Below are 111,346 nucleotides of genomic sequence, written 5' to 3'. Positions count from 1 at the left end.
TCCGGCATTTTCCGCGGTCTTTAGGGCCAAATCCATGAAAGAAGGGGCCGACATGCCTCGTATCATCGGAAGAAACCTGCTAGTAGCGTCGCCTTCAGCAAAAGTGGATGCCGGTTTTGCGTCAAACGCTGCCACGAGGGCGCGTACGGCCCGGTGACCCTTGCAACCCCAATTGAACGTCCAGTGAGAACATTCATGCCCCGCGACAGCGACAAAAACAACGATTCCCGCGGCCGGCGTGATCGGCCGGGCGGTGGCGGCCGAGACCGCGCCGGCGGCGGCAAGGGCCGCTCCGGCGCCGCCCGCGGACCCGACAAGAAATTCGCCAAGCGCGGCTTCGGCGGCAAGGACTTCGCCGGCAAGGGCGATGGCGAGAAGCGGCCGTACCGTCGTCGCGAGGACGGCGATGCGCCGCGCCGCGATTTCGGCGACAAGCCCCGATTCAGCCGTGACGACCGCCCTCGCGGCGATCGGCCGTTCCGCGATCGGACGACGCGTGACGGCGATGGCGAGCGGCGCACCTTCAAGCCGCGCGGCGAGCGCCGCGATTTCGAGGCAGGCGATCGTCCACAGCGCGGCGAGCGCGGGAGCTTCCGTTCAGAAGGCCGGTCGTCCGACCGCAAGTTCGGTGAGAAGCGATCCTATGGCGATCGCGAGAAGCGTCCCTACACGCCGCGTGGCGAGCGCGACGGCGAGAAGAGGTCCTTCGCGCCGCGCGGCGAGCGTGCCGAGCGCAAGTTCGACGACAGGAAGTTTTCCCGCGGCGATCGCGACAAGGGGTCGTTCCGCGACAAGGGCGAGGGCCGCCCGTTCCGCCGCCGCGAGGAGGGCGATGCACCGCGCCGCGATTTCGGCGATCGGCCGCGTTTCAAGCGCGACCGCGACTTCGAAGGCCGGGACCGCGGCGACGAGAAGCCGTGGCAAAAGCGGGATCGCAAACCGCGCGAGGATCGCGGTGGCGATGAGCGTCCGCGCTTCTCGCGGTCGCGCGACGATCGTGGCGGCGGCGAACGTCCGCGGTTCTCCAGATCCCGCGACGATCGTGAGCAAGGTGATCGGCCGAAGTTCAGCCGGCCGCGCTGGGATCGTCATGACGAAGACGGCAGCCGCGACAATCGTCGCCGCGAGCGCCCCGAAGGCCGCACCGACTGGCAGGAGCATCCGCGCAGCGAGGGCCGCTTCTCCGATCGTCCGCGCCGCGACAATGAGGACGACAGCAGGATCTTTGCCAAGCGCCCGGCCTTCGGCGGCCGCGGCGCCTACCGTGAACGCGCCACTGACGACCGCCGCGAGCGCCCGGAGCCGAAGCCGAAGAAGTCGGGCGAGCGCATCGCCAAGGTATTGGCGCGCGCCGGCCTTGCTTCGCGCCGCGATGCCGAGGAGATCGTCACGCAGGGGCGCGTCACCGTCAACGGACGCGTGATCAACTCGCCGGCGCTCGACATCACCGACAATGACGTCGTGGCGGTCGACGGCAAGCCGTTGCCGCCGCGCGAGCGGACCCGGCTGTTCATGTATCACAAGCCGCGCGGGCTGATGACGACGCATGCCGATCCCGAGGGACGGCCGACTGTGTTCGACAATCTGCCGGAAGGCTTGCCGCGGCTGATCTCGATCGGCCGGCTCGATTTCAACACCGAGGGCCTGCTGCTGCTGACCAATGACGGCGGCCTGGCGCGGACGCTGGAGCATCCCGACACCGGATGGCTGCGGCGCTACCGCGTGCGCGCACACGGCGAGGTGACGCAGGCGCAGCTCGACCAGCTCAAGCACGGCGTCGAGGTCGACGGCGTCAAATACGGGCCGATCGAGGCGACGCTGGAGCGCGACCAGAGCTCCAACGTCTGGGTGGTGTTCGCGATCCGCGAGGGCAAGAACCGCGAGGTGCGCAACGTGATGGCGCATCTCGGGCTCGAGGTGAACCGCCTGATCCGGATCTCCTACGGCCCGTTCCAGCTCGCCGAGCTCGAGGAGGGCAAGGTCGAGGAGGTCAAGACGCGGGTGCTGCGGGAGCAGCTCGGCGAGAAGATCGCCAAGATCGCAGGCGCCGATTTCACGCGGCCGGAGCAGCGTGACGCCGGCGACGATGCGCCTGCCAAGAAGCCCAAGGCCAAGCGCGAGACGATCAACGACCGCAAGGGCCGCCGCGTGCTGGTACAGCGCACCGGCAGTGACGAAGCGCGCGCGCGCAACGAGGACGAAGCCAACGGCTACGGCCCGCCGCGCCGCCCCAAGCGCGGCTATCACGGCAAGCGCGATCTCAAGCCGCGGGACGAGTAACGGTCGATGCGCGTCGTCGGGGGCAGGCTGAAGGGCCGCAATCTCGCCTCGCCCTCGGGCCGCGAGATCAGGCCGACCGCGGACCGCCTGCGCGAGTCCGTGTTCAACATCCTCGTGCACGCCTACGACAATCCGATTGAGGACGCGCGCGTGCTCGATCTGTTTGCCGGCACCGGCGCACTCGGCATCGAGGCGGTTTCCCGCGGCGCCAGGTTCACGCTGTTCGTCGACAATGGCGCCGAGGCGCGCGCCTTGCTGCGCAACAATGTCGAGTCGCTCGGCCTCGGCGGCACCACCAAGGTCTATCGCCGCGACGCCACCGATCTCGGGCCGGCGCATCCGGTCGAGCCGTTCTCGCTGGTGTTTCTCGATCCGCCCTATGGCAAGGGCCTCGCCGAGAAGGCGCTCGCCTCGCTGCGCGACGGCGGCTGGCTGACGCCTGGCGCCCTGCTGGTGGTGGAGGAAGCGAAGGCCGCTTCATTCGCGGCGCCCGAGGGCTTCGAGGAGCTCGAGCGGCGCGCCTATGACGACACCGAGTTCGTATTCTTGCGCAAAGCGTAACGTTGCCGCTTGTTATGCCGTCATCACCCGCGAAGCCAGGCGATGACCGCTGAGTAAGGGGACTTATCTCCGCCCGAACAGCTTCTCGATATCGCTCAGCTTCAGCTCGACATAGGTCGGACGGCCGTGGTTGCACTGGCCGGAGTTCGGGGTGTCTTCCATCTCGCGCAGCAGCGCGTTCATCTCTTCCGGCTTGAGGCGCCTGCCGGCGCGGACCGAGCCGTGGCAGGCCATGGTGGCGGCGACGTGCATCAGCCGGCGCTCCAGCGGCAGCGCCTCGTCCCATTCGGCCATGTGCTCGGCGAGATCGCGCAACAGGCCGGCGGCATTGGTCTTGCCGAGCAGCGAGGGCGTCTCGCGCACCGCGACTGCGCCGGGGCCGAAGGACTCGATCGCGAGCCCGAACGAGGCCAGTTCCTCGGCGCGGTCGAGCAGTTTCTCGACGGTCGCCTCATCGAGCTCGACGATCTCGGGGATCAAGAGGATCTGCCGCTGCACGCCGTTCTTCGCCAGCGAGGCCTTCAGTCTCTCATAGACGATGCGCTCATGCGCCGCGTGCTGGTCGACCACGATGAGGCCGTCGCGGGTCTGCGAGACGATATAGGTCTCGTGGATCTGGGTGCGCGCCGCCCCGAGCGGACGGTCGAGCAGGTCGGGCGCGGGTGCCGCCTCGAAGCGCACATCGGCGGTCGGCGTGCCGACGTCGAAGGCAGTCTGTCCGGGCTCGGCGAAGGCCGCTGCCGCCGCGCCGTCGAAACCGCGCATCGGATTAACCGGATAGGACGGCGAGCTGCGCCAATCCCAATTGCCCGGGCGCGGCGGCGTGAAGGCGGGACGGAAGGCCTGCAACGTCGCGCCGTCGGCGGTGTTGGCCGCGGTGCGCCGGCCCTCGCGTGCGAGGCCTTCCTTCAGCGCATGCACGATCAGGGCGCGCACCAGGCCGGCATTGCGGAAGCGCACCTCGGTCTTGGCCGGATGCACATTGGCGTCGACCTCTTGCGGGTCGCAGGTCACGAACAGCGCCACCACGGGATGGCGGTCGCGCGGCAGATAGTCGGAATAGGCCGCGCGCACCGCGCCGAGGATCAGCTTGTCGCGCACCGGGCGGCCGTTGACGAACAGATATTGCCCGAGCGCATTGGCGCGGGTCAGCGACGGCGCGGCGGCAAAGCCCTCGACCACGACGCCCTCGCGCTCGGCGCGCACCTCGATCGCGCTGGCGCGGAAATCCGCGCCGAGGATGTCGCCGAGCCGGGTCAGCCGGCCGGCCGCGCCGGGCAGGGCGGCGGCCCAGGTCACCGGCGCGCGCTCCTCGCCGGCCAGCGTGAAGGCGATGTCGGGACGCGACATGCCGAGGCGCCGCACCACTTCGCGGATCGCCTCCGCCTCGGTGCGGTCGGTCTTGAGGAATTTCAGCCGTGCCGGTGTCGCGTAGAACAGTTCGTTGACCTCGACTCGGGTGCCCTGGCCGAGCGCGGCCGGCATGATCTCCGACTTCTCGCCGCCCTCGACCGACAGCGACCAGGCATGCGGCTCGCTGGCATGCCGCGTGGTGATGCCGAGTTTTGCCACTGCGCCGATCGACGGCAGCGCCTCGCCGCGGAACCCGAGGGTGCGGATGCGCAGCAGGTCTTCGTCGTCGAGCTTGGAGGTGGCGTGGCGGTCGACCGCGAGCGCGAGGTCTGATCGCGTCATGCCGCCGCCGTCGTCGGTGATGCCGATCCGGCGCCGCCCGCCGCCATCGGTGAAGACGTCGATCCGGCTGGCGCCGGCGTCGATCGCGTTCTCGACCAGCTCCTTGACCACGCTCGCGGGGCGTTCGACCACCTCGCCGGCGGCGATGCGGTTGACGAGCTGTTCGGGAAGCTGGCGGACGGGCATGGATTGCGCGATTGGACGGGGCTCGAGGGCTTTGCGCCATTCTAATCGGCCCGCCGGCCAAATGCATGGGGCGACCCGCTCATCGCGGCCTTTAGCTGGGGATGGAGGCGGCCTATCGCCTTGAAGACGCTCACCTTCGCGTGTGTGCGCGCTACATCCTACGTGGCGATTGTGGGGCCTCCCGCGCGGGTATATCGTTTAGAAAAATCATAATTCGATCGGGAGGATAGCCATGTGCCATTTGTTCTCGCACCAGCCGCAGCGAAACTACGAATCGCAGACCCGGTCACTGCGGATCGGCGGCCATTGCACCTCGATCCGGCTGGAGATGTCGTTCTGGGACACGCTGGAGGAGATCGCGGCGAAAGAGGGGATGAGCGTCGCCAAGTTCGTCACCACGCTGTATGGCGAGGTCCTCAACCACCACGGCGAGGTCAACAATTTCGCATCGCTGTTGCGCTGCTGCTGTCTGATCTATCGCTCGCAGAGCACGGCTTCGGCTCCCGCATTCCAGGGCCAGCCCATCCTCGACGCCGCCGAATAGGCTTTCGGATTCATTACACAAAAAGGCAACGGCCTTGTCCTGGCGGGACAAGGCCGTTCGAGTTTGAGGGATCATATCTCCTTGCGCTGCATCGCGCCGGCGATGTGGTCGGCCTGCCGGATCGCCAGCGACACGATGGTCAGCGTCGGGTTGCACGCCGCGCCTGACGTGAACTGGCTGCCGTCGGAGACGAACAGGTTCTTGATGTCGTGGCTCTGGCCGAACTTGTTGACCACGCCGTCGCGCGGCTTCTCGCTCATCCGGTTGGTGCCCATGTTGTGGGTCGAGGGGTAGGGCGGCGTCGGATAGGTCACGGTGGCGCCGACCGCCTCATAGACCGCGGCGCCCTGCTTGTAGGCGTGGTCGCGCATCGCGATGTCGTTCGGATGATCGTCGAAATGCACGCTGGCGACCGGCATGCCGAACTTGTCCTTGATGGTCGGATCCAGCGTGACGCGGTTGGTCTCCTGCGGCATGTCCTCGCCGACCAGCCACATGCCGGCCATCCGCGGATAGCCTTCCATCGCGCTGGTGAAGCTGCGGCCCCAGGCGCCGGGATTGAGGAACGCCGCCATGAAGGGCAGGCCGAGCGACAGCGTCTCCATCTCGTAGCCGCCGACGAAGCCGCGCTTCGGGTTGTTGGCGGCCTCGTCGCGGATGATGCCGGCCATCGTGGTGCCGCGATACATGTGCACCGATTTCTCGAAGCTCGCATAGACGCTGCCGGTCATGTGTCGCATGTAATTGCGGCCGACCTGGCCGGATGAGTTGGCGAGGCCGTCCGGGAACATGCTGGAGGCGCTGTTGAGCAGCAGCCGCGGGCTCTCGATCGAGTTGCCGGCGACCGCGACGACGCGCGCCTTCTGCCGCTGCATCGCGCCGGTCGCATCGGCATAGACCACGCCGGTGACCTTGCCGGATTGGTCGTGCTCGATCTTGATCACCATGCTGCCGGGGCGCACTTCGAGATTGCCGGTGGCTTCGCCCTTCGGGATCTCGGTGTAGAGCGTCGACCATTTGGCGCCCGACTTGCAGCCCTGGAAGCAGAAGCCGATCTGCTGGCAGGAGCCGCGGCCGTCGCGCGGCTCGCTGTTGATCGCCATCCGCCCGGTGTGCACTTCCTTGTAGCCGAGCTTCTTGGCGCCGGCTTCCAGCACCTTGAAATTGTTGTTGCCGGGCAGTCCGGGGATGCCGTTGGTGCGGGTGACGCCCATCTTGTCCTCGGCCTTGGCGTACCACGGCTCCATCTCGGCGAGCGTGATCGGCCAGTCCAGCAGGTTCGCGCCGGGGATGTTGCCGTAAGCCGACTTGATCTTGAACTCGTGCTCGTCGAAGCGCAGCGAGGCGCCGGCCCAGTGCACGGTGGAGCCGCCGACCGCCTTGACGATCCAGGCCGGAATGTTGGGGAAATCCTTGTGAACGCGCCAGCTTCCGGACGTCGTACGCATGTCCGACCAGGCGAGCTGGCCGAAGCTGTCCCATTCATCGTTGATGAAATCCTGGTTCTCGATGCGCGGACCGGCTTCCAGGATCACGACCTTGACGCCCTTCTGCGCCAGTTCGTTGCCGAGCGTTCCGCCGCCGGCGCCGGAGCCGACGATCACGACAACCCCGCTGTCATTCAGATCGAATTTTGCCATTGTACCCTCCCCTCAGGCCTTCGGCAGCCAGTCGATATCGGCGAAGCCGCGCTTGATGTAGCCGCCATGCTCGGCGGAGGAGCCCTCGTAGCCGAACCGCGGCCAGACCTCCTTGTTGTTGTAGAGCGAGGCGATCAGATCGCCGCGGATCTTCTGGAAGAACGCGCTCTCCTCGATCCGTTGCAGCAGCGCGACGCGATCGTTTTCCCAGGCAACCTGCACGTAGGGCATCTTGTGGCGGTCGTTGGCCTCCTGATCGAGCCGCGCGACGCCGTCATTGATCAGCGATTTGACGGCCGGATCCTTGGCCGCCTTGTCATCCCACGGCTTCACCGCGGTGATGTAGTAGCTGTCGCCGAGGAAATCGTGCGGATAGATGTCGCGCGCCATCTTCAGCAAGGTCTTCATCGTCGCCGGCGTCAGCGTGCCAGCCTCATCGGCCCACGCATCGGTGATGCCAAGCCCGGTCGATGTCGCGATCGCGACTGCGGGCGCGGTGGCGGCGGCGCCCTTGAGAAACACACGCCGGTCATATTTGCTGCGTCGATCGATTTCTCTCATTGGTTTCCTCCATAGACATTTTTTGTAATTGGATCAGCCGAACCGCCCGCCGCGCTGGATCACCTCGATCTTGTAGCCGTCGGGATCTGCGACGAAGAAGAAGCGCGCCAGCGTCTTGCCGTCGTGCTTGAAGTCCCGCAGCGGCCCGGGCGACAGCTTCTCCTGCTCGAAGCGCGCGTGCTCGGCGTCGACGTCGTCGACGACGACAGCGAGATGGCCGTAGCCGTCGCCGAGCGCATAGGGCTCCTTGCGATCGAAATTGACCGTGAGCTCGACCTCGAACGGCGAGGACGGATGCCGCAGATAGATCAGCGCAAAGTCTGGAAAGCGCAGATTGTCCGCGATCTCGAGGCCGAACGCGCGATGATAGAAGTCCAGCGCCTTGGCCTCGTCGAACACGCGGATCATCGAATGCACGGGCTTTGCCATTCAGTTCAATTCCTTCAGATAGGCGATGATCATGGCGCGGGTTTCCGGCTTGGCTTGCCGATAGGCCATCACGGCGCCGGGGATCACCTCTTGCGGATTGGTCAGCCAGGCATCGAGCCTGGCGTCGTCCCAGACGAAATCGGCCTTGGCGAAGCCGGCGGAATATTTGAAACCGTCAGCCTGGCCGGCATGGCGGCCGACGACCTTGTAGAGCGACGGTCCTTGCCGTACCGGATCCGACGCATTTGACGTGTGGCAGGTCGCGCATTGCTGCTTGAACAGCGTCGCCCCATCGGGCGGTTTGGCGGCGGGCAGCGGCATCTGCGCATTCGCGATTTGCACTGCAAGCATTGCGCTGCAAAATCCCAGCGCCATCGTCCATCCTGCACGCAGCTTTGTCATATGCATCACCGCCTTTGTGCGATGACTGTAGGAGGCCGACATCGGCCGTTGGTAGTAGCGGGCTGTTTCACAGCAGAACAAAGCTGGGCGATGATCTGGCGCGGAACCGTTGGTTGCCGCATATGCGGACGACAAATCCGCAAAATGACCGCGAAATCCCTGCACGATCACCACACGACGCAGCTTGCATTGCGTGTGCGCCGTTTGCGGAATTCAGTCTCGCGCGATGGGGTCTTGGGTCGGCGCTGCAAACGGCGCGCACCTGCGCCGCTCCGTCCATCGTCAATCACAGTCCAGGAGAAATGGATGACGTTTGCAAAAACCAGCGTGCTCGCCCTTGCCATCTCGGCCGCGATGGCCGGTTCGGTCCTGGCACAGGGAACGGCCACCCCGAATACCCAGCTTCGCGGCGGCGCAGCGGGCAGCGGCACCATCCAGCAGGGTGGCGGCATGTCCGGCAGCGGCGATGAGGAGATGGCGGCCCAGCCGACCTCGCCGAGCCAGAAGAGCGGTGCCACAGCCAAGTCGGGCAGCAAGGGAACGGTCGGCAGCAGCGGCCACGCGACGTCACCGAAATCCGGTGGTTCCGAGATGGCGCCGGGAGCGAAGAAGTACTGAGCGTTTTCGGATTCCGGATGCAGCGCCGCGTATGCGCTGCATCCGCAGTCCTTAGTCGTCGAAACGGCGGGTGCCGCGGCCGGCCTTGATGTCGCTGCGGCGCTTCTTGCCTTCGAGCCGGCGCTGCTTGGAGCCGAGCGTCGGCCTGGTCGGCCGCCGCGGTGTCGGCCGCACCATCGCTTCCTTCAGCATTTCGAGCAGCCGCTCGATCGCATCGGCGCGGTTGCGCTCCTGGGTGCGAAACCGGAACGCCTGGATCACGATCACGCCGTCCTTGGTCATGCGGCTGCCGGCGAGCCGCGCCAGCCGCTGCGCCGCGTCCGGCGGCAGCGCGATCTTCGTCGTGTCGAAGCGGAGCTGCGCCGCGGTCGAGACCTTGTTGACGTTCTGTCCGCCCGGGCCGGAGGCGCGGACGAAGACAACCTCAATGTCGTTCTCGTCGATCGTAAGGTCGCGGGACACCCGCAGCATGACGTCACCCGGTGGAGGGAAGAATCGGCAGGCCGCAGGATAGCGGGTTTGTGCCGGGCGTGCTTGCGCTGCGTGGATGCAGCGTTGGTTGGGGCTGCGGTCGGCGTGCGCGGCTTACCCCTCTCCTCCCCCCTTGCGGCGGAGGGTGGGGAGAGGGGTGGCCACAACGGTGGTGCGAAGAAGTGGGCGCGCCGAGAGCGCGTTAGTTGGCTGCCTTCGGCGGTGCCGACACGGGCTGCGCGGCGGCTTGCGGGGCGCGGCCAACGATTACGGTGAGCAGGCCATCGCCCCAGAGCTTCTTGGACACCCGCTTGACGTCGTCGAGCGTCACCGCATCGACGATGGCGCTGCGCTTCTCGATGTAGTCGATCGGCAGCTTGTCGAGCTGGTATTGCAGCATCGCCTGCGCGAGCTTTGAGGAGGTGTCGAGCGCCAGCATCTGCGAGCCCTTCAAATAGGACTTCGCCTCGTCGAGCTCCTGCTGGGTCGGACCTTGTTCGGCGATCCGGCGCACCTCCGCATCGATCGCATCGACGGTCTCGCCGGCGCGGTCGGCGCGGGTGCCAGTGTTGCCGATGAACAGCGCGGAGTGGTCCATCCAGACCAGCGCTTCATAGACCGAATAGGCCAGCCCGCGCTTCTCGCGCACTTCCTTGTAGAGCCGCGACGACAGCCCGCCGCCGCCGAGAATGTGGTTCACCACATAGGCCGCCATGAAATCCGGGTCGTGCCTGGCGATGCCGGGGCCACCGAAGGTGACGACGGTCTGCGGCACGTCGAGCGGCACGAAGGCGCGCTGCGGCGGCTTGGTCGCCACGACATCGGCGATCGGCGTCAATTCGGCCTTCGCCGGCAGGGCGCCGAAGGTCTTGTCCAAGAGCTTGCCGAGCGTATCGGGATCGACGCCGCCGACCACCGCGATGCGCAGCGTGTCCTTGGCGATGATGCGGCCTGTATAGTCCTTCAGGTCCGATATCTCGATGGTCGGCACGCTTTCCAGCGTGCCGGTGGCCGTCCGGGCATAGGGATGATCGCCGAAGGCGAGCTCGAGGAACTTGCGGCCGGCCAGCGAGGACGGATTGGTCGATTCGCGGCGCAGGTTCGAGATCACCTGGGCGCGGATGCGCTCGACGTCCTTCGGCTCGAAGTGCGGCGAGGTCAGCGCCATCCGCAGCAGGTCGTAGGCTTCGTCCTTGTTGTCCTTGAGCATGCGCAGCGAGCCGCGGAATTGATCGCGGTTCGACTGGAAGCTGAGCTCGATGGCGCGGCGCTCGAGCCGCTCATGATAGGTCTTGGAATCGAGATCGCCGGAGCCCTCGTCGAGCAGGTCGGCGACCAGATTGCCGACGCCGGGCTTGCCGGGCGGATCCTGGCTGGCGCCGCCGCTGAAGGAATATTCCATCGCGATTAGCGGCACGGTCGCATCCTGCACGAACCACGCCTCGATGCCGCCGGGCGAGACCAGCCGCTGGATCTTGGCCGCGGCCTGCGAGGGTGCCGATGTCAGCGCCAGCAGCGCGGCGCTGGCGCCGCCGATCAGCGCCGCACGGCGGGTGAGGGAATAGGTCACGAGCGCTTCTCCTCGCGTTTCGGCGCAGTATCCTTGATCAGATAGCCGGTCACCGACCGCTTCTTGTCGAGCCAGGTGGCGGCAGCGGTGCGCACCTGATCGGCGGTGACGGCGCGAATCCGGTCCGGCCAGTTCCTGATGTCGTCGATGCTGAGCCCGGTGGTCAGCGCGCCGCCATACCAGCGCGCCAAGGTTGCCTGGTTGTCCTGGGCGTAGATCGCTTCCGCAATCAGCTGGGTCTTCACCCGCTCGAGATCCTCGGCGCGCGCCGGGTTCTGCGCGAGATCGGCGATCACCTTGTCGACCGCGTCCTCGATCTGCGCGAACTCGACGCCGGGCTTCGGCGTCACCGAGATCGAGAATTGCGACGGATCGAGCGCGGTGCCCTGGTAGCCGGCGCCGGCCGAGATCGCGAGGCCCTTGTCGATCACCAGCGTGCGATAGAGGTAGGAGTTGGCGCCGCCGCCCATCAATTGCGCGAGCACATCGAGCGCCTGGCTCTCGCCGGCTGCCGCCGTCGTCGCCGAGGGCACCAGATAATAGCGGCGCAGGCTCGGCTGTTCGACGCGCGGATCCGACAGCGTCACGGTGCGCGGCGCGGCCGGCGTCGGCTCCTGCGGCCGGACGCGCTTCTCGGCAATCGCCTTCTGCGCCGGGATCGGGCCGAAATTCTTCTCGACCAGCGGGCGGATATCCTTGACGTCGACGTCGCCGGCGATGACCAGGATCGCGTTGTTCGGCGCGTAGAAGCGGCGGTAGAAAGCGAGCGCATCCTCGCGGTCGAGCTTCTCGATCTCCTGGTGCCAGCCGATCACCGGCCGGCCGTAGGGATGGTTGAGATAGAGCGCGGCCATGATCTGTTCGGTCAGCCGCGCATCCGGGTTGTTGGCGACCCGCATGTTGTATTCCTCGAGCACGACGTCGCGCTCGGGCAGCACGTTCTCGTCCTTGAGGATCAGGCCGGTCATGCGGTCGGCCTCGAACTCCATCATGGTCGGCAACTGCTCGCGCGGCACGCGCTGGAAGTAGCCGGTGTAGTCGTTGGAGGTGAAGGCGTTCTCGTTGCCGCCGACCCGCAGCACGGTCTGCGAGAACTCGCCGGCCGGGTGCTTCGACGTGCCCTTGAACATCAGATGCTCGAGGAAGTGTGCGAGGCCCGATTTGCCAGGCGTCTCGTCGGCGGAGCCGACCTTGTACCAGATCATCTGCGTCACGACGGGCGTGCGGTGATCGGGGATCACCACGACCTGCAGGCCGTTGTCGAGCGTGAAGCTGGCGGGACGTTCCGAGGTGACGGTGGTCTGGGCGCGGAGGCTGGCGCCCGACAGCGGGATGGTTGAAACAAATGCGGCGGCGAGCAGGGCAATCGATCGGCGAGAGCGCATCATGATCCTTGTGAAAGCCCGGCCATACGGTCGGGGCGCGAAAGCAAGCCATCGTACACGGTCGTGCCCGTGCCGGTCGTCACGAAGCGGAGAAAGCCGCGTCCCTTCGCATTAAGCTTTGCTCATGTCAGGCTCCGCCGAGGCGGGCCACGCCATCACTGGAGCGGCTTGCCGGTCATCACGTCGTATTGGCCTTCTTGCCCCTTCGGCATCATCGGTCCGGTGCCATAGGCGAAGCCCGACGAGGGCGTCTGATAGCCGGGCGGCGGTTCGGTCAGGGATTCGCGGGTCGGCTCGCCCTTGAACGGCTTGGACTCGCTGCTGTTGCCCTTGAACATGCCGAGCAGGCCGCCGGTGTAGCCGAGCTGGTTCGGCATCAGCGACGGATTCGTGTTTCCGCCGGGCTCGAGCGGCTCCTTGCGGCCGTCGGTGGCCGTCTGCTGCTTGCGGCCGGCCTCGATCTCGGCCGGGGTCAACGCCACCGCCGACTGCCACGGCTCCTTCTTGACTTCCTTCTTGCGCGCGGCAATCGCAGCCTTGCGTGCGGCGATATCCGGGTCCTTCGGCCAGTTCGGCGCATTGACCTGGGTGGCCGAGGAGGGCGGCGGCAGATCGAGCTTCGGCGGCACAACCAGCGGCGAGCGCTCGCGGTAATCGATGCCCTTGCTGGCCGCGCTCTTGGCGCCGAGCCCGGTCATCAGATTGTCGACGATCCGCTCTTCGAAGGTCAGGCCGTCATCGCCGTCGTCGTCATCGTCGCCGGCGCGCACGGGGCCTGCCGTCATGACCAGGCCGATCCCGGCCGCAACGAACGCCAGGCGCAGGCCGCGCATCAGCGGCAGGCGGGACGTCTCGATCAGGTAACCGCGGGTTTTGGTGTTGCGCATCGCGCTCTTCCCATCTCAAAATTCGCCAAGGCGATCACTGGCTTAGCGCGCAGTTCCGCTGGGTGCGGGTCAACCGCCGACCGGCTCGTATCGGCCGGGATCAGGGCGCTTTTACGGCGGGGGTCCCCAGCACGGAATCATACAATAGGGCTGCCACACCGGCAACGATCGCCACGTCGGCGAGGTTGAAGATGTACCAATTGAAGGTTTTTCCGCCGATCTCGACATGAAACAGGGCAAAATCGACCACTGCGCCATAGGCGAAGCGGTCGACGCCGTTGCCGATGGCGCCGCCGATGATCAGGCCGAGCGAAACTGTCGCAAGCCAGGTCCGCGACCGCGCCATCCAGATCGCCAGCGCGATCACGGCGGCGGCCTTGATCACCATCAGCAGGATCTGGGCGGATGGGGTCTCGCTCTGGAACCAGCCGAAGCTGATGCCGGGATTCCAGGCCAGCACCAGGTCGAAGAACGGCGTCACCCGCACCGGGGCGTGACGCCCGATATCGAGGACATGGAGCAGCCAGAGCTTGGAGGCCTGGTCGGCGATCAACGTTGCGATGGCGGCGATCACGCCCGCGCGGAGCGGAGAGGTCATTGGCTGGCTGCCGCCACAGAGCACTCTGTCGTCCTCGCGAAAGCGGGGATCCATAGCCACCGGCGGATGTTGTTTGAGGGGCTTGGGGTCATCGGTAGCGGTTCACGTCGAAGGCCGGTGGTTATGGGTTCCTGCTTTCGCAGGGACGACGATGGATGGATATCAGGCGCTAACCCCAAGCGCCTTCCATTCGCGCAGCGCTTGCGCGTCGCGCGGCGAGACGTCGGGATATTCGGGATCCTCGCCGACCGTGGGGAGGATCTTCCACGATCGCGCGCATTTGGTGCCGACCGCCTTCTCGACGACGACAGCAACGCCGGGCACCGCATCGAGGCGGAAGGCGCCCGTCGGCGCCTCGCCCTCGCGCACCTCGTAGTTCGAGGTGATGCAGACCTCGGCGAGGTCGATGCCGAACAGCGTGGCCAGCATCTCGCGGTCGGCGACGTAGATCACCGGCGATGCCTCGAGCGAGGAGCCGATCCGCTTGGCGGCGCGCTCGAGCTCCAGCGCGCCGGTGACGACGCGGCGGACGTTGCGGATGGTCTCCCATTTCGCAGCAAGCGCGTCGTCGCGGAACTGCTCGAGACCTTCGGGGAACAGCGTGAGATGCACCGAAGGCTCGGCGTTCGGCCGGTACATCCGCCAGGCTTCGTCTGACGTGAAGCTCAGGATCGGCGCCAGCCATTTCAGGATCGCGTCGCAGAGCAGGTCGATCGTGGTCAGCGCCGCCTTGCGCGCCATCGAGGACGGCGGATCGCAATACAGCGTGTCCTTGCGGATATCGAAATAGAACGCCGACAGCTCCGAGTTCATGAAGGCCGCGAGGCTTGCGACCACGGTCTTGTAGTCGAATGCGGCATAGGCCTGGCGGATGGTCTCGGCATGGCCGGCCAGCTCGTGCAGCATCAGCCGCTCGAGCTCGGGCATCTCGGCAACGGCGACCTTCTCGGTCGGCTTGAAGTGATGCAGCGTGCCGAGCATCCAGCGGATCGAGTTGCGCAGCTTGCGATAGGTCTCGATGGTGTTCTTCAGGATCTCCGGACCGATGCGCTGGTCGTCGGCATAGTCGGTGGCGCAGACCCACAGGCGCAGGATATCCGCACCGGAATCCTTGATCACCTTCTGCGGCTCGACGGTGTTGCCGAGCGATTTCGACATCTTGCGGCCGTTCTCGTCGAGCGTGAACCCGTGGGTCAGCACGATGTCATACGGCGCGCGGCCGCGGGTGCCGGCGCTTTCCAGCAGCGACGAGTGGAACCAGCCGCGATGCTGGTCGGAGCCTTCCAGATACATCACGGTGTCATCGCCGCCATCGATCTTGCGGACGATGTTGCCGAGCGTCGGGAAGTGCTGGCGATCCTCCAGCACGAAGGCGTGCGTGGAGCCGGAATCGAACCAGACGTCGCAGATGTCGTCGACCTTTTTCCAGTTCTCGGACGCGCGATCCCCAAGGAAGCGCTCGCGGGCGCCGTCCATGTACCAGGCGTCGGCGCCTTCCTCCATGAACGCCTCGGTGATGCGCTGGTTGACGACCTCGTCCTGCAGGATCTCTGCCGAGCCGTCGGCATTCTCGCGCACGAACACCGCGATCGGCACGCCCCAGGCGCGTTGCCGCGAGATCACCCAGTCCGGCCGGTTGGCGATCATGCCGTTGATGCGGTTCTCGCCGGCCGGCGGCACCCATTGCGTGACCGAGATCGCGTGCAGCGCGCGGGCGCGCAGCGTGTCGCCCTTCTTCGCATGGCCGTTCTCCGCGATGGGCGTAGCCCCGGGCTTGCCCGGGGCGTCCAAGATGGGTTTATCCATCGCGATGAACCATTGCGGCGTGTTGCGGAAGATCACCGGCTTCTTGGAGCGCCAGGAATGCGGATATTGGTGCTTGAGGCGGCCGCGCGCCAAGAGCTTGCCGGCCTCGACCAGGGCCTTGATCACGGCCTCGTTGGCGTCGCCCTTCTCGCCCTTGTCGTTGAGCACGCGCTTGCCCGTGAAGCCCGGCGCCTGCGCAGTATAGGCGCCGTTCTCGTCGACCGTATAGGGGATCGCGGTCGGAATGCCGCGCGCATCGAGCTCGCGGGTATTGGCCGTCCAGACGTCGAAGTCCTCGCGGCCGTGGCTCGGCGCGGTGTGCACGAAGCCGGTGCCGGTGTCGTCGGTGACATGCTCGCCTGACAGCAGCGGCACGGTGAATTCGTAGCCGCCGCCAAAGCCGCGCAGCGGATGGGCGCATTCCACCGCGTCCAGGGTGTCGCCCGGAATATCGCGCACCTTCTCACAGGAGGTGACGCGCGCCTGCTTGAACACTTCTGCGGCAAGCGCATCGGCGAGGATCAGGAGATCGCCGGTCTTGGCCCAATTGTCGGCGGGCGCATCCGTCACCTTGTAGAGGCCGTAGGCGATCTTCGGCGAGAACGAGATCGCGCGGTTGCCGGGCAGCGTCCACGGCGTGGTGGTCCAGATCACCACCGAGGCATCGGCAAGCGCGCCATGCGCCGGCGAGGTGACCGGGAATTTCACCCAGACCGTATCCGAAGTGTGGTCCTCGTATTCGACCTCGGCTTCGGCGAGCGCGGTCTTCTCGACCACGCTCCACATCACGGGCTTGGAGCCGCGATACAGCGTGCCGTTGGCGGCGAACCTCATCAGCTCGCGGGCGATCTGTGCCTCGGCCGGATAGCTCATGGTCAGGTAGGGGTGGGCCCAGTCGCCGATGATGCCGAGCCGCTTGAACTCCTCGCGCTGCACGTTGATCCAGTGCGTCGCGTAGGCGCGGCATTCCCTGCGGAACGCGACCATCGCGGCGGAATCGCGGAAGTCGGGCTTCTGCTTGCCCTTGGAACGGTAGTTCTCCTCCTCGATCTTCCATTCGATCGGCAGGCCATGGCAGTCCCAGCCCGGCACGTAGTTGGAGTCGAAGCCGAGCATCTGCTGGCTCTTGGTCACGACGTCCTTGAGGATCTTGTTCAGCGCGTGCCCGATATGGATGTTGCCGTTGGCATAGGGCGGGCCGTCATGCAGCACGAATTTGGCGCGGCCCTCCGCTTCCCGGCGCAGCTTGTCGTAGAGGCCGATGTCGTTCCAGTATTTCAGGATTTCCGGCTCGCGCTGGGGCAGGCCGGCGCGCATCGGGAATTCCGTCTGCGGCAGGTAAAGGGTCTTGGAATAGTCGTTAGCGTCGGTCTTTTGCGGCTTGTCGGACATGAAAGCTCTGATTTGGCAGGTGCGGGCGCGGATACGCGATCAATCGCGGGTGAAAACGGCGAAAGTCCCGGTCTTGCGCCGAGCCGTCAGGCTCAGGCGGAAGCCGGGCCGCTAATCGGTATGATGCGCCGCGAAAACATGGGGTTTCCATAGCAGCCGGACGGGGAAATCGCAAAGCCCCGATTGCCCCGCGGCTGTTCCGAGGAGGCGCCCCTTAGCGAGCACCCTTCACCCGTCACCCAGAGGTGCGAGCTCTTGCGAGCCTCGAAGGGTGCACGGCCCCGCTGGTGGCCGTCGACCCTTCGAGGGCCGCTGAAGAAGCGGCCACCTCCAGCGACAAAGGCGAAGCCTTTGCGCGGGGGTGACGGGTCAAGAACCGCATGTGCCCGCTACCCAGCCCGCGGCCGGGCCGGATTGCCGGCCACGACCGCGCCGGGGGCGACGTCCCGGGTCACCACGCTGCCGGCCCCGACCAGGGCGCCGTCGCCGATGGTGACGCCGGGCAGGATGATGGCACCGCCGCCGATCCAGACGTCGCTGCCGATCCGGATCGGGCGGCCGAATTCGAGGCCCGCGCGCCGGGTTTCGGCATCGCGCGGGTGGTCGGCGGTATAGATCTGCACCGCGGGGCCGATCTGAGTGCGATCGCCGATTGTGACCGCGACGACGTCGAGGATCACGCAATTGAAGTTGAGGAACACGCCGTCGCCGAGGCGGATATTCGTGCCGTAGTCGCAGAAGAACGGCGGGCGGATCACGGCATCCTTACCGACGCCTGCGAAGCGCTCGGCGAGCAGCGCATGCAACTCGGCCGCCGAACAGGCGCCCGACGCATTGTAGCGGGCCATCCAGTGTTCCGCCGCGGTATGGTCGGCGGCGAGCTCCGCATCCGGGCGATACAGCTCGCCCGCCAGCATTTTCTCTTTCTCTGTCTTCAACCAATCACTCCGAGCTGCGGGAACGCGTCCGGCGCGGCGGCGAGAAGCGCGCGCGCCTTGGCGCTGTCGTCATCCATCTGGCGTATCAACGCCTCGATGGTGTCGAATTTCAGCTCTTCGCGAATGAAACCGATGAATGCGACATCGAGGACCGTGTCGTAGAGATCGCCCTTGAAATCGAACAGGAACACTTCGAGCAGCGGCGCACCGTTGTCGAACGTCGGACGGCGCCCGAAGCTTGCGACGCCGTCGAACCGCACCTTGTCGTTCTCCTTGTCCTCACCTTGGGCCTTGCCGACCCGCACCGCATAGATGCCGTGCTTGAGGCCGCAATGCTTGTCGAGGCGGATGTTGGCGGTGGGATAGCCGAGGTCGCGGCCGCGCTTCTCGCCATGGATCACCTTGCCGGTGACGAACCATGGCCCGCCCAGCATCGTGGTGGCATCGCTGACCTGGCCTTCGGCGAGTGCCATGCGGATGGCGCTGGAGGAGACCGGGCGCTCCTCGATGTCGACATGGGCCTGCACGTCGACCTCGATGCCGAGCCGCGGCGCTTCGCTGACCAAGAGGCTCGGCGAGCCGACCCGGCCCTTGCCGAAATGGAAGTCGTAGCCGACGGCAATGCCGCTGATGCCGAGCCGTGCGATCAGATCATGGTGAATGAAATCCTGCGCCGTGGTCCCGGCGCGCGCCTTGTCGAAGGTCATCACCACGGCACCGGCGAGCCCGGTGGCTGCGAGCAGGCGCAGCTTGTTGGTCTCGTCCGTGAGACGGAATTGCGGAGTGTTCGGGCTGAAGAAGCTGCGCGGATGCGGCTCGAAGGTCACGGCGAGCGCGGGCACGCCGCGCGCTCTGCCCATCGCCAGCGCCGCGCCGATCACGGCGCGGTGACCGAGATGGACGCCATCGAAATTTCCCATCGCGACCACGGCGCCCTTCGGAATGGCGCTTTCGGGCGTGGTGTCGCGGATAACTGTAAAGCCGGTGCTCATGTCAGGTGTTCTTCAAGGATTCTTAAGCATGATTGGTGCGCGGCGGACCGTGACGCGGCGGCCGCGTGGAAGTCAAGCTTAGCGAAAATCGCGTCAAATCCGTAACAATCCGGGTTCAGCCGGTTAACGCGCTGTTTAACGCCTGCTGTTAGTCGTTGGCGGAAAGCTGCGTTCGTGCAGAAGCCAAGTTGCGTCAGTGTTTTGGGGGAAAAGATGGCGGTTGATTTGTCCATGCCGGTTCTGGTGGTTGATGATTACAGCACCATGATCCGCATCATCCGGAATCTTCTCAAGCAGCTTGGATTCGAGAACATCGACGACGCCTCCGACGGCTCCGCGGCACTCAACAAGATGCGCAGCAAGAAGTATGGCCTGGTGATTTCCGACTGGAATATGGAGCCGATGACCGGCTACGATCTGCTCAAGGAAGTCCGCGCCGATCCCAATCTCGCGACCACGCCCTTCATCATGATCACGGCGGAATCCAAGACCGAGAACGTGATCGCGGCCAAGAAGGCCGGCGTGAACAACTACATCGTCAAGCCGTTCAACGCCGCCACGCTGAAGACCAAGATCGAGGCGGTCTTCCCCGATATGGCGACGGCGTAAGACGCGCGTCCATCGTCGCATCAACTGAAATTTACGTCATGCCCGGGCTCGTCCCGGGCATTTTGCGCCTTTGGGGGTCGCCGGCTTCGCACTGGAACGTTGACTGACAACACCGCATGTTGCCGGCACGACAAAACCCCGAGTGATCACCAAAACCCGCACAGGCTACGAGATTTTCGTAAAGTAGGACAGCCGCCGCCATTTGGTCGCCTTCGCTGGCTCGCCTAAGCAGGCAACGAGCCATGCCAAGGACGCCGAAGTTGAGTACGGCATAAGGAAGCCCAAGAAGGGTCCGAAGCGTAAGAAGTGCCTGCTAAGCGCCTAGAGAGCCCAAGCGGCTCATCGATATCGATACCGGCGACGTTCCTGAGTGCGCTCATACCGCTGAGGAGCAGGGAAAGGCCGGCGGCGAGAGCGCTTTGGAAAATGGATGGGACGGCGCAGGCAGAAAGCCAATCTGCCAAAAAGACGGAAGGCAATCACCGAGTTCGCTGCCAAATCAATGGCGGGGCTAGACTAAGCTTCCGAATCCTTCGTTCGCATGTTTTTTGCCGTTACGACAAATGACATGACCGGCAGCGGAGGAGAGGCGGGCCTCTTTCGACACATGACCGATCTCCCAACGTCCTTCGCTTCTTTGGTGCGGGACGGAAGCAGGGTCGCTGCGATGCGAGGCAATTTTCGGCTCCACCTTCACACCCAAGGCGTGAAAGAGACGTGCGAACGTCTTAACGCTGGGATTCGCTTCAGCACTCAAGATTTGAGAAAGGCGCGCCTTGCTAATCCCAGTCCGTTTGGCCAGTTCGGTCTTCGAAACGCCCTTCGCATTAAGAACGTCTTGCACAAGGAACTGAAAATCGATGAGGAGGTCCTCTTCGGCTTCCACAAAATCGATGATTTCCTGGCTCATGTCGTTCTTCCTCTTTAGTCCCGATATTCGATCAATTGGGCGATGTCATCAGCGGCCAGCTTCAGGAGCTGCTGATTTGCCTTATCGCTTTTCTTGGATGGATCTGAGCGCACGCCCACGAAGCAGCGTTTCCCAGCGACCGTAAGAATCCCCCCATAACCGCGTTCGTTACTCGCGGAAGCAGCCCCTCACCCCAACCCTCTAAGAGCGAGCTTCGCTCGTCTCGACCCCGTGAAGAACGGGGAGAGGGAGCGCAGAGAGTTCGCCGTTACCACTTCAGTTCGCGCATCAGCGCCCGCGGCGGATGGCCGAACAATTCCTTGATCGAGGCCGCATCGAGCTGCTCGATACCCTCGAACTGTTCGGAATGGATGCCGCGGGTGACGAACAGAAGGTCGATGCCGAAGTTGTGGGCGCCGGTGAGGTCGGTGCGCACGGAATCGCCGATCGCCAGCACGCGGCCGAGTTCGGTCGGATGGCCGCGGTGCTCGGTGGCCAGCGCCATGGCGCGCTCGTAGATCGGCCGGTGCGGCTTGCCGTAGAAGATCACCTCGCCGCCGAGCTCGCGATAGAGTTCGGCGACCGCGCCGGCACAGTAGATCAGCCGGTCGCCGCGCTCGACCACGATATCAGGATTGGCGCAGACCAACGTCAGCTTGCGCGCGAGCGCCTTCATCAGCGTGTCGCGATAGTCCTCGGCGGACTCGGTCTCGTCGTCGAACAGGCCGGTGCAGATGATGTAGTCGGCCTGCTCGAGCGGCACCATGGTGGCGTCGAGGCCGCGATGGATCGAGCTGTCGCGCTCCGGACCGATCCAGAAGATCTTCTGGCCGGGATGGTCAGCCACGAAATGCCGCGTCAGGTCGCCCGAGGAGACGATCGCGTCATAGGTCTCGTCCGCGACGCCGAGCTTGCGCAGCTGGCGCTGCACGGAATCGGCCGGGCGCGGCGCGTTGGTGATCAGGATGACGGTGCCGCCCTGCTTGCGGAAGGTGTGCAGGGCCTCGCAGGCCTCGGGAAAGGATTCGAGACCGTTGTGCACGACGCCCCAGATGTCCGACAGCACGACGTCGACGTCGCCAGTGAGGTCGCGCAGCCGCTCCACGAAACGCAGTGAATTCATGACGCGATCCGCCGGCTCGAGCCGCCGTTCCGATCAAATCGGAACGGCGCTCGCGACTCTTGCTTTGACGTGTTTTCTTTACGCGAACCGGCGCCCACTTCGCTCGAAAACGCTCTAATTCGGGCCGAGCGCGCGGCGCGCCAGTGCGGCGCTGCCGGTTGCGCGCGGCGGCGCTGCGGGGCTGGAGACGGATGCGGATGTGCTGGCGCCATTAAGGTCCTGGGGGTTGGCCTGCGGAGCCTCGGCGGTAGCAGATGCCCCCTCCGGCCGCAACGGCCGCGGCGGCGCGAACAGGAAGCCCTGGCCGAACCGGACATCGTAGTCGAGCAGATCGACCACCGAACGCTCGCCCTCGATCCGTTCCGCGATCAGGTCGATGCCGTAGCGGCCGAGCAGGTCGGAAAGGTCGGACGGATGGATATCCGACGTCGCGCCCCGGTCGGCGTCGAGCAGCAGCGTCGCCGGCACCTTGATGAAGCGGACGCCGCGGTCGGCGAGCTCGCGCGGCTCGAGGCGGAGGTCGCTGACATGGTCGATCGAGAAGCGGAAGCCGCGCTGCGCCAGCGCCGCGAGGTTCTCGCTTTCGACCGGACCGAGATGGCGGAAGGTCGCCTGCTTGAACTCGAGCACGAAGGACGGCGCCAGCGCGCGGTTGGCTTCGAGGAAGTCGAGGCATTGGCTGAAGTGCGCCGGGCTCGCGAGCGTCGACGCCGAGACGTTGCAGAACACGCCGACATCCTTGCTGCGGATCATCAGGCGGCGCAGCACCTGGACGCAGCGGAGCATCACCATGTGGTCGATACGGCCGATCAGGCCGGCAGCCTCGGCGGCCTCGATGAAATCGTCGGCCGCAAGCACCTGGTCGCGCTCGTCGCGCAGCCGCGTCACTGCCTCGTAATAGCGCACCTTGCGCTGCGGCAGCGTCACCATCGGCTGCAGGTAGATGTCGAGGCGGTTGGCGTCGATCGCCTGCTTGATCGCGCCGACCAGCTGGCTCTGGGTGCGCGAGATCGCCGGCGCAGGCGCGGGGGGCGGTGCCGGCGCAAACACCGCGGTCGGAGCCGGCGCGGCCGGTTGCAGCAGATCGTCGCGCGGCGCGGCGACCGGCTGCACTGCCGGGCCTGCCGCCAGGAGATCCTCATGATGGGCGACGGATGCCGCGAGCTGCCGCACCAGGCCGCCGAGTTCGCTGATCTCGCCGGCCATGCCCTGCATCCGGTCGGCGCCGGTGGAGTTGGCCGAGGCGACCCGGCCTTCGACCGCGGCCAGCCGGCGGCCGAATTCGGCGACCTGGCGGGCGAGGTCGGCGGTGCCGCGCGACAGATCCGCGATCTGGCCGCCGACATCGCTGCGGTCTCGCAACCGCATCGAGACTGCATTGTAGAGGATCAGGCAGGTGAGGGCGGTGAGCGCCACGATCGCCGATTCCGATCCGCTGATGCCCGCCACCGAATACAGCACGAAGCCGAGCGAGGCTGCGACCAGCACCATGCAGATGGCGATGAAGATCGTCGAAATGCGAATCATGTCGCGCGCCCGCGCCCTCTCTCCGAACGTCCCCGGAGCGCGACCTTAGCACCATTGTTGATTCGACGGGCGAGCGATCTTCGGAACCGGCTGGAACTGCACACGATTTTCGCCCCACCCAGATCGGGCTCCGTCGATCAACGGAGTCAGCGGTCAGAGGTCGGCGGCGGCGATCCAGAACACCTCGCCCTCGGAGTCCTCGGTGTCGAGCCAGAGCAGCGGCAAATTGGGGTAGGCGGCCTCGAGATTGTCGCGGCCGCGGCCGATCTCGCAGAGCAGACCGCCCTGCGGCGTGAGGTGTTGCCTGGCCTGATCGAGCAGGCGGCGGACGATATCGAGCCCGTCGGCGCCGCCGTCGAATGCGATCTTCGGCTCGGCGCGGCATTCGCGCGGCAGCGCCGCCATGCCGTCGGCATCGACATAGGGTGGGTTTCGAAATGATCAGGTCGTAGCGCTTGGCGCCGAGCGGCTTGAACAGGTCGCCGCGGTAGAGCGTCAGGCGATCGTCGAGGCCGTGATCGGCGACGTTGCGCGCGGCGACTTCGAGCGCATCCTTTGAAATATCCACGGCGTCGACCGCGGCATTGGGAAAATGCCGAGCGGCCAGGATCGCAAGGCAGCCGGAGCCGGTGCAGAGGTCGAGCACGCTGTCGACGTCGGCGGGATCGCCGATCAGCGAGGTGCCGTCCTCGTCGCCGCCGAAATGCGAGTCCAGCAATTCGCCGATGAAGGAGCGCGGCACGATGGTGCGCTCGTCGACATAGAACGGCAGGCCCCGCATATAGACCTTGTTGACGAGATAGGCGGCCGGCTTCCGCGTTGTGATCCGCCGCTCGATCAGGTCGAGAATCTGCTTGCCTTCAGCGAGGGTGACGCGCGCGGTGGCAAAATTCTCGAACTGGTCGGGATGCAGATGCAGCGTCTCGCAGATCAGGAACGCGGCTTCGGCGACCGGATCGGTGGTGCCGTGCGCGAATACGAGCTTGGCGGCGTTGAAGCGGCTCACCGCGTAGCGCAGGAAATCGAACAGGGTATGAAGCTCGCCGGCGCCGACCTTCGGAGGTTTGGGCGCGGCTGGGCTGCGCCTGGCCGGCGCTTTGCTGCGCTTGGCCATCAGGATTTGGTCCAGCGCGCGGCGGCCGCGTCGTCATGGTCGCGCGCTTCGATCCAGCTGGCGCCGCGCGCGCTTTCCTCGCGCTTCCAGAACGGCGCGTTGGTCTTCAGATAGTCCATCAGGAACTCGGCTGCCTCGAACGCGGCCTGCCGGTGCGCCGAGGCGGTCACGACCAGCACGATGTTCTCGCCCGGCGCGATGCGGCCGAAGCGATGGACGACGGTGAGGCCCTGCAACGGCCAGCGCGCCAGTGCCTCGTCGGCATGGCGCGCGATCTCGGCTTCCGCCATGCCTGGATAGTGCTCGAGCGTCAGTGCCGCGATCGGCTCACCCTGTTCGCTGCCGCGGCAGATGCCGCTGAAGCTGACCACCGCGCCGACATCGGTGCGGCCCTTGCTCAAGGCCGCAATCTCCTGTGCGACGTCGAAGTCGGCTTGCTGGATGCGAATGGTCGCTGTGACAGTCATTGGAAGATTTAACCGCCGGTCATCGGCGGGAAGAACGCGATCTCGCGCGCGCCGGAGATCGCCGCATCCGCCTTGACGTGGGCATGGTCGATTGCAGCGCGGATCACCGTAGGCTTCTCGAACGCGTAGGCGTAGGCGTCGTCGCGCGCAGCAAGCCAGCCGATCAGCTCGCCGATGGTGCGCACCTCGGCCGGCGGCTCGACGATCTCCTCGGCCTTGCCGATCCGTTCACGCACCCAGGCGAAATATTTCAGCTTCATCCCTCATCCTCCTTGATGAGGTGGTGGATGCCGGCGCGGAAGTAATCCCAGCCGGTGTAGATCGTGAAGATCGCCGACATCCACAGCAGCACGATGCCGATCAACGTGGTGGCCGGGAACACCTGCTCGCCCGCCTCGCCGGCGATCAAAAAGCCGATCGCCACGAGCTGGATCGTCGTCTTCCATTTCGCAAGCTTGGTGACGGGCACGCTGACGCGGAGCCCCGCGAGATATTCGCGCAGGCCCGAGACCAGGATCTCGCGGCACAGGATCACGATCGCGGCCCACAGCGTCCAGCCATGGATCGAATTGTCGGCGGCCAGCATCAAGAGGCTGGAGGCGACCAAGAGCTTGTCGGCGATCGGGTCGAGCATCCGGCCGAATGCGGACTGCTGGTCCCACATCCGGGCGTAATAGCCGTCGAGATAGTCGGTGATCCCCGCCGCAATGAACACGGCCAGCGCCACCCAGCGCAGCCACAACGGGCCGTCCAGGATCGACTGCCAATAGACGCAGCCAATCACCACCGGAATGGCGGCGATCCGGGCGTAGGTCAGGATATTCGGGAGGGACAGGGTCTTGGTCTGTCCCCGGGTCGTGGCGATGTTCATCCGTTCTACCAATACCGCTGAAGCGAGAAGGTCAACCGTGCGGGCGCCAAAGCGCGGCGAGATTACGCGGAATCATCATGGCGCCTTAGCTCGTTGTTTAAGCATGATCTTTTCGTAACATTGCCGCACGCTTTGCCGCATCATGCCCTAGATGCCCCGTCGCAGGCGACGCCCTGATGACTCGCCTTTGGTTTAACCCGGCTGGGCGTGGAAAAACTCGAAAATCTTGCGGGCGCTCTCGGCGCTGACGCCGGGAACCTTGCCGAGGTCGGCGATCGAGGCCCGCTCGATCTCCTTGAGCGTTCCGAAGTGGTGCAGCAAGGCACGTTTGCGCGACGGGCCGATGCCCGGGATCTCCTGCAAGCCGGCCTCGCGGATGTCCTTCTTGCGCAGCTTGCGGTGCGAGCCGATCACGAAGCGATGGGCCTCATCGCGCAGCCGCTGGATGAAATACAGCACCGGATCGCGCGGCTCCAGCTTGATGGCCTCTCGGTCCGGCATGAACAGGGTTTCGCGACCGGCATCGCGCTCCGGTCCCTTGGCCACCGCCATCAGCGAGACCTGGGTCAGCCCGAGGGTCTCGAAGATCTCCCGGACCGCGTTGAGCTGGCCGCGGCCGCCATCGATGATCACGAGGTCGGGCCATTGCGGGAACGAGTCGTCGTCCGTCTTGTCGCTTTCCCTGGCCTTGGCAGCGTCCTTGGCGGCATCGCCCTCCGGCGGCTTCACGAGCCGCTTGAAGCGGCGCTCCAGCACCTCGCGCATCATCCCGTAATCGTCGCCGGGCGTCAGGCCCTCGGACTTGATGTTGAACTTGCGGTACTGGTTCTTCATGAAGCCGTCGGGTCCGGCCACGATCATCGCGCCGACTGCGTTCGTGCCCTGGATGTGGCTGTTGTCGTAGACCTCGATGCGCTTCGGCGTGCGCGGCAGGCCGAGCGTGGTGACCATGCCCTCCAGCAGCCGGCTCTGGGTTGCGGTGTCGGCGAGCTTGCGGCCGAGCGCCTCGCGCGCATTGGTCAGCGCGTGGCCGATCAGCTCCTTCTTCTCGCCGCGCTTGGGCACGGAGACCTCGACCTTGGATCCGGCCTTCACCGACAGCGCGTCGGCGAGCAGCGCGCTCTCCTCGATCTCGTGCGACAGCAGGATCAGCTTCGGCGGCGGCTTGTCGTCGTAGAATTGCGCGAGGAACGACGACAGCACCTCCTCCGGCGTAAAACTCTTCTCGGCCTTCGGGAAATAGGCGCGGTTGCCCCAGTTCTGGCCGGTGCGGAAGAAGAACACCTCGACGCAGGAATAGCCGCCTTCCTGGTGGATCGCGAACACGTCGGCCTCTTCGACCGTACGCGGATTGATGCCCTGCTGCGACTGGATCGCCGACAGCGCCGCGAGGCGGTCACGGTACAATGCCGCGGTCTCGAACTCGAGCTCGCCGGAGGCCTTCTCCATCTCGGCCGCGAGCAACTCCTTCACCGCGTGGCTGCGGCCGGAGAGGAACTCGGTCGCTTCGCGCACCAGCTCGCTATAGCCGGGAAAATCGATCTCGCGCGTGCAGGGGCCGGCGCAGCGCTTGATCTGATAGAGCAGGCAGGGCCGGGTGCGGCTCTCGAAGAAGCCGTCGGTGCAGGAGCGGATCAGGAAGGCGCGTTGCAGTGCCGTGATCGTGCGATTGACCGCGCCGGCATTGGCGAACGGGCCGAAATAGCGGCCGGGCCTGGACTGCGCGCCGCGATGCTTGAGGATCTGCGGCGCCCAATGGTCGCCCGAGATCAGGATATAGGGAAACGACTTGTCGTCGCGCAGCTGCACATTGAAGCGCGGGCGGAGCTGCTTGATCAGATTGGCTTCGAGCAGCAGCGCCTCGGTCTCGGTCATGGTCGAGACGATCTCGACATGGGTGGTCGCCGCGATCATGCGCAGGATGCGCGCCGGCAACGGCGCATTGGCGCGCGCATAGGACGATAGCCGCTTTTTGACGTTCTTCGCCTTGCCGACGTAGAGCACGTCATTGGCGGCATTGAGCATGCGGTAGACGCCGGGCGAAGTCGGGGCGAGGCGCACCGCGTTCTCGATCGCGGCGTGCCCGACCGACAGGGTTCCCTCGGCGACCGCCTCGACGGTGTCCTCGGACGCCTCGGGCAGGCGCGCGTCATCCTCCTCCTCGGCGGCGGAGGTTTCGGGATCGACGTCGCTGGTGTCGAGCGTCAGGTCGTCCTGCGGCAGATCGGACTTTGAACCGCGCCGTGGCTTGTCGGCAGCTTTGGAGGTCGGCGCCGGGCGCTCGGGAGAATCGTGAACCATGGGCCGTAAACTAAGCGCTTGGGGGACCGCTCGCCAGCGTTGGCGGCATCGGAAAACAGCCCCGATCGCAGCAGGTTACCAACCCTGCGCCGTGGCAGCAGCTGGCGGGTAACACATTGTTAAGACTGATGAGCGGGCCGGTAACCGGGCTTAACAGCCCTTTAACTCAAAACTCTCGATAAACCTTAGCGAAAAAAGTGGAATTCCGTAACCACGCAGGCCCCGGCCTGCGGGCTGCGGCAGTTGCGTGGTGGAGAGTACCCATGACCCGGTTTGTTGCGCGTGCGCTGGCACTGATCGTCGCAGGCTGGACGACCTCGGCGGCGGCGGCCGACCTCAATTATGGTTCGCCCTACACCGTCTATCAGCCGCTCAATGCCTATAGCTGGGCCGGCCCCTATCTCGGCGGCAATGCCGGCTATGGCTGGGGCTCGGTAGAGAACAACCCGACCAAGCCGTCCGGCTTCGTCGGCGGCGTGCAGGCCGGCTACAATTTCCAGAACGGCTCTCCCTGGGTGTTCGGTCTCGAGGCCGATATCCAGGGCACGACTGCGGACGACCGGTTCGCGCCCTGGAAGTTCTCCAACCCGTGGTTCGGCACGGTGCGCGGCCGCGCCGGCTATGCGGTCAACAACGTGCTGTTCTACGCCACCGGCGGTCTCGCCTTCGGCGAACTGCGCGGCGAAACCTTCGGCATCACGGAGTCCCACACCAACGCGGGCTTCACCGTCGGCGCCGGCGCCGAAATGGGCTTCGCCCCGCATTGGAGCGCCAAGATCGAGTATCTCTATGTCGATCTCGCCAACAGCAACTTCACCATCACCGGCGGCGCGTCGAACGGCTACAGCTTCAGCCTGGTTCGCGCCGGCATCAACTATCACTTCTGAGAACAAGAAGACGTCGACCATCAACTCCCGGCTGCGCCCTGCGCGGCCGGGTTTTTCTTTGTGCCGACGATCTGCATATTGCGCGCAGCAGCATGCACGCCGCCCCGTTCGCGAAGCCGACCAGCCGGCCGCACGCTTTGAGCGTGCGGCACGGCCAGTCGCGTCCGCATCATGCAGGGTGGTCATGCAGCGAGCGCGCGCCGCGCGCTCCGCAGTCAACTCACACGCAACGCTTCAGTCGGTGGTCATCACGAGCCGCGCACCGCGAGCGCTCATCATGAAACCACCAGGTTGACCGCCTTCGGGCCCTTGCCCTTCTTGTCCGGCTCAACCTCGAACGTAATGCGTTGTCCTTCAGTCAGGTCCTTCAATCCTGCCCGCTCGACAGCGGTGATGTGAACGAACACATCGCGGCCGCCATCATCAGGCTTGATGAAGCCGTAGCCACGCTCTCCGTTGAAGAACTTGACTGTCCCAGTCATGGCCATCGGGAAAACTCCTCCCCCGTATTGCTCCACCGCTACGCGCACGTCGCGTAGCGGTTGACCGACATTCGCTTGTCGGAAGCTTGGCCACCTGAGCAGGCCGGCGTCACGCCGCCGGTCTGCCTGGATTTTATTTCGGCCTTGTCACTCCGCCGCAACCATTCGCGGAAGCGGAACGTAAAGCCAGTCGTAACAGGATGAGCATAATACGGTTCCGCGCAAATTGCCTATGCTCAAAATCGAACTTTTCAGTGGGTGCTTTTCGATCAAGCTTTAGGCGTCTCTAGTTTGAAGCGCGCCGCGCCGCCTTGACCGAGCGGCTTCTCGAGTTCGGGCAGGATGATCTTCAGCTCGCCCGCGAGCGTCCACGGCGGATTCACTATCAAAAGGCCGGTGGAAACGAGGCCTGCGCCCGCTTCTTGCGGCGCCACACTGAATTCCAGACGCAAGCATTTTCCGGCAGGTCGGCTGCTCATTGCAGCAGCAGCCACGCTGCGCGCGAGCTCGTCGGTGGCCCTCCGGGTTTTTACGGGGTACCACAAAAGATATGCACCGGTCGGCCACTTCGCGAACGCCTCCGTGAAAGCGCGGGCCAGCCGCTCGAACTCGTCCTTCGCTTCGAATGGCGGATCGATCAGCACCAGGCCACGCCGCTCGTTCGGCGGCACGAATGCTGGCAACGCGGTCCAGCCGTCGAGATCGACGACGCGCGCCTGCGCATCACGCCGCAACGCGTCGATCAGTTGCTTGCGTGCGGTCGGTTCGATCTCGCAGGCCGTGAGACGATCCTGAGGGCGCAGCAGCGCCCGCGCGATCAGCGGCGAGCCGGGATAGGCTTTCAACTCGCCGCGCGGATTGAATGCCCTGACGATGTCGAGATAGGGCGCGATCAACGGCAGCGCCTTGTCGGAGAGTCGCGCCTGCATCAACCGCGCGATGCCGCTGAGCCATTCGCCGCCGCGCTCGGCTTCGCTCGATGTCAGGTCATAGAGGCCGGCGCCGGCATGGCTGTCGATGACACGGAACGGCGCCTGCTTCTCCTGCAGATAGGTCAGCATCCGCACCAGCACGATGTGCTTGATAACATCGGCAAAGTTGCCGGCATGAAAGGCGTGGCGGTAGTTCATGCGGTTATCGCGCTGCGCTCCGAGAGGGATGCGCATGTTGTACTTCGTCATGCCCGGGCTTGTCGCGGGCATCGACGCCTGATCTTGCCGGATTCGCGAGGGCGAGAATGGCCGGAACAGTCAGCGCGGACGCTGCGCGGCGCGCCTCCGCCCGGCCATGACGGGGAGGGATCAGCCGCCGCGCACCGGCGGCATCAGCACCTGATCGCGGCGGCAGGCGCGGCGATCGATTTCCTCGCAGGAGCGGAATTGCAGATCCTTGCTGAGGCAGATCCGCACCTCGCTGAGGCGCCGGCTGTCGCAGGTCACCGAGATCGCGGAGTTGCTGAGTCCGGGATTGGCCTTGATGAAGGCCGTCTCCAACTCGTCGGGCGCGATCGTCTTCGGTTCCGTCAATTGCAGGAATTCCTCGGGGATCTTCACCGCGGCGCGGGCCTTGCGGATCGCTTCGAAATAGGCGCGCTCGCCGAGGCCGGAGCAGGTGCCGTGCTTGTCCCACTCGTTGTAGATCAGCCCGGGCGCCGGCATCAGGTCGAGCATCGAGGTCATGATGTTGCGGGCCAGCCGCGGCGAGGGCCGCTGGCAGTATTCCGGGAAGCCACGTTCATATTGCGGCCACAGCCCGTGCACCACGAAGGAGTAGGGCCGGCCGCCACACTGTGCCTGGGTCCCGCGGCCATTGTTGCCCCGCTCGCTCGCCGCCTCGCAGAACGAAGGCGACCATGACAGCGACAGCACATAGAAATCGAATTCGCCGGGCGCGTTCTGGCGGCGATCCTGGGCCGAAGCCCCAACCGCGCCACAGAGAGCAACGACAGCGGAAATCAGGAATCGGGAAATTGTGTCCAACCGAGGCATCAAACGCTCCCCCTCACGCGATCGTCCCGCAGCCTAACAGGCATTTGGAACATTTCAAGAACAAAAGCCGCCGGCTTTGATGGCGGCGGCTTCTGTTTCAGCAATCTGGTCGGGCTATCAGGGCCGGGCGGCCTTGCACGACGGGTTGTAGGCCCAGTTGCGGTCGAGCCCGGCGACACACCATTCGACGCCCTGGTCGATGCCGGCAAAGCCGCCGTCCTCGATGATCGAATAGTGCACCTTGCGCACCTTGCCGTCGCTCAGCAGCGCATCGCCCGAGCAATAGCGGCGCGGGATATTGTCGGACTGCCAGGGGCGGAAGGCGGTTTCGTGGATCCGGCTGAAGCCGGTGATGACCAGCGGCGAATTCCAGAAGGTGGCTTCCTTCTCGTGGAATTGATCGCTGATGGTCGCCAGGGCCTTTTCGCAGGGGGCGACATTGCCGTCATAGCGCGGGCCCGACAGCCAGAAATTCAGTTCGAACGGATTGGCGGCCTGCGCCGTGCCCCCGAAAGCCAGCGTGCCGGCCACGAGTGCGGCGCCGAGGCCAAGCGTGCGGCCTAGTTTGTTGCGGGAGTTGAACAGGTTGCGCATGGGAATCCACCCGATTATCCGATGCGGCGGACGGTGCCGCGAAGCCCCGGCGAGGTCAAGTGCAGCGCGGCAACACCTGTCGAGAAGTCCACTTCCGGCTGCCGGCTCGTTCTTTTCACGGTCGCCGGCGCACTCTATGTTGGGCCTCAAGCGAAATGGAGTCTGCGATGCGAACGAAATTGGCCGCGTGCCTGGTTGCCGTTAGCGGGATGCTGGCCGTTGGTCCGGCGCAAGCCGATTGGCTGCAGCCGGTGCCGCCGTTCAAGGGCAATGATACCGGCGGTATCATCGCCTATTCGCTGGCGGCCCAGACCGATGCCCGGCAACTCGCCGTCGACCACTGCGCCTCCTACGGCAAGGTGGTCAAGTTCCTGGCAGTGCAGCGCTACCCGGGCGGCTACATCTCCTTCGCCTGTCGCTGGGTGCCGTATGGCACCGCCGAAAGGCCGGTACGCGCGCTCTACTGAGCGCGCCCTTAAATCCTCCGATCGTTCAGCCGGGAGCCGACCGCATGACCCGACAGCTTGCCTTGATTGGTTCTGCTGTATGCCTCGTCCTGTCCGCTGGCGCGGCAAGTGCCGTCGACCTGCCGATTCGCAAGGCCGGGCTGTGGGAGATGAAAATGGTGCGCACTGGCGGGCCGATGCCGGAAATCACCATGCAGCACTGCACCGACGAGACCACCGACAAGGAGATGAGCGCCGCGGCCTCGCCGATGGCCAAGGAGGTCTGCTCCAAGCAGGACGTCCAGAAGACCGCGACCGGCTATGTCAGCGACAGCGTGTGCAGCGTCGCCGGCATGTCGATGCAGAGCCATGCCGAGATCGTCGGCGATTTCAATTCCGCCTACACAGTGAAGAGCACCTCGCATGCCGAGGGCGGTGCGGCCGGCGCCCGCGACACCACGATGACCATCGAGGCGAAATGGCTCGGCGCCTGCAAGGCCGACCAGAAGCCCGGTGACATCATCATGCCCGGCGGCATGAAGATGAACGTCAAGGACATGGAAAAGCTGAAGAGCCTCCTGCCCAAGCAGAAGTAGGGCGCCGCGCATTCGGTTGCGCGCCTACGACCCCTGATGCCGAGTGGTTGTTGCACTTCGCATCTCCCTCGTTGCTAGCAGTTCGCGACGAGAATTGCGGAGCAATCTTGTGCTGAGGGGGGTGTGCAATCCATCCGATCCCTCCCCTGAGGAGCGCCACCGGGTCCGCGCAGAGCGCGGCCCGATGACAGGCTCCGCGCGCACCTTCAGGATGACGGTATGGGAACTTGTAGCGAGCGGCCTCCCACGCCGTCGTCCTGGCGAAAGCTCATAACCACCGAATTCGATTGAGAGCGCGTAGTGGCCCAGCGTCGCACGACAGCAAGCGATTTGGGTAATGGGCTTTCGCAGGACGACATTGAATACAATCGCACTCTCTCAGGATGACGGTTCACCGCCGCGCGTTCGTGCGCTCCTTGGCGCGATGACGTCGACGGGATGCGACATCATTGAGCGATCGGCTGCGCGTTTCGCGTTCGAGCGACGACGCGCGTCGCATTCGCTGCAAGCTCGCTGCGACAACGTGTCGTTTTGAATCGTTCAAATGCGTACATCTTGAATCGTTCCAGTGTTTCGCATCGTGTGCGCTTCAAGCAATTCTATTTTGCGCGTGTGGAATTTCGCGCACCCCATCGATAGAAGTCCGCCGCAATCGATGTCGCGGCATGAGGAAGGTGCGCCTCGATCGAGATCAGTCTGGGCGTGTGGGGATTTGTTCGGTGGGAATGATTTGGTATCGAAGCAAGCGCGGCTTGCTTGGATCAACGGCTGCGATCAATGCAGCGTTTCTTGGTTCGGTGATGCTTGGAGCAGCGGGTGCGAACGTCGCCAGTGCTCAGGCGCAGACCAGTCCTCCACAAAACAATGCCAACGTGCTTCCGGCCGTGACAGTGGAGCAGCCCGGTGCGCCGAAGAAGCGCGCTGCGGCGGCTTCCAGTCAGAGCACCAGGTCTTCGCGCGCGGTCGCGGCGAGCCGACGCAGCCGTGTTGCGACACCCGGCCAGAGCCAGGCGCCGCGCTCGCAGGGCACCGCAGGCAATATCGGTACGACGACCGGTTACGTCGCAACCGGCAGCAGCGCCGGCACCAAGACCAACACTGCGCTGATCGAAACGCCGCAGTCGCTTTCGGTCGTGACCCAGAAGGAGCTCCGGGATCGCAACGTTCAGACCCTCAAGGACGCCGTCAACTACACGCCCGGCGTGACGACCACGGCGTTCGGCTACGATCCGAGGTTCGACAGTTTCTACATCCGCGGTTTCGATGCGACCTATACCGGAATCTATCGCGACGGCCTGCGCCAGGGCGGCGGCAACTTCGCGATCCCGAAGATCGAGCCATACGGTCTCGACAGCGCGTCGATCCTGCGTGGTCCGGCCTCGGGCCTCTACGGTCTCGGTTCGCCCGGAGGCATCGTGGATGTCACCACCAAGCGGCCGACCCTGACGCCGTTCGGCGAGGTGCAGCTGCAGGCCGGCACTTACGATCGCTACCAGGGCAGCTTCGATCTCGGCGGCCCGGTGCCCGGCAGCGATCAACTGTACTACCGGCTGACGGGTTTGCTGCGCGAGGCAAAGACCTGGTATCCCGGCAACGACGACGATCGCACCTACATCGCGCCGGCGCTGACCTGGCGGCCGGACGCCGATACGTCCTTCACCATCCTCAGCGAATACCAAAGCAGCCGAACCGCCGCCAGCATCGGCAATTTCCGCACGCCCGACGGACAATTGACCAACATCTACTCGAATGATCCGGCGTTCAGCGCGATGGATCAGAAGCAGTATCGCATCGGCTATGCGTTCGAGCACAATGTCGACGACGTCTGGACGGTGCGGCAGAATTTCCGTTTCTATCAGGTCGACACCGACGCGAAATACACCCAGATCGATTCGATCGACTATGGCACCAATCTCGCGTCGCGCTCCGCCTGGCGGATCCTGGATAGCTTCAACACGGTCACGCTCGACAACCAGGCCGAGGCCAAGTTCATGCTCGGCGCGGTCAAGAACACGGTGCTGTTCGGCGTCGACTACGGCCATTCCTACTACAACGACAAGATCGGTTACGGCGCGGCGCCGGACCTCAATCTCCTGACGATGAACTACGGCGCGCAGGCGATCGCGACGCCGGCGTTCTCGATCTTCAACAAGCAGTCGACCGACGAGGTCGGGGTGTATGCGCAGGAGCAGGCCAAGCTCGGCGGCTTCGTTCTGACCCTCAATGGTCGCCAGAGCTGGGTGTCGCAGACCACGACCGCGGGCCTCGACGGCGTGCCGTCGACGCAGAAGGCGGCCGCCTTCACCGGCCGTGCGGGCCTCGCTTACGTCTTCGACGACGGCATCGCGCCCTATGTCAGCTATGCGACGTCATTCGCACCGCAGGTCGGCGTCGACGTATCCGGGACACCGTTCAAACCGACCACCGGCGAGCAGAAGGAAATCGGCATCAAGTACCAGATGCCGCAGCTTCCGGTGCTGTTGACCGCGGCGGTGTTCGACATCACGCAGGACAATGTGCTGCGCACCGATCCCAACAACATGGCGTTCCAGGCCGCGACCGGGCAGGTCGAATCCAAGGGCGTCGAGCTCGAGGCGAAGCTGGCGCTCAAGCAAGGATTCGATCTCACCGCGGCCTACACCCATCTCAACGTCGTGATCACGCAGGGCAATCCGGACACGACCGGCAACGAGCTGTCGGGCATTCCGCGGAATTCCTTTGCCGCCTTCGGCAAATACACCTTCCAGTCCGGCGTTCCCGTCGAGGGGCTCGGGCTTGGCCTCGGCGTCCGCTATATCGGGACCAACTTCGGCAACGACCAGAATACATTCCAGAATGCGGCGACGACGCTGTTCGATGCCGTGATCGACTACGATCTGGGCAAGCTCGACCGGCGATTTCTCGGCGCCACCGCGCGCCTGAACGCGACCAATCTGTTCGACACGCAGTACCAGACCTGCCAGTCCGGCTATTGCTATTCCGGCGAACGACGGCAGGTCATCGGCACGTTGTCTTATCGCTGGTAGCTCTTGTTGTTCGGATGCGTTCTTCACGCGAACCGGCGTCAACTTCGCTCGAAAACGCTGTGCTACACCGGCACCCGCACCGTGGCCCGCAGGCCGCCCATCGGGCTCTCGCTGAGCAGGATGTCGCCGCCATGCGAGCGCGCGATGTCGCGGGCGATCGCGAGCCCAAGCCCGCTGCCGCCCTCGTCCTGGTTGCGCGCATCGTCGAGCCGCAGGAACGGCTTGAACACTTCCTCGCGCATGTTGGCGGGGATACCGGGGCCGTCATCGTCGACCGTGATGTTGAGGTAGCGGTGGTCGCGTTGGCCGGTGATCGAGATCGTGTTGGCATGGCGCGCCGCATTCGACACGAGGTTGGCGAGGCAGCGCTTGAACGAGGCCGGCTTCACCGTCACGATCGGCAGGCCGTGGAACGCGACGGTTGCGGTGTGGCCGTGGCGCTCGGCGTCGCTGCGCAATTCCTCCAGCGCCATCGCCATGTCGGTCGGCTGCGCGACCTCGCCGGAATCGCCGCGTGCAAACGCGAGGTAGTCCTCCAGCATCATCGACATCTCGTCGACGTCCTTGCGCATCGCGTCGATCTCGGGGCCTTCGCCGATCAAGGCGAGCTCGAGCTTGAAGCGGGTCAGGATGGTGCGCAGATCGTGCGAGACGCCGGCGAGCATCGCGGTGCGCTGCTCGATCGAGCGCTCGACGCGCGCCTTCATCTCGATGAAGGCCTGCGCCGCGCGCCGCACCTCGCGCGCACCGCGCGGCCGGAAATTCGGCGCCTCGCGGCCCTTGCCGAAGCTTTCCGCGGCGTCGGCGAGCCGCAGGATCGGCTTGATCTGGTTGCGCAGGAACAGTACGGCGACGATCAGCAGGATCGTCGAGGTGCCGAGCATCCAGAAGATGAAGATCTCCGAATTGGAGGCATAGGCCGCGCTGCGCTGGGCGAAGATCCGCATCACGGAATCGTCGAGCTGCACGCGGATCTCGACCAAATTGGACTTGCCGACAGTGTCGATCCAGAACGGGCGGCTGATCTGGCGGCCAAGCTGCACCGACAGGGTCTGGTCGAGCAGCGAGAAGAACGGCTTCGGCCCCGGCGGCGGCATGTCGCCGGCGGGGAGGAAATCGACCACCAGCTGCAGCTTCTGGGCGATGCCGCGCAGCTGCGCCGCGATCCTTGTCCTGCGGATAGATCTTGTAGACGTCGATCAGCGCGGCAATGTCGGACACCACCGCGGCCGACAGGCGCCGCGTCACCGTGTTCCAGTGCCGCTCCATGAACACGAACGCCACAACGGTCTGCAGGATCACCATCGGCACGATCATGATCAGCAGCGCGCGGGCGTAGAGGCCCGTCGGCATCCAGCTCTTGAACGCGTTGCCCATCCAGCCGTTCGCCTTCGAGACGCGCTGCGAGGCGTTCTTGATCAGGGTCAGGCCGGAATCGAGCGTGCTCATGGCTGGATCTTACGGCGAGGCGACCAGTCGATAGCCGATGCCGCGCACCGCCTGCAGGAACAGCGGATTGGCCGGATCGTGCTCGATCTTGCGCCGTAGCCGGTTGATCTGCACGTCGACCGCGCGTTCGTTGACGGTGCCGCCGGAGGTCAGCGCGGCGCGCGGCACGGTCTCGCCGGGCGCGCTGGCGAGGATGCGCAGCATCTCGCGCTCGCGGTCGGTGAGATGGACGATCTCCTCGCCCTGGCGCAGCTCGCTGCGCTCGATGTGGAAGATGTAGGGGCCGAACGCGATCTGCTCGACGGTGACGACCTGCGGCGGCGCCGTGCGCTTGAGGATGTTGCCGATGCGCAGCACCAGCTCGCGCGGCTCGAACGGTTTTGCCACGTAGTCATCGGCGCCGATCTGCAAGCCCTCGATGCGGGCTTCCGCCTCATGCCGGGCGGTCAGCATGATGATCGGCACCGTCGAGGAGGTGCGGATGAAGCGGGCGAGGTCGAAACCGTTCTCGCCGGGCATCATCACGTCGAGGATCAGGAGGTCGAAATGCAGTCCGAGCAGCTTGGCGCGCGCATCGGTGGCGCTCATTGCCGTCGTGACGCGATAGCCTTCGCCGGAGAGAAAGCGCGACAGCAGGTCGCGAATACGGCGGTCGTCGTCGACCAGAAGCAGATGCGGCGCGTCGTCGGCCGGCTCGATCGGCGCGCGCATCATGGTTGCAGCCTGCACCAGGTTCACTCCCTTGCTTTCTTGCCGCCGCCGAAGATCGCTTCGAGCACCTTGTCGGGGTCGTCGCGATCGATCATCGCGCGGAGGAATTGGCGAACCGTCTCGATGCCGGCCGGATCGATGCCGGCGACGGCGCGGTTGATGCGGTCGGTCTGCAACCCTGCGAGCTTGGCGACCAGCGCCTCGCCTTTCGGCGTCGCGTAGAGCAGGCGCTGCCGGCGGTCATTGTTGCCGGTCTTCTGCACGATGTAGCCCTCGTCCAAGAGTTGCTTGAGCACCCGCCCGAGCGATTGCTTGGTGATGCGCAAGACGTCGAGTAGGTCGGCGACCTTCAGGCCGGGGTAGCGGGTGACGAAGTGGATGACGCGGTGGTGGGCGCGGCCGAAGCCGAACGCCTCCAGCTCCTGGTCGGCGTCGCCGACGAAGTCGCGGTAGGCGAAGAACAACAGCTCGATGATGTCCCAGCGCAGGTCGCGCCCGCCCCGCCGCAGAAGCGTGGTCATTTCCCTGCGAATCGGGCTTGGCAGCCATGCCTGAGAAATTTATGTCAGTCATATTGACGTATCTTGGGTTCAATGTTACAAAACTGCCTGTCACGACGAAACATTAGGTCGTTTTGTCCCTGACAGCGTTTGAGACGGCCTGAAAGAGCCTGTGAGGCGGTTTGGGCCGCAAATTGGACTACCGTGCGATTGTCGAGCGGCATTTCGGCAAACATACTGGACTTCAGCACTCCGCAAAAGCATGTCTAGCCGGCATGTTGGCGATGGAAACCGGCCCCGCGGCCGGAGGTGGTGAGGTCCGGACCAGCCGAGCCGTGAGGCTCCGGGGGAAACAGGCCGGCGCCCGACCTCGCGCCGGTTCCGACAGCGGAAAGCAAGAAAAATGACTTTGAAATTCGACATCCAGCCTTCGCCGAACGCGACGTCCGACAAGGACCGCGCAGCGAAGCTCGTGGACCCGGGCTTCGGCCGCGTCTTCACCGATCACATGGCGATCGTGCGCTACAGCCAGAGCAAGGGCTGGCATAGCGCCCGCGTCGAGGCCCGTGCGAATTTTCCGCTCGATCCGGCCGGCGCGGTGCTGCACTACGCCCAGGAAATTTTCGAAGGTCTCAAGGCCTACAAGCGCGACGATGGCGGCATCAACCTGTTCCGCCCCGACGCCAATGCCCGCCGCTTCCGCGATTCGGCCGATCGCATGGCGATGGCGCCGTTGCCCGAGGATCTGTTCATCGAAGCGGTCGAGCAGTTGGTGCGGATCGATCGCGCCTGGATCCCGGGCGGCGAGGGCAGTCTCTATCTGCGGCCGTTCATGATCGCGAGCGAGATCTTCCTCGGCGTCAAGCCATCGGCGGAATACATCTTCTCAGTGATCGCCTCGCCGGTCGGCTCCTATTTCAAGGGCGGCCCGGCACCGGTGTCGATCTGGGTGTCGGAGAATTACACGCGCGCCGCGATCGGCGGCACCGGCGCCGTCAAGTGCGGCGGCAATTATGCCGCGAGCCTGCGCGCGCAGGCCGAGGCGATCGAGCGCGGCTGCGACCAGGTCGTGTTCCTCGACGCGGTCGAGCGCCGCTATATCGAAGAGCTTGGCGGCATGAACATCTTCTTCGCATTCGACGACGGCTCGCTCTCGACGCCGCCGCTCGGCACCATCCTGCCCGGCATCACCCGCGACTCGATCATTGCGCTCGCCAAGGACTCCGGCACAAGCGTGCGCGAGGAGCCCTACACGATCCAGCAGTGGCGCGCGGATGCCGCCAGCGGCAAGCTGAAAGAGGCGTTCGCCTGCGGCACCGCGGCCGTGATCTCGCCGATCGGCAAGGTCTGCTCGGCGAGCGGCGACTTCCAGATCAGCGGCGGCGTCGCCGGCCCGGTCGCCATGGGCCTGCGCAAGAAGCTGGTCGACATCCAGTACGGCCGCACCAACGACCCGCATAACTGGATCAGAAGCGTCCAGTGACGGACGCCACATCATTCCGGGGCGATGCGTAAGCATCGAACCCGGAATCTCGAGATTCCGGGTTCGCGTCTTTCGACGCGCCCCGGAATGACAGCCCTGGACGCACCGGTTGCCGCGTTGCGCGCCGGCTGGTAAATGCCGCCAATGGCCGAGAAACCCAAAAAACCCCAGAAACTGAAGGCGCGCCTGCCGCGCGGGCTGGAAGATCGCGGCCCGGCTGCGATCAATGCCACGCGGGCGATGGTCGAGAAGATCCGCGCCGTCTACGAGCTCTACGGCTTCGAGCCGGTGGAGACGCCGGCGATGGAATATACCGATGCGCTCGGCAAGTTCCTGCCTGACCAGGACCGTCCCAACGAGGGCGTGTTCTCGTTCCAGGACGATGACGAGCAGTGGATCTCGCTCCGCTACGACCTGACCGCGCCGCTGGCGCGCTATGTCGCGGAGAACTTCGACGCGCTGCCGAAGCCGTACCGGTCGTATCGTTTCGGCTATGTCTTCCGCAACGAGAAGCCGGGTCCCGGCCGGTTTCGCCAGTTCATGCAGTTCGATGCCGACACGGTCGGTTCGGCGACGCCGGCGGCCGATGCCGAGATCTGCATGATGGCAGCCGACACGATGGAAGCGCTCGGCATTCCGCGCGGCTCCTATGTCGTCAAGGTGAACAACCGCAAGGTGCTCGACGGCGTGCTCGAGGCGATCGGCCTCGGCGGCGACGACAATGCAGGCCGCAGGCTTACCGTGCTGCGCGCGATCGACAAGCTCGACAAGTTTCCCGCCGACGAGGTCCGCAAGCTGCTTGGTCCCGGACGATGGGATGGCGGCGAAGAGGGCAAGGGCGACTTCACCAAGGGCGCCGAGCTGAGCCCGGCGGATGCCGATATCGTCCTCGCCGTCACGCAGCAGCGCGACGATTGGAAAGATGCCATCGCTGCGGCCGAGACCTATTTGGCGAAGAGTGAGGTTGGTCAGGCCGGCGTGAGCGAGCTGGAAGAGATCGCCAAGCTGGTCGCGGCGTCCGGCTATGGCGCGGACCGAATCCGCATCGATCCCACCGTCGTTCGTGGCCTCGAATACTACACCGGCCCGGTTTACGAGATCGAGCTGCTGCTCGACACCAAGGACGAGAAGGGCCGCCCGGTGCGATTCGGCTCGGTCGGTGGCGGCGGCCGCTATGACGGCCTGGTCTCCCGCTTCCGCGGCGAGCCGGTACCGGCGGCCGGTTTCTCGATCGGCGTGTCGCGGCTGCAGGCCGCGCTGACGATGCTCGGCCAGCTCGACGCGAGGGCCGTGTTCGGCCCCGTCGTCGTCACCGTGTTCGATCGCGACCGTGTCGCCGACTACCAGAAGATGGTCGCGCAGCTGCGCAAAGAGAATATTCGCGCTGAGCTCTATCTCGGCAATCCGAAGAACATGGGCAACCAGCTCAAATATGCCGACCGCCGCAATTCGCCCTGCGTCATCATCCAGGGCTCGGATGAGAAGGCGCGCGGCGAGGTGCAGATCAAGGACCTGATCGAGGGCGCCAAGGCGGCGGCCGCGATCGCCTCCAACCAGGAATGGCGCGAGACGCGTCCGGCGCAGTTCTCCTGTGCGGAGGCCCAGCTGGTCGCCAAGGTCCGCGAGGTCTTGGCGCGGCACGACGTGAACTGGGGATAGCTGGTTTGTCATGCGCGGGCTTGACCCGCGCAGCCATCTTCAAAAAGATGGCGCGCCAGCCAGGCCGGCAGACGACCGGTTTGCGCGTCAACAACAACCAGGGAGAACTTCCGATGCCTGAGATCACCGTGAGCATGGCCGCCGGCCGCACCGACGAGCAGAAGCTCGGCATGATGCGCGACATCACCCAGGCGCTGGTGAAGAATCTCGGCGTCGATGCCGATGCGGTCGTGATCCAGATCAATGAAGCGCCGCTGCATCACAAGATGAAGGGCGGCAAATCCTTCGTCGAGCGCGCGGCCGCGGCGAAGAAATAGCCCGGCTTTCTCCACGGGTCGTCCCTGCGAAAGCAGGGACCCATAACCACCGGTGACAGTGGTTGCGCTCGCTGGGGCTCCAGCCGTCGATCAATTGATATTTGTGGTTATGGGTCCCGGGTCGCGCTTCGCTTGCCCGGGACGACAGTCGTTTTGAGGCTTCCATGGATGCACGCGACTTCATCAAGATCGGCATGAGCGCCGAGCGCATGCTGGTGGTGCCGCCGGAGCGCACGGTCGGGCATTTCGTGCCCGGCATGCCGATGGTCTATGCGACGCCGATGATGATCCTCGACATGGAGATGGCGTCGGGCGATGCCATCCGCGACGCGTTGCAGCCCGGCTGGGTCACGGTCGGCACTGAGGTCGACATCCGCCATCTCGCGGCGGCGCTTGTTGGCGCCACGGTGCGGACCACCTCAAAGGTGATCGCGGTCGAGCGCCGCGTGATCCGCTTCGAGGTCGAGGCCTTTGAGGGCACGCGCAAGCTCGGCGAAGGCCGCCACGCTCGCGGCTTGATCAATGTCGAGAGCTTTAACAAGCGGCTGGCCGGGATGTCGGGGCAGGCTTCGTAAGAGCACCGCAGGGTGGGCAAAGCGAGCGTGCCCATTTTCGTTTGCTGCTCGCAATCACGCTACAACACTTGTTCGGACGGCATCCTGAGGAGCGCGCAGCGCGTCTCGAAGGATGGGTCACGGGCCGTGCACCCTTCGAGGCTCGCTCCGCGAGCACCTCAGGATGACGGGACGAGGAGTGATCGGGTAGCGAGAAATTACTTCGCCAATTCCTTCGAGCGCTGTGTCGCGGCGGCAACCGCGCGGGCCATCAGCGGCTGTAGGCCGTCGCTTGCCATCAGCACTTCGAGCGCCGCGGCGGTGGTGCCGCCGGGCGAAGTGACGTTCTGCCGCAACGTCGCCGACGGCTGATCGGAGCGATGCAGCAGTTCGCCGGAGCCGGCGACGGTGGCGCGCGCCAGCGTGGTTGCGAGTTGCTCGGGCAGGCCGGCGGCAACGCCGGCGCGGGCGAGCTCCTCGGCGAGCAGGAAAACATAGGCCGGGCCGGAGCCGGAGACAGCCGTCACCGCGTCCATCAGGCCTTCGTCGTCGACCCATTCGACCAGCCCGGTTGCCTTCAGCAGCGCATCGGTCATCGCGCGCCGTGCGGCAGTGACGCGCTTCGACGGCACCGCAACCGTGATGCCGCGGCCGATCGCCGCCGGCGTGTTCGGCATCGCGCGCACCACCGCGCCCCCGACCACCTCTTCCAGCGCCGCGATGGTCGTGCCGGCCATGATCGAGACCACGAGCGTCGAGGGGCCGACGAGCGCCTTCAGTGCGGCGCCGGCATCGCGGAACGATTGCGGCTTCACCGCGACCACCAGCGTGTCGACCGTACCGAGCTCTCTCGCCTGCGGATTGAGGCGCACGCCCTTCGCGGCCAGCGCGGAGATCTCGGGCGACAGATGCGGATCGATCACCGCGACCTGCTTGGGTGCGAGGCCCTGCGCGAGCCAGCCGGTCAGCATGGCGCCGCCCATCTTGCCCGCGCCCGCGAGCGCGATGGTGCCGGAAGTATTCGTCAATGCGCTGCTTGTGCTCACGGGAGGCTCCACAAACTCTGTGTCGTCCCTGCGGAAGCAGGGACCCATAACCACCGGAGGTTCTAGTGAAGCGAGAACCGAGCCACAAGCAGTTTACTCAACCACTGGGGCCGCGGAGTATGGATCCCTGCTTTCGCAGGGACGACATCGAATATGTGGAACGAAACCCTTACGCCTCGCCCTCGGTATCGAACATCGCCGCCGCCATCGCCTCGGTGGTCGACTTGCCGGCCCACACCACGAACTGGAACGCCGGATAGTAGCGCTCGCAGGCGTGGATCGCGTTGACCACCATGGCCTCGCATTGCGAGGTGGAGGCGGTGAGGCCGCCGGGCAGCACCAGCGCCTGACGATGCATCACCATGCCGGTGTGGGTCCAGAGGTCGAAATGGCCGACCCACAATTGCTCGTTGATCGCGGCGACCAGCCGCTGCACTTCGGCGCGGCGCGCCTGCGGCATCTTCATGTCGAAGGCGCAGGCGAGATGCAGCGCCTCGATCTCGCCCATCCAGGTGAACGAGAGCTGATAGTCGATCCAGTCTCCCTTGGAGACGATCGTCACCTCGTCTTCGCCGGAACGCTCGAACGCCCAGTTGTTGTCGGTGGCGATATCCTCGACCACCGCAAGCGGGTTGTTCCGGGAATCGATAATGCTTTCGAGGAGGGACATGCCGTCTCGGACCTTATTCTTATGATCGCTTGATACGCACACGGAAGCCGGCACTTGCGACATACTGCGTCGTGGCCGAGTACAGCTCCTTGACCGGGCTTCCGGATGCCCCTGGACCTGACGCCGATGAAGTGATGTGATTTGCGGAATCCGCGCAACCGCACGCCGAGTCCGTCCACAGCCAAAGCGCGCATCGTCCACAGCTGATCTCCGCCACATCTGTGATTTGGAGAACAAATCGGAATCTTCGCATTCGAGTAACGGTTTGTTAACCATTTGCGGCCGCTTCGCTGCACGTGTGAATCAGCGCTTTGGCCCCTCCGGTCCCGGCCCAGAGCCGCAACGCGGGCATGGGGACATGCCGTTTCCCCATGCCAAAGGACCTTGCCCCGCTGTCGCGGTTTGGTCATATTTCGTCTCAGGCACGTCCATCCCGGGCGTGCCGATGTTCTCAGGGCGGGGTGAAAATCCCCACCGGCGGTAAGGGCGATGAGCCCAAGCCCGCGAGCGCCTCGTTCCGCGAAGCGGGACAAGGGTCAGCAGATTCGGTGCAACTCCGAAGCCGACGGTTACAGTCCGGATGAAAGAGAACGGTTGCGGCAGCCAACGCGATTTTCGCGTGGGCTCGTGTCGTTGTCCGTATGCCCTGATTCTGGTCCTGAAAGAGGAAAGCCATGAATCAGATGTTGCAAGACACTGAAGTTCAACACGCCGAAGTCCAAACATCCCCAGCAGAAAGCGCTCCCGACACGCCGGCAACTCCGCCGGTGCCGGAGCATCCGCATTTCGCCAAGCCGCAGCGCGTTGCCTTCGTGCAATCGTCCTGGCATCGCGACGTGGTGGAGGAGTGCCGCATCTCCTTCCTGAAGGAGATCGAGGCACGCCACATCACCAATGTCGACGTGTTCGAGGTGCCTGGCTCGTTCGAGATCCCGCTGCATGCGCAGCTGCTGGCGAAAACGCGGCGCTACACCGCGATCGTTGCGGCCGGCCTCGTCGTCGATGGCGGCATCTACCGCCATGAATTCGTCGCCGACACCGTGATCAAGGCGCTGATGGATGTGCAATTGCGCACCGAGGTGCCGGTGTTCTCGGCGGTGCTGACGCCGCAGCAATTCCACGAGACCGAGGTGCATTACGAGTTCTTCCGCAAGCATTTCGTGATCAAGGGGATCGAGGTCGCGGAAGCCTGCGCCAACACGCTGCACAGCCTGGAGCGTTTGCGCGGCCAGGTCGCGGCGGGGATTCCCGGGTAACGCGTCGGAGCTTCGAAGGTCTAACACAAAAGCGGTCCCGGCATGCACGCCGGGATCGCTCTCGCCCGCCGCATGTTCGGCTATGCTCGCAGGCATAAATCAAAACGCGCGGGAGGTGCCCATGACCGAACACCATTCTTCCGACTGGCTCGGTCTGTCGGGCCGCGTTGCCGTCGTCACCGGCGGAGGCGGCGGCATCGGCCGCGCCACCGCGGTCAGCTTCGCGCGGGCCGGCGCCAAAGTCGCTGCGCTCGATCGCGACGAGCGCTCCCTTGCGGAGACCAAGGCCAAGCTGCGCGAGTTCGGCGACGGCCATCTCGTCGCAAGCTGCGACACCACCAGCGAGGACAATGTCGCAGACGTCGCCGACACCGTCGCGCGCACGCTTGGTGGGTGCGACATTCTGGTCAACACTGCGGCCGTGCTGCGTCCCGGCGGGCTCGACACGCTGCCGCTCGCCGAATGGAACGCGGTGCTGGCGGTCAATCTCACCGGCTATTTCATCTGCGCGCAGGCGTTCGGCCGCCAGATGCGCAAGGCCGGGCGCGGCAGCCTGATCCATGTCGCCTCGATCGCCGCCAGCAATGCGCAGGGGCAGAGCGGCGCCTACAGCGTCAGCAAGGCCGCCGTCGTGATGCTCTCGCAGCAGCTCGCTGCCGAATGGGGGCCGCACGGCATCCGCAGCAATGTGGTCAGCCCCGGCCTCGTCGTCACGCCGATGAGCCAGGCGTTCTACGATACGCCGGGAGTTACCGAGCGGCGCACCGCCGTGGTGCCGATGCGCCGGATCGGTGCGCCGCAGGACATGGCGGACGCGACGTTGTTCCTAGCCAGCGACCGCTCATCCTACGTCAATGGTGAGGAGATCATCGTCGATGGCGGCTATGCGCGGACGCTGATGAGCCACGTTCCGCGGCCGGGGTTTTAAGAAGGCCGCATCTGCAAATTCAATGTCGTTCCGGCCTTGAGCCGGGAGCCATAACCACCAATGCGAATTGATTTACGACGCTGGGGCCCCAGCGCGCTTCAACAACTCGATCCTGTGGTTATGGGTCCCTGCTTTCGCAGGGACGACAGCAGCGAGTTAATCAAACTACGCCGTAGGGTGGGCAAAGCAATAGCGTGCCCACATGCCAAGCGCGGGCTTGATGGTGGACACGGCCAATCGCGCCTTTGCGCACCCTACAGAGCCGTCATTAGTCGAATAGGCTGGAGACCGACTCTTCCGCGGCGGTGCGGCCGATCGCTTCGGCGATCAGGCCGGCGATCGAGATCTGGCGGATGTTCGGCGCCTTGTTGACGGCTTCCGTCGGCAGGATCGAGTCGGTGATGACCAGCTCCTTCAGCCGCGACGAGGCGATGCGCGCGGCGGCGCCGCCCGACAGCACGCCGTGGGTGATGTAGGCCGAAACCTCCTTGGCGCCGTGCGCGATCAGCGCCTCGGCCGCATTCACCAGCGTGCCGCCGGAATCGACGATGTCGTCGACCAGGATGCAGTTGTAGCCGGCGACGTCGCCGATCACGTTCATCACTTCGGACTCACCGGGGCGCTCGCGGCGCTTGTCGACGATCGCCAGCGGGGTGTTGATGCGCTTGGCGAGGCCGCGGGCACGCGCCACGCCGCCGACGTCGGGCGACACCACCATCACCTTGGCGAGGTCGAACTTTTCCTTGATATCGCGCACCATCAACGGCGCAGCGAAGAGGTTGTCGGTCGGGATGTCGAAGAAGCCCTGGATCTGGCCGGCATGCAGGTCGAGCGTCATGACGCGGTCGACGCCGGCGTGCGAGATCAGGTTGGCGACGAGCTTGGCCGAGATCGGGGTGCGCGAGCCGGACCGGCGATCCTGCCGGGCATAGCCGAAATACGGCACCACCGCGGTGATGCGGCGCGCCGAGGAGCGGCGCAGCGCGTCGGTGATGATCAAAAGCTCCATCAGATTGTCGTTGGCGGGAAACGACGTCGATTGCAGGATGAACATGTCCGAGCCGCGGACGTTCTCCTGGATCTCGACGAAGATCTCCATGTCGGCGAAGCGCCGGACCACGGCCTTGGTCAGTTCGATGCCAAGGCCCTTGGCGATGTCCTGCGCCAGCGCAGGATTGGAGTTGCCGGCGACGAGCTTGATTGATCCGTTCTTTGCCGACATCGATGCTTCCCCCCGCGCCTTGCTGGATACGACGTTCAGCATCTCAAGTCCTTACAGAACCGGCGGGTTTTCGGTGCGCGAGGGAATATCAGGCAGGCGGCCGCGCTGGCAACCCATTAGCCCGTCTTCACTGCGTTTTCCTGGGCAAAAAACGCCTTTTCCCGGGAGATACCGGGGGTTAGTCGGCGGAATAGCTGAGCGCCACGGTCTCGGCGGGCGCCGGGGCGCTGACCATCGCCGGCCCGCGCAGGTCGGGAGCCGCCGGGGCCGGCGCCGGGCCATCGGCCGGACCGCCATTGATCATGCTGGTAAGGCCACTGAGGCCGGCCTGGGCGATCCTGCGCAGCACCAGATCGTCTGCGGCGGCCCAGGCGTCGCGGCCGGCCTTGCCGGCAGGTTCTTCGCCGGAGAGCCGCAGCGCACGTTGCTGGTTGCCGTCGTAGACGTCCCACACCCACGCGATCATGGTGCGGCCGCGCACCACCTGCGCCGACAGATAGCTGCGCACGCGATAGGCCGCGGTGCCCTGGCGCGACACGATCGACAGGCTGCGCAGCTTGGATTCGCTGTCGAGCACGCCGACCATGCGGTCGAACACCTGGGGGGGCGGGCCGTCGATCGATTCGAACGCAACGGTCGCGCCGCCGCCGCTCGCCGGCGTTGCCATGGCGTAGGAGTCGGCCACGTTGCCGCCGGCCGCGCAGCCGCCCAGCGCGCATGCGATCGCCAGCCATCCGGCTGCGACCGCGGCACGTACGACTGTCCCAGTTTGAAACTGGTGATTTGACGCTTCCCTCATTGCGTCCTGCGATATCGTTAAAACGGCTTAACGTCTAGGGCAGGACGGCCACAGCCCTTAACCGATCCAGGGGTTGCGCCACGGGGTTTCGGATTTCCTTGCTCAGTCAGAGAGATGGTGCCGCATGACCTCGCGGCCGGTTCGCAATGCTGGCCTCGTCTGATGGCGATCGGACGCGCGGCGTCAGCCTTCCAGCGCGATGGCGTGCACGTGCCGGCCGTAATCGGCTTCCTTGCGGTGGACCGAGCGGCGGTAGCTGAAGCAGCGCTCGTCGGAATAGGTGTCGATGCCGAGATCGTCGATCATCAGCACGCCGGCATTTTCCAGCCGCATCCGGATGAAGCCGGCGAGATCGAACATCGCGTGGCCGTCGCGTTCGCCGGGTAGGAAGAACAAGCCGCTCTCGGCATCGGCCTCGATGAAGCGCTCGACGAATTCGTTGCCGACCTCGTAGGATTCCTTGCGGATCAGCGGGCCGATCGCGGCGACGATGCCGCCGCGCTCGGCGCCGAGCTTCTCCATCGCATCGATGGTCGATTCCAGCACGCCGGTCAGCGCGCCCTTCCAGCCGGCATGCGCCGCGCCGATCACCCGTGCATTGGGATCGACGAACAGGATCGGCCCGCAGTCGGCGGTCGTGACCGAGATCGCAAGCCCTTCGGTGCGGGTGACGAGCGCGTCCGCCTTCGGACGTGGCGCGCCGTTCCACGGGCGGTCCACGACGACGACGTCGGGCGAGTGCACCTGATGCACGCTGATCAGATGATCGAGCGGTACGCCGAGCTGCTCGGCCATCCGCCGCCGGTTCTCCGCGACCTTGGCCGGATCGTCGCGCGAGCCGAGCCCGCCATTGAGGCCGGCATAGACGCCCTCGGAGACCCCGCCCTCGCGCGAGAAGAAGGCATGGCGCAGGCCCGGTATGGCCGACAGCAGCGGTGATCCCAATGTCATTGTTCGGTCTCGTCAGGCTGATCGCTGAGGCCAGCGATCGAGGTGAGGCGCGGGTCGGAGATGGCCATGACCTTGAACATCGAGCCCATCCCGCCGCGCCCGGGCTCGGTCAGCCGCTTCAGCGCGCCGGCAATGTCGGCGGACATTTCGGGGCTGGCTTTCGCCATCAGTCCGGCGGCGCGGGCTTCGACGCCGAGCCGCTTGAGGAAGTCGCCCTGCGTCGCCGGGCCGTGGACCTGCGCGCCGACATCCTCGGCGGCGCGTGCCAACGCCTGGAAGTCGACATGCGCGGTGACGTCGGCCTGTCCCGGGTTCTTCAGCGGGTCGGCGAAGCTGTGGCGTGCGATCGCCTGGAAGGTGTCGCCGGCATCGCTGCGCAGGTGGCCGTAATCGATGATCAGCGCGGCGCCGTCCTGGTCGCGCACCCGGGTGGCGAGCTTCATGACCTCGTTGTCGGGCCGCCATTCGAACACCGCATTTAGCGGCGCGGCGCGCACCAGCGGCGGCAGCAGCACCTCGAAGTGCGGTGTCGGTTCGGGAGCGGGGGCGAAATACAAATTGCCATTGGCATCCATCCCGACCGTGCGCTCGTGCCAGCCGGTCTCGCGGCGGACCATCTGGTGGATCGGCAGCACGTCGAAATACTCGTTGGCGAGGATCACCGCCGGTCCTTCGGGCACGTCGTCGATGCTGTCGTGCCAGGTGATGTCGCGCACGCCGTTCAGCGTCGCCTGCTGTTTCTCGCGCAGCACCGGATTGACCTCGACGAGGTGAATGCTGAGCGACTGGTACAGCGGCGGCAGCACGCGCAGCGCGCGCAGCGCGTCCGACATCATGGTGCCGCGGCCGGGCCCGAGCTCGATCAGGCGGAACGTCTCCGGCGAGCCGATCGCACGCCAGATCGAGGCGCTCCACAGCCCGAGCAGCTCGCCGAACATCTGGCTGACCTCGGGCGCCGTTGTGAAATCGCCCTCGCGGCCGAGCGGATCGCGCGACAGGTAATAGCCGTACTGCGGGTGCATCAGGCACAATTCCATGTAGCGCCAGACCGGCATCGGCCCGGACAGCTTGATCAGCCTCCTGATCTCATCCAGCAGCGGGGAGGGTTCGCTCACGGCCTTCCTTGGATTGCACTTGCGTCACGTTGCATTCGGCGCCGGCCCGTTCGCCCTGCGGCGGACGGCGGACGTGATGATGATAGCGCCCACGATAATCATTGGCACCGACAGCAGCATCCCCATGGTTAATCCGCCCCACAGGAATCCGAGCTGCGGATCGGGCTCCCGGAAGTGCTCGCCGATGATTCGGGCGATGCCGTAGATGGTGATGAAGCTGCCGAGGATCAGGCCGGGCCGCTTCAGTGCGCCCAGCCGGATCATGATCGCCAGCGCCGTGAACAGCACGATGCCCTCGAGGCCGGCCTCATAGAGTTGGCTCGGATGGCGCGGCAGCGGTCCGCCATTGGGGAAGATCATCGCCCAGGGCAGGCTCGGATCGGCGTGCCGGCCCCACAATTCGCTGTTGATGAAATTGGCGAGCCGGCCGAGGAACAGTCCGATCGGCGCCACCGCGGTTGTGATGTCGCCGAGCGACAGGATCGGGATGTTGTTGCGGCGGGCAAACAGCATCACCGCGGCGACGCAGCCGAGGAAGCCGCCGTGGAACGACATGCCGCCCTTCCACAGCTCGAGAATCTCGGACGGATGCGCCATGAAGAACGGCAGATTGTAGAACAGCACGTAGCCGGTGCGGCCGCCGACGATGATGCCGATGGTGACCCAGAGGATGAAATCGTCGAGCTGCGGCAGCGTGATCGGCACCTCGCCGCCCCACAGCCGCTGCTTCTTGATCAGCGAGCGGGCGTAGATCCAGCCCAGCACGATGCCGACGATATAGGCCAGCGCATACCAGCGGATCACGATCGGCCCGAGCGCGAGCGCGACGGGGTTGAACACCGGGAAGTCGATCAGCAGGAACGGCATCGTGCAGGTTGAGGCTCAGTTCACGAGGTTGCGCCGGTAGAGCGCGAGCAGCCGCTCCCAATGGCGTTCGGCGGCGTCGCGGTCATAGACCGGGCGCTTGGGGAAGGCAAAGCCGTGATGCGTGCCGGGATAGACCTCGACCTCGTTGCTCGATCCCTTCATGCCGGCCTTGACCTGCTCGATGATTTCCCGAGGCGCGTAGATATCGGTCTCGGCGCAGGCGAAATAGAGTTCGGCCTTGGTCTTTTGCGCGGCAAGGTGCGGGCTGTCGGGCTGGTCGGTCGCCAGATGCGTGCCGTAGATCGAGGCGGCGGCCTTGACCCGATCGCCGAAATGCGTCGCCGCGTTCACCGCATAGCGGCCGCTCATGCAATAGCCGACGGTGCCGATGATGTCGGTGTTGGCAGCCTTCTGGGTCTCGGCATAGGCGAGCAGGCCTTTGGTGTCTTCCATCACCAGCGGGATGTTGATGGAGTTCATGTATTCGAACATGCGCTTGCGCTCGGGCGCGTCGGGGTCGGGCGGTATCGGACCGAGCTCCATCACGCCGGACCGATAGTACAGATTGGGCAGCATCACATAATAGCCAGAGGTGCCGAGCCGGCGCGCCATGTCGCGCAGCTCCTCGCGGATCGCCGGTGCGTCCATGTAGAAGATCACGACCGGGAAGGGGCCGCCGCGCTCGGGATGGGTGATGAAGGTGGTGGTCTTGCCGTCCTTGGTCGGGATCTCGACGGTCGCTTCGATCATGGCGTTTCTGCTCGCGTTATGTGTGCGATTTCTGTTGTGAGTTCATACGATTGCAAGGAAACCGGAGCATGACAAGGCGGGCTCACGGGAGGCCTGCCATTCGCGGCGGACTTGAACCGGATGGCTGACATCGCCATTGTCTTATCGCGATTCAGTGAACGCGGAGAGTTTTGCGACATGACCCAGACCAGCAACCGGTTTTTCGACGAGATCGGCCGTCTGATGAACGACGCCGCCGGCGCCGCCCAGGGCGTCAAGCGCGAGGTCGACACGGTCATGCGCAATCAGGCCGAACGGATCCTGCGCGATCTCGACGTGGTCAAGCGCGAGGAGTTCGACGCGGTCAAGGACATGGCCCGCCTGGCGCGCGAGGAGAACGAGGCGCTGAAGGCAAGGATCGCGGCGCTGGAAGCCAAGCTCGGCGGTTCGGCGGGCTAGCCCCTTCTGTAGCCCGGATGGAGCGCAGCGAAATCCGGGGGCGCCATCCGTGGATCAATTCCCCGGATTGCGCTTCGCTGCATCCGGGCTACGTTCCCGCCGTGGGCCAAGCAAGAAAAATCCCTGCATTTCCTTGTCATTTCGGGCCTTTGGGGCTAAAAGCCCGCCACGTCCGCGGCCCCCGCACCCCTGGAGGCTTGCTGTGGACTTGAGCATGGGCCGCGCTGCGGCCTTTAACTTTTTAAATACAAGGACTTAACGCTATGGCGACCGTCAAGGAATTGAAGGCGACCGCGCGTCCGAAGAGCGGCAAGGGGGCCGCCCGGGCAGAGCGTCGCGCCGGGAGAGTTCCCGGAGTGATCTACGGAGACAACCAGCCCCCCGTCACCATCTCGGTCGACGACCGTGAACTGCGCCAGCGCATCCTGGCCGGCCGGTTCCTGACCACGCTGTTCGATATCGATGTCGAGGGCAAGAAGCACCGCGTGATTCCGCGCGACTACCACCTCGACCCGGTGAAGGACTTCCCGCTCCATGTCGACTTCATGCGGCTCGGCGAAGGCGCAACCATCCGCGTCAGCGTGCCGCTGCACATCGTGAACGGTGAAAGCTCGCCGGGCGTCAAGCGCGGTGGAACCGTCAACATCGTCACCCACGCCCTCGATCTCGAGTGCTCGGTGGACAACATTCCGCAGTACATCGAGGCCGACGTCGGCGCGCTCGAGATCAGCTATTCGCTGCATCTCTCCGACGTCAAGCTGCCGAAGGGCGTGAAGTCGCTAACCCGCGAGGACGCGACCCTCGTCACCATCGTGCCGCCGTCCGGCTACGCCGAAGAGCAGAAGGCCGCGGCTGCGGCGGCTGCTGGTGGTGCTGCGGCTCCGGCCGCGGGTGCTGCGGCTCCGGCTGCTGCCGCTCCGGCTGCGGGCGCTGCGGCTCCGGCCGCGGGTGCCAAGGCTCCCGCCGGCGGTGGCGACAAGAAGAAGTAATCGATCAGGTCGGCGCGCGATCCTCTGATGGCGCGCCGATTCGGGATGCCGCGCCATGCGCCTTTTTGTCGGTCTCGGTAATCCCGGTGCGAAATACGCCAGCAACCGACACAATATCGGTTTCCTGGCGGTCGATGAGATTGCACGGCGTCATGGTTTCGCACCATGGCGCCGTCGCTTTCAGGGCGAGACTGCCGAAGGCGCCATCGATCGTGAGAAGGTCGTGCTGCTGAAGCCGACCACCTTCATGAACGAGTCCGGACGCGCGGTGCAGGAAGCGGCAAACTTCTTCAAGCTGGTGCCCGCCGACGTCACCGTGTTCCAGGACGAGCTCGAACTGCCGCCCGCCAAGGTGCGGGTCAAAGTCGGCGGCGGGATCGCCGGCCATAACGGGCTGCGCTCGATCTCCGCGCATATCGGCAACGACTATCGGCGGGTGCGGCTCGGGATCGGTCATCCCGGCGTCAAGGAGCTCGTGCACAGCCACGTGCTGTCGGACTTCGCGAAAAGCGACCGGGCGTGGGTGGAGGCCTTGTGCCAGGCCATCGCCGACAATGCCGGCCTGCTGGCTGCGGGACACGACGCCTCGTTCGCCAACAAGGTGCATCTGACGATGCAGGCCAAGGGATTTTTCGACACCAAGGACGAGGGGCCCTAGCGGACCCTCGCCACTCAGTTCAGCCGCGCAGCGTGTGCGCGAGAGATCGGGACGAACATGGGATTTAAATGCGGGATCGTCGGGCTGCCTAACGTCGGCAAGTCGACGCTGTTCAATGCGCTGACCGAGACGGCGGCCGCCCAGGCGGCGAACTATCCGTTCTGCACCATCGAGCCGAATGTCGGCGAGGTGGCGGTGCCCGATCCGCGGCTGGAGAAGCTCGCTGCGGTCGCGAAATCCGCGCAGATCATTCCGACCCGGCTGACCTTCGTCGACATCGCAGGGCTGGTCCGCGGCGCGTCGCAGGGCGAAGGCCTCGGCAACCAGTTCCTCGCCAACATCCGCGAGGTCGATGCCATCGCCCACGTGGTGCGTTGCTTCGAGGATTCCGACATCACCCATGTCGAAGGCAAGATCGCGCCGCTCGCCGACATCGAGACCATCGAGACCGAGCTGATGCTGTCGGACCTCGACAGCCTCGAGAAGCGCGTCGACAATCTCGCCAAGAAGGCCAAGGGCAACGACAAGGAAGCCAAGGAGCAGCTCGAGCTGGTCAACCGCGCGCTCACATTGCTGCGCGACGGCAAGCCGGCCCGCGGCATGGAGCGCAAGCCGGAGGAGGAACGTGCGTTCCGCATGCTCGGGCTGTTGACCTCGAAGCCCGTGCTCTACGTCTGCAACGTCGAGGAAGGCTCGGCCAAGGACGGCAACAATTTCTCCAAGGCGGTGTTCGAACGCGCCAAGGAGGAAGGTGCGGTCGCGGTCGTGATCTCGGCCAAGATCGAATCCGAGATCGCGACGCTGTCGCGTGCCGAGCGCGCCGAGTTCCTGGAGACGCTGGGCCTCGAAGAGGCCGGCCTCGATCGGCTGATCCGCGCCGGCTACCAATTGCTCGACCTCATCACCTATTTCACCGTCGGCCCGAAGGAAGCCCGCGCCTGGACCATCGACCGCGGCACCAAGGCGCCCGCCGCCGCCGGCGTGATCCATACCGATTTCGAGAAGGGTTTTATCCGCGCCGAGACCATTGCCTATGACGATTACATCGCCGGCAACGGCGAAGCCGGGGCGCGCGACGCCGGCAAGCTGCGGCTGGAAGGCAAGGAGTATGTCGTCGCTGACGGCGACGTGATGCATTTCAGGTTCAATACCTGATCGGTTTGTTCAGCGGCGCATAAGCGCGGCTCTCTCCCACGTCGTCCCGGGCAAGCGACTTGTCCGCCGCAGCTCAACGAGCGAAGGCGGAAGCGCGAGCCGGGACCCGTAACCACCGGGCGCAGTCGCTGCGCGTCGCTGTGGCCCCAGCTCGCTCCATCCCACCGTTCGGTGGTTATGGGTGCCCTGCTTTCGCAGGGACGACACTGAATGTGCGGCGCCGCTCTCGCTTTCGTCGGAAGCGACTACCGATCCGCCCGCCCGATCACATCCATCAGCTCGGCGATCTTGCGCCGCTGGTCGGCCTTGTCGCCGGACGAGATCGCGTGCTCCACGCAATGCGCCACATGATCGCGCAGGACCTCCTCCTCGACGCGGCGCAACGCCGCGCGCGCGGCTGCGATCTGCGTCACCACGTCGATGCAATAGCGGTCGTCCTCGACCATGGCGGCCAGCCCACGGATCTGACCCTCGATCCGTTTGAGCCGTTTTAGACAGGATGCCTTGACCTCGTCTCTCATAGGCCTCATATACCCCCCTAGGGTATGTAAATCAAGAGGCCGGGATATCGGCCGGGAAGAGTTTCGTGGCACAGGCAAAGCACGACCACTCGCACGCCGATCATCATCATGGCGCGGCCGCGCAGTCCTGCTGCGGCGGCAAGCATGATCACGGCGCGACGCCGGCCGAGGCCGCGTTCGCGATCGATCCGGTCTGCGGCATGAAGGTCAACCCGGCGACCGCCAAGCACCGCTTCAGCTACAAGGGCGAGGAGTACCTGTTCTGCAGCGGCCGCTGCCGCGAGCGCTTTGAGGCCGAGCCCGAGAAGTATCTCAAGCCGCGCGAATCGGAGCCTCCGATGCCGGCCGGCACGATCTACACCTGCCCGATGCATCCCGAGGTGCGCCAGGTCGGTCCCGGCTCTTGCCCGATCTGCGGCATGGCGCTGGAGCCCGAGCAAGTCTCGCTCGACGACGGACCGGATCCCGAACTGATCGATATGACGCGGCGGTTCTGGATCGGTCTTGCGCTCACCTTGCCGGTGTTCGTGCTGGAGATGGGCAGCCATCTCGGGCTGATGCATCTGGTGCCGATGGGCTGGTCGAACTGGATCTCGTTTGTGCTGGCGACGCCGGTCGTGCTGTGGGCCGGCGCGCCGTTCTTCGCGCGCGGCTGGCAGTCGGTCGTGACGCGCAATCTCAACATGTTCACGCTGATCGCGATGGGCACCGGCGTCGCCTATGCCTACAGCGTGGTTGCGACCCTGGCGCCGCAGCTGTTCCCGCCGGCATTCCGCGACATGCATGGCGCGGTCGCGGTGTATTTCGAGGCAGCCGCCGTGATCACGGTGCTGGTGCTGCTCGGTCAGGTGCTGGAGCTGCGCGCCCGCGCGCAGACCTCGGGCGCGATCCGGGCGCTGCTTGGGCTCGCGCCCAAGACCGCGCGCCGCATCACCGATCATGGCGACGAGGATATCGAGATCGACGCCATCAAGGTCGGCGATCGCCTGCGCGTGCGCCCCGGCGAGAAGGTGCCGGTCGACGGCGTCGTGATCGAGGGTCGCGCCATCATCGACGAATCCATGGTGACCGGTGAATCGATGCCGGTGACGAAGGCGGAAGGCGCCAACGTGATCGGCGGCACCCGTCAACCAGAGCGGCGGCGTCGTGATGCGCGCCGAGAAGGTCGGCCGCGACACCATGCTGTCGCGGATCGTCGACATGGTGGCGAAGGCACAGCGTTCGCGCGCGCCGATCCAGCGGCTCGCCGATCGCGTCGCCGGCTGGTTCGTGCCGGCGGTGGTCGCCGCCGCCGTGTTCGCCTTCATCGCCTGGTCGGTGTTCGGTCCCGAGCCGCGCCTGACCTTCGCGCTGGTCGCGGCCGTCACGGTGCTGATCATCGCGTGCCCCTGCGCGCTGGGGCTCGCGACGCCGATGTCGATCATGGTCGGTGTCGGCCGTGGCGCGCATTCCGGCATCCTGATCCGCGACGCGCAGGCGCTGGAGCGGATGGAGGCGATCGACACGCTGGTGATCGACAAGACCGGCACGCTCACCGAGGGCAAGCCGAAGGTCACCCGCATCATTGCCGCCGAAGGCGTTGACGAGAGCGATCTGCTGCGCCTGGCTGCAAGCGTCGAGCAGGGCAGCGAGCATCCGCTGGCGCAGGCGATCATCGCGGCAGCCAAGGAGCGCAAGATTTCAATATCCGCCGTCGGCGATTTTGCCTCGCCCTCCGGTAAGGGCGCGACCGGCCTCGTCGAGGGCAAGCAGGTTGCGCTCGGCAATTCGGTGCTGATGGGCGAGCTGAAGATCGCCACGTCAACGCTGGATGAGGCCGCCGAAGTTGCGCGGCGCGACGGCGCGACCGCGATCTATGTCGCGGTCGATGGCCGTATCGCCGGCGTGATCGCGATCGCCGATCCGGTCAAGTCGTCGGCTGCGAATGCACTGCAGGCACTGCGCGGTGAAGGTCTGCGCATCGTGATGCTGACCGGCGACAACGAGACCACCGCGCGTGCGGTGGCGAAGACGCTTGGCATTGACGAGGTCGAGGCCGGCGTGCTGCCGGAGCGCAAGAGCGAGGTCGTGCAGCGGTTGCGCGGCGAGGGCCGCATTGTCGCGATGTCCGGCGACGGCGTCAACGATGCGCCGGCGCTCGCCGCCGCCGATGTCGGCATCGCGATGGGCGGCGGCACCGATGTCGCGATCGAGAGCGCCGGGATCACGCTGCTCACCGGCGACCTGACGGGTCTGGTCCGGGCGCGGCGCTTGTCGGTCGCGACCATGCGCAACATCCGCCAGAACCTGGCCTTCGCCTTTGTCTACAACGCCGCCGGCGTGCCGATCGCGGCCGGCGTGCTGTACCCGTTGTTCGGCATCCTGCTGTCGCCGATGGTCGGCGCCGCCGCGATGGCGCTGTCCTCGGTCAGCGTGATCGGCAACGCGCTCAGGCTGTCGCGGGTGAAGCTGGATTGAGGCAACGAGATCGGTAGCCCGGATGCAGCGAAGCGAAATCCGGGGTCGTCACCTCACGGTGAGACCGGCCCCGGATTTCGCTTCGCTGCATCCGGGCTACAAGAGTCACGCCGGCAGCAGCAGTTGCGCGCGGCGCTCCATCTCGGCATCGAGCCAGCTTGCGAGATCCCCGCTCACCTCGACCATCGGTAGCCGCACCTCGGGGCTGTCGATCAGCCCCTGCCGCCACAGCCAGTGCTTGGCCGGCGCGGGGCTCGGTTCGGCGAACAGCAGCCGCGTCAGGCCGACGACGCTCTGCCACGCAGCCAATGCCGCGTCGCGCTTGCCCTGCTGCAGCAGCGTGCGGATCGAGGCAAAAATGTTGGTCTCCAGATGCGCGGAGAGCAGGATCGCGCCGTCGGCGCCGTCCGAGAGCGCATCGAAGGTTTGCGCATCCTCGCCGGTCAGCACGCGGAAGCCGGCCGGCCGCCGGTTGAGGAAGTCGATCGATTGCGCACGGTCGGCGCTGCAATCCTTCATGCCGGCGATGTTCGGATGGTCGGCGAGCGTCAGCAGCGTCTCGTTGGTCAGGTTCACCGCCGTGCGATAGGGGATATTGTAGAGCACGATCGGCCACGACGCGTGATCGGCAAGCGCGTTGAAGTGCTGCAGGAGGCCGCGCTGCGAGGGCCTGGTGTAGTAGGGGCTCGCGATCAGATAGCCGTTGATCGGCCAGTCGGCCGTGTCGTCCAGCGCGTCCTTCATCTTGGCGGTCGAGGCGCCGGAGAGCCCGAGGCAGACCGGTAGATGGCGGGAGCTGGCACTGAGCTCGTCGAGCACGACGCTGACCAGCCCCTCCATCTCATCCGTGCTCAGCGCCATGCCTTCACCGGAGGTCGCGCCGAGGATGAAGCCGTCGACGGGCCCGCTGGCGTAATGCCGCACGAGGCGGCGAAGCGACGTGGCGTCGAGTTCGCCGCCGCGGAACGGCGTGATCAGGGGCAGCCAGAGGCCCTGCAATTGCTGGTGTAGCTCAGTCATGTTCCATCTCCTCAGAGGACAAAGCCGGAGACGGGACCAACAAAAAACCCCGTCCAGGCGGCGGGGTTTCGGGATCGGTTTGAATGCGAAGGTGATCTTATCGCGCGCGATCTCGTGTCCCCGGGAGGGGAGCTTTTTTCGACGAGAGAGCGGCGCACGAAGTCGTGATCATGCGATCATGATGCTGCGCTGCGAGGTTGTTGTCAATGCACACGCTGACCGGGACGTGCGGCACGTTTTTGCATGACATTGAGGTGAAAGGGCATACGGATGAAAAAAAGCCGGGCTCGAGTGAGCCCGGCTTAAGGTATTGGCCACGTGAGGCCGACACAATCACCTTCCAAGAGGGATTACTGAACTTCCGCGCCACTGGAGGAGGGGGACATATGCGCGACGCGACCGCTCAGCGTGTCAACACTATGATCCCCATCGACGGCATGCAGCAACTATCCAGGTCGCATGTCAGTCATGCGGAGATTCAGGGGCCTGTCGGGGCCGCGCGGCAAGCCCATAACCCGGCCCGTAAGGCCGGCTTAATCAGGACGGCCAGCGCTGTGCCTTGCTGACCACGAAGTCGCGGAACACCTGCACCCGGGCCACTGTCTTCAGCTCTTCCGGATAGACGAAGTAGGTGTCGAGCGCGATCGAGTCGGACTCGCCGAACAGCTGCACGAGGTTGTTCTGTTCGACCAGATAGTCCGGCAGCGCGGCGATGCCGAGGCCCTGCTGGCAGGCGCGCACCAACCCCAGGATGTTGTTGACCTTGAAGTAGGGTTCGCGCGGACCGGAGCCGTTGCGGCCGGCATCGATCAGCCAGCTGCGGTTCTGCAGATGCGGCGGCACCTGCGAGTCGCCGAGCATGATGATGCGGTGCGAGTCGAGATCGTCGAGCGTCCGCGGCGTGCCGAAGCGTTTGATGTATTCCGGCGAGCAATAGGCGTGGAAGCCGATCGAGAACAGCTTGCGCTGGATCAGGTCCGGCTGGGTCGGCTTGCGGGTGCGGATCGCAACGTCGGCCTCGCGCATCGACAAATCGAGATCCTCGTCGGTGACGATCAGCGAGATCCGGATGTCCGGGTAGAGCGCGGTGAATTCGTCGAGCCGGGGGATCAGCCAGTTGATGCCGAGCGCCGGCGGGGTCGTGATCTTGAGGTCGCCGCTCGGCCGCTCGCGGCTGTCGGTGAGCTTGGCGCGCGCCGCCTGCAACTGCATGAAGACGTCATGCGCGGTGCGGAACAGGAGGTCGCCCTGTTCGGTGAGGATCAGGCCGCGGGCATGGCGGTGAAACAGCGAGACCGAGAGCTCCTGCTCCAGCGCGCTGACCTGGCGGGAGACCGCCGATTGCGACAGGCCGAGCTGCTCGCCGGCATGCGTGAAGCTGCCGGCCTCCGCCGCTGCGTGAAAGACCTTCAGCTTGTCCCAATCCATATCCGTAAATCCGTCGCGAGATCGTGCCATGATTATTCCGCCGCTGCGCGATCGCTCGCGCGAAGAGCCAGGAAGCGTTCGGCCTCGAGCGCAGCCATGCAGCCGAGGCCGGCCGCGGTGACCGCCTGCCGGAAGGTTTCGTCCGCCACGTCGCCGGCCGCGAACAGGCCGGGCACCGAGGTCGCCGTCGAGTTCGGCGCCACCTCGACATAGCCCGACGGTTTCAGCTTGATCTGGCCTTTGACGAGCTCGGTCGCGGGCGCATGGCCGATCGCAATGAACACGCCGTCGGTCTTGAGGTCGGTCAGCGCGCCGGTCTTGACGTTCTTCAGCCGCACATGGGTGACCTTGTTCGGGTTCTCCGATCCGCAGATCTCATCGATCGCGGAGTCCCACACCACGTTGATCTTGGGATGCTTGAACAGGCGCTCCTGCAGGATGCGCTCGGCGCGGAAATGATCGCGGCGATGCACGATGGTGACCTGCGAGGCATGGTTGGTCAGGTACAGCGCTTCCTCGACCGCGGTGTTGCCGCCACCGACCACCACGACGTCCTTGCCGCGGTAGAAGAAGCCGTCGCAGGTCGCGCAGGCCGACACGCCGCCGCCCTGGAACTTCGCTTCCGAGGGCAGCCCGAGCCAGCGCGCCTGGGCGCCGGTGGCGAGGATCACGGTCTCGGCGAGATAGACGTCGCCGGAATCGCAGGTCAGGCGAAACGGGCGCTGGCCGAGTTCCAGCTTGTTGACGAGGTCGGTGACGATCTTGGTGCCGACATGGGCCGCCTGCTTCTCCATCTGCTCCATCAGCCAGGGGCCCTGGATCACGTCGGCGAAGCCCGGATAGTTCTCGACGTCGGTGGTGATGGTGAGTTGCCCGCCCGGCTGGATGCCTTGGATCAGGATCGGTTCGAGCATCGCGCGTGCCGCGTAGATCGCTGCGGTGTAACCGGCGGGGCCGGACCCGATGATGACGACCTTGGCGTGGACAGGCGCGGGCATTAGCTGATCCCTCTCTGCTGGGGACTTTGACGGGGACTTGTGTGGGAAGCACCCCGGAGCGGGTCACGGCGGTGCCAAAAGTGTCAAATCCAAGTCTAGGATATCTGGGAAGCTATGCAAGATTTGCAATCCATGGCGGCGATTTTTCCCCGGAACTGAAGTCACTTTCGCGAAATCGTGCGCTGCACGCGCAATAAAATTGCGCAACGCCGACTGGCTGGGCTATGAGAGTTGCCGGCGGATCTGCCCAACCTTCCAAACTCCTAGGGAACCGTAGTCGCGTGTCGAAGAACCTTGACGAGATCGACCTCAAAATCCTCGCCGAGATCCAGGCCGATGGCCGAATCACCAATGTGGAACTCGCCAAACGCGTCGGCATCTCGCCGCCGCCCTGCCTGCGCAGGGTCCGGGCGCTGGAAGAGGAAGGCTACATCCAGGGATACCGCGGCCTGCTCGATCCGCGCCGCCTCGGCTACGACGTCACCGTGTTCGCCTCGGTGCATCTGTCGAGTCAGGCCGATGCCGATCTGCGCGCCTTCGAGAATTTCGTGCGCGCCGAGCCGCTGGTGCGCGAATGCTGGATGCTTTCGGGCGAAGTCGATTTCATCCTGAAATGTGTCGCGCCCGATATGGCGACGTTCCAGGATTTCGTCACCCACCTCACCGCCGCGCCGCATGTGCGCAACGTCAGGACGTCGCTGGTGCTGCACAACTCGAAATATGAGGCGGCGGTGCCGCTGGGCGTAAAGGTGGCGGGCTAACCGCGTTCATCGTCATTGCGAGCGAAGCGAAGCAATCTACCTGCCCGCATGTGCCGAGCGATGGATTGCTTCGTCGCTTTAGCCCCAAATTTGCTCTGCAAGTTCGTCGCGAGCTCGTCGCCATGACGAGTGAGTTCGACGATTGCCTTTCGGCTGATCGTCTTCTTATCCCTCTCCCTGAAAGGGGGAGGGCTGGGTGGGGGTCAAGCCGCGGGCGAGAGCGCCTTCGTGGAAGCAGATCCCCACCCGGCTTGCGCTTTCAGCGCAAACCGACCTTCCCGTTGCAAGAGGAGGTGAGATCGCGCCGTTACCTCTTGCCCATCGCAGCGTCGACGCTGATCGGGCCGGGGCCCGAGGTTGCGAGATAGAGGCAGGCAAAGCAGAGCGCGATCGCCAGACTGCCGTTGTTGAGCAGCGGATAGAAGCCTTTTGGGAAATGGCCGATGAAGTAGGCGAAGGCCATTTCGCCTGCCAGGATGAACGCCACGATCCGCGAGAACAGCCCGATCATCAGCAGCCCTCCCAGGATCAACTCGAGAGTGCCGGCCGCTCCGATCAACGAGAACAGTTCAACTTTCTCGAACATCGTTCCGGGCGGGAATTTGAGCAGCTTGGCGACGCCAAACTGAAACAGCAGCAGGCCCGTGATGAACCGAAACAGGCTGAGTGCCAGCGGCTGAAGCTTTGAAAGTGTCTGGTCCATTGTCATTTACCCCCTGTTTGACACACTGGAACGTTGCACGATGCAGAAACACACGGTGTCCGCCACCGGAGTGTGATGTCAACACCTTGCGTCCGGAATCATTCCTCGCGTCGTGGCGCTTGCGAGAGAATGCAACGGTGAGACGGCGACGCGCAGCGATGCGTGTTGCGACGCAATCATCCAGGCGGACCCGGTCCCCCGACATGATTATACTGCATAATCATGTCATGGCCTCACTGGCATGCCGTGCAGCTGCTCTCCACTCACATTGCTGTCAGACGCGGCCAAAACGCAGGCACAAAAAAAGCCGCGTGCTGGACGCGGCCTTTTTGCATCAGTCACGTCAAAGTAACTACCGCCATTCGACCTTGGTGATCTCGTAGGCCTTGGCGCCGCCCGGCGCCATCACTTCGACGGTGGCGCCCTTCTTCTTCCCGATCAGCGCGCGCGCGAGCGGCGAGGTGATCGAGATGCGGCCTTTCTTGGCGTCGGCTTCGACCTCGCCGACGATCTGCCACACCGCCTTCTTCTCGGTGTCCTCGTCGATCAGCGTCACGGTGGCGCCGAACTTGATGGTGTCGCCGGACAGCTTCGAGATGTCGATGATGTCGGCGCGCGCAAGCTTGTCCTCGAGCTCGGCGATGCGGCCCTCGTTATGCGACTGCTCTTCCTTTGCGGCGTGATACTCGGCGTTCTCCGAGAGATCGCCGTGCGAGCGCGCTTCCGCAATGTGTTCGATGATGCGCGGACGATCCTCCGACTGGCGTCGCTTCAACTCGTCCGTCAGCGCGGCGTATCCGCCCGCGGTCATCGGAACCTTATCCATCATCTTCGTCCTTCTTCGTGCGCGCCCGGCGGCCGTGCACGAATATCCAGTTCAGCTAACGCAGGAATCAGGGCGTGAGTGCGCCCGGAAGCCCAGTGATTATCGGCCCCGCTAAGGGCCGTGACAACAATCCAAGCGCGCGGTGAGTTCCAGCCATTCGGCTAATTGACCGCTTCGAGCCTTCAGCCGGGCAGCGGTCAGCTTTCGGAAAAGTAACTCTGAAGCGTGCGGACCTCAAGGTCCCCGTCCCGATAGGCCCGGATCCCCCGTGCGGCGGCCACCGCGCCTGAAAGAGTGGTGTAATATGGCACTTTATGCAAGAGGGCAGCCCGCCGCAGCGAACGGCTGTCGGCCAGCGCCTGCGGACCTTCGGTGGTATTGAAGACCAGCTGGACGTCACCATTGGTGATGGCGTCGACGATGTGCGGACGGCCTTCGAGCACCTTGTTGACCTTTTCCGTCGGCACGCCGTTGTCGCTGAGGTAGCGTTGCGTGCCTGAGGTCGCCATCACCTTGAAGCCGAGCGAGTGCAACAGCCGCACCGCATCCGCGATGCGCATCTTGTCGTCGCCACGAACCGAAACAAACACCGTGCCCTGCCGCGGCACGCGCGTGCCGCCGCCGAGCTGGCTCTTGGCGAACGCGACCTCGAAGGAGCGGTCGATGCCCATTACCTCGCCGGTCGAGCGCATCTCCGGTCCGAGCACGGTGTCGACGCCGGGGAAGCGCGCGAACGGGAACACCGATTCCTTGACGCCGACATGGTCGAGCTTCTTCTTCTTCAGCTTGAAGTCGGCGAGCTTCTCGCCGGCCATGATCCGCGCCGCGATCTTGGCGACCGGCATGCCGATCACCTTGGCGACGAACGGCACGGTGCGGGACGCGCGCGGGTTGACCTCGAGCACGTAGATCTCGCCGTCCTTGATGGCGTATTGCACGTTCATCAGGCCGACCACGTCGAGCCCGAGCGCGAGTTCGCGGGTCTGCCGCTCCAGCTCCTCGATGGTGCCGGCGTCGAGCGAATGCGGCGGCAGCGAGCAGGCGGAGTCGCCGGAGTGGATGCCGGCTTCCTCGATGTGCTCCATGATGCCGACGATGAAGGTGTCCTTGCCGTCGCAGAGGCAGTCGACGTCGACTTCGGTCGCATCGGACAGATAGCGGTCGAACAGCAGCGGGTTCTTGCCGAGCACGGTGTTGATCTGCCCGGTCTTGTCGTTCGGATAGCGCGCCTTGACGTCAGCGGGCACCAGCTCCGGCAGCGTTCCCAGCAGGTAGTCGTTGAGCTGGGTCTCCTCGCGGATGATCTGCATCGCGCGGCCGCCGAGCACGTAGGACGGGCGCACCACCAGCGGCAGATCGAGATCGGTGGCGACCAGGCGGGCCTGCTCGACCGAATAGGCGATGCCGTTCTTCGGCTGCTTGAGGCGCAGCTTGTCGAGCACGCGCTTGAAGCGGTCGCGGTCCTCCGCGAGGTCGATCGCGTCGGGCGAGGTGCCGAGGATCGGCACTTCGGCGGCTTCCAGCGCGCGGGCAAGCTTCAGCGGGGTCTGGCCGCCGAACTGCACGATCACGCCGTGCAGCGTGCCGTTCGTGCGCTCGGTCGCGATGATCTCGAGCACGTCTTCGGCGGTCAGCGGCTCGAAGTAGAGCCGATCGGCGGTGTCGTAGTCGGTCGACACCGTCTCCGGATTGCAGTTGACCATGATGGTCTCGTAGCCGGCGTCCTCGAGCGCGAAGCAGGCATGGCAGCAGCAATAGTCGAACTCGATGCCCTGGCCGATGCGGTTCGGCCCGCCGCCGAGGATGATCACCTTCTTGCGATCCGACGGCGCGCTCTCGTCGGCAAGCGCGCCCGCGAACGGCCGCTCATAGGTCGAATACATGTAGGCGGTGGGCGAGGCGAACTCCGCCGCGCAGGTGTCGATGCGCTTGAACACCGGACGCACCCCGAGCGCATGGCGCTTGGCAGTGACCTCGGCTTCGGTCTGCTCCGTCAGCACGGCGAGCCGCGCATCCGAGAAGCCCATCGCCTTCAGCATCCGCATCGAGAATGCGTTGGCCGGCAGGCCGCTGCTGCGGACCTTGTCCTCCATCTCGACGATGCCGCGCAGTTCGGCGAGGAACCAGCGATCGATCTTGCAGGAGTTGAAGATCTCCTCGTTCGACCAGCCGAGCCGCATCGCCTGCGCGACCTGCAGCAGGCGGTTCGGCGTCGGGGTGCCGAGGGCTGCGCGGATCGCGTTCTTGTCGTCGCTGCGGCCGAGGCCCTCGATGTCGATCTCGTCGAGACCGGTCAGCCCGGTCTCCAGGCCGCGCAGCGCCTTCTGCAGGCTCTCCTGGAAGGTGCGGCCGATCGCCATCACCTCGCCGACCGACTTCATCGAGGTCGTCAGCGTGGAGGAGGCGCCGGGGAATTTCTCGAACGCGAAGCGGGGAATCTTGGTGACGACGTAGTCGATGGTCGGCTCGAACGAGGCCGGCGTGGCGCCGCCGGTGATGTCGTTGGCGATCTCGTCGAGCGTGTAGCCGATCGCAAGCTTGGCCGCGACCTTGGCGATCGGGAAGCCGGTCGCCTTGGAAGCCAGTGCCGAAGAGCGCGACACGCGCGGGTTCATCTCGATCACGACCATGCGGCCGTCGTCCGGATTGATGCCGAACTGCACGTTGGAGCCGCCGGTCTCGACGCCGATCTCGCGCAGCACCGCAATCGATGCGTCGCGCATGATCTGGTATTCCTTGTCGGTCAGTGTCAGCGCCGGCGCCACCGTGATGGAATCGCCGGTGTGCACGCCCATCGGATCGACGTTCTCGATCGAGCAGATGATGATGCAATTGTCCTTCTTGTCGCGTACCACCTCCATCTCGAACTCTTTCCAGCCGAGAACGGATTCCTCGATCAGCACCTCGTTGGTCGGCGAGGCATCGAGACCGCGCTCGATGATGTCGAGATACTCTTCCTTGTTGTAGGCGATGCCGCCGCCGGTGCCGCCGAGCGTGAAGGAGGGGCGGATGATCGCGGGCAGGCCGATGTCGGACAGCGCCATCAGCGCTTCGGCCAATGCCTGTTGCTGGTAGCGCTTGCGCCGCTCGTTCTCGCCGGCTTCCCATTTGCGTTCGAAGGCTTCGAGCTCGGCGCCGGACAGCTTGGCCTGATCGGCGAGGTATTTGTCGCGGTCCGACTTCTTCAGCGCCGAGGCGTTGGCGAGCCGCGACCGCGGCGTCTGCAGCCCGATCTTCTCCATGGCGTCGCGGAACAGCTGGCGGTCCTCGGCCTTGTCGATCGCGTCCGCCGTGGCGCCGATCATCTCGACGTCGAACTTCTCCAGCGTGCCCTGCTTGCGCAGCGACAGCGCGCAGTTCAGTGCGGTCTGGCCGCCCATGGTCGGCAGCAGTGCGAAGCCGCCGGGCACGACATGGCGTTCCTTCTCGATGATCTTGGCGACGATCTCGGGCGTGATCGGCTCGATATAGGTCGCATCCGCCAGTTCCGGATCGGTCATGATGGTGGCCGGATTGGAATTGACGAGGACGACGCGGTAACCCTCCTCCTTCAGAGCCTTCACCGCCTGTGTGCCGGAATAGTCGAATTCGCAGGCCTGGCCGATCACGATGGGACCGGCGCCGATGATCAGGATGGTGGAGATGTCGGTTCTTTTGGGCATCAGCTCTCGCGGACTGGAATTTGGGCACAAAAAAAGGGCGCGCTTCCCGCGCGTCCCTCGAGCCCTGCGCTACATGTTGTAGCGCGGGAAGCGCGATCCCTCGCGCGCGGGTGGTCTTTAGACCAGTTTCCGCACCCGCGAAACCCCCAAAAACGCCCAATCAACCGCGATTCTGGGGGAAAATCCGCATTCGGCGTATGCCCGGTCAGGGGTGGTCAGAACGGCCGTGTATCCGGTAGGAGCCTGGCTTCGTCCTGCGGGCCGGTTGCCCAGTCCGTCTACGCCTCCGCCATGCTCAAGCTGCGCCGGACACGCTTTGCCCCGCCGGTCCGGCGTGGCTGGCTACGCGAAGCCCGTGAGGGCGAAGCGTGGAGGCCCGGCCTGGATTTGAACCAGGATAAACAGTGTTGCACCACTGCCGCGTCGACGCTTCCGCCACCGGGCCGAGCGGATCATTGCTGATTATTTCAGCGGCCGCTACGTTTACCTTTGGTTAACCCTAATTTCTTCTGCAACCTTGGGTCAGTGGTGGGCCACGAATGTCATCCGCCACGGGTTGTGCCCGATGTTGCGCGGCGCGCGGGTGGCGCTGAAGCCGGCGGCGCCGAGCTTTGCGATCATCTCGTCCTCGCGGTAGCGCTGCAGCCCGATCCGGGTGCGCAGCTGCCGATAGTCCGACAATGCGGTTGAGGCCAGCCCGACCAGCGCATCGCGCAGGAAGCCGTGGGTCGCCGCGAAGCGCAACAGCGCCACGACATCTCTCGCCATGCCGACTTCGGGCCGCAGGATATCGCCGAGCACGAACCGGCCCGAGGGTTTCAGCAGGCGGTGGATTACGTCGAACGCGTTGTCGAGCTCCTGCGGCGTCATGTATTGCGCCACCGAGTTCATCACCACGAGGTCGATCGTATCCGCCTCCATGTGCTTCAGGTCATCGAGCGAGCGGACACGGATCCTGGTGTCGGGCGCAAAGCGCGCGACCAGCCGGCCGCGCACGCCGGGCGCAGGCTCCGCCAGATAGAGCTGCGCGCAGGCATTGGCGACCTTGGTCGCCGACAGCGCCTCGCCGCAGGCATAGTCGAGCACCACGGCGTCGGGTGACGTGATGTAGCCGATGATGTCGTTTGCGATGACCTGGAAATGCAGGTCGCGGTGCAGTCGGCTCGCATAAATCGTATGTGTGGAATCGTAATAATCGATCCATTCATCCATCGCGTTTGGTATCCGGCAGAACGGGTTCCTGGTCTCCAGGAACGGGTGGGCTGATGATGCGTTAGCGGTCCGGCGGCCAATGTTCAATGCGCCGAAATACGGGGTTCCTAACAGGAAGGTTTACCGTGAGCAAAGCCAAGACTGACGCCAACAAGACCGACAAGATCTCGCCCGATCTCGACACGCCGAGTGACCTGCCGCAGGCTGCGGTGGACACGATCTCGGCCTCGCTCAATACGCTGCTGGCCGATGCTTTCGCGCTCTACCTCAAGACCAAGAATTTCCATTGGCATGTCAGCGGCCGGCATTTCCATGATTACCACCTGATGCTGGACGAGCAGTCGGAGGCGATCTTCGCGACCACCGATCAACTTGCCGAGCGGGTGCGTAAGCTCGGCGGCGCGACGCTGAAGTCGATCGGCGACATCGCCAAGCATCAGACCATTAAGGACAATGACGAGGCCTATGTCCCGCCGCGCGAAATGCTGCGCGAGCTGATGGAGGACAACAAGCACATCGCGGCCGCGATGCGCAAGGCGCACAAGGTCGCCGACGATCACGAGGATTCCGGCACCGCCGGTCTGCTCGAGACCTTCATCGACGAAACCGAGCGCCGCACCTGGTTCCTGTTCGAGGCCAGCCGCCAGGAAGGCAGCAACGCGGCCTGAGTTTCGCTCTGTGCTGCGGAGGGTGGGCAAAGGAGCGTGTCAGCGCCGTGCCCACCATTCCTGCTCCGTGCGCACGCTTCGCCCACGCTACAGGTGATCTCCGTTGCGCGGAGATGGATTGCTTCATCGGGCCTGTCGTCCGGCGGCGCTTGGCGCCGACCGGTGATCGCATTGACCGAGGATTACCGCTTCCACAACTGCAGCAGGGGCCCGGTCTTGCCGAGCACCGGATCGGTCGCAGGGATCGCGACCAGCGGGATCGTCTTAAGCGCCTTGACGTGGTTCTCCGGCGTCGGTCGCGTGATCTGCATCGGCGGCCCAGGCGGATAGGCGCCGACAACACAGAAATCGTCGCTTGCCGACAAGCACCGATGCCCGGTGCCGGCCGGCAGGATCGCGACGTCGCCGGCTGTGATGTCCAGCACACGTCCCTGCTCGCCGCCGAACTGCACGCGTGCACTGCCACGGGCAACGCCTAAAACCTCATGCACGGTGGCGTGGTAGTGGGTGTAATCGAAGACGCCGTTCCGCCACATCGCACCCCAGCCATTGCTCGCGAACAGCTGCTCGATCGTGGCCTCGGGATTGTCGGCAATGTCGACCGCGCCCTTGTAGACCAGGAACGGCATCGGGTTGTTCGGGACCAGCCCATCGTCCTCGAAGACGATCGCAAGCGGCTCGGCCCCGGCCTTGATTGCGGACATGGCATCCTCCGGACGTGTGAGCGAGACTATCCGCGGATCAACCCGCTGTCAGCGCCCGGCGTTCCTCGGGATGGCCGCCTCACCCGATCTTGGTCAGGTCGTCTTGGCCAGCCCGCTTTGGGCAGCGCGAACACCAGACAGGTCGTGGCGGCATGCGCGATCAGCTGCCGCGCACAAAGTTGAGCGGGGGCATCGACAGCAATCCATCGCTCCATGCGGGGATAGTTGGATCGCTTCGTCGCTCGCGCTCCTCGCAAGACGGAGTGTTAAGCCGCGCTCTTCTTCTTCCGCATCAGGTCGGCGAACCGCTGGAACAGATAGTGCGAGTCGCGCGGGCCGGGCGAGGCTTCGGGGTGGTACTGCACCGAGAACACCGGCTTGTCCTCGAGCGCGATGCCGCAATTGGAGCCGTCGAACAGCGAGATATGGGTCTGGGTCGCGCCCTTCGGCAGCGTCGCCTGGTCGACGGCAAAGCCGTGGTTCATCGAGGTGATCTCGACCTTGCCGGTGGTCTCGTCCTTGACCGGATGGTTGGCGCCGTGATGGCCCTGATGCATCTTCATGGTCCTGGCGCCAACCGCGAGGCCGAGCATCTGGTGGCCGAGGCAGATGCCGAAGGTCGGCGTGCCCGAGGCAATCACCTTCTGGATCACGGGCACGGCATATTTGCCGGTCGCGGCGGGATCGCCGGGGCCGTTCGACAGGAACACGCCATCCGGCTTCATCGCCAGGATGTCCTCGGCCGCCGTCGTCGCCGGGACCACGGTCACCTTGGCGCCGACGCCGGCGAGCAGGCGCAGGATGTTGCGCTTGATGCCGTAGTCGATCGCGACCACGTTGAACTCCGGCGCGGTCTGCTGGCCAAAGCCCTTGCCCCATGCCCAGGGCGTCTCATCCCAGGTGAAACGCTGGCCGGAGGTGACCATCGGCACCAGATCCATGCCCTCGAGGCCGGGCCATTCGCGCGCCTCTTCCTTCAGGGCGTGCAGGTCGAACTCGCCGCTCCTGGAATGCGCGATCACCGCATTGGGCATGCCCTTGGAGCGGATCAGCGCGGTCAGCGCGCGGGTGTCTATGCCGGAGAGGCCGATGATGCCGCGTGCCTTCAACCATTGGTCGAGATGTTTGGTGGCGCGGTAATTCGAGGGATCGGTGATAGCGGAGCGCAGGATCACGCCGCGCGCGCCCCGGCGTCGCCGCCATGTTCACCGTCTCGATGTCTTCCTCGTTGGTACCGACATTGCCGATGTGCGGGAAGGTGAAGGTGATGATCTGGCCGGCATAAGACGGATCGGTGAGGATCTCCTCATAGCCGGTCATCGCGGTGTTGAAGCAGACCTCGCCGACGGCGTGGCCTTCGGCGCCGAGACCGAAGCCTTCCAGCACGGTACCATCGGCGAGCACAAGGAGCGCGGTCGGTTTGTGGTCCGGCCAGGCGGGAGCGTTTTCAGGGGTTGTCATGAGCCCTTTAAATAGTCGCCGCACCCTGCGGCGTCAAAGCGAAAGGGCACGAATTCACACGGCAATGCCCCTCGATTTGACAGGCTGGAACGGCCTTTTAATCTAAAGTTCCCTGAAGCGGCCGTTTGCTTGCCGAAAATGACCCGGTCCGGAGCTCCCGCATGGATAACACGATGCCGATCCTGCTCGTCCCGGGCGTCATCTGCTCACCGCGGATTTTCGCTCCGGTGATCCCGGCGCTGTGGCGGTGCGGGCCGGTCACCGTCGCCAACCACGTCCGGGACGACAATATGGGCGCCATCGCCCGCCGCATCCTGGCCGAGGCGCCGCCACGCTTTGCCCTCGCCGGGCATTCCATGGGCGGCTACATCGCCTTCGAGATCATGCGACAGGCGCCCGAGCGGGTCGCCAAGCTGGCGCTGATGAGCACCCAGGCGCGGGCCGACACGCCGGAAGCCACCGGCCGCCGTCGCGGTATGATCGAGCGCGCCAGAAATGGCCAATATCGCAGCGTGGTCGACGAGCTCTATCCGGGCTTCGTGCATCCGTCGCGGCAGGGCGACGCCAGCCTGCGCCAGGTTGTTTATGACATGAGCGAGGATGTCGGCGCCGAGGCCTTCATCCGCCAGCAGAACGCGGTGCTCAGCCGGCCGGATTCGCGGCCGAGCATGGCCTGGATCAAGTGTCCGACCCTGGTACTGACGACGGATACCGACAACACCGTGCCGAATTCGCTGTCTGACGAGATGGCCAACGGCATTCCCGGGGCAAAGCTTGTCGTACTCGCCAATTGCGGTCACCTGCCGCAGCTGGAACAGCCGCAGGCTTGCGCCGATGCGTTGGTTGAATGGTTGCGGACTTAAGGTTGTTCTGCAGCCGCAAACTGCCTACATGAATGGATTACCGGTTCAAGGACACAGAGATGCTGCGCGACGATATCAACACTGCGGTCAAGGAAGCGATGAAGGCGAAGGACGAGCGCAAGCTCTCGACGCTGCGCATGGTCAATTCGACCATCAAGAACGCCGACATCGACGCGCGCGGGCAGGGCAAGCCGCCACTCTCCGATGCCGATCTGCTTGGGCTGCTGCAGAAGATGATCAAGCAGCGCCAGGAGTCGGTCGAGCTCTACGACAAGGGCGGCCGCGCCGAGCTCGCCGACCAGGAGCGTGCGGAGATCGCCGTGATCTCGGCATATCTGCCGAAGCAGATGTCCGACGACGACGTGAAGGCCGCGATCGCGGCCGTCATCGCCGAGACCAATGCCGCCGGGATCAAGGATATGGGCAAGGTGATCGGCACTCTGAAGGCGAAATACGCCGGCCAGATGGATTTCGGCAAGGCCAGCGGCCTCGTGAAGGCGGCGCTGGCGTCCTGATCTCGTGGCCCGGATGCAGCCAACGGGTCGCGCGAACGCGCGCCCGATGACAGGCTCCGCGAAATCCGGGTAAGTCCGTCCGATCGGTGAGGGCCCGGATTACGCTTGGCTCCATCCGGGCTACGCAGGACCCGCACTGTGCGGGTCGGATGGCAGCGGAGGCTTCCGATGTTTCGTGTCGCAGCGGACAGTCTGGAAGCTTACCTTGCCTTCGATCCCGGCCGCACCGCGGATCTCGAACAAGTGCATGCGGTGATGCGCAAGGCGGCGCCTTCGCTCAAGCGGCATTTCCATGCGGGTTCGCCGGCCGGCGGGGCGGGCATGCGCATGAACATGATCGGCTACGGCCAGTTTCGCTACGCCATCAAGTCCGGCAAGACGGCGGTCTGGCCGGTGATCGGGCTGGCGCTGCAGAAGAACTACATCAGCATCTATGTCGCGGTGACCCGTGGCGGCAAGCCGCTGGTGTCCTGCTATGCCGGCAAGCTCGGCGAATTGCGCGCGGGCGGCAACAATTTTAGCTTCGAGGCGTTTGTTGATCTGAAGGCGCCTGCGGTGGCAGCGCTGTTCGCCGAGGCTGCCGATATCTTCAAGGCGGATCAGGAGAACCCGGTCCGCTACATGCAAGGCAGCTGAGATCAGCTCACCGAAAAGCGGCGGCAGGGATTCCTGCAAGGCTTTCGGGTCGAAGTTCTGGATAAATGGAGACAGGCCATGGCCGATCAGCAAGCTCCTTCCGGTCCGGATCTGACACAAGGCGTGGCCCTCTCCGACTTCCCGGGCACGATGTTGCTCGGCCATGTCGGCGACGAGGACGTGCTGCTGGTGCGTTCGGGTGCGGACATCTTCGCCATCGACGCGCATTGCAGCCATTACCACGGCCCGCTCGCCGACGGTCTGGTCGAGGGCGAGACCGTGCATTGCCCCTGGCATCACGCCTGCTTCGACCTTCGCACCGGTGAAGCGACCGCCGCGCCCGCCTTCACCGCGCTCGCCGTCTGGAAGGTCGAGCGCGACGGCGATCGCATCATCGTGCGCGAGAAGCGCGCGCAGCCGAAACCCCGCGTCAGGGGTCCGGTCGATGCACCCGGCAGGATCGTGATTGTCGGCGGAGGCGCGGCAGGCTTTGCCGCCGCCGAGATGCTGCGGCGGCAGGACTATCGCGGCAGCATTGTCATGCTGAGCGGCGAGACCGCGCCGCCGCTGGATCGGCCGAACCTGTCAAAGGACTTCCTCGCCGGCAGCGCGCCGGAAGACTGGCTGCCGCTGAAGCCGGACAATTTCTACACGGACGCCGCGATCGACCTCCGGCTCAAGACCGAGGTCCAGTCGATCGACACCGGCCGCCGCAACGTCATCCTCGTCGGCGGCGAAGCCGTTCCCTACGACCGGCTGCTGCTGGCGACCGGCGCGGAGCCGATATGGCTGCCTATTCCGGGCGCCAACCAAGCCCACGTTCATGTGTTGCGCACCCTCGACGATTGCCGGGCGATCATCGCCGCGGCCGGCGGCGCGCGCCGTGCGGTGGTGATCGGTGCAAGCTTCATCGGGCTCGAGGTTGCGGCCTCGTTGCGCGCGCGGGAGATCGAGGTTCACGTGGTCGGGCTGGAGCAGCGGCCGATGGAGCGCGTGCTTGGGCCCGCCATGGGCGATTTCGTCCGTGCGCTGCACGAGAAGCATGGCGTCGTCTTCCACCTCGGCGACACTGTGACCACGATCGAGGGCAAGCGTGCGCATTTGAAGAGTGGGCCCGTGCTCGATGCTGACCTCGTCGTGGTCGGCGTCGGCGTGAAGCCGCGGCTGGCGCTGGCGGAAGCCGCCGGGCTCGCGATCGATCGCGGCGTGAAAGTCGACGCCTACCTCGAGACCAGCGTTCCCGGTGTCTACGCGGCTGGCGATATCGCGCGTTGGCCCGATCCGCATAGCGGCGAGAACATCCGGGTCGAGCACTGGGTGGTGGCGGAGCGCCAGGGCCAGACCGTCGCGCGGAATATGCTGGGGCAGCGTGAGGCGTTCGACGCAGTGCCGTTCTTCTGGAGCCAGCATTACGACGTGCCGATCAACTATGTCGGCCACGCCGAGCAGTGGGACGAGATCGCGGTGGACGGCAGCATTGCCGGACGGGATTGCGTGCTGCGCTACAAGCGCGGCGGGCGCGTGCTGGCGGTCGCGTCGATCTATCGCGACCTCGACAGCCTCAAGGCCGAGGTCGCAATGGAGCGGGCGGCGGCCTGACGGGTTTTCCCCTCAACGATGTTCGTAGCCCGGATGCAGCGAAGCGAAATCCGGGTGGGTCTGTCCACTTGATGAGAACCCCGGATTGCGCTTCGCTGCATCCGGGCTACGCATGATGGCAGGACTAAGCCCGGCCATGACAAGGGATGGAAGCAACGCAAGCCATGCTTAAGGAAGCCGCCACCTACGACGAGCTTTATCGGAACTTCCGCTGGGATATTCCGGCGCGCTTCAACATGGCGACCGCATGCTGCGACCGGCATGCCGACGGCTCGGGCCGGCTTGCGCTGATCTATGTCGACGAGGACGGCGGCACCACGCGCACCTCGTTCGACGAGGTCGCGGATGCCTCGCGCCGCTTCGCCAATGTGCTGACCGCCGACGGCCTGGTGCGCGGTGACCGCGTCGCGGTGTTCCTGTCGCAATCGCTGGAATTGCCGGTCGCGCATCTTGCGGCATTCCGCGCGGCTCTGATCTCGATCCCGCTGTTCGCGCTGTTCGGCGAGGACGCGCTCGAATTCCGGCTATCGAACTCGGCAGCAAAAGCCGTCATCACCGATGAAGCCGGCTGGGAAAAAATCGCAAAAATCCGCGATCGGCTGCCCGAGCTGAAGAGCGTCTATATCGTCGGCGACAAGACGCCGGCGGGGACAAAGCCGTTCTGGAGCGAGATCAAATCGGCGTCGCCGGAATTCGCCACCGTCGACACCTCGGCCGACGATCCCGCGCTGATCATCTACACGTCGGGCACCACGGGGAATCCGAAGGGCGCGTTGCATGCGCATCGCGTCGTGCTCGGCCATCTGCCCAATGTCGAGATGTGCCACAACTTCCTGCCGCGGCCGGGCGATCTGATGTGGACGCCGGCCGATTGGGCCTGGATCGGCGGGTTGATCAACGGCCTGCTCGCGTTCTGGTACCACGGCATCCCGATGGTCGGGCACCGCGCCCGCAAGTTCGAGCCGCAGGCGGCGATGCAGATGATGGCAGAGCTCGGCATCCGCAACGTGTTCCTGCCGCCGACCGCCCTGAAGCTGATGCGGCAGGCCGATGTGAAGAACTCCGGCGTCAGGCTGCGCAGCATCTTCACCGGCGGCGAGTCGCTCGGCGGCGAATTGCTCGGCTGGGTGCGCGAGACCTTCGGCATCGACGCCCATGAGGTGTTCGGCCAGACCGAATGCAATTTGGTGATCGGCTCCAACTCCAATCTGTTTCCGATCCGCCCTGGCGCGATGGGCCGCGCCACGCCGGGCTTCGATGTCCGCATCGTCAACGACAAGGGCGAGGAACTGCCGCGGGGACAACGCGGCATCATCGGCGTGCGCCAGCCCTGTCCGTGCACCATGATTGAGTATTGGCGCAACCCGGAAGCGACCCGTAAGAAATATGCCGGCGAATTCCTGCTGACCGGCGATCTCGGCGTGCAGGACGAGGACGGCTATTTCTGGTACGTCAGCCGCGAGGACGACGTCATCACCACGGCCGGCTATCGCGTCGGGCCGTCCGAGATCGAGCACACGCTGATGAAACATCCGGCGGTCGCGATGTCGGCGGTCGTCGGCATCCCCGATCCGATCCGCACCGAATCGATCAAGGCCTGGATCGTGCTGCGCCCGGGCTTCGCGCCGAGCGACGTGCTGGCGCGCGAGATCCAGGAGTTCGTCAAGGTGCAGCTCGCTGCCCACGAATATCCGCGCTTCGTGCAGTTCGCTGATAGCCTGCCGATGACGGCGACCGGCAAGGTGCTGCGGCGCGAGTTAAGGGCGTTGGGGTAGTCGGGCGCGCAGTCCCTCCACCGTCGTCCCGGGCAAGCGGAGCGCGACCCGGGACCCATAACCACGGGATGTAGTTGTTGCGCGACGCTGTGGCCCCAGCTAGCTCCATCCCCATGTTCGGTGGTTATGGGTCCCCTGAGTTCACAAACGAAGTGCAACACTTCCTTGAGGAGGTGTTGCGATGGGGCGGAGTTACGAGCAGCTATCCCTGGACGAGCGATGCGAGATTGCCCGGCTTTCAGCCAATGGCAGCTCGGTGCGGCAAATCGCGGCAGCTCTGGATCGCTCGCCATCAACGATCTCTCGGGAGCTGAACCGCAATTCTGGCGCCCAGGTCGGCTACAAACCCAGCTATGCCCAGCAACAGATGCGAGCGCGGCGCTGGACGGGCGTACGCCTCGAACGGGAGCCCGGCCTGCGCCGCGCGGTCTTGGAGCGCCTTGGTCGGGGCTGGTCGCCCGAGCAGGTCGCGGGCCGGCTGGCCCGCGAACACGGCCGCAAGGTGATCTCCCACGAGACCATCTACCGCTTCATATACGCCCAGATCCGACGCACCTCGGACTTCAGCTGGCGGCGTTATCTGCCACGCGGCAAGAGCAAACGCGGCTACCGCGGCAAGAAGGGCGGCAGTCCCGCAAGCTTCATAGAAGGCCGTGTTTCCTTGAACAAACGGCCTATCGAGGCCGCCGATCGCAATGCCCCCGGTCATTGGGAAGCCGACCTGATGATGTTCTCCAAATACGGTCAGGCGATCCTGACCGTGCACGAGCGCACCTCGCGCCTGCTGCTCGGCATCCGCATCGCCAGCAAGCTCGCGCGCGGTATCGCCCGTCATCTCGTCCGCTTGTTTGCTGCCTTGCCGGAAGGCCTGTGCCAGACCGTTACCTTCGACAATGGGACCGAGTTCGCCTGTCACCTGGAGCTGCACCGCCTCGCGATCGAGACCTTCTTCTGCGATCCGCACGCGCCCTGGCAGAAGGGCGGCATCGAGAATGCGATCGGTCGGATGCGCCGCTTCATTCCACGCAAAACCGATCTCGCGACCTTCCCGACGCGCCGCCTCCGCCAGTCGATCAACGCCTACAACAACACCCCGCGCAAATGCCTTGACTTCCAAACCCCTCTCGAGGCCTTCTCTCAAGTGTTGCACTTCGAGTGTGAATCCACCTCCCTGCTTTCGCAGGGACGACATCGGAGTATGGGACGGCTGTATCGCCAACCTCACCCCGGCATCGCAATTCCCAATTCCTTCAGCGCCGCCAGCATGCGTGCCGGCGGCTGCATCGGGATCACCATGGCCCTGCCGGTCTCGAGCAGGCTCTTCAGGCTGGAGAGGATTGCCGGCCAGCCGGTGCGGCCGCCGGACAGGATGTCGTCGCTGATCGGGCGGTCATGCGATTGCAGCAAGGTCAGCTTGACGCCGTCGCCGGCGGGCTCGATCTCCCAGGTGACGAGCGTCGGGCCGAGCTTCTCGACCAGCTGCGGCCAGTTGACGTTGAAGGTGACGGTCAGCCGCTTCAAGGGATCGCATTCGATCACCTCGCCGGAGATGTGCAGCGCGCCGTCGGGCGTGCGCACGATATAGGCGCCCCCGATCCGAAGCTCGACCTCGACCGCGTTGCCGGAGAAATACTGCCGGCTGAGTTCGGCATTCGTCAGGGCCTGCCACAGCTTGTCGGGCGTGGTGGCGATGTAGATCGCGTAGACGATCGCCGGCTTGAATGTCTCGATGTTCATGTCCGCACGGGTCCTTCGATAGATTTTCATGGTCATGCGAAGCCGTCGATCCCGAGCGCGGCAGGCGGGATCGGGACCACCTTGCCGGTCTCGAGCAGGCTCTTGAGTCCGGACAGGATCGCCGGCCAGCCCTTGGAGATGCCATCGAGCAGCTTGCTGCCGACGCCGAAGCCCTCATGGGTCACGGTCAGCTTCACGACGTTGCCGAACGGCTGCAGCGTGAACACGACCCTGGTGGCCGGTTCCTTGCGCATTTCAGGGTCGGCCTCGTGCTTGAACGTGTAGGCGAGGCGCCGCGGCCGGTCGGCCTCGAGGATCTCGCCGGTGTCGGTGGTCTGGCCGCTCATCACCAGCGCAAGCGGCGAGCCGACCTTCCAGTCCGATTTCAGCTCGGTGTCGAACCAGTACTGCCGCGTGAATGCGCTCGATGTCAGCGCGTCCCACAGCTTCTCCGGCGTGGTCTCGATATAGGTGACGTAAACGAATTCGGGCTTAGGCATGGTAAGCCTCCCTCGCACCGCTGGTGAGCAGGTCCGCCGGCAGTTCGCGCCCGGTCTCGAGGAAGCTCTTCAGGCTGGCAATGACCATCGGCCAGCCGCCGGAGATGTCGCGCAGTGTCTTCGGACCGAGGTTGTCGTGCGTCATGGTCAGCTTGACCACTCCGCCGTGGGGTTCGATGTCGAAGGTCACGCGCGAAACCTGCTCGCGCTCGGCGCCTTCCTTCACGACGTCCCAGCTGTAAGCGAGCCTCCTGGGTGGGTCGGCGATCAGCACCTCGCCCTGCACGCTGCGGCGGCCGTCCTTGGTCAAATGATAGGGCGAGCCGACCTTCCAGTCGGAGCCGACGCGGTATCCGAACCAGAAGCGCTCGGTGAACTCGCTCGATGTCAGCGCATGCCACAGCTTCTCGGCCGTGGTCTCGATATAGGTGACGTAGACGTAGTCCGGCTTACTCATCACGCTTCTCCAACTGTCGCTTCAATTCGCTGAGCGCGGCAAGTTTCCCGCGCTCGAACTTCCTGATCCACCGCTCGCCGATCTGATGGATCGGAACCGGGTTGAGGTAATGCAGTTTCTCGCGGCCATGCTTGATCGTGGTGACGAGATTGGCCTCCTCGAGAATCACAAGGTGCTTGGTGACGGCCTGACGCGTCATGTCGAGGCCGTCGCAGAGCTCGCCGAGCGTCTGCCCGTTCTGTTCGTGAAGCCGGTCAAGCAGCGTGCGCCGCGAGGCGTCCGCGAGGGCTTTGAAGACTTCATCCATGGTTCGAATAATAGGCAACCGAATGGTTGCATGTCAAGAGCGTGTGTTTGGACGCCCGCATCGTCGTGCTAGCGTCCCGCGCAGCCAACGCAGATTGGCGTGGAACATGGGTGGTGCGCATGGATGGTCGCGTTACGGCGGTTTGCTGCACGTTTGTTGTCGTCTTGCTCGCACACGCTGCGAGCGCCGAGCAGCCAAAGATCGGCGACTCGCCCGAAGCCTCCAACATGCGGCTGGTTGGAACCAACGATCTGCAGGCGCGCAGCGCCTATCAGCCGACCATCCATCACCAGGGCGACCGCTGGATCGCCTATATCGGCCATCACGGCGGCACCGACGACATTCCCGATCCGGTCAATCCGATGACCGGCAAGGCCGAACCGAACGGCACCTCGATCGTCGACGTCACCGATCCCGCGCATCCCAGATATCTGCGGCACATTCCCGGGCAGGAGGGCAAATATGAATCCGGCGGCGCGCAGATGGTGCGGATCTGCGACGGCAAGGATCTGCCGCAGGGCGATCGCAACGCGGTCTACATGCTGCGCGCGGTTGGTACCGAGGGGCATGAAATCTGGAATGTCGCCGATCCCGCCAATCCTGTTCTCGTGACCCACATTGGCGAAGGCCTGAAGGACACGCACAAGAATTTCTGGGAATGCAGCACCGGCATTGCCTACCTGGTGTCGGGCGCGCCGGACTGGCGCACGCGGCGGATGACGCAAATCTACGATCTCTCCGATCCAGCGCATCCCCTGAAGATCAGGGATTTCGGCCTGCCCGGGCAGGAGCCGGGAGCGACCGGCGCGGTACCGACCGAATTGCACGGGCCGATCTCGACCGGGCCGCAGGGCAACCGCGTCTATTTCGGTTACGGCACCAACAAGGGCGGCTTCCTGCAGATCGTCGATCGCGACAAGCTGCTCAACGGACCGAAGCAGCCGACGCCGGACAACCTGACATTTCCCGAGATCGCGCGGATGCCGTTGTCGGCGATGAACGGCGCGCACACGGTGTTTCCGATGCCCGGCATGCCGATCGCCGAATTCGCCCGTGACAAGGACGGCAAGACCCGCGACATCGTGATGATCGTCGACGAGGCGATCCAGAACGAATGCGGCGAGGCGCGGCAGATGGTGTGGTTCGCCGACGTCACCACCGAAGCGCGGCCGATGCTGATCTCGAGCTACACCGTGCCCGAGGCCTCCGGCGCGTTCTGCGAGCGCGGCGGCCGGTTCGGCTCGCATTCGTCGAACGAGAGCATGGCGCCGGTCTACTACAAGAAGCTGGCCTTCATCGCCTTCTTCAATGCCGGCGTCCGCGCGCTCGACATCCGCGATCCCTATCACCCCAGGGAAGTCGGGTACTTCATTCCCTCCATCACCGCGGCGACCGACAAACGCTGCGTCACCATCGATGGCCGCGACCGCTGCAAGGTCGCGATCCAGACCAACAATGTCGAGACCGACGAACGCGGCTATATCTACGCGGTCGACCGCGCCAACACCGGCCTGCACATCCTCGAATTGGCCGGTGAGGCGCGCGCCATCGCCGGCTTGCCGTGAGGGTTTGATGATGTGGGGTTGGCCGGTCATCGCGACGATGTTCCTGGCGCTCGGCGGCCTGTCGGCCGTGGCTGGCTACGAGATGGCGCCGCCGCAGGCCGCTGCGTGGCGCGAGATCGCCTGGCCGTTCCCGCGCGACGGCTGGCCCGCCGGCCGTGCCTTCCGCTGTGGCGCGGCGGAGTGCGGCACCGAAATCGAAGTCTATCTCAGGCCGAAGCTCGGCTTCTGCAATTGCGACAGCGGCGTCGCCGATGAAGATGAGGTCGATCGCGTCGCCGATGTCGACATGATCGGCCCGCGCTTCGTGCCGCTGAAGGCGGGGGATCTCGTTGATGTCGCGGACATGCGCGGACGGATCAGGGCCTATGATCTCGATGGACGCGCCGCGATCGGCATCGCCGTGTCGCATCGCTGCGATCTGATGGCGATTGCGGCGCAAGGCGGCGGCGATGCCGCGCGGGTGCAAAGGGCGACGTTGAAGTTTCTGGGGTCTCCAGAGATCAGGATGTGGATGGCGGCGGCGATGGAGGGACGTTAAGCCGCGGCGTTCTGGATACCCCGCTTTCGCGGGGCATGACGGCGATGAGCAGGAATCGCTTCCTCTTCGCCCGTCGGACGTGCATAGTTCACCTTCACCGTCAGTGAGATTTCCATGTCCCTGCAAGCCTATTTCGCCTTTGTCGCCGCCTGCATTGCGCTGGCGCTGTTGCCCGGTCCGATCGTCACGATGGTGATCGCCAACGGGCTGCGCTACGGCACGCGCGCGGCGCTCACCAATGTGCTGGGCGCGCAGGTCGGGCTTGCGATCGTGATCGGCATCGTCGCGGTCGGCCTGACCTCGCTGATGGCCACCATGGGCTACTGGTTCAACTGGGTGCGCTTTGCCGGCGCCGCCTATCTGGTCTGGCTCGGTATCAAGCTGATCCGCTCGCCGGTCGAAGGCGTCGGCACCGACGACAGACCGCCGCCGCCGCGCGGCGGGTTCTTCCTGCAGGGCTTTCTGGTGCTGCTCTCCAATCCGAAGGTGCTGGTGTTCTTCGGCGCCTTCATCCCGCAGTTCATGGACATGGACAAGCCGCATCTGCCGCAGGTTGCGCTGCTCGGCGTCACCTTCATGGCAACCGCGGTGCTGACCGACGCCGCGTACGCGCTGGCCGCCGGCCGCGCCCGCAAATTCTTCTCCAAGGAGCGGACCCGGCTGATGTCGCGGATCTCCGGCGGCTTCATGATCGGCGGCGGCATCTGGCTGGCGCTGACCCGGGCGCGGTGAGGCTCAGCTACGCTGCGATCCGTTCGACGACGTCGCGCACCAGGCCCGTCAGCAGCTCGAGCTTGTAGCCGGTCATCGGCAGCGGCTTGGCTCCCGTGACCGCAAGCTCGGCGGCTTGCGCAGCACTTGCCGCATTGGCCGGCTTTCCCTGTAGCGCCGCCTCACTTGCGGTGAGACGCAGCGGCACCGGCGCGATGCCGCCCGCGGTGATGTAAACCTGCTGGAACATGCCGCCTGAAACCACCGCCCGCACGCAGATCTCCACCAGCGGCCATTCCGCATAGGAGCGGCTGATGGCGCGCTTGTAGAGCGCGCGCTCGCCGGCCAGCGGAGTAGGCAGCTCGATCCGTTCGATCCGTTCGCCCGCTGCGAGCAGATTGTCGGCGGTGCCGTTGCTGCCGTCGCCGAGCAAATCGGGGATCGACAGTCCGCTGCGCCGGTTCGTGGTGACCGTCGCATCATAGGCCAAGAGCGCCATCGCCATCGTCGATGGATGCGGCGCCACGCACGGGCCCAGATCGAACGCGACGTGATAGAGGTGGTTGCCCGATCGCGCCGGGCAATCGGAGCCTCCCTTCTTGAGACAGCCGATCTGCGGATTGCGGAAATACCAGCAGCGCGAGCGCTGCGCGAGGTTGCCGCCGAGCGTCGCCATGTGCCGGATCTGCGGCGTGGCGAGGCTCTGCGCACTTGCGGCGATGCCGGGATAGGCCTGGGCGAGCCGCGTGTCGGACGCGATCGCCGCGATCGCGGTCAGGGCGCCGATGCGCGCCGCGCCGTCCGCGTCCCACGCGATGCCGATCGTCTCGGGACCGGCGGTGAGGTCGATCACCGTACCGCACGACACGCCGCTGCGGCGGCGTTCCGACAGGTCGGTGCCGGCGGCGCGGAATTCGGGCGCGCTGATGACTTCTGCGGTTGCGGCGCTCATGCGGCGTCCCTCCCTTTCAGCGCGGCGAGGATACGGTCGGGCCGGATCGGAATCTCGGTGAGGCGGACGCCGATCGCGTCATGGATCGCATTGGCGACGGCGGCCGAGGTCGGCACCGTCGAGGCCTCGCCGATGCCGACGCTGTTGCCGAGCACGTGGTCGAAACCGGCTTCGTCGAAATGCACGTCGATCTCGGGCGTGTCGGCGATGCCGGGGATACGGTAATCCTCCATGCCCGCGGTCAGCACGTCGCCGCTGTTCGGATCGAGCTCGCGCGCCTCATAGAGCGCGTAGCCGAGGCCCTGGATCACCGCGCCGCAGGCCTGGCTGCGCGCCAGCGCGGGCGACGCGATCTTGCCGACCGCAATCCCGGTGTGGACGTTGAGCACGCGGACATGGCCGAGCCAGGTGTCGACCTCGACCTCGATCACCTGCACCGAACTCGGCACGCCGGCGCCGACCGCGATGTTGGAGGAGCGCCGCATCATCCAGCCGAACACCATGCCGATCAGGCCGAGCTCGCGCAGCGGCGAGCGGATGCCGGGCGCGGTGTTCTTGCCGTCCTCGCCGCGCGCCTCGGTCACCGCGATGTCGGGCGAGCGCGCGATCAGCTCGCGCCACGGCGCGTTCGAGCCGGGCGCGGGCTTGCGCGTCGCCTGCTCGAGGATCGCGGCCTTCAGCTTGCGCACCGCCTGCAAGGTCGGCGGCATCACCGAGGCGGTGACGCGGCTGCCGCCGGAGCCGGGTCCTTCGGGCAGCGCGGAATCGCCGATCCGCACATCGATATCGGAGGGCTCGAGATCGAACTCGCGCGCGATGGTGTCGGCAAGGATGCTGCGGGTGCCGGTGCCGATGTCCTGCGTCGCGGTGCTGGCGACGATGCGGCCGCCCTTGACCGCGACCTCGACCTTCACATTGGGCTGCCAGAGATAGAGCCAATAGCCGGTCGCGACTCCGATGCCGCGGCGATAGCGGCCGGTCTGCGATGGTTTGCGATTGCGCCAGATCTCGAGCCCGGAGGCCCAGTTGTAGAGCCGCTGACGGTTGGGATCGGGGTCCCAGCGCTTGCGCAGCGCGATTGGGTCGACCTTGAGCCGCAGCGCGGCCTCGTCGATCGATTGCTCGACCGCGAACGCCATCGGCGGACCGCCGGGGCCGCGGAAGGCGGCGCCGGGGGGCAGATTGCTGATGACGTCGAAATCCGAAAGATCCTTGGCCTCGGCCGGATAGATCAGCCGTGCCAGGCCCGCGATGGTCGAGTTGGTCGCGGCGCCCGTGTCGGCATGTGCGGTCACGGAGAGTGCTTTCAGCTTGCCCTCATCGGAAGGGAGCAGCGCGACCTTCAGTTCGGCGGCCGGCCGATAGCCGGCGACCGAGAGCTCCTCCTGCCGATCGTAGGCGACGCGCACCGGCGCTTTCGCCGCGCGCGCCAACTCGATCGCGGCGATCGTCTCGGTACCGAGGCTCGACTTCGATCCGAAACCGCCGCCGACGTGTTCGGCGATCACGCGGACCTTGTCGTGATCGAGCTTGTAGCGTTTTGCGATCTGCTCCTTGAGATGAAACACCTGCTGGGTCGAGGCGTGCAGGGTCAGCCGGTCGCCGTCGAAGCGCGCCACTGCGGCGTGCGGCTCGAGGCAGGCATGCTGCTGCGTGGCAGTGCGGAAGGTCGCTTCGACCAGCAGCCTGTTGCTCGCCTGGCGCGCCTCATCCACCCAGCTGCGCGCCTTCTTGGCGCGGGTCGAGAACACCGCGGTCGGGCCACGGATGTTCTGCTTCCACGGCGCCGGCCCGCCGGCCGCTTCCGAGACGTTGCCGGCGCGCTTGCGGCTCGCTTTGTCGAACACCACCGGCGCGCCGTCCTTGCGTCCGGCGTCGAGCCCGACCACCGCGGGCAGCTTTTCGCAAGTCAGCTTGATCGCGGCGAGCGCTGCCAGCGCGGCCTCGCGATCGCTCGCTGCGACCGCCGCAATCGGCTCGCCGACATAGCGCACGATCTTGTCGTCGCCGAGCAGCGACACCGCGGTGACGCCGGCGAGTGCCCGTGCCGGTGCGAGATCGAGCGCGGTGATGCGCGCATGCGCCTCGCGCGAGCGCAGGATCAGGCCTTCGAGTTGGCCGTCATGCTTGATGTCGACGGTGTATTTCGCCGCGCCCGTCACCTTGTCGCGCGCTTCGATGCGGGGTGCTGCGACATTGTCGCCGTCGAAGCGTCCGGCGCAGGCATCCGCCACCGCGCGGAAGATCCCGTCATAGGCGCCGCAGCGGCAGAGATGGCCCGACAGCGCCGCGCCGATCTCCTCGCGCGACGGCACGGCCGTGCCCCGGGTTGCGCGCCATTGATCGCAGAACGCGACGGATTCCACGATGAAGCCCGGCGTGCAGAAGCCGCATTGCAGGGCGTCATGCGCCATGAACGCCTTCTGCACCGGATGCAGCCCGGCGGCACCGATGCCTTCCACTGTCGTCACCGCTTTGCCGGCGGCGGCCTGCGCCGGCATCAGGCAGCTAGTGACCGGCGCGCCATCGACCAGCACGGTGCAGGCGCCACAGACGCCGGCGCCGCACACCAGCTTCGTGCCGGTGAGTTTGAGCTGGTCGCGCACGATGTCGATCAGGAGCGCGTCGGGATCGTCAGGCAGGGATTCGACGCGGCCGTTGACGGTCGTCGTGGTCATGACTGTCCTCCGATTATCCTGCGTGTCGGCTTGTTGCGGATTGCCGCCTTCCTGGCGGGCGGCTGTTGTGATTTCGACGAGGACTTTGTCTCGGATCTCGGCACAGCGCCGGCGCAGAGCGTCCGCACCATGATCGCCATGTCCTTCAGGAACGCATCGGCCGGCTGCATCGCCGGATATTGCGACTTCGCGGCGTGCATCGACATTTCGACCAGCCGCGCGAATTCCGCCGGCGACAGCCGCTGCGGCAGCACAAGCTGCTGCTTGCGCACGACCCGCGCGATGGTGGCGGCCATGCGCTCCGCATGGCGCGCGGCATAGGTCTGGTAGAGGTCGCGCGCGTGCACCAGGTGCTCGGAATACAATTCCTCGATATGCGGCGAGCCGTCCAGCGAGGCGATCATGGTCGAGATCCGCGCGGTCAGGCCCGCGGCGAGGATGTCGCCGAGATCGCCGCCCGCTGCCTCCGCTGCGGCGACAGTGCTGTCCTCGGCCGCGATGGCGCTCTCATGCACGCGCTCGATCACGGCGCGGAACAGCGCCTCCTTGGATTCGAAATGGTGATAGAGCGCCTGCCGCGTCAGGCCGGCCGCCTCGGCGACCTGCTCGATCGAGGAGCGGCGGAAGCCGTGTCGGCGGAAAACCAGCATGGTGGCATCGAGAATCCGGGTTTTCGCTTCCATTTGACGATTTTGACAATTTCAGGAGAACTGTCAAATCGCGATTTGGTGAGGGAGCGCCCGCGCCGCCCGTGCCTGTGTGAGCGGCGTCACGGATGGTCGCGCGCCGGCTGCGTAAAGCTTCGTCATGCGAGGGCGAGCCCGATCGCCCGGCGCTTGCGAGGATACGGACATGACACAGGTCTATTTCCATTGCTCGAATACGCGCGGCGTGCTGATGGATCGCCGCGGCACGTCGGTGGCCAGCCTCTCCGAGGCCTGCGAGGCGGCGACCTGCATGATGCGCTCGCTGGTTGCGACGGACAGTCTGGAAGATTGGCGCGATTGGGCCGTGCATGTCAGCGACGAGGACGGCGAGGAGATCGTGATCCTGCCGTTTGCATTCGTTCTCGGCAAGCCGCACTGAGGGCGGGCCATGCCGTCGTTGCGGCCGTCATTGTCATCTCTTCGCCGCGGCATGAATGCGATCACGGCCGGCTGGCGCAATTTGATCGCGCGAGTTCGCGATCCCTACCGGCCCGAGCTGCACTACATGCGCGGGCCGGGCCCCAAATGGCATGCGAAGCATCCCGTTCAGGCCGCGCTGGTTGGTTGACGCAGACTCGATCGCGTCGATTCGATTTAGAACGCTCCTAAGAAATCGCGCCGACAGCCGAGGCGCATCGTCGCAGTTCCCCGCAATTCTCGTTGCGCGATCGCAACACGATTGCCGATAAGCCCCACACTGGACGAGTTCTAATCGCCGCGCGGCTGCGCGCGTCGTTCATCGTGTTAGTGACGGCAGCAATGGAGACTTTGGAATTCAGGTAACGAAATTGACTGCGACGACCAAATCCCTGCGGCGGTGGGGCGCCGTCCACAAATGGACCAGCCTGATCTGCACCTTGTTCATGCTGCTGTTGTGCATCACCGGCCTGCCGCTGATCTTCCACGACGAGATCGACGATCTTCTGCACAGTTCGGTCAAGCCGGCCGAGGTGCCGGCCGGCACGCCGCCGGCCAATCTCGACCATCTGCTCGCCAACGCGCTGGCGCGGGCGCCGGGCAAGGTGCCGCATTTCCTGATCTGGGATCGCGACGAGCCCGGCGCGATCTGGGTCAGCGTCGGTCCGACGATCGACGCCGATCCGACCAACAATTTGCTGGTCCGGATGGACACCCATAGCGGCGCCTATCTCGATTCGCCCGATGTCACCGGCCGCTTCACCTACATCATGCTGAAGCTGCACACCGACATGTTCGCGGGCCTGCCGGGGAAACTGTTCCTCGGCTTTATGGGAATCCTGTTCTGTGTCGCGATCATTTCCGGCATCGTGGTCTATGCGCCGTCGATGCGGAAGCTGCGCTTCGGCACCTACCGCGCAAAACGGACCCGCGTCGTGCGCTGGCTCGACGTCCACAATCTCGCCGGCATCCTGCTGGTGGCCTGGACGCTGGTGGTCGGCTTCACCGGTGTCATCAACACCTGGGCCGATCTCGTGCTCAAGATGTGGCAATTCGGCCAGCTCGCCGAAATGACCGCGCAGTACAAGGACCGGCCGGTGCCCTCGAAGCTGACCTCGCTGAACGGCGCGGTCGAGGTGGCGCGGCATGCGGTGCCCGGCATGACGCCGAGCTTCGTCGCCTTCCCGGGGACGCTGTTCAGCAGCAAGAGCCACTATACGGTGTTCCTCCATGGCGATACGCCGCTGACATCGCGGCTGCTGAAGCCCGCTTTGATCGATGCCGAAACCGGCACGCTAACCGACAGCCGCGACATGCCCTGGTATGTCTCGACGCTGTATATTTCGCAGCCGCTGCATTTCGGCGATTACGGCGGCATGCCGCTGAAGATCGTGTGGGCACTGCTCGACATCCTCACCATCTTCATCCTGGTGACCGGCGTGTATCTATGGATGCGCCGGCGCCGGGCAGGCGTCAGCCAGGAGCGCGCCATCGCCAACGCAGCGTCGATCGACAGCCCCGCACTCATGTCGTGACGTCCGCATGCTCGCACATCGCTCATTGACCCGGATCTTCGCCGCACCGCTCGTGATCGCGATCGTGAGCACGGTCGGACTGATCAGCGCGCTGGTCGGCGACGGCTGGTGGGATGCCGTCTCCTGGGCCGCGCTCGGCCTGCCTGTGCTGCTCTATCTCGTGTTCATCTGGCGGCGCCGGCCGAATTGAAGCTCGCATCTTATGATGCGATCCGACCTCTCCCCGCACGCGGGGCGAGGTGAAGCGGAGTCCGTTCGACGTTCTAGATCAGCGCTTCCGCGCGCAGCGTCGTCTCGATCTCGCCGAGGATGCGCGCCAGCCGCTCGGCCCACGCCGTCTCGCCGGCCTGGTCGGAGATCAGGTCCTGGCGGATTTCGATGCCCGAATTCATCAGGCCGCGCTGCTCGCCGTGCACCGGGATCGTGTAGTCGGTCTCGTCGCTGACCGCATAGGGCTCGTTTTCGCCGACCACGAGATCGCCCTCGCTGCGCAGATGCTTCAGCAGCAGCGGCGGCAGCGCCTTGTCGTGGTGATACAGCGTGCCGATGTGCCAGGGCCGCGCGATGCCGGCATAGACCGGCGTGAAGCTGTGCAGCGACACCAGCACGGTCGGCATGCCCTGGCGCGTGCGCGCGTCGATGATCTCGTCGATGCGCGCGTGATAGGGATCGAAGATCTGCGCGCGGCGCAACTCCGCGGCCTCGCGCGACAGGCCTTCATTGCCGGGCACCGTGGTGGCTTCGCTGATCAGCGGCACCGAGCTTGCGACATGCGGCGGGCGGTTGCAGTCGATCACGAGCCGCGAGTAGCGCTGTGCGATCAAATGCACGCCGAGCAGGTCGGAGAGCTGGGTTGCGACGCCGGCGATGCCGATGTCCCAGGCGATGTGCCGGACCAGCTCGGTTTCGGGCAGACCGAGATCGCCGAGCGGGGCGGGAATCAGCCTGCCGAAGTGATCGCAGGTGAATAGGAACGGTGAGCGGCCGGCAGCATTACGTTCAAGAACCGGTGAGACATCGGTGCTTGCGAGCAACAGAGATGAACCACCACCGTAATTCACGGGCCTTTTTCCTCAACTTTGCCTATTCAAGCGGCATGCTGGTCTGGAATCGAGCAGCTTTCTCTATAGATTATAATGTCCGGAATCACGATGATTGTTTGAAGATGCCGCTGCTGACTATCCATCACAAGACCGTTTATCGCTACGCGCGCCCGGTGGCGTTCGGCGAACACCGCATCATGCTGCGCCCCCGCGACGGTCATGATCTGCGCGTGCTCGACAGCGCGCTTGTGATCGATCCGCAGCCGATGTCGCTGCGTTGGATCCACGACGTGTTCGGCAACAGCGTCGCGATCGCCTCCTTCGACGAGCGCGCCGACACGCTGTCCTTTGTCTCGACCGCGACGGTGGAGCACAATCCGGCCGACACGTTCGCGCTGACGCCGGACGACCCTGCGTACTTCTATCCGTTCCTCTACGACGATGAGGAATTCCCCGATCTGCAGCAGTTCATCACGCCGCAATATGGCGACCCGAACGGCGAGCTGTCGGCCTGGGCGCGGAGCTTCCTCGATGTCGAGGCGCCGACGCTGACTTTCAAGATCCTCAGCGACATGACCCATGGCATTCGCGAGGCGTTCAGCTATCGCAAGCGCTACGAGCAGGGCACCCAGCATCCGCTCGACACGCTGCGCACGAAGTCCGGCACCTGCCGCGACTATGCGCTGTTCATGATCGAAGCGCTGCGCCGGCTCGGCATCGCCGCGCGCTTCGTCTCCGGCTATCTCGCGATGCCGCCCGGCAGCGCGCATGGCTATGTCGGCGGCGGCTCGACCCACGCCTGGGTGCAGGTCTATCTGCCGAGCGCGGGCTGGATCGAGTTCGATCCGACCAACGGCATCGTCGGCACCCGCGATCTGATCCGCGTCGCGGTGGCGCGCGATCCACGCCAGGCGATCCCGCTGCATGGCGTCTATCTCGGCGCCGCGGATGCATTCCTGGCGATGGACGTCGACATCAAGGTGGTGTCGGTTGGCGAGAGCGTGACGGAGCAGGAGACAGCCTGACGATGCAGATCAAGGTCGGCTTCGAGATCACCTACACGGCGGCGCAGCCGACCCCGATGGTGATCATGCTGTCGATCCATCCGTCGCGCTACGCCGACATCGTCGGCACCGAGCGCATCTCGACCGAGCCGGATGTTCCGATCGGGCTTTATCGCGACGGTTTCGGCAATGTCTGCGGCCGTCTGGTCGCCCCTAGCGGTGGCGTCACCTTCCGCGGCAGCGCGCTGGTGCGCGATTCCGGATTGCCTGACGTCGTCAATCCGGCGGCCCAGCAGATTCCGATCGAGCAATTGCCCGACGACATGCTGCTCTATCTGATGCCGAGCCGCTATTGCGAAACCGACAAGCTGACCGACATCGCCTGGTCGCTGTTCGGCAATACGCCGCCGGGCTGGGCGCGGGTGCAGGCGATCACCGATTTCGTGCATCACCACGTGACGTTCGGCTACCAGCACGCCCATCACATGAAGTCGGCGCATGACGTCTATGAAAGCCGCGCCGGCGTCTGCCGCGACTTCGCGCATCTGGCGCTCACCTTCTGCCGCTGCATGGGCATTCCGGCGCGCTACTGCACCGGTTTTCTCGGCGACATCGGGGTGCCGCCGGATCCCGCGCCGATGGATTTTTCCGGCTGGTTCGAGGTCTATCTGTCCGGCCAGTGGTACACCTTCGATGCCCGCCACAATGTGCCGCGGATCGGCCGCATCCTGATGGCGACCGGCCGCGACGCCGCCGACGTCGCGCTGACCACGAGCTTCGGCCGCATGACGCTGGCGAAGTTTGTGGTGGTGACGGATGAGGTGGTGGCGGCTTGATTCTTCCCGACCATTCCGTCATTCGGGGGCGATGCGTAGCATCGAACCCTCAGGTGCGCAATTGTGCACCGAGAATCTCGATATTCCGGGTCTGGTGCTACGGACCATTCTGGAATGACCCGCTAGACACATGACCTCCGATCTCCTCTTCGTCTACGGCACGTTGATGCGTGGCTTCGACCATCCGATGGCGAAGCTGCTCGCGGGCAATGCCGAATTTCTTGGATCAGCGCAGTGCCGCGGCCGGCTCTATCTGGTGAAGCATTATCCGGGCCTCGTCGTGTCGGACGATCCCGCCGACATCGTGCACGGTGAATTGTTCCGCCTGCGCGAGCCTGAGGCCATGCTGCGCGAATTCGACATGTATGAAGCTTGCGGCGACGGCTTTCCGCCGCCGACCGAATATCTCCGCGAGCTGCTCACGGTCACGCTCGCCGACGGCAGCGTGCGCGAGGCGTGGACCTATCTCTACAATTGGCCGGTCGTCGAGCTGCCGCGGATCGCGTCGGGAAAATTCCTGGAGCACTAAAGCGCGATGTGATTTGGTTGAATCATCATCGCGCTTTGGCTTCTTATTTGAGCATGATCTTTTCGGAATAACGCTTCGCACTTTTCCGGATCGTGCTCTCGCTGCTTCAGATTTCCCGCTCGACGCGGATGTCGACCTCGCGCTCGACGAAGCTCCATTCCTCGGTCGCGCGCAGCATGCCGACCAGCTCGTCGAACAGGCTGATATGATCGGGTGCGAACTCGAACCAGGTCAGGAAGTCGAATGGCATACCGAGGTCGCGGCAGTGAAACAGCTGGCGGGCGATGGCAGGAAGGAATTTCATTGTGCCTGAGATGTGGTGCGACTTGTCCTCGAAGATCTTGCGCCGCTCTTCCTGCGTCAGCTCCCACCACGCCGCGGATTTCCGGATCGGGATCAGCGCCGCGTGCGTCGCCTCGCTGCGGCCGAGCCCGGCCTGCACGGCGGTGAGCTTCTCGCGCTCTTCCTTCTCGGTGTAGCGCAGATTGCTGACGACGCCGGCGAGCCGCCAGGAGGTCTGCGCCGGCAACAGCGGCAGCGCGATCGACTCGCTCGCAACGATTGACAGCGCCGCGACCTTCGGCAGCGTCTCGCCCTTCACCCGCGCGATGGAGGTGACTTGCCAGCCGCCGCTTTGCCCGCCTCTGAATGTCGTGAACATGGCCTATCCAATCCCGGAAGCGGGGAGGGGGCAAGGTGGCTGAAACGTCTCTCCACCGAGGAATCCGGGGTAGCCCGGTGGGCGTCAGGGCCTGTGAATAGGTCGGAAAAATCCTACATTCTTCGTCCAATGGGCGGATGCCCCTATATGGCTAGCCGGTTGACCTGCGACTCACCGGATACCACGCTAAAACCGACCCATGCGTTTCACGCCCGAATTCCTCGATGAACTGCGCGCCCGGCTTCCGGTCTCGGAAGTCGTGGGCCGGCGCGTCAAGCTGAAGAAGGCCGGACGGGAGTGGAAGGGGCTGTCGCCGTTCCAGCAGGAGAAGACGCCGTCGTTCTTCGTCAACGACCAGAAGCAGGCCTGGTTCGACTTCTCGTCCGGGCTGAACGGCAACATCTTCGACTTCCTGATGAAGACCGAGGGCGTCACGTTTCCCGAAGCGGTGGAGCGCCTCGCCGCGATGGCGGGTGTTCCGCTGCCGGCCGTGACGCCCGATGCGGCCCGGCACGAACAGCATCGCCGCACCCTGTACGACGTCATGGAACTGGCGACCAAGTTCTTCGCCGATACGCTGGCCTCGCGCCACGGCGCCAAGGCGCGCGGCTATCTCGCCGACCGCAGCATCTCGCCGGCGACCCAGCTCCAGTTCCGGATGGGTTATGCGCCGCCGGATCGTTTCGCACTGAAGGAGCACCTCGGTGCGCAGGGCATTTCCACCGAGGACATGGTGGAAGCGGGGCTTCTGGTGTCCGGCGAGGACAAGCCGGTGCCGTTCGATCGCTTCCGCGACCGCGTCATGTTTCCGATCACGGATGGCCGCGGCCGCGTCATCGCGTTCGGCGGCCGCGCGCTGGAGAAGGACGTTCCGGCCAAGTACCTGAACTCGCCGGAAACCACGCTGTTTCACAAGGGCGACAATCTCTACAACCTGTTCACCGCGCGGCAGGCCGCGCATGACGGCGCTCAGCTGATCGTCGTCGAAGGCTATGTCGACGTCATCGCGATGGTGACGTCAGGCTTTCCCGGCGCCGTCGCGCCGCTCGGCACCGCGCTGACCGAGAACCAGCTCGCGCTGCTCTGGAAGATGGTCGACGAGCCGATCCTCTGCTTCGACGGCGACCGTGCCGGCCAGAAGGCGGCGTATCGTGCTGCGGACCTCGCCCTGCCGCAGCTCAAGCCCGGCAAGAGCCTGCGCATCGCGCTGCTGCCGGAAGGACAGGACCCCGACGATCTCGCCCGCTCCGGCGGTCGTGCCGCGATCGAGGAGGTGATCTCGGTCGCGCGCCCGCTCGCCGACCTGATCTGGTCGCGCGAGATCGAGGGCGGCAATTTCGATACGCCCGAACGCCGCGCAGCGCTGGAGGCGCGGATCGGCGAGCTCACCAATGGCATCCGCGACGAGGTGGTGCGGCGCTATTACCGGCAGGACTTGCAGGAGCGGCTGCAACGCAGCTTTGCCCCGGAAGGCGGTCGTGGCGGTTACGGCCGCGGCGGCTATGGCCGGGGCAATTTCGGCGGCGGCCGCGGCGGCGAATCACCCCGCGCCTTTGCCCCCCGTGGCCCGGCCCAGGGCGGGCGGTTCGCGCCCAAAGGGGCCGCACCGGCCCTTTCCCGTGGACCCTATCAGGCCGCGAGCCCCCAGCTCGCCAACAGCCCGATCATGCGCGGCCAGCGCAGCGCGATCTCCCGCCGCGAGGCGCTGATCCTGCAATCGCTGATCAACCACCCCTGGCTGCTGCACGATCATCTCGAGGAGGTGGCGGCGCTGGAGCTCGCCCATCCCGAAGCCCACAAGCTCAGGGCCGCCATTATCGCGGCCTTTGCCCACGATCATCACCACTCCCCGGACGCCGAGGAGCAGGCCGAGAAGATGCGGGCCGATCTCGAAGCAGGCGGATTATCGCAGATTCTTCAAAGGGTTGAGCGGGCGATCACAACCCAGGCGGTGTGGGGCGCACAGATTGGCGCGGCACGCGAGGATGTTTTATCGACCTGGCGTCAACTGGTTGCCTTGCATCAGAAAACCCACGCCTTACTTAGGGAAAGAAAAGATGCGGAAGCGGCTTTGGCTGAAGACTCCAGCGAGGCTAATCTGGCATGGTTGCAGGATATCCAGGCCCGGATGGCAGAAGCCGACGGCACCGAAGCCCTGATTGAAGGGTTCGGCGAATTATCGGGCCGGTTCCAGCGTAATGTCTGATAACAAAAATGCTGCGGACGGCGCCGGCCGCACCCGCAAAAAGACTCGCCAAATCCATGGTTTGGCTGCAAAAACAGGGTTAAGCGAAACTTAATAGCCTCGCGGCTATTCAAGATTGGAAACCGTCGAGACGGATGACAGGGGTGGCGAGGTCTTGCGCCGCCCTTTGTGCGTCGAGAGAGTAAATCTAGATATCATGCCGATGTGTGCGCGTGGCGCCATTTTGCATGACCGCGTTTCGGGAGCTTAGTGAATGGCCACCAAGGCAAAGACGCTGCAGGTTAAGGACAAGGAAAAAGACGACAAGGCAGCGGATGCTCCTGAGAAGGATTCCGCTGACGCGCCGTCGCCGTTGCTCGACCTGTCGGATGCCGCGGTGAAGAAGATGATCAAGCAGGCCAAGAAGCGCGGCTTCGTGACCTTCGATCAGCTCAACGAAGTGCTGCCCTCCGACACGACGTCGCCCGAACAGATCGAAGACATCATGTCGATGCTCTCAGACATGGGCATCAACGTCACTGAGGCCGACGATAGCGAAGGCGAGGACGAGAAGGACGACGGCGACGACGAGACCGACAACGAGCTCGTCGAGGTCACGCAGAAGGCCGTCACCGAGGTCAAGAAGTCGGAGCCGGGCGAGCGCACCGACGATCCCGTGCGCATGTATCTGCGCGAGATGGGCACGGTGGAATTGCTCTCCCGCGAAGGCGAAATCGCAATCGCAAAGCGCATCGAGGCCGGCCGCGAGGCGATGATCGCGGGGCTGTGCGAAAGCCCGCTGACCTTCCAGGCCATCATCATCTGGCGTGACGAGCTCAACGAGGGCAAGATCTTCCTCCGCGACATCATCGATCTCGAAGCCACCTATGCCGGCCCGGAATCGAAAGGCGGCATCAATCCGAACCTGATCGGCAACAACGGTGCCGAAGGCGCGGCTGCTGAAGGCAATGGCGGCGATGCGCAAGCCAGCGCGCCGGCCCATGTCGCGCCGCCGGCAGCTCCGCCGTCGCCGACCCCGTTCCGCGCCGCGCCGGCCGGTGGCGAAGCCGGCGGCGAGGAGAAGGATCCCGCCGAGGCCGCCGCCGAAGGCGACATGGACGACGACGAGTTCGAGAACCAGATGTCGCTCGCGGCCATCGAGGCCGAGCTGAAGCCGAAGGTGGTCGAGACCTTCGACAAGATCGCATCCGAGTACAAGAAGCTGCGGCGCCTGCAGGAACAGGACATCGCCAACCAGCTGCAGAGCGAGTCGCTGTCGCCCTCGCAGGAGCGCAAGTACAAGAAGCTGAAGGACGAGATCATCGTCGAGGTGAAGTCGCTGCGCCTCAACCAGGCCCGCATCGATTCGCTGGTCGAGCAGCTCTACGACATCAACAAGAAGCTGGTTTCGTTCGAGGGCCGCCTGCTGCGCCTCGGCGACAGCCACGGCGTCGCCCGCGAGGACTTTTTGCGCAACTATCAGGGGTCCGAGCTTGACCCCCGCTGGCTCAACCGTGTCTCGAAGCTCTCGGCCAAGGGCTGGAAGAACTTCGTTCATCACGAGAAGGACCGCATCAAGGACCTGCGCCACGAGATCCAGTCGCTGGCGGCGCTCACCGGGCTCGAGATCGGCGAATTCCGCAAGATCGTGCACGGCGTGCAGAAGGGCGAGCGCGAGGCCCGTCAGGCCAAGAAGGAGATGGTGGAAGCCAACCTCCGTCTCGTGATCTCGATCGCGAAGAAATACACCAACCGCGGCTTGCAGTTCCTCGACCTGATCCAGGAAGGCAATATCGGCCTGATGAAGGCGGTCGACAAGTTCGAGTACCGCCGCGGCTACAAGTTCTCGACCTACGCCACCTGGTGGATCCGGCAGGCGATCACCCGTTCGATCGCCGACCAGGCCCGCACCATCCGCATCCCCGTGCACATGATCGAGACGATCAACAAGATCGTCCGCACCTCGCGCCAGATGCTGAACGAGATCGGCCGCGAGCCGACCCCGGAAGAGCTCGCCGAGAAGCTCGGCATGCCGCTGGAGAAGGTCCGCAAGGTCCTCAAGATCGCCAAGGAGCCGCTGTCGCTCGAAACGCCGGTGGGTGACGAAGAGGATTCGCATCTCGGCGATTTCATCGAGGACAAGAACGCGATCCTGCCGATCGATGCGGCGATCCAGTCCAATCTGCGCGAGACCACGACGCGCGTCTTGGCCTCGCTCACGCCGCGCGAAGAGCGCGTGCTGCGCATGCGCTTCGGCATCGGCATGAACACCGACCACACGCTGGAAGAGGTCGGCCAGCAGTTCTCGGTGACAAGAGAGCGCATCCGCCAGATCGAAGCCAAGGCGCTGCGCAAGCTGAAGCACCCATCGCGGTCGCGCAAGCTGCGGAGCTTCCTCGATAACTAAGTCGATCGGTATTCATCGAAACAAGAACGGCGGGCCTGAGCCCGCCGTTTTTTGTTTGTAGGGTTCGTCATTCCGGGGCGGCGCGTAGCGCCGAGCCCGGAATCCATTCTACGGCGAAACGCGCGGCCCGATGGATTCCGGGCTCGCGCTTTGCGCGCCCCGGAATGACGAAAGAAATGGCGATCGGCGATGACCGAATGGGTGGTCGGTTCGCGTCACGCTACTTCTTCTTCGCGCCGACGCGTTCGATGGATTTGATCTCGAGCGGCGGGCGGCCGCCCTTTTCGGCGATCTCGCGGTCCTGGTCGCGCAGGAAGGCGCGCACCGGTTCGTCGCCGTCGAGCCCGCCCAACAGCTCCGAGGGCACGCGGCGGTTGGAGCGCTGCGAGCCGTCTTCATAGAAGACGTTGAAGAAGGCGAATTCGCCTTTGGGATTGGTCCCGGGTTTTTTCGGCATGCGCGGCTTGTCCTCGATCGCAGCGCCGCTGTCAAAGCAAATCGGCCGCGCCGGCGCGCCGGTCTGCCCTGCGCGCCGAAACCCTTGCGTAACGGGGGAGCGCAATTCGGCTTGGCATGCGCTCCCGGCAGCCGTCCGCACATGTAAATTTGATGACGCTCTCAGCCCTCGAACAGAACGAACGCCGCCCACACGCTGGCGTCGGCCGCACCCGCGACCTTGCCATCGCGCGCATCGCGTCGGGTCCGGCGCAGCGCATCGGAATAGGTCAGGCCTTCGGCTAGGTGCTCGTAGAAGCGCACGGTGAAGTTCGCGGTGCCTTCGTCGGCGACCGGCCACAGCGTCAGCAGCGCGCGGCGGACGCCTGCGATGCCGAGCGCGGTCGGCAGGCCGCGCAGGCCGCTGACGAAACTCTCGTCGCCGCGGCCGGTCTCGCAGGCCGACAGCACCAGGAGATCGAGCCCGGACAGGTCCCAGTCCATCACCTCGAAGGCGTAGAGATAGCCGTCCTTCTCGTCGCGCAGCGGCCAGCGGCTATCGCCGGCGCCCGACAGCACGATGCCGCTCTGCCACAGCGTGTCGAGGCCGGACGCCGTGCTGTCGTGATAGAAGCCGTGGGTTGCCAGATGCGCGATGCGCGCCTTGCCGATCGCCTGGCGCAGCGCGGCTTCGCTGACGCCGCTTCCGGTCAGCAGCTCGACCGGCGCGCCGCGGGCGCGGGCGAGCTTGGCGATCGCCTCGATCTCGGTCTTCGTGCCGGGCAGCGGCATCGGACCCGGCACGCCGTATTCGATGCCGCCCGCGAGCAGCATCGCGCCGGTCCTGTCGAGCGTCTCGCGCGCATGGATCGCGATCAGCGCGTCGGGGCTGGTCAGCATCCGGATCGTGGTGCGGTCCTCCAGCAGGCCGCCATCGGCGCCCGGCAGCAGCGCGAACGGCACGGCAAACAGGAAACCGTCCGGCACCACATAGAGCGTGGTCTTGTCCTTCAGCAGCGGCTCCAGCGGCGCCAGCAGCCGCGCGCGAAGAGTCTGGAAGCGGCCCTTGGCGTCGGACGCCTTGCTAGCGGTTGCCTTGTTGTCGGCATCAGCCACGCTGGCCCGCGTCGAGCGCAGCCGCGCGATCTCGGTGCGCACGCCGGTGTCGACCATCCGGCCGGGATCGCCGAGATCGACCACGCGCGGCTCGCTCATCGCGGTCTCGACGATGGCGTAGAGCACGGTCGCCGCCAGTGGCTCCTTCGCCTGCCGGTCCGCCTTCCACTGCCGGGTGATGAAGTAGTTGACCACGGCCTCCTGCGGCCCGAGCAGCCGCGATGGCCGGATCGGATCCTGCGGCAGCTTCACGCCGATCGCATCGAGCCGCTTGTTGAGCGCCTTCTCGGCCGCGTCCTGCCGCCCCCACACCGACCGCGCCCAGTCGTCGAGATTGCCCGACGAGAACAGCTCCTGCTTTTCGCCGTTGAGCCGCAGTGCGGCGCGCACGAGCGTCGCGGTCTCTTCGTCCTTGCCGGCCATTTGCGTCTCGAGCTGGCGCAACGCCGTGGCGTCGCCGCCACCGAGCGTCTTCCAGCGCAGCACGGCGGCGGCAAACGCCGGCTGCGCCACCGATGAGCCGGCTCCGGTGGCGAAGCGGCCGAACGCGAACAAGAGATGGTCGGCATGGGCGCGGATCGCCTCCGCGACGGCGCGATCGCCCGCGGTGCCGACCTCGCGCTTCATCCAGTCGAACATCTCGCGATCGAGCGCGGTGAAGGCCTGCACCGCGCGGTTCGGATCGGTCGCGATCAGGGCGGTCGCGATGCCGAGCTTGATCTCGAAGCTCAGCGGATGCTGCGCGGTGAAGGCCCTGGTTGAGATCGCAAGCGCCGTCTCGCGCAGCCGCATGCCCGCGTCCGGCTCGCCGCGCTGCTCGTGCTGGCCGGCGGCCAGCACCGCAGCCTTGATGCGCAGGAAGTCCGCAAAGTTCTCCTCATTGGCGACGATCGCCTCCAGCCGCGCCAGGTCGGCCTGTGACATCGCGGCGTCGCCGGCCGCGAGCATGTCGGTGTAGAACAGCCAGGCGTCGGCCTGTCCGGCGAAGCTCGGATCCTTCGGCGCCATTGCGACCGCGATCGCGCGGTGGCGGCGGAAATAGCGGCGAGCGTCGTCGAAGCGGCTGAGGTTGAGGAAGTCCTGCCCGGCGTTGTTGACCGTCACCAGCGTGTTGAGATGGTTCTCGCCGTAACGCTTGACGCGCTTCTCGATCGCGAACAGATCGAGCTCCAGCGCTTTCGCCGGCGCGCCGATCTCGCGCAGCATGTCGGCATAATTGTTGGCGAGCTTTGCGGTGGTGCGATGGTCGGGCCCCAGCGCCTTCTCCGAGCGCTCGAAATTGTGCCGGCCCAGATTGGTCGCCGACGCCGCCGAGCCGTTGGTCGACAGCGCCACCGCGAGCTTGTCGCTGGCGATCAGCGATTCCTCGGAGCCTTCGCCCCAAGTGGCGTTGAAGGCCGCGATCGCCTTCATGTAGAGCGGAACGGCCTCCGCGATCCGGGCGTGGTCGGACAGCAGGATGGCGTACATCAGGAGCACGTCGGCATTGCCCGGCGGCGATTGCGCGGATGCCTTGCCCTGGAACGCGCGCACGAACAGTTTTTCGGCGAGATCGTCGCGCTTGACCGCGCGCAGCGTGGCGGTTGCGTTGAAATATTGCTCCATGACGAACTGCGCGTCGTCGAGCCTGTCCGCGGCGTCGAGCGCGGCAACGAGCTGGGCATAGCCGGTATCGATCTTGCCGCCGCGTGTCAGCGTGATGGCGTTCTTCATCTGCGCGGCGATCGCCTGCACGTTGGCGGCAGCTTGCGCCGGCGCCTGTTTGGCGCGCGCGTCCTGCGCCGCGGCGTTCTCGATCGGTCCGGTCACGTCGGCGCCGAACGCAAGCATCAGGCCGATCGCCGCGGCGGCCGCGCGCGGGCGTGTGAAATGTCCGGCTATTTTCATCCGCAGCGTGTCCCCATCATGGTGCGCGTCTCGGGGCGCATTGCCCGCGGAAGACGCCCGGTCGGCGCAGCCACCGATTAGCTGCGCCGATTGACCCGAGCAAGACGCGGCAGGCTGCGCGATCGTCGCGAAACCGGCCGGCGGCCCGTTCATCTTGGTCGCGGCCGGCGACGTCCGCGTTCACCCGGCGCTCTGCTGGTCGGTTGTATGCCAGCGACGCCGCTGCTTCGGATGATGGTACCGGCAGCGGCGCGGCGGGCGCCTCGCGAAAGCGCGCGGCGATCGAAATACGACGGATTTCTGACCATCGTCACTTGCGCCATCGCGCCCGATTCGCGTATGAGGCGCATCTTTCCTCTTCTGCAACTTTCTTTTTTTTTGAGAAGCCGATCGATGTCCAACGTCACCCTCGAGGCCAACAAGGCGCTCGTGCTCGCGCATCATGATGCGGTGACCAACCGCCTCGATCCCGATGCGATCCGCGCGCAGCTGGCGGTCGACTTCTTCGACCACGCCGCGGGCAAGCGGATGAGCGCCGAAGAGGTGATCGCGCATGCGGCCGCCATGCATGAGACATTCGCCGAGCTGTCGGCGGTGGCCGAATGCCTGGTCGCCGAGCGCGACATCGTCGCCGGCCGGTTCGTCTGGCGCGGCCGCCACCGCAGCCCGTGGCGCGGCATCGCCTCGACCGGCCGTCACGTCGAGTTTCGCGGCATGACGTTCTGGCGGATCCGCGACGGCAAAATCTCCGAGCGCTGGGCGGAGATCGACTTCGTCGATCTGGAGCGCCAGCTCAGGGACTGAGCCTTCGTCACCTTCTTCCTGTCCTGTCCTGTCCTGGAACACCGGCGGCCGGTTTTGACCGGACCGATCGTTGACGCGCGTGATCTGCGCCATCGATTTCGTGTCGCGCTCGTCTTGACCAAAGGTTGCTGTTGGACGAGAATAATCCTTTGGATTGCTCAATGATATTTCGAAACGGGCATCGATTTGCTCGTGTCCGAGGATGTTTGCGATGGCCATACTGGAAACGATCGCGAACCGCCAGGCGCAGTGGTCGGAGACCGCAAACCAGCTGAAATCGACCATCGACCGGGCGCGCAAGTCGGCCTTCGCGCTGTCGTCGCTCGGTGCGATCCTGGCGGCGGTGGCCAGCCAGCTGCCAGACCACACGACGGCGCCGCGCACGACTGTCGCGATCGCAGGCGCGGTCAGCCTCGCCCTCGCGACCTTCTTCACCCAGCGTCTGCTCGGCGCCGATCGGATATCGGCCTGGGTGCGCGTGCGCGCGATCTCCGAGCGCCTGAAGCGCGAGGCCTATCGCTTTGCCGCAAGTGCTGCGCCCTATGACGACCCGGCCAGGGCGGACGCGCTGCTCGATGAGGAAGGGCGAAAGATCGAGGCCGATGGTGAGGACCTGCTGCCGCAGCTGGTGCGCGCGGCGAAGCAGGGCTCGGTGCCGCGCGCGAGCCTGGAGCAGGACGAGTATATCAAGCAGCGCGTGCAGGGGCCCATCGCGTGGTTCACCGAAAGGGCCGACAGCAATCAGGTCGTCGCATCGTGGCTGCGGCGCGTCGAATTCGCGCTCGCCGCGCTGGCGACCCTGCTGACGGCGATTGCCGGCGTCGAGGCGAAGCCCGTGATCGCGGGCGTTCCGTTCGACATTGTCGCCTTCACGGCGGTGCTGACCACGCTCGGAGGCGCGGTGCTCGCCCACATCGAAGCCTCGCGCTACGATTTCCTGGTGACCGCCTATCGCGCCACGGCGCGGCGGCTCGAGGACACCAACAATCGGCGACCCGCCTCGTGGTCCGACTTCGTCAACGAATGCGAGAACATCCTCGCGACAGAGAACACCTCCTGGATCGCCAAGTTCACCGGCAAGACCGAGGCGAAGCCGGGCGGGTGACGGCCCGCGTGGTTTGGGCAAAATCTGCACAACTCCGCCGCGCTCCGACCGTGATCCCCCGCCATCGTCGGTGGCATGCATCACAGGCTGACAGGTCACGCCAAACCGATCGCGAGCGCCGCGGCCAACTGGCCGCCGCTGCGCCGCTTCATCGCCGCCGAACATCGCCTCGGCCTGGTGATGGCGCAGCGGCGATGTTCGGCGGCGCTTTACGAATTCGTGCGGTTCGGCGTGAAGCAGGCCTGGGCCTGCCTGTTCGGCGGCATCGCGGTGGCGCTGATGATCGGCACCTGGCGCTTCTATCCAGAGGATGCGCCGCTTGCGCGCTACGACTTCCTGTTTGTTTCAATGCTCGCCGTCCAGGTCGCGCTGCTGGCCGGACGGCTCGAGACCTGGGAGGAGGCGCGGGTCATCCTGATCTACCATGTCGTCGGCACCGCGATGGAGCTCTTCAAGACCTCGGTCGGCTCCTGGATCTATCCGGAGCCCAGCATCTTCCACGTCGGCGGCGTGCCGCTGTTCTCGGGCTTCATGTATTCCTGCATCGGCAGCTATATCTGCCGCTGCTGGCGGCTGTTCGATTTCCGCTTTGTCCGGCATCCGCGCCGTCTCGCCCTGATCGCCCTCAGCGTCGCGATCTATGTCAACTTCTTCAGCCATCACTACATCGTCGATCTGCGCTGGCTGCTGTTCGGCTGGGCGATCCGGCTGTTCGGCCGCACCCGCATCCATTTCAAGGTCTGGACCGGCTATCGTTCGATGCCGCTGCTGCTCGGCCTCGTGCTGGTGGCGCTGTTCATCTGGTTCGCCGAAAACATCGGCACCGTCACCAGGACCTGGCTCTACCCCTCGCAGCGGCTCGGCTGGTCGATGGTCGGACTCGACAAGCTCGGCTCGTGGTTTCTGCTCGTGATCGTCAGCTACACGCTGGTGAGCCTGGTCAATGCGCCGTTGAGGTGGCGGGACGAGCGTGCAGCTACGGGGCGGCGGGATCACAAAGCCGTCGGCGGAATGTCCGTCCCGACGCTTTGACTGCCTCGTTTGCTCCATGGCATGATCGGCCATTCGAAGCAGGAGAGGGATGTTTGCATGCTCAGGTGTCGTTTGGCGGTTGTGTTCGGCGCCTTGCTGCTTGCCACCCCTTCCTACGCCGCCCGCTGCGGCGGCAGTTTTCCGGCCTTCGTGCAGGCGTTCTCGCAGGAGGCCGCCGCGGCCGGCATCCAGCAGGACGTGATCTCGCAGGCGCTCGGCGGGGTGCAGCAGGATGGCGGCGTGCTCGCCTTCGATCGGCGGCAGCGCTACACCTTCAACAAGACCTTCGAGCAGTATGTCGCAACCCGCGTCGGCTCCGGGCGCATCAATGGCGGCCGCGCCATGTTGCAGCGTCATGCCGCGCTGTTGTCGAAGATCGAGCAGCAATACGGCGTGCCGCGCCAGATCCTGGTTGCGATCTGGGGGCTCGAGACCGATTTCGGCAAGGGCGACATGGGCAAGCTGCCGGTGTTCCGGGTGCTTGCCACGCTGGCGCATGATTGCCGGCGGACCGATCTGTTCCAGGGCGAGCTGCTCGCCGCGCTCAAGATCCTGCAGCGCGGCGACCTCCGGCTCAACGACATGATCGGCGCCTATGCCGGCGAGATCGGCCAGACCCAATTCCTGCCGTCGTCCTACATCAAATACGGCGTCGATTTCGACGGCGACGGCCATGTCGATCTGCGCCACTCGGTGCCCGACGTGCTGGCCTCGACCGCCAATCTGCTGCACGCGAACGGCTTCAAGATGGGTGCGCCCTATGGCGAAGGCAGCGCCAATTTCGAGGCGATGCGCGAGTGGAACAGGGCGGTGATCTATCGCAAGACCATCGGGTATTTCGCCGATCAGCTCGTGGGGCGGTGACCGCCTTGCGGTCATCCCGGGGCGCGCCTCGGCGCGAACCCGGGATCTCGAGCCGCATATTCGGTGTCATTCCCCGATGCGCAATTGCGTATCTGAGGGCGCGCGCAGCGCGAGCCCGGAATCCATCGACCCGCATAACCTGCTGAGAAATGGATTCCGGGCTCTCGCTGCGCGAGCCCCGGAATGACGCGGTGAGAATGAGCGACGTCCCATGGAAACCATCGGCAGCCAAAAGATCTGGTCGTTCTTCGACCGCCGCGGCTGTCAGGTCGCGAGGAATTCGGCGGTGCGGGAGGGGCCGGGGCATCGCGTCGGCTCCTATCTCGAGCTCGCCACCAAGATCGCCGAGCTGCAATTCCTCAACCGCGACCATGTGCTGCTGTTTCGCGGCCAGGGCGCGGATCACCGCAATATCAAGAACAACTCGTCGCTGAAGCCGACGCTGTTCCGCGGCGGCCGCGGCAACCCGGACCGCGCCACGCTGGCTGAGCGGTTCGAGGTCCTGCGCCGCGCCGAGCAGATCCTGATCGCCGACTACGCCAAGGCAAAGCTGCTCGGGCTGGAGCGGCTGAAGCGGCATCGCATCCTGCGCTGGTCGATCCTGCAGCATTACGAGGTCTGCACCACGCCGCTGCTCGACGTCACCCATTCGATCCGGATCGCCGCCTCCTTTGCCTCGCTGGCGGAGACCGGCGCCGCCTTCCTCTATGTGCTCGGCGTGCCGAATCTGAGCGGCGCGATCACCGCGAGCGCCGAGGCCGGGTTGCAGATCGTGCGGCTCTCCAGCGTGTGCCCGCCGGCGGCGGTGCGGCCGCATATCCAGGAGGGCTATCTGCTCGGCGAGTACCCCGAGATATCCGGCACCGACGAGCGGGAAAACTATTTCCCCTACGAGATGGATTTCGGCCGGCGGCTGGTGGCGAAATTCTCGTTCGCGCCGGCGTCGTTCTGGAAGAACGACAATTTCCCGCAGGTGACGCGAAGCGCGTTGTATCCGTCGCAGAACAGCGATCCGCTGTTTCGGCTGGCGCTCGGAGTGAAGAAGCAGTTGGGCGGGTGAACAGTGCCAGGCGTGGCTCATTGAACGCGCCACACACTCGGTGTCGTCCCGGGTTTGACCCGGGACCCATAACCACAGAGTTGTGTTGTTGAAGCGAGCTGTGGTCCCAGCATTGCGCCACAATGGCCCGCTGTGGTCATGGGTCCCTGCCTTCGCCGGGACGACAGTTGGAGGGAGCGCGCTGCGCTTCCGTCACCCTGAGGAGGCCGCAACGCGGCCGTCTCGAAGGGTCGACGGCCCGACTGTGGCCGTGCATCCTCTCGCGACGCCGTTCCGCGGCTCCTCCAGCGACAAAGGCGAAGCCTTTGCGCGGGGATGACGGGTCAACACACGCAGTGTCGCGACGCGACGAGACGTCCTATTTCGCATCCCCCGCCAGCTTCGCCGTCGCCTTCTCGATCTGCCGTTGCAGCACCTTCCAATAGGTGCCCGGGCGGAAGCGTTGCAGCAGGTCCATGAAGCGGGCGTCGTTGCCGATCAGGATGCGCGGCTGGTTCTTTTCGATGCCGGTGATGATGCGCTGCGCGGCGGCGGTCGGCGTGGTCCTGGCCAACGCCTCGAAACGCTCGATCGACTGGACGCGGCGGGCATTGTCGGTGACGCCGATCCCCGTGCGCGAGTTGCGCGCGATGTTGGTGGCGACGCCGCCGGGATGCACCACGGAGAGCTTGATCGGGCTGTTCGCCACCGCAAGCTCGTGGCGCAGGCTTTCCGAGAAGCCGCGCACCGCGAATTTGGCCGCGCAATAGGCGCTCTGGCCGGGCGGGGCGATGATGCCGAAGATCGACGAGACATTGACGATATGCGCCGCGCGCTGCCGTGCGAGCAGCGGCAGGAAGGCGCGGCAGCCGTGCACCACGCCCCAGAAATTGATGTTGAACAGCCACTCCATCTGCGCCTGGTCGATCTCGTCGAACTGGCCGAGCAGCGCGACGCCGGCATTGTTGACGACGATGTTGAGCGTGGGGTGCGCGGCCCCGGCGGCTTGTGCGAACGCGGCGATCTCTTCGGGCTCGCTGACGTCGAGCCGATGCACGGTGACCTTGCGGGAGCTCACCTTGGCGATCTCGGCGGCGGTGGCCTGCAGGCCGGCCTCGTCCCGGTCGGCGATCGCGAGGTCACAACCGCGCAGCGCGAGTTCATGCGCGAGCGCGCGGCCGATGCCGCTGGCGGCCCCGGTCACGGCGGCGGCGGATCCAGAGATCGCGGTCATGTCAGGTCGGCTCCATCTGAACAAGGGGGCGGCTGCGAGGCGGGAACATGGCGGTTTCCTCACTTTTCTCAAATTGGAACTGAACATCCAGCCATTTTAGGCATTCAACGTTTGTTAGGTGCTCGAATCGAAGCTTCAAACCAAGGGAGGCCTACCGTGGGACAGTCAAAGCCCTATCGCGCGAAGGCCCTGGTCGTCGAGGACGATCCAATGCAGCGCGAGATGATCAGCCTCCTGTTGGAGGAGAGCGAGTTCGACGTGATCTCGTGCGAGAGCGCCGAGGCCGCCGAGCTGGTGCTGCAGGGCAACAGCGACAATGTCGTGCTGATGATGACGGACGTCGAACTGGCCGGACACATGACCGGTATCGAGCTCGCTTATGCCGCGAAGAAATACAAACCCGATCTCGATGTGGTCGTCACCTCGGGCAGGCCGTTGCGGCAGCGCCTGCCCGACGGCGCGATGTTCTGGTCGAAGCCCTGGGCGCCGCTCGACGTGATCCGCCTCGCCGAGACCAAGGCGTCGGAGATATCGCGCGGAGGGTCGCGTCGATCCTGACAAGGCGACGGCGTCCGTAGCGGAGCTGCCGGCGCGGCGAAGGACGGAAGAAAGGAAGGAAGGGTGCTGCTTCCACCCGCCCGGCGGTCGTGATATTTCCGACGGCCGACCGCGTATGGTCGGCTCGAGGATTTGACATGACCTGGTCCTTCCTGCTGACCACCCTGATCGTCGTAGCCTCGCCCGGCACCGGCGTGCTCTATACCCTGGCGGTGGCACTGACCCGCGGTTCGCGCGCCAGCGTGGCGGCGGCGTTCGGCTGCACGCTCGGGATCGTGCCGCAGATGATTGCGGCGATGCTCGGGCTTGCCGCCATCCTGCACACCAGCGCGATGGCGTTCGCTGCGCTGAAATGGGGCGGCGTGGTTTACCTGCTTTACATGGCCTGGCAGGCGCTGCGCGAGCGCGGCGCGCTCGCCGTCGATCCCGGGATCAAGCCGCGCTCGAGCCGGCGGGTGATCGTGACCGCGATCCTGATCAACATCCTCAATCCGAAGCTGTCGATCTTCTTCCTGGCCTTCCTGCCGCAGTTCATCGCGGTCGACGAGCCGCACCCGCTGACGCGGATGGTCGAGCTCAGCTGCGTGTTCATGGCGATGACGTTTGCCGTGTTCGCGGTCTATGGGCTGTTCGCGGCCTCGGTGCGCGACCGCGTCATCACCCGGCCCAGGGTGATGGCTTGGCTGCGGCGCAGCTTTGCCGCGGGCTTTGCCGTGCTCGGCGCCAAGCTCGCCTTCGCGGAGCGCTGACGCCGCCGTCGCGCAGCGCCCCGATCGAGGCAATAAAAAAGCAGGCCTTGCGCCTGCTGCCTCTTGCGCCCGTCGGTCTCGGGCCGATCGATGTAAGCGTGAATTTGTGGTTGATGAGTCCAGGGCTGGCGTCGCTCCGGCCGGTCGTCCCGGTCCGGGTGCCCGGGCAGGGCAGGAGCCGCTACCCGGGCTGGAATTCGCTACTTCTTGGCGGCCTTCTTCTTCGTCGCCTTTTTCGCCTTCGCCTTCTTCGCCTTCTTCGCTTTCTTAGCCATAGTATCCTCTCAAGGTTTCATGGATTGAACGCGACTCCGAGGCATGCTTGGCGGAGGGCCAGCCTCGCAACATCCTCAGTATCAAACTCAGCAGATTCGGAGGCGGCTGCCGCGTGCTGTCACGACGCCGTCATCGTGTTATCCACAGCTGTTACGTGTTTTTGCCGGTTTTTTCGCACGCATGCGCGGGTCGCGCGCGGTGTCGTCGCATCCGGCATGCTTAACGATGCGCGAACGGCCGATGCGGACATCTTCATCAATTCAAAACCACGGTGCGGATCGACGCCTCGCGGGTGACGGTCCGTTAAGCGCCGCGGCCGCATCCTGCACCGTAAGGCAACGCGGATTGTCATTGGGAAACGCCCTTGGGGCGCGCGGAAGGCTATTTCAGAAGAGGCGAGGCCGATAGCGGTCTCGAACAGGGGCGATGTTGAGCGTTCCGACGCTTTGGACGGTATTCATTGTCAATTTTCTCGCGCTCGGCCTGATCTGGGCCTATGTCGCGCGCAGCTATCCTGCTTTCGGCGCGGCCCGGTTCTGGACCGCATCCGCCTTCATAGCCTCCGCAGGCGCCGCCTGCGCGATGCTCCGTGTCACGGTGACGGACTCGCTCGTGCCGCTGCTCGGCGCGGGGACGCTGATGGTGTTCGCCGCCGGCCTCGCCGCGATGGGCGTCGAGCGGTTCTACGACAAGCCGGTGCGCTGGCGCAGCACCGCGCTGTCAGCCGCGCTCGCCTTCGCCGGCCTCGGCGTCTTCATCTTTGCCTATGACAGCATGCCGATGCGCATCCTGGTCTACACGGTCGCGCAGGTCATGCCGCTGGCGCTGACGCTGAAGCTGTTGCTGTCGCCCGAGAACGGCCGGGTTAGCCCCGGCGCGCGGCTCGCCGGCATCGTCGCCTCGGTGCTGATCGGCATCTACGCGCTGCGCCTGGTCGGCGCCCTGCTGCAGCCCGGCGAATTCTCCTTCGTCCGCTTCAACGCCAGCCAGTCGCTGGTGATCCTGCTGATGGTGTTCCTGTCGATGGCGCTCAATTTCGGCTTCCTGCTGATGGCGATCGACCGGCTGCGCAGCGAGGTCGCCGACCTGGCGCTGCTCGACGATCTCACCGGCGTCGGCAACCGCCGCCATCTGGTGCAGCGGCTGACCGAGGAATGCGCGCGCTCCGACCGCAACGGCGAGGCGTTCGCGCTCTTGGTGATCGACCTCGACGGCTTCAAGGGCATCAACGACACCCACGGCCACGCCGCCGGCGACGCCTGCCTGCAGCATTTCACGCTGATGGCGCAGACCCGGCTCCGCCCCGGCGACATGCTGGCCCGCACCGGCGGCGACGAGTTCTGCATCGTGCTGCCGTCCTCGACGCTGCGCGAGGGCGCGATGATCGCGCGCCGCGTGCTGGAGGTCTGCCGCGCCGATGCCGAGCAGTGCACCGGCCGTGACATCCCGATCGCGGTCTCGATCGGCATCGCGCAATGGACCCGCGAGATCGGCATGCATCCCGACCGCCTGATCGCCGCCGCCGACCACGCGCTGTACGACGCCAAGAAGGGCGGCAAGAACGGCTACGCGGCCTATGAACCGAAGCCGGCGCCGGAGATCGTCGATGCGCTGGAGGCCGCCCTGCGCAAGCGCGCCTGAGCGTGCTAATGTTGTGTCTCTGACAGTCCATTCCGTCATTCCGGGGCGCGACGACGTCGCGAACCCGGAATCCAGAGGTCGTGGATCGTGATTCCGGGTTCTCGCTTCGCGAGCCCCGGAATGACTGAGTGAATGCCCCGGATCGTTCCGCAATGATGTCCCGCCTGCTCGCCGCGCTTCTCGCGCTCGTGATCTCCTCCGCCGCCCTGGCTGAAACCTCCGATCTCGCTGCGATCGCGCGGTCGCAGGGCACGCCCGAGATTCCCGGCCTGACGATGGTCTGGCTGTCGCCCTGGGGCGACGTCGCCCACGCGCATCCCTGGCGCAACATTATCGTGCACCAGACCGAGGGGCCGGCCGGTTCGGCACGCTCCGGCGCGCAACAGCAGCACAAGAACCCGACCAGGCGCGGCGTCATGGTCTGGGTCGAGACCGACGGCACGGTCTATTGGGCGGTCGCCGACAATCTGGTGCCGACCCACACCGACGGCGCCGATCGCAACGACAACAAATACATCGACAACAGCAAGACCTATCATCGGGTCAACAAGGACAGCTCGATCGGCGTCGAGTTCGCCGGCAATTATCCCGACGTCACCAAGGGCCCGACCGACG

General features: G+C 65.3%; 103 protein-coding genes, 1 tRNA gene, 6 pseudogenes and 1 riboswitch (2 of these 111 only partly in view). Of the genes and pseudogenes, 49 read left to right on the top strand and 61 right to left on the bottom strand.

All coding sequences use genetic code 11. The annotated features are described in order from the left end of the window. Positions 1-66: the 5' end (the start) of a nucleoside deaminase gene (locus tag ACVW17_RS01625; protein WP_456756296.1), read on the bottom strand. 393 nt of this gene lie to the left of the window's left edge; the window shows 66 of its 459 coding nt (coding positions 1-66); its start codon is at positions 64-66; its stop codon lies beyond the left edge, outside the window. Positions 67-195: 129 nt separating this feature from the next. Here ACVW17_RS01625 and ACVW17_RS01620 point away from each other — a divergent pair, with 129 nt between their 5' ends. Both ACVW17_RS01620 and rsmD read left to right on the top strand, forming a co-directional pair. Further along, positions 196-2,280: a pseudouridine synthase gene (locus tag ACVW17_RS01620; protein ID WP_456796721.1), complete on the top strand. Its 2,085-nt coding sequence runs from the start codon at positions 196-198 to the stop codon at positions 2,278-2,280. A 6-nt stretch (positions 2,281-2,286) separates the two neighbouring features. Continuing rightward, the gene (gene rsmD, locus ACVW17_RS01615; protein ID WP_456796720.1) at positions 2,287-2,841 is read left to right on the top strand and encodes a 16S rRNA (guanine(966)-N(2))-methyltransferase RsmD; all 555 of its coding nucleotides are present in this window, start codon (positions 2,287-2,289) and stop codon (positions 2,839-2,841) included. 63 nt (positions 2,842-2,904) lie between these two features. Here the strand turns inward: rsmD and mutL are convergent, their stop codons facing one another. Then, positions 2,905-4,722 (bottom strand): DNA mismatch repair endonuclease MutL, encoded by a 1,818-nt coding sequence (gene mutL, locus ACVW17_RS01610; RefSeq protein WP_456796719.1) that lies wholly within the window; start codon positions 4,720-4,722, stop codon positions 2,905-2,907. A gap of 232 nt (positions 4,723-4,954) precedes the next feature. On the opposite strand from mutL, the gene ACVW17_RS01605 reads away from it, so the two are divergent. Further along, complete coding sequence (locus ACVW17_RS01605) at positions 4,955-5,266, top strand: ribbon-helix-helix domain-containing protein (RefSeq protein ID WP_456750158.1); 312 nt, start codon at positions 4,955-4,957, stop codon at positions 5,264-5,266. Between the two features lie 71 nt (positions 5,267-5,337). On the opposite strand, the gene ACVW17_RS01600 is transcribed toward ACVW17_RS01605, so the two are convergent. Genes ACVW17_RS01600 through ACVW17_RS01585 form a run of 4 tightly spaced genes read right to left on the bottom strand, consistent with a single transcriptional unit; the run spans position 5,338 to position 8,217 of the window. After that, positions 5,338-6,906, bottom strand: a complete 1,569-nt coding sequence (locus ACVW17_RS01600) for a GMC family oxidoreductase (RefSeq protein WP_456796718.1) — start codon at positions 6,904-6,906, stop codon at positions 5,338-5,340. 12 nt (positions 6,907-6,918) lie between these two features. Then, positions 6,919-7,467: a gluconate 2-dehydrogenase subunit 3 family protein gene (locus ACVW17_RS01595; protein ID WP_456796717.1), complete on the bottom strand. Its 549-nt coding sequence runs from the start codon at positions 7,465-7,467 to the stop codon at positions 6,919-6,921. Between the two features lie 33 nt (positions 7,468-7,500). Then, positions 7,501-7,896 carry a VOC family protein gene (locus tag ACVW17_RS01590; RefSeq protein ID WP_456796716.1) on the bottom strand — a complete coding sequence of 132 codons (396 nt, stop codon included), beginning with the start codon at positions 7,894-7,896 and terminating at the stop codon, positions 7,501-7,503. Further along, complete coding sequence (locus tag ACVW17_RS01585; protein ID WP_456798921.1) at positions 7,897-8,217, bottom strand: c-type cytochrome; 321 nt, start codon at positions 8,215-8,217, stop codon at positions 7,897-7,899. It abuts the gene before it with no gap. Positions 8,218-8,604: 387 nt separating this feature from the next. On the opposite strand from ACVW17_RS01585, the gene ACVW17_RS01580 reads away from it, so the two are divergent. After that, complete coding sequence (locus ACVW17_RS01580; RefSeq protein WP_456796715.1) at positions 8,605-8,916, top strand: hypothetical protein; 312 nt, start codon at positions 8,605-8,607, stop codon at positions 8,914-8,916. 51 nt (positions 8,917-8,967) lie between these two features. Here ACVW17_RS01580 and arfB read toward each other — a convergent pair whose 3' ends face one another. From arfB to ACVW17_RS01540, 8 genes are all read right to left on the bottom strand, one after another. Further along, complete coding sequence (gene arfB, locus ACVW17_RS01575) at positions 8,968-9,387, bottom strand: alternative ribosome rescue aminoacyl-tRNA hydrolase ArfB (protein ID WP_456796714.1); 420 nt, start codon at positions 9,385-9,387, stop codon at positions 8,968-8,970. 202 nt (positions 9,388-9,589) lie between these two features. Then, complete coding sequence (locus tag ACVW17_RS01570; protein ID WP_456796713.1) at positions 9,590-10,957, bottom strand: M16 family metallopeptidase; 1,368 nt, start codon at positions 10,955-10,957, stop codon at positions 9,590-9,592. Further along, complete coding sequence (locus tag ACVW17_RS01565; protein WP_456750151.1) at positions 10,954-12,342, bottom strand: M16 family metallopeptidase; 1,389 nt, start codon at positions 12,340-12,342, stop codon at positions 10,954-10,956. The genes ACVW17_RS01570 and ACVW17_RS01565 overlap by 4 nt, the downstream gene beginning before the upstream one ends. A 155-nt stretch (positions 12,343-12,497) precedes the next feature. Continuing rightward, on the bottom strand, positions 12,498-13,229 hold the full coding sequence (locus tag ACVW17_RS01560) for a hypothetical protein (protein WP_456796712.1): 732 nt from the start codon (positions 13,227-13,229) through the stop codon (positions 12,498-12,500). A gap of 100 nt (positions 13,230-13,329) precedes the next feature. Continuing rightward, positions 13,330-13,827, bottom strand: coding sequence for a signal peptidase II (gene lspA / locus ACVW17_RS01555; RefSeq protein WP_456796711.1), 498 nt, complete (start codon positions 13,825-13,827; stop codon positions 13,330-13,332). Between the two features lie 162 nt (positions 13,828-13,989). Continuing rightward, entirely contained in the window at positions 13,990-17,025 is a 3,036-nt protein-coding gene (gene ileS / locus ACVW17_RS01550; protein WP_456796710.1) for an isoleucine--tRNA ligase, read from the bottom strand. 389 nt (positions 17,026-17,414) lie between these two features. Beyond that, on the bottom strand, positions 17,415-17,942 hold the full coding sequence (locus ACVW17_RS01545; RefSeq protein ID WP_456756294.1) for a sugar O-acetyltransferase: 528 nt from the start codon (positions 17,940-17,942) through the stop codon (positions 17,415-17,417). A gap of 17 nt (positions 17,943-17,959) precedes the next feature. Beyond that, complete coding sequence (locus ACVW17_RS01540; RefSeq protein WP_456750147.1) at positions 17,960-18,955, bottom strand: bifunctional riboflavin kinase/FAD synthetase; 996 nt, start codon at positions 18,953-18,955, stop codon at positions 17,960-17,962. A gap of 213 nt (positions 18,956-19,168) precedes the next feature. Here ACVW17_RS01540 and ACVW17_RS01535 point away from each other — a divergent pair, with 213 nt between their 5' ends. After that, positions 19,169-19,564, top strand: coding sequence for a response regulator (locus ACVW17_RS01535; RefSeq protein WP_050402761.1), 396 nt, complete (start codon positions 19,169-19,171; stop codon positions 19,562-19,564). 511 nt (positions 19,565-20,075) lie between these two features. Here the strand turns inward: ACVW17_RS01535 and ACVW17_RS01530 are convergent. The 9 genes and pseudogenes from ACVW17_RS01530 to uvrC all read right to left on the bottom strand — a co-directional run bounded on the left by ACVW17_RS01530 (position 20,076) and on the right by uvrC (position 27,877). Then, positions 20,076-20,474 carry a helix-turn-helix domain-containing protein gene (locus ACVW17_RS01530; RefSeq protein WP_456796709.1) on the bottom strand — a complete coding sequence of 133 codons (399 nt, stop codon included), beginning with the start codon at positions 20,472-20,474 and terminating at the stop codon, positions 20,076-20,078. A 268-nt stretch (positions 20,475-20,742) separates the two neighbouring features. After that, entirely contained in the window at positions 20,743-21,597 is an 855-nt protein-coding gene (locus ACVW17_RS01525; RefSeq protein WP_456750146.1) for a TIGR01459 family HAD-type hydrolase, read from the bottom strand. 114 nt (positions 21,598-21,711) lie between these two features. Further along, the gene (locus ACVW17_RS01520) at positions 21,712-23,124 is read right to left on the bottom strand and encodes an EAL domain-containing protein (RefSeq protein ID WP_456750145.1); all 1,413 of its coding nucleotides are present in this window, start codon (positions 23,122-23,124) and stop codon (positions 21,712-21,714) included. Positions 23,125-23,277: 153 nt separating this feature from the next. After that, on the bottom strand, positions 23,278-23,529 hold the full coding sequence (locus tag ACVW17_RS01515) for a hypothetical protein (RefSeq protein WP_456796708.1): 252 nt from the start codon (positions 23,527-23,529) through the stop codon (positions 23,278-23,280). Between the two features lie 25 nt (positions 23,530-23,554). Continuing rightward, positions 23,555-24,238 (bottom strand): annotated as a pseudogene (gene prmB / locus ACVW17_RS01510) (50S ribosomal protein L3 N(5)-glutamine methyltransferase); the annotation flags it as partial. After that, positions 24,238-24,705: a molybdenum cofactor biosynthesis protein MoaE gene (locus ACVW17_RS01505; RefSeq protein WP_456750143.1), complete on the bottom strand. Its 468-nt coding sequence runs from the start codon at positions 24,703-24,705 to the stop codon at positions 24,238-24,240. The gene ACVW17_RS01505 and the pseudogene prmB, both read right to left, overlap by 1 nt. An 8-nt stretch (positions 24,706-24,713) precedes the next feature. Next, positions 24,714-24,965, bottom strand: a complete 252-nt coding sequence (gene moaD, locus ACVW17_RS01500; RefSeq protein ID WP_456750142.1) for a molybdopterin converting factor subunit 1 — start codon at positions 24,963-24,965, stop codon at positions 24,714-24,716. Next, the gene (gene pgsA, locus ACVW17_RS01495; protein ID WP_194458636.1) at positions 24,962-25,576 is read right to left on the bottom strand and encodes a CDP-diacylglycerol--glycerol-3-phosphate 3-phosphatidyltransferase; all 615 of its coding nucleotides are present in this window, start codon (positions 25,574-25,576) and stop codon (positions 24,962-24,964) included. The genes moaD and pgsA overlap by 4 nt, the downstream gene beginning before the upstream one ends. Before the next feature lie 192 nt (positions 25,577-25,768). Further along, a complete protein-coding gene (uvrC, locus tag ACVW17_RS01490) occupies positions 25,769-27,877 on the bottom strand; it encodes an excinuclease ABC subunit UvrC (RefSeq protein WP_456750141.1) in 2,109 nt (702 codons plus the stop codon). Positions 27,878-28,140: 263 nt separating this feature from the next. On the opposite strand from uvrC, the gene ACVW17_RS01485 reads away from it, so the two are divergent. Beyond that, positions 28,141-28,764 (top strand): outer membrane protein, encoded by a 624-nt coding sequence (locus tag ACVW17_RS01485; protein ID WP_456750140.1) that lies wholly within the window; start codon positions 28,141-28,143, stop codon positions 28,762-28,764. A gap of 275 nt (positions 28,765-29,039) precedes the next feature. Here the strand turns inward: ACVW17_RS01485 and ACVW17_RS01480 are convergent, their stop codons facing one another. The 4 genes from ACVW17_RS01480 to ACVW17_RS01465 form a co-directional block, all read right to left on the bottom strand. Beyond that, positions 29,040-29,252, bottom strand: coding sequence for a cold-shock protein (locus ACVW17_RS01480; protein WP_016844477.1), 213 nt, complete (start codon positions 29,250-29,252; stop codon positions 29,040-29,042). Between the two features lie 263 nt (positions 29,253-29,515). Continuing rightward, complete coding sequence (locus ACVW17_RS01475; protein ID WP_456756293.1) at positions 29,516-30,376, bottom strand: 23S rRNA (adenine(2030)-N(6))-methyltransferase RlmJ; 861 nt, start codon at positions 30,374-30,376, stop codon at positions 29,516-29,518. Between the two features lie 171 nt (positions 30,377-30,547). After that, a complete protein-coding gene (locus ACVW17_RS01470) occupies positions 30,548-31,234 on the bottom strand; it encodes a ribonuclease T2 family protein (protein WP_456750139.1) in 687 nt (228 codons plus the stop codon). A 117-nt stretch (positions 31,235-31,351) separates the two neighbouring features. After that, entirely contained in the window at positions 31,352-31,828 is a 477-nt protein-coding gene (locus ACVW17_RS01465; protein WP_456750138.1) for a hypothetical protein, read from the bottom strand. Between the two features lie 167 nt (positions 31,829-31,995). Between ACVW17_RS01465 and ACVW17_RS01460 the strand changes: the two genes are divergently transcribed. The 3 genes from ACVW17_RS01460 to ACVW17_RS01450 all read left to right on the top strand — a co-directional run bounded on the left by ACVW17_RS01460 (position 31,996) and on the right by ACVW17_RS01450 (position 35,896). Beyond that, on the top strand, positions 31,996-32,295 hold the full coding sequence (locus ACVW17_RS01460; RefSeq protein WP_456750137.1) for a hypothetical protein: 300 nt from the start codon (positions 31,996-31,998) through the stop codon (positions 32,293-32,295). 44 nt (positions 32,296-32,339) lie between these two features. After that, positions 32,340-32,870: a DUF3617 domain-containing protein gene (locus ACVW17_RS01455; protein ID WP_456750136.1), complete on the top strand. Its 531-nt coding sequence runs from the start codon at positions 32,340-32,342 to the stop codon at positions 32,868-32,870. 725 nt (positions 32,871-33,595) lie between these two features. Beyond that, on the top strand, positions 33,596-35,896 hold the full coding sequence (locus ACVW17_RS01450) for a TonB-dependent siderophore receptor (protein WP_456756292.1): 2,301 nt from the start codon (positions 33,596-33,598) through the stop codon (positions 35,894-35,896). 62 nt (positions 35,897-35,958) lie between these two features. On the opposite strand, the pseudogene ACVW17_RS01445 reads toward ACVW17_RS01450, so the two are convergent. The 3 genes and pseudogenes from ACVW17_RS01445 to ACVW17_RS01435 form a co-directional block, all read right to left on the bottom strand. Beyond that, positions 35,959-37,345 (bottom strand): annotated as a pseudogene (locus tag ACVW17_RS01445) (ATP-binding protein). A gap of 9 nt (positions 37,346-37,354) precedes the next feature. Beyond that, positions 37,355-38,059, bottom strand: a complete 705-nt coding sequence (locus tag ACVW17_RS01440) for a response regulator transcription factor (protein ID WP_456756291.1) — start codon at positions 38,057-38,059, stop codon at positions 37,355-37,357. A gap of 20 nt (positions 38,060-38,079) precedes the next feature. Continuing rightward, positions 38,080-38,605 (bottom strand): annotated as a pseudogene (locus ACVW17_RS01435) (MarR family winged helix-turn-helix transcriptional regulator). A gap of 354 nt (positions 38,606-38,959) precedes the next feature. On the opposite strand from ACVW17_RS01435, the gene ACVW17_RS01430 reads away from it, so the two are divergent. The 4 genes from ACVW17_RS01430 (at position 38,960) to ACVW17_RS01415 (ending at position 42,590) form a co-directional block, all read left to right on the top strand. Then, complete coding sequence (locus tag ACVW17_RS01430; protein WP_456750133.1) at positions 38,960-40,039, top strand: branched-chain amino acid aminotransferase; 1,080 nt, start codon at positions 38,960-38,962, stop codon at positions 40,037-40,039. Positions 40,040-40,183: 144 nt separating this feature from the next. Beyond that, the gene (gene hisS / locus ACVW17_RS01425; RefSeq protein ID WP_456750132.1) at positions 40,184-41,698 is read left to right on the top strand and encodes a histidine--tRNA ligase; all 1,515 of its coding nucleotides are present in this window, start codon (positions 40,184-40,186) and stop codon (positions 41,696-41,698) included. Positions 41,699-41,811: 113 nt separating this feature from the next. Then, entirely contained in the window at positions 41,812-42,015 is a 204-nt protein-coding gene (locus tag ACVW17_RS01420) for a tautomerase family protein (RefSeq protein WP_018269806.1), read from the top strand. A 164-nt stretch (positions 42,016-42,179) separates the two neighbouring features. Then, positions 42,180-42,590 carry a thioesterase family protein gene (locus ACVW17_RS01415; RefSeq protein ID WP_456750131.1) on the top strand — a complete coding sequence of 137 codons (411 nt, stop codon included), beginning with the start codon at positions 42,180-42,182 and terminating at the stop codon, positions 42,588-42,590. 197 nt (positions 42,591-42,787) lie between these two features. Here ACVW17_RS01415 and proC read toward each other — a convergent pair whose 3' ends face one another. Together proC and ACVW17_RS01405 are read right to left on the bottom strand one after the other, a co-directional pair. Then, on the bottom strand, positions 42,788-43,663 hold the full coding sequence (proC, locus tag ACVW17_RS01410; RefSeq protein ID WP_456756290.1) for a pyrroline-5-carboxylate reductase: 876 nt from the start codon (positions 43,661-43,663) through the stop codon (positions 42,788-42,790). A 121-nt stretch (positions 43,664-43,784) separates the two neighbouring features. Next, on the bottom strand, positions 43,785-44,285 hold the full coding sequence (locus ACVW17_RS01405) for a type III secretion system chaperone family protein (protein ID WP_229185331.1): 501 nt from the start codon (positions 44,283-44,285) through the stop codon (positions 43,785-43,787). Between the two features lie 443 nt (positions 44,286-44,728). Then, positions 44,729-44,881: riboswitch (FMN riboswitch) on the top strand. A 78-nt stretch (positions 44,882-44,959) separates the two neighbouring features. On the opposite strand from ACVW17_RS01405, the gene ACVW17_RS01400 reads away from it, so the two are divergent. Continuing rightward, entirely contained in the window at positions 44,960-45,541 is a 582-nt protein-coding gene (locus tag ACVW17_RS01400) for a 6,7-dimethyl-8-ribityllumazine synthase (RefSeq protein WP_456750130.1), read from the top strand. A 121-nt stretch (positions 45,542-45,662) separates the two neighbouring features. Further along, entirely contained in the window at positions 45,663-46,469 is an 807-nt protein-coding gene (locus ACVW17_RS01395; protein WP_456750129.1) for an SDR family NAD(P)-dependent oxidoreductase, read from the top strand. A gap of 268 nt (positions 46,470-46,737) precedes the next feature. Here ACVW17_RS01395 and ACVW17_RS01390 read toward each other — a convergent pair whose 3' ends face one another. The 6 genes from ACVW17_RS01390 to ACVW17_RS01365 form a co-directional block, all read right to left on the bottom strand. Then, a complete protein-coding gene (locus ACVW17_RS01390) occupies positions 46,738-47,691 on the bottom strand; it encodes a ribose-phosphate pyrophosphokinase (RefSeq protein WP_028344316.1) in 954 nt (317 codons plus the stop codon). Positions 47,692-47,869: 178 nt separating this feature from the next. Beyond that, on the bottom strand, positions 47,870-48,490 hold the full coding sequence (locus ACVW17_RS01385; protein ID WP_456750128.1) for a hypothetical protein: 621 nt from the start codon (positions 48,488-48,490) through the stop codon (positions 47,870-47,872). 183 nt (positions 48,491-48,673) lie between these two features. Continuing rightward, a complete protein-coding gene (pgeF, locus tag ACVW17_RS01380) occupies positions 48,674-49,441 on the bottom strand; it encodes a peptidoglycan editing factor PgeF (RefSeq protein ID WP_456750127.1) in 768 nt (255 codons plus the stop codon). Continuing rightward, positions 49,438-50,496, bottom strand: a complete 1,059-nt coding sequence (locus ACVW17_RS01375; RefSeq protein WP_456756289.1) for a class I SAM-dependent methyltransferase — start codon at positions 50,494-50,496, stop codon at positions 49,438-49,440. The genes pgeF and ACVW17_RS01375 overlap by 4 nt, the downstream gene beginning before the upstream one ends. An 84-nt stretch (positions 50,497-50,580) precedes the next feature. After that, a complete protein-coding gene (gene lgt, locus ACVW17_RS01370; protein ID WP_456750126.1) occupies positions 50,581-51,423 on the bottom strand; it encodes a prolipoprotein diacylglyceryl transferase in 843 nt (280 codons plus the stop codon). A gap of 15 nt (positions 51,424-51,438) precedes the next feature. Then, complete coding sequence (locus ACVW17_RS01365) at positions 51,439-52,173, bottom strand: dienelactone hydrolase family protein (RefSeq protein WP_456750125.1); 735 nt, start codon at positions 52,171-52,173, stop codon at positions 51,439-51,441. Between the two features lie 177 nt (positions 52,174-52,350). Here ACVW17_RS01365 and ACVW17_RS01360 point away from each other — a divergent pair, with 177 nt between their 5' ends. From ACVW17_RS01360 to ychF, 4 genes are all read left to right on the top strand, one after another. After that, positions 52,351-52,611 (top strand): accessory factor UbiK family protein, encoded by a 261-nt coding sequence (locus ACVW17_RS01360; protein WP_038388183.1) that lies wholly within the window; start codon positions 52,351-52,353, stop codon positions 52,609-52,611. A gap of 263 nt (positions 52,612-52,874) precedes the next feature. After that, entirely contained in the window at positions 52,875-53,600 is a 726-nt protein-coding gene (locus ACVW17_RS01355; protein ID WP_456750124.1) for a 50S ribosomal protein L25/general stress protein Ctc, read from the top strand. 55 nt (positions 53,601-53,655) lie between these two features. Then, positions 53,656-54,258: an aminoacyl-tRNA hydrolase gene (gene pth, locus ACVW17_RS01350; RefSeq protein ID WP_456750123.1), complete on the top strand. Its 603-nt coding sequence runs from the start codon at positions 53,656-53,658 to the stop codon at positions 54,256-54,258. A 57-nt stretch (positions 54,259-54,315) separates the two neighbouring features. Beyond that, the gene (gene ychF, locus ACVW17_RS01345; protein WP_456750122.1) at positions 54,316-55,413 is read left to right on the top strand and encodes a redox-regulated ATPase YchF; all 1,098 of its coding nucleotides are present in this window, start codon (positions 54,316-54,318) and stop codon (positions 55,411-55,413) included. Between the two features lie 245 nt (positions 55,414-55,658). Here ychF and ACVW17_RS01340 read toward each other — a convergent pair whose 3' ends face one another. Continuing rightward, on the bottom strand, positions 55,659-55,934 hold the full coding sequence (locus ACVW17_RS01340; RefSeq protein WP_456756288.1) for a metal-sensitive transcriptional regulator: 276 nt from the start codon (positions 55,932-55,934) through the stop codon (positions 55,659-55,661). A 65-nt stretch (positions 55,935-55,999) separates the two neighbouring features. Between ACVW17_RS01340 and ACVW17_RS01335 the strand changes: the two are divergent. Continuing rightward, positions 56,000-58,391, top strand: a pseudogene (locus ACVW17_RS01335) (heavy metal translocating P-type ATPase). Positions 58,392-58,496: 105 nt separating this feature from the next. On the opposite strand, the gene ACVW17_RS01330 reads toward ACVW17_RS01335, so the two are convergent. From ACVW17_RS01330 to trxB, 3 genes are all read right to left on the bottom strand, one after another. Continuing rightward, positions 58,497-59,411 (bottom strand): 4-hydroxy-tetrahydrodipicolinate synthase family protein, encoded by a 915-nt coding sequence (locus ACVW17_RS01330; protein ID WP_456750120.1) that lies wholly within the window; start codon positions 59,409-59,411, stop codon positions 58,497-58,499. Positions 59,412-59,948: 537 nt separating this feature from the next. Beyond that, on the bottom strand, positions 59,949-60,869 hold the full coding sequence (locus ACVW17_RS01325; RefSeq protein WP_028344089.1) for a LysR family transcriptional regulator: 921 nt from the start codon (positions 60,867-60,869) through the stop codon (positions 59,949-59,951). Positions 60,870-60,871: 2 nt separating this feature from the next. After that, complete coding sequence (gene trxB, locus ACVW17_RS01320; RefSeq protein WP_456750119.1) at positions 60,872-61,837, bottom strand: thioredoxin-disulfide reductase; 966 nt, start codon at positions 61,835-61,837, stop codon at positions 60,872-60,874. A 281-nt stretch (positions 61,838-62,118) separates the two neighbouring features. Here trxB and ACVW17_RS01315 point away from each other — a divergent pair, with 281 nt between their 5' ends. Then, entirely contained in the window at positions 62,119-62,598 is a 480-nt protein-coding gene (locus tag ACVW17_RS01315; RefSeq protein WP_028333106.1) for an Lrp/AsnC family transcriptional regulator, read from the top strand. Positions 62,599-62,905: 307 nt separating this feature from the next. Here ACVW17_RS01315 and ACVW17_RS01310 read toward each other — a convergent pair whose 3' ends face one another. The 5 genes from ACVW17_RS01310 to ACVW17_RS01290 all read right to left on the bottom strand — a co-directional run bounded on the left by ACVW17_RS01310 (position 62,906) and on the right by ACVW17_RS01290 (position 69,001). Further along, the gene (locus ACVW17_RS01310; RefSeq protein ID WP_456750118.1) at positions 62,906-63,301 is read right to left on the bottom strand and encodes a DoxX family protein; all 396 of its coding nucleotides are present in this window, start codon (positions 63,299-63,301) and stop codon (positions 62,906-62,908) included. A gap of 352 nt (positions 63,302-63,653) precedes the next feature. Then, positions 63,654-64,127 carry a transcription elongation factor GreA gene (greA, locus tag ACVW17_RS01305; protein ID WP_456756287.1) on the bottom strand — a complete coding sequence of 158 codons (474 nt, stop codon included), beginning with the start codon at positions 64,125-64,127 and terminating at the stop codon, positions 63,654-63,656. A 197-nt stretch (positions 64,128-64,324) separates the two neighbouring features. After that, a complete protein-coding gene (gene carB / locus ACVW17_RS01300) occupies positions 64,325-67,789 on the bottom strand; it encodes a carbamoyl-phosphate synthase large subunit (protein ID WP_456750117.1) in 3,465 nt (1,154 codons plus the stop codon). A 369-nt stretch (positions 67,790-68,158) separates the two neighbouring features. Then, positions 68,159-68,234: transfer RNA gene (locus tag ACVW17_RS01295), tRNA-OTHER, on the bottom strand. A 77-nt stretch (positions 68,235-68,311) separates the two neighbouring features. Further along, positions 68,312-69,001: a class I SAM-dependent methyltransferase gene (locus ACVW17_RS01290; protein WP_456750116.1), complete on the bottom strand. Its 690-nt coding sequence runs from the start codon at positions 68,999-69,001 to the stop codon at positions 68,312-68,314. A gap of 125 nt (positions 69,002-69,126) precedes the next feature. Here ACVW17_RS01290 and ACVW17_RS01285 point away from each other — a divergent pair, with 125 nt between their 5' ends. After that, a complete protein-coding gene (locus ACVW17_RS01285; protein WP_456750115.1) occupies positions 69,127-69,669 on the top strand; it encodes a Dps family protein in 543 nt (180 codons plus the stop codon). Positions 69,670-69,851: 182 nt separating this feature from the next. Here the strand turns inward: ACVW17_RS01285 and ACVW17_RS01280 are convergent, their stop codons facing one another. Both ACVW17_RS01280 and carA read right to left on the bottom strand, forming a co-directional pair. Next, positions 69,852-70,373, bottom strand: a complete 522-nt coding sequence (locus ACVW17_RS01280) for a cupin domain-containing protein (RefSeq protein WP_456750114.1) — start codon at positions 70,371-70,373, stop codon at positions 69,852-69,854. Between the two features lie 266 nt (positions 70,374-70,639). Further along, positions 70,640-71,834, bottom strand: a pseudogene (carA, locus tag ACVW17_RS01275) (glutamine-hydrolyzing carbamoyl-phosphate synthase small subunit). A gap of 161 nt (positions 71,835-71,995) precedes the next feature. Here carA and ACVW17_RS01270 point away from each other — a divergent pair. From ACVW17_RS01270 to ACVW17_RS01245, 6 genes and pseudogenes are all read left to right on the top strand, one after another. Next, positions 71,996-72,697, top strand: a complete 702-nt coding sequence (locus ACVW17_RS01270) for an alpha/beta fold hydrolase (RefSeq protein WP_456750112.1) — start codon at positions 71,996-71,998, stop codon at positions 72,695-72,697. Between the two features lie 59 nt (positions 72,698-72,756). Further along, the gene (locus ACVW17_RS01265) at positions 72,757-73,212 is read left to right on the top strand and encodes a GatB/YqeY domain-containing protein (RefSeq protein ID WP_456750111.1); all 456 of its coding nucleotides are present in this window, start codon (positions 72,757-72,759) and stop codon (positions 73,210-73,212) included. A 168-nt stretch (positions 73,213-73,380) separates the two neighbouring features. Continuing rightward, positions 73,381-73,848: a hypothetical protein gene (locus ACVW17_RS01260; RefSeq protein ID WP_456750110.1), complete on the top strand. Its 468-nt coding sequence runs from the start codon at positions 73,381-73,383 to the stop codon at positions 73,846-73,848. Positions 73,849-73,926: 78 nt separating this feature from the next. Further along, on the top strand, positions 73,927-75,447 hold the full coding sequence (locus tag ACVW17_RS01255) for an FAD-dependent oxidoreductase (protein WP_456796707.1): 1,521 nt from the start codon (positions 73,927-73,929) through the stop codon (positions 75,445-75,447). 164 nt (positions 75,448-75,611) lie between these two features. Continuing rightward, the gene (locus ACVW17_RS01250) at positions 75,612-77,222 is read left to right on the top strand and encodes an acyl-CoA synthetase (protein ID WP_456796706.1); all 1,611 of its coding nucleotides are present in this window, start codon (positions 75,612-75,614) and stop codon (positions 77,220-77,222) included. A 181-nt stretch (positions 77,223-77,403) separates the two neighbouring features. Next, positions 77,404-78,390: pseudogene (locus ACVW17_RS01245) on the top strand (IS30 family transposase); the annotation flags it as partial. 53 nt (positions 78,391-78,443) lie between these two features. Here the strand turns inward: ACVW17_RS01245 and ACVW17_RS01240 are convergent. The 4 genes from ACVW17_RS01240 to ACVW17_RS01225 are packed head-to-tail and all read right to left on the bottom strand — an operon-like array spanning position 78,444 to position 80,223. After that, the gene (locus tag ACVW17_RS01240) at positions 78,444-78,959 is read right to left on the bottom strand and encodes an SRPBCC family protein (RefSeq protein ID WP_456750107.1); all 516 of its coding nucleotides are present in this window, start codon (positions 78,957-78,959) and stop codon (positions 78,444-78,446) included. 32 nt (positions 78,960-78,991) lie between these two features. Further along, the gene (locus ACVW17_RS01235) at positions 78,992-79,459 is read right to left on the bottom strand and encodes an SRPBCC family protein (protein ID WP_456750106.1); all 468 of its coding nucleotides are present in this window, start codon (positions 79,457-79,459) and stop codon (positions 78,992-78,994) included. Then, the gene (locus ACVW17_RS01230; RefSeq protein ID WP_456750105.1) at positions 79,452-79,916 is read right to left on the bottom strand and encodes an SRPBCC family protein; all 465 of its coding nucleotides are present in this window, start codon (positions 79,914-79,916) and stop codon (positions 79,452-79,454) included. Before ACVW17_RS01230 ends, ACVW17_RS01235 begins: the two co-directional genes overlap by 8 nt. Continuing rightward, positions 79,909-80,223 (bottom strand): ArsR/SmtB family transcription factor, encoded by a 315-nt coding sequence (locus ACVW17_RS01225; protein ID WP_212011557.1) that lies wholly within the window; start codon positions 80,221-80,223, stop codon positions 79,909-79,911. Before ACVW17_RS01225 ends, ACVW17_RS01230 begins: the two co-directional genes overlap by 8 nt. 227 nt (positions 80,224-80,450) lie before the next feature. Between ACVW17_RS01225 and ACVW17_RS01220 the strand changes: the two genes are divergently transcribed. From ACVW17_RS01220 to ACVW17_RS01210, 3 genes are all read left to right on the top strand, one after another. Next, a complete protein-coding gene (locus ACVW17_RS01220) occupies positions 80,451-81,788 on the top strand; it encodes an LVIVD repeat-containing protein (RefSeq protein WP_456796705.1) in 1,338 nt (445 codons plus the stop codon). A 7-nt stretch (positions 81,789-81,795) separates the two neighbouring features. Next, positions 81,796-82,326: a hypothetical protein gene (locus ACVW17_RS01215; RefSeq protein ID WP_456796704.1), complete on the top strand. Its 531-nt coding sequence runs from the start codon at positions 81,796-81,798 to the stop codon at positions 82,324-82,326. Positions 82,327-82,440: 114 nt separating this feature from the next. Then, complete coding sequence (locus ACVW17_RS01210; RefSeq protein ID WP_050402699.1) at positions 82,441-83,058, top strand: LysE family translocator; 618 nt, start codon at positions 82,441-82,443, stop codon at positions 83,056-83,058. Positions 83,059-83,065: 7 nt separating this feature from the next. On the opposite strand, the gene ACVW17_RS01205 is transcribed toward ACVW17_RS01210, so the two are convergent. The 3 genes from ACVW17_RS01205 to ACVW17_RS01195 are packed head-to-tail and all read right to left on the bottom strand — an operon-like array spanning position 83,066 to position 87,350. Then, positions 83,066-83,989 (bottom strand): FAD binding domain-containing protein, encoded by a 924-nt coding sequence (locus ACVW17_RS01205; RefSeq protein ID WP_456796703.1) that lies wholly within the window; start codon positions 83,987-83,989, stop codon positions 83,066-83,068. Continuing rightward, positions 83,986-86,667, bottom strand: coding sequence for a molybdopterin-dependent oxidoreductase (locus ACVW17_RS01200; protein WP_456796702.1), 2,682 nt, complete (start codon positions 86,665-86,667; stop codon positions 83,986-83,988). Before ACVW17_RS01200 ends, ACVW17_RS01205 begins: the two co-directional genes overlap by 4 nt. Continuing rightward, entirely contained in the window at positions 86,664-87,350 is a 687-nt protein-coding gene (locus ACVW17_RS01195) for a TetR/AcrR family transcriptional regulator (RefSeq protein WP_456796701.1), read from the bottom strand. Before ACVW17_RS01195 ends, ACVW17_RS01200 begins: the two co-directional genes overlap by 4 nt. 169 nt (positions 87,351-87,519) lie before the next feature. On the opposite strand from ACVW17_RS01195, the gene ACVW17_RS01190 reads away from it, so the two are divergent. The 4 genes from ACVW17_RS01190 (at position 87,520) to ACVW17_RS01175 (ending at position 89,516) form a co-directional block, all read left to right on the top strand. Continuing rightward, positions 87,520-87,753 carry a DUF6894 family protein gene (locus ACVW17_RS01190; protein ID WP_456750098.1) on the top strand — a complete coding sequence of 78 codons (234 nt, stop codon included), beginning with the start codon at positions 87,520-87,522 and terminating at the stop codon, positions 87,751-87,753. A 9-nt stretch (positions 87,754-87,762) separates the two neighbouring features. Then, the gene (locus ACVW17_RS01185) at positions 87,763-87,942 is read left to right on the top strand and encodes a hypothetical protein (protein WP_456796700.1); all 180 of its coding nucleotides are present in this window, start codon (positions 87,763-87,765) and stop codon (positions 87,940-87,942) included. Between the two features lie 220 nt (positions 87,943-88,162). Further along, the gene (locus ACVW17_RS01180; protein ID WP_456796699.1) at positions 88,163-89,326 is read left to right on the top strand and encodes a PepSY-associated TM helix domain-containing protein; all 1,164 of its coding nucleotides are present in this window, start codon (positions 88,163-88,165) and stop codon (positions 89,324-89,326) included. Between the two features lie 7 nt (positions 89,327-89,333). After that, positions 89,334-89,516: a hypothetical protein gene (locus ACVW17_RS01175; protein ID WP_456750096.1), complete on the top strand. Its 183-nt coding sequence runs from the start codon at positions 89,334-89,336 to the stop codon at positions 89,514-89,516. A 73-nt stretch (positions 89,517-89,589) separates the two neighbouring features. Here ACVW17_RS01175 and ACVW17_RS01170 read toward each other — a convergent pair whose 3' ends face one another. After that, positions 89,590-90,387, bottom strand: a complete 798-nt coding sequence (locus tag ACVW17_RS01170) for an N-formylglutamate amidohydrolase (RefSeq protein WP_456796698.1) — start codon at positions 90,385-90,387, stop codon at positions 89,590-89,592. Positions 90,388-90,491: 104 nt separating this feature from the next. On the opposite strand from ACVW17_RS01170, the gene ACVW17_RS01165 reads away from it, so the two are divergent. The 3 genes from ACVW17_RS01165 to ACVW17_RS01155 all read left to right on the top strand — a co-directional run bounded on the left by ACVW17_RS01165 (position 90,492) and on the right by ACVW17_RS01155 (position 92,738). Further along, entirely contained in the window at positions 90,492-91,394 is a 903-nt protein-coding gene (locus ACVW17_RS01165) for a transglutaminase family protein (protein ID WP_456796697.1), read from the top strand. A gap of 2 nt (positions 91,395-91,396) precedes the next feature. Further along, positions 91,397-92,209: a transglutaminase-like domain-containing protein gene (locus ACVW17_RS01160; RefSeq protein ID WP_456796696.1), complete on the top strand. Its 813-nt coding sequence runs from the start codon at positions 91,397-91,399 to the stop codon at positions 92,207-92,209. Positions 92,210-92,339: 130 nt separating this feature from the next. Beyond that, complete coding sequence (locus tag ACVW17_RS01155) at positions 92,340-92,738, top strand: gamma-glutamylcyclotransferase family protein (protein WP_456796695.1); 399 nt, start codon at positions 92,340-92,342, stop codon at positions 92,736-92,738. A gap of 106 nt (positions 92,739-92,844) precedes the next feature. Here ACVW17_RS01155 and ACVW17_RS01150 read toward each other — a convergent pair whose 3' ends face one another. Next, positions 92,845-93,399, bottom strand: coding sequence for a chlorite dismutase family protein (locus ACVW17_RS01150; protein WP_456796694.1), 555 nt, complete (start codon positions 93,397-93,399; stop codon positions 92,845-92,847). 199 nt (positions 93,400-93,598) lie between these two features. Between ACVW17_RS01150 and dnaG the strand changes: the two genes are divergently transcribed. Together dnaG and rpoD are read left to right on the top strand one after the other, a co-directional pair. After that, positions 93,599-95,605, top strand: coding sequence for a DNA primase (gene dnaG / locus ACVW17_RS01145; protein WP_456796693.1), 2,007 nt, complete (start codon positions 93,599-93,601; stop codon positions 95,603-95,605). A gap of 253 nt (positions 95,606-95,858) precedes the next feature. Further along, a complete protein-coding gene (rpoD, locus tag ACVW17_RS01140; protein WP_456750089.1) occupies positions 95,859-97,991 on the top strand; it encodes an RNA polymerase sigma factor RpoD in 2,133 nt (710 codons plus the stop codon). Positions 97,992-98,211: 220 nt separating this feature from the next. On the opposite strand, the gene ACVW17_RS01135 is transcribed toward rpoD, so the two are convergent. Next, positions 98,212-98,448 (bottom strand): hypothetical protein, encoded by a 237-nt coding sequence (locus tag ACVW17_RS01135; RefSeq protein WP_021077386.1) that lies wholly within the window; start codon positions 98,446-98,448, stop codon positions 98,212-98,214. Positions 98,449-98,609: 161 nt separating this feature from the next. Next, positions 98,610-101,429 (bottom strand): CHAT domain-containing protein, encoded by a 2,820-nt coding sequence (locus ACVW17_RS01130; protein ID WP_456796692.1) that lies wholly within the window; start codon positions 101,427-101,429, stop codon positions 98,610-98,612. 393 nt (positions 101,430-101,822) lie between these two features. On the opposite strand from ACVW17_RS01130, the gene ACVW17_RS01125 reads away from it, so the two are divergent. The 5 genes from ACVW17_RS01125 to ACVW17_RS01105 all read left to right on the top strand — a co-directional run bounded on the left by ACVW17_RS01125 (position 101,823) and on the right by ACVW17_RS01105 (position 106,294). Continuing rightward, entirely contained in the window at positions 101,823-102,233 is a 411-nt protein-coding gene (locus tag ACVW17_RS01125) for an ester cyclase (protein ID WP_456750084.1), read from the top strand. Positions 102,234-102,444: 211 nt separating this feature from the next. Then, a complete protein-coding gene (locus ACVW17_RS01120) occupies positions 102,445-103,338 on the top strand; it encodes a DUF4231 domain-containing protein (protein ID WP_456750083.1) in 894 nt (297 codons plus the stop codon). 75 nt (positions 103,339-103,413) lie between these two features. Beyond that, positions 103,414-104,370 carry a DUF817 domain-containing protein gene (locus tag ACVW17_RS01115; RefSeq protein WP_456796691.1) on the top strand — a complete coding sequence of 319 codons (957 nt, stop codon included), beginning with the start codon at positions 103,414-103,416 and terminating at the stop codon, positions 104,368-104,370. A 57-nt stretch (positions 104,371-104,427) separates the two neighbouring features. Beyond that, entirely contained in the window at positions 104,428-105,234 is an 807-nt protein-coding gene (locus ACVW17_RS01110) for a lytic murein transglycosylase (RefSeq protein ID WP_456796690.1), read from the top strand. A gap of 211 nt (positions 105,235-105,445) precedes the next feature. Next, the gene (locus ACVW17_RS01105) at positions 105,446-106,294 is read left to right on the top strand and encodes an FRG domain-containing protein (protein WP_456796689.1); all 849 of its coding nucleotides are present in this window, start codon (positions 105,446-105,448) and stop codon (positions 106,292-106,294) included. A 358-nt stretch (positions 106,295-106,652) separates the two neighbouring features. Here ACVW17_RS01105 and ACVW17_RS01100 read toward each other — a convergent pair whose 3' ends face one another. After that, positions 106,653-107,507, bottom strand: a complete 855-nt coding sequence (locus ACVW17_RS01100; RefSeq protein ID WP_456796688.1) for an SDR family NAD(P)-dependent oxidoreductase — start codon at positions 107,505-107,507, stop codon at positions 106,653-106,655. A gap of 156 nt (positions 107,508-107,663) precedes the next feature. Here ACVW17_RS01100 and ACVW17_RS01095 point away from each other — a divergent pair, with 156 nt between their 5' ends. From ACVW17_RS01095 to ACVW17_RS01080, 4 genes are all read left to right on the top strand, one after another. After that, the gene (locus tag ACVW17_RS01095; protein ID WP_456796687.1) at positions 107,664-108,065 is read left to right on the top strand and encodes a response regulator; all 402 of its coding nucleotides are present in this window, start codon (positions 107,664-107,666) and stop codon (positions 108,063-108,065) included. Positions 108,066-108,202: 137 nt separating this feature from the next. Further along, the gene (locus ACVW17_RS01090) at positions 108,203-108,814 is read left to right on the top strand and encodes a LysE family translocator (RefSeq protein WP_456796686.1); all 612 of its coding nucleotides are present in this window, start codon (positions 108,203-108,205) and stop codon (positions 108,812-108,814) included. 702 nt (positions 108,815-109,516) lie between these two features. Continuing rightward, complete coding sequence (locus tag ACVW17_RS01085) at positions 109,517-110,731, top strand: GGDEF domain-containing protein (protein WP_456796685.1); 1,215 nt, start codon at positions 109,517-109,519, stop codon at positions 110,729-110,731. Between the two features lie 152 nt (positions 110,732-110,883). Further along, positions 110,884-111,346, top strand: the 5' portion of a protein-coding gene (locus tag ACVW17_RS01080) for a peptidoglycan recognition protein family protein (protein ID WP_456750075.1). It continues 158 nt past the right edge of the window; 463 of the gene's 621 nt are visible here — the first part of the coding sequence; the start codon lies at positions 110,884-110,886; the stop codon falls past the right edge of the window.

The organism is Bradyrhizobium sp. USDA 4473 (assembly GCF_054063335.1).
The sequence above is the reverse complement of the archived record's forward strand: the minus strand, read 5'-3'. Positions and strand labels throughout refer to the sequence as shown.

Bases quoted from the DNA above. Each gene is read 5' to 3' on its own strand.
- ACVW17_RS01620 (WP_456796721.1), top strand. From the start codon at position 196: ATGCCCCGCGACAGCGACAAAAACAACGATTCCCGCGGCCGGCGTGAT.
- rsmD (WP_456796720.1), top strand. From the start codon at position 2,287: ATGCGCGTCGTCGGGGGCAGGCTGAAGGGCCGCAATCTCGCCTCGCCC.
- mutL (WP_456796719.1), bottom strand. From the start codon at position 4,722: ATGCCCGTCCGCCAGCTTCCCGAACAGCTCGTCAACCGCATCGCCGCC.
- ACVW17_RS01605 (WP_456750158.1), top strand. From the start codon at position 4,955: ATGTGCCATTTGTTCTCGCACCAGCCGCAGCGAAACTACGAATCGCAG.
- ACVW17_RS01600 (WP_456796718.1), bottom strand. From the start codon at position 6,906: ATGGCAAAATTCGATCTGAATGACAGCGGGGTTGTCGTGATCGTCGGC.
- ACVW17_RS01595 (WP_456796717.1), bottom strand. From the start codon at position 7,467: ATGAGAGAAATCGATCGACGCAGCAAATATGACCGGCGTGTGTTTCTC.
- ACVW17_RS01590 (WP_456796716.1), bottom strand. From the start codon at position 7,896: ATGGCAAAGCCCGTGCATTCGATGATCCGCGTGTTCGACGAGGCCAAG.
- ACVW17_RS01585 (WP_456798921.1), bottom strand. From the start codon at position 8,217: ATGCCGCTGCCCGCCGCCAAACCGCCCGATGGGGCGACGCTGTTCAAG.
- ACVW17_RS01580 (WP_456796715.1), top strand. From the start codon at position 8,605: ATGACGTTTGCAAAAACCAGCGTGCTCGCCCTTGCCATCTCGGCCGCG.
- arfB (WP_456796714.1), bottom strand. From the start codon at position 9,387: ATGCTGCGGGTGTCCCGCGACCTTACGATCGACGAGAACGACATTGAG.
- ACVW17_RS01565 (WP_456750151.1), bottom strand. From the start codon at position 12,342: ATGCGCTCTCGCCGATCGATTGCCCTGCTCGCCGCCGCATTTGTTTCA.
- ACVW17_RS01560 (WP_456796712.1), bottom strand. From the start codon at position 13,229: ATGCGCAACACCAAAACCCGCGGTTACCTGATCGAGACGTCCCGCCTG.
- lspA (WP_456796711.1), bottom strand. From the start codon at position 13,827: ATGACCTCTCCGCTCCGCGCGGGCGTGATCGCCGCCATCGCAACGTTG.
- ileS (WP_456796710.1), bottom strand. From the start codon at position 17,025: ATGTCCGACAAGCCGCAAAAGACCGACGCTAACGACTATTCCAAGACC.
- ACVW17_RS01545 (WP_456756294.1), bottom strand. From the start codon at position 17,942: ATGCTGGCGGGCGAGCTGTATCGCCCGGATGCGGAGCTCGCCGCCGAC.
- ACVW17_RS01540 (WP_456750147.1), bottom strand. From the start codon at position 18,955: ATGAGCACCGGCTTTACAGTTATCCGCGACACCACGCCCGAAAGCGCC.
- ACVW17_RS01535 (WP_050402761.1), top strand. From the start codon at position 19,169: ATGGCGGTTGATTTGTCCATGCCGGTTCTGGTGGTTGATGATTACAGC.
- ACVW17_RS01530 (WP_456796709.1), bottom strand. From the start codon at position 20,474: ATGAGCCAGGAAATCATCGATTTTGTGGAAGCCGAAGAGGACCTCCTC.
- ACVW17_RS01525 (WP_456750146.1), bottom strand. From the start codon at position 21,597: ATGAATTCACTGCGTTTCGTGGAGCGGCTGCGCGACCTCACTGGCGAC.
- ACVW17_RS01520 (WP_456750145.1), bottom strand. From the start codon at position 23,124: ATGATTCGCATTTCGACGATCTTCATCGCCATCTGCATGGTGCTGGTC.
- ACVW17_RS01515 (WP_456796708.1), bottom strand. From the start codon at position 23,529: ATGGCGGCGCTGCCGCGCGAATGCCGCGCCGAGCCGAAGATCGCATTC.
- ACVW17_RS01505 (WP_456750143.1), bottom strand. From the start codon at position 24,705: ATGACTGTCACAGCGACCATTCGCATCCAGCAAGCCGACTTCGACGTC.
- moaD (WP_456750142.1), bottom strand. From the start codon at position 24,965: ATGAAGCTGAAATATTTCGCCTGGGTGCGTGAACGGATCGGCAAGGCC.
- pgsA (WP_194458636.1), bottom strand. From the start codon at position 25,576: ATGAACATCGCCACGACCCGGGGACAGACCAAGACCCTGTCCCTCCCG.
- uvrC (WP_456750141.1), bottom strand. From the start codon at position 27,877: ATGGTTCACGATTCTCCCGAGCGCCCGGCGCCGACCTCCAAAGCTGCC.
- ACVW17_RS01485 (WP_456750140.1), top strand. From the start codon at position 28,141: ATGACCCGGTTTGTTGCGCGTGCGCTGGCACTGATCGTCGCAGGCTGG.
- ACVW17_RS01480 (WP_016844477.1), bottom strand. From the start codon at position 29,252: ATGGCCATGACTGGGACAGTCAAGTTCTTCAACGGAGAGCGTGGCTAC.
- ACVW17_RS01475 (WP_456756293.1), bottom strand. From the start codon at position 30,376: ATGAACTACCGCCACGCCTTTCATGCCGGCAACTTTGCCGATGTTATC.
- ACVW17_RS01470 (WP_456750139.1), bottom strand. From the start codon at position 31,234: ATGCCTCGGTTGGACACAATTTCCCGATTCCTGATTTCCGCTGTCGTT.
- ACVW17_RS01465 (WP_456750138.1), bottom strand. From the start codon at position 31,828: ATGCGCAACCTGTTCAACTCCCGCAACAAACTAGGCCGCACGCTTGGC.
- ACVW17_RS01460 (WP_456750137.1), top strand. From the start codon at position 31,996: ATGCGAACGAAATTGGCCGCGTGCCTGGTTGCCGTTAGCGGGATGCTG.
- ACVW17_RS01455 (WP_456750136.1), top strand. From the start codon at position 32,340: ATGACCCGACAGCTTGCCTTGATTGGTTCTGCTGTATGCCTCGTCCTG.
- ACVW17_RS01450 (WP_456756292.1), top strand. From the start codon at position 33,596: ATGATTTGGTATCGAAGCAAGCGCGGCTTGCTTGGATCAACGGCTGCG.
- ACVW17_RS01440 (WP_456756291.1), bottom strand. From the start codon at position 38,059: ATGATGCGCGCGCCGATCGAGCCGGCCGACGACGCGCCGCATCTGCTT.
- ACVW17_RS01430 (WP_456750133.1), top strand. From the start codon at position 38,960: ATGACTTTGAAATTCGACATCCAGCCTTCGCCGAACGCGACGTCCGAC.
- hisS (WP_456750132.1), top strand. From the start codon at position 40,184: ATGGCCGAGAAACCCAAAAAACCCCAGAAACTGAAGGCGCGCCTGCCG.
- ACVW17_RS01420 (WP_018269806.1), top strand. From the start codon at position 41,812: ATGCCTGAGATCACCGTGAGCATGGCCGCCGGCCGCACCGACGAGCAG.
- ACVW17_RS01415 (WP_456750131.1), top strand. From the start codon at position 42,180: ATGGATGCACGCGACTTCATCAAGATCGGCATGAGCGCCGAGCGCATG.
- proC (WP_456756290.1), bottom strand. From the start codon at position 43,663: ATGGGTCCCTGCTTCCGCAGGGACGACACAGAGTTTGTGGAGCCTCCC.
- ACVW17_RS01405 (WP_229185331.1), bottom strand. From the start codon at position 44,285: ATGTCCCTCCTCGAAAGCATTATCGATTCCCGGAACAACCCGCTTGCG.
- ACVW17_RS01400 (WP_456750130.1), top strand. From the start codon at position 44,960: ATGAATCAGATGTTGCAAGACACTGAAGTTCAACACGCCGAAGTCCAA.
- ACVW17_RS01395 (WP_456750129.1), top strand. From the start codon at position 45,663: ATGACCGAACACCATTCTTCCGACTGGCTCGGTCTGTCGGGCCGCGTT.
- ACVW17_RS01390 (WP_028344316.1), bottom strand. From the start codon at position 47,691: ATGTCGGCAAAGAACGGATCAATCAAGCTCGTCGCCGGCAACTCCAAT.
- ACVW17_RS01385 (WP_456750128.1), bottom strand. From the start codon at position 48,490: ATGAGGGAAGCGTCAAATCACCAGTTTCAAACTGGGACAGTCGTACGT.
- pgeF (WP_456750127.1), bottom strand. From the start codon at position 49,441: ATGACATTGGGATCACCGCTGCTGTCGGCCATACCGGGCCTGCGCCAT.
- ACVW17_RS01375 (WP_456756289.1), bottom strand. From the start codon at position 50,496: ATGCCGGTCTGGCGCTACATGGAATTGTGCCTGATGCACCCGCAGTAC.
- lgt (WP_456750126.1), bottom strand. From the start codon at position 51,423: ATGCCGTTCCTGCTGATCGACTTCCCGGTGTTCAACCCCGTCGCGCTC.
- ACVW17_RS01365 (WP_456750125.1), bottom strand. From the start codon at position 52,173: ATGATCGAAGCGACCGTCGAGATCCCGACCAAGGACGGCAAGACCACC.
- ACVW17_RS01360 (WP_038388183.1), top strand. From the start codon at position 52,351: ATGACCCAGACCAGCAACCGGTTTTTCGACGAGATCGGCCGTCTGATG.
- ACVW17_RS01355 (WP_456750124.1), top strand. From the start codon at position 52,875: ATGGCGACCGTCAAGGAATTGAAGGCGACCGCGCGTCCGAAGAGCGGC.
- pth (WP_456750123.1), top strand. From the start codon at position 53,656: ATGCGCCTTTTTGTCGGTCTCGGTAATCCCGGTGCGAAATACGCCAGC.
- ychF (WP_456750122.1), top strand. From the start codon at position 54,316: ATGGGATTTAAATGCGGGATCGTCGGGCTGCCTAACGTCGGCAAGTCG.
- ACVW17_RS01340 (WP_456756288.1), bottom strand. From the start codon at position 55,934: ATGAGAGACGAGGTCAAGGCATCCTGTCTAAAACGGCTCAAACGGATC.
- ACVW17_RS01330 (WP_456750120.1), bottom strand. From the start codon at position 59,411: ATGACTGAGCTACACCAGCAATTGCAGGGCCTCTGGCTGCCCCTGATC.
- ACVW17_RS01325 (WP_028344089.1), bottom strand. From the start codon at position 60,869: ATGGCACGATCTCGCGACGGATTTACGGATATGGATTGGGACAAGCTG.
- trxB (WP_456750119.1), bottom strand. From the start codon at position 61,837: ATGCCCGCGCCTGTCCACGCCAAGGTCGTCATCATCGGGTCCGGCCCC.
- ACVW17_RS01310 (WP_456750118.1), bottom strand. From the start codon at position 63,301: ATGGACCAGACACTTTCAAAGCTTCAGCCGCTGGCACTCAGCCTGTTT.
- greA (WP_456756287.1), bottom strand. From the start codon at position 64,127: ATGGATAAGGTTCCGATGACCGCGGGCGGATACGCCGCGCTGACGGAC.
- carB (WP_456750117.1), bottom strand. From the start codon at position 67,789: ATGCCCAAAAGAACCGACATCTCCACCATCCTGATCATCGGCGCCGGT.
- ACVW17_RS01290 (WP_456750116.1), bottom strand. From the start codon at position 69,001: ATGGATGAATGGATCGATTATTACGATTCCACACATACGATTTATGCG.
- ACVW17_RS01280 (WP_456750114.1), bottom strand. From the start codon at position 70,373: ATGTCCGCAATCAAGGCCGGGGCCGAGCCGCTTGCGATCGTCTTCGAG.
- ACVW17_RS01270 (WP_456750112.1), top strand. From the start codon at position 71,996: ATGGATAACACGATGCCGATCCTGCTCGTCCCGGGCGTCATCTGCTCA.
- ACVW17_RS01265 (WP_456750111.1), top strand. From the start codon at position 72,757: ATGCTGCGCGACGATATCAACACTGCGGTCAAGGAAGCGATGAAGGCG.
- ACVW17_RS01260 (WP_456750110.1), top strand. From the start codon at position 73,381: ATGTTTCGTGTCGCAGCGGACAGTCTGGAAGCTTACCTTGCCTTCGAT.
- ACVW17_RS01255 (WP_456796707.1), top strand. From the start codon at position 73,927: ATGGCCGATCAGCAAGCTCCTTCCGGTCCGGATCTGACACAAGGCGTG.
- ACVW17_RS01250 (WP_456796706.1), top strand. From the start codon at position 75,612: ATGCTTAAGGAAGCCGCCACCTACGACGAGCTTTATCGGAACTTCCGC.
- ACVW17_RS01240 (WP_456750107.1), bottom strand. From the start codon at position 78,959: ATGAACATCGAGACATTCAAGCCGGCGATCGTCTACGCGATCTACATC.
- ACVW17_RS01235 (WP_456750106.1), bottom strand. From the start codon at position 79,459: ATGCCTAAGCCCGAATTCGTTTACGTCACCTATATCGAGACCACGCCG.
- ACVW17_RS01230 (WP_456750105.1), bottom strand. From the start codon at position 79,916: ATGAGTAAGCCGGACTACGTCTACGTCACCTATATCGAGACCACGGCC.
- ACVW17_RS01225 (WP_212011557.1), bottom strand. From the start codon at position 80,223: ATGGATGAAGTCTTCAAAGCCCTCGCGGACGCCTCGCGGCGCACGCTG.
- ACVW17_RS01220 (WP_456796705.1), top strand. From the start codon at position 80,451: ATGCGGCTGGTTGGAACCAACGATCTGCAGGCGCGCAGCGCCTATCAG.
- ACVW17_RS01215 (WP_456796704.1), top strand. From the start codon at position 81,796: ATGATGTGGGGTTGGCCGGTCATCGCGACGATGTTCCTGGCGCTCGGC.
- ACVW17_RS01210 (WP_050402699.1), top strand. From the start codon at position 82,441: ATGTCCCTGCAAGCCTATTTCGCCTTTGTCGCCGCCTGCATTGCGCTG.
- ACVW17_RS01205 (WP_456796703.1), bottom strand. From the start codon at position 83,989: ATGAGCGCCGCAACCGCAGAAGTCATCAGCGCGCCCGAATTCCGCGCC.
- ACVW17_RS01200 (WP_456796702.1), bottom strand. From the start codon at position 86,667: ATGACCACGACGACCGTCAACGGCCGCGTCGAATCCCTGCCTGACGAT.
- ACVW17_RS01195 (WP_456796701.1), bottom strand. From the start codon at position 87,350: ATGGAAGCGAAAACCCGGATTCTCGATGCCACCATGCTGGTTTTCCGC.
- ACVW17_RS01190 (WP_456750098.1), top strand. From the start codon at position 87,520: ATGACACAGGTCTATTTCCATTGCTCGAATACGCGCGGCGTGCTGATG.
- ACVW17_RS01185 (WP_456796700.1), top strand. From the start codon at position 87,763: ATGCCGTCGTTGCGGCCGTCATTGTCATCTCTTCGCCGCGGCATGAAT.
- ACVW17_RS01175 (WP_456750096.1), top strand. From the start codon at position 89,334: ATGCTCGCACATCGCTCATTGACCCGGATCTTCGCCGCACCGCTCGTG.
- ACVW17_RS01165 (WP_456796697.1), top strand. From the start codon at position 90,492: ATGCCGCTGCTGACTATCCATCACAAGACCGTTTATCGCTACGCGCGC.
- ACVW17_RS01160 (WP_456796696.1), top strand. From the start codon at position 91,397: ATGCAGATCAAGGTCGGCTTCGAGATCACCTACACGGCGGCGCAGCCG.
- ACVW17_RS01155 (WP_456796695.1), top strand. From the start codon at position 92,340: ATGACCTCCGATCTCCTCTTCGTCTACGGCACGTTGATGCGTGGCTTC.
- ACVW17_RS01150 (WP_456796694.1), bottom strand. From the start codon at position 93,399: ATGTTCACGACATTCAGAGGCGGGCAAAGCGGCGGCTGGCAAGTCACC.
- dnaG (WP_456796693.1), top strand. From the start codon at position 93,599: ATGCGTTTCACGCCCGAATTCCTCGATGAACTGCGCGCCCGGCTTCCG.
- rpoD (WP_456750089.1), top strand. From the start codon at position 95,859: ATGGCCACCAAGGCAAAGACGCTGCAGGTTAAGGACAAGGAAAAAGAC.
- ACVW17_RS01135 (WP_021077386.1), bottom strand. From the start codon at position 98,448: ATGCCGAAAAAACCCGGGACCAATCCCAAAGGCGAATTCGCCTTCTTC.
- ACVW17_RS01130 (WP_456796692.1), bottom strand. From the start codon at position 101,429: ATGAAAATAGCCGGACATTTCACACGCCCGCGCGCGGCCGCCGCGGCG.
- ACVW17_RS01125 (WP_456750084.1), top strand. From the start codon at position 101,823: ATGTCCAACGTCACCCTCGAGGCCAACAAGGCGCTCGTGCTCGCGCAT.
- ACVW17_RS01120 (WP_456750083.1), top strand. From the start codon at position 102,445: ATGGCCATACTGGAAACGATCGCGAACCGCCAGGCGCAGTGGTCGGAG.
- ACVW17_RS01115 (WP_456796691.1), top strand. From the start codon at position 103,414: ATGCATCACAGGCTGACAGGTCACGCCAAACCGATCGCGAGCGCCGCG.
- ACVW17_RS01110 (WP_456796690.1), top strand. From the start codon at position 104,428: ATGCTCAGGTGTCGTTTGGCGGTTGTGTTCGGCGCCTTGCTGCTTGCC.
- ACVW17_RS01105 (WP_456796689.1), top strand. From the start codon at position 105,446: ATGGAAACCATCGGCAGCCAAAAGATCTGGTCGTTCTTCGACCGCCGC.
- ACVW17_RS01100 (WP_456796688.1), bottom strand. From the start codon at position 107,507: ATGACCGCGATCTCTGGATCCGCCGCCGCCGTGACCGGGGCCGCCAGC.
- ACVW17_RS01090 (WP_456796686.1), top strand. From the start codon at position 108,203: ATGACCTGGTCCTTCCTGCTGACCACCCTGATCGTCGTAGCCTCGCCC.
- ACVW17_RS01085 (WP_456796685.1), top strand. From the start codon at position 109,517: ATGTTGAGCGTTCCGACGCTTTGGACGGTATTCATTGTCAATTTTCTC.